At 67.6% G+C, this 114,385-nt stretch carries 104 protein-coding genes, 2 tRNA genes and 5 pseudogenes (1 of these 111 cut by a window edge); 63 read left to right on the top strand and 48 right to left on the bottom strand.

Annotation, left to right across the window (positions count from 1 at the left end):
* The 4 genes in view from ON20_RS21860 to cobF are tightly spaced (at most 36 nt apart) and all read right to left on the bottom strand, a layout consistent with a single transcriptional unit that may run on beyond the window.
* On the bottom strand, nt 1–364 hold the 5' portion of the coding sequence (locus ON20_RS21860; protein ID WP_051163027.1) for a carboxylesterase/lipase family protein. 1,199 nt of this gene lie to the left of the window's left edge; only the first 364 of its 1,563 coding nucleotides appear in the window; it begins with the start codon at nt 362–364; its stop codon lies off the left edge, out of view.
* Nucleotides 365–378: 14 nt separating this feature from the next.
* Nucleotides 379–1,821 carry a dihydrolipoyl dehydrogenase family protein gene (locus ON20_RS21855; protein ID WP_040838101.1) on the bottom strand — a complete coding sequence of 481 codons (1,443 nt, stop codon included), beginning with the start codon at nt 1,819–1,821 and terminating at the stop codon, nt 379–381.
* A gap of 9 nt (nt 1,822–1,830) precedes the next feature.
* Nucleotides 1,831–2,076, bottom strand: a complete 246-nt coding sequence (locus ON20_RS21850) for a DUF2630 family protein (protein ID WP_040838099.1) — start codon at nt 2,074–2,076, stop codon at nt 1,831–1,833.
* Between the two features lie 36 nt (nt 2,077–2,112).
* On the bottom strand, nt 2,113–2,868 hold the full coding sequence (gene cobF / locus ON20_RS21845) for a precorrin-6A synthase (deacetylating) (protein WP_040838098.1): 756 nt from the start codon (nt 2,866–2,868) through the stop codon (nt 2,113–2,115).
* A gap of 133 nt (nt 2,869–3,001) precedes the next feature.
* On the opposite strand from cobF, the gene ON20_RS21840 reads away from it, so the two are divergent.
* From ON20_RS21840 to ON20_RS21815, 6 genes are all read left to right on the top strand, one after another.
* Entirely contained in the window at nt 3,002–3,838 is an 837-nt protein-coding gene (locus ON20_RS21840; protein WP_245547379.1) for a thymidylate synthase, read from the top strand.
* The gene (locus ON20_RS21835) at nt 3,835–4,341 is read left to right on the top strand and encodes a dihydrofolate reductase (RefSeq protein ID WP_040838097.1); all 507 of its coding nucleotides are present in this window, start codon (nt 3,835–3,837) and stop codon (nt 4,339–4,341) included. The genes ON20_RS21840 and ON20_RS21835 overlap by 4 nt, the downstream gene beginning before the upstream one ends.
* A gap of 127 nt (nt 4,342–4,468) precedes the next feature.
* Nucleotides 4,469–4,795 (top strand): cupin domain-containing protein, encoded by a 327-nt coding sequence (locus ON20_RS21830; RefSeq protein WP_040838096.1) that lies wholly within the window; start codon nt 4,469–4,471, stop codon nt 4,793–4,795.
* Nucleotides 4,796–4,855: 60 nt separating this feature from the next.
* Nucleotides 4,856–5,881, top strand: a complete 1,026-nt coding sequence (locus ON20_RS21825) for a Dyp-type peroxidase (RefSeq protein ID WP_040838094.1) — start codon at nt 4,856–4,858, stop codon at nt 5,879–5,881.
* Entirely contained in the window at nt 5,878–6,678 is an 801-nt protein-coding gene (locus ON20_RS21820; RefSeq protein ID WP_040838093.1) for a family 1 encapsulin nanocompartment shell protein, read from the top strand. Before ON20_RS21825 ends, ON20_RS21820 begins: the two co-directional genes overlap by 4 nt.
* 82 nt (nt 6,679–6,760) lie before the next feature.
* Entirely contained in the window at nt 6,761–7,291 is a 531-nt protein-coding gene (locus ON20_RS21815; protein WP_040838091.1) for a hypothetical protein, read from the top strand.
* Between the two features lie 25 nt (nt 7,292–7,316).
* Here ON20_RS21815 and ON20_RS21810 read toward each other — a convergent pair whose 3' ends face one another.
* Nucleotides 7,317–8,936 carry an acyl-CoA dehydrogenase family protein gene (locus ON20_RS21810; RefSeq protein WP_040838089.1) on the bottom strand — a complete coding sequence of 540 codons (1,620 nt, stop codon included), beginning with the start codon at nt 8,934–8,936 and terminating at the stop codon, nt 7,317–7,319.
* Between the two features lie 65 nt (nt 8,937–9,001).
* Here ON20_RS21810 and ON20_RS21805 point away from each other — a divergent pair, with 65 nt between their 5' ends.
* On the top strand, nt 9,002–9,760 hold the full coding sequence (locus ON20_RS21805; RefSeq protein ID WP_040838088.1) for a crotonase/enoyl-CoA hydratase family protein: 759 nt from the start codon (nt 9,002–9,004) through the stop codon (nt 9,758–9,760).
* Between the two features lie 101 nt (nt 9,761–9,861).
* Nucleotides 9,862–11,601, top strand: a complete 1,740-nt coding sequence (locus ON20_RS37660) for a hypothetical protein (RefSeq protein ID WP_051163025.1) — start codon at nt 9,862–9,864, stop codon at nt 11,599–11,601.
* A gap of 108 nt (nt 11,602–11,709) precedes the next feature.
* Here the strand turns inward: ON20_RS37660 and pgi are convergent, their stop codons facing one another.
* The gene (gene pgi / locus ON20_RS21790; RefSeq protein WP_040838086.1) at nt 11,710–13,347 is read right to left on the bottom strand and encodes a glucose-6-phosphate isomerase; all 1,638 of its coding nucleotides are present in this window, start codon (nt 13,345–13,347) and stop codon (nt 11,710–11,712) included.
* 125 nt (nt 13,348–13,472) lie between these two features.
* On the opposite strand from pgi, the gene ON20_RS21785 reads away from it, so the two are divergent.
* Nucleotides 13,473–14,927: an NAD-dependent succinate-semialdehyde dehydrogenase gene (locus ON20_RS21785; protein WP_040838085.1), complete on the top strand. Its 1,455-nt coding sequence runs from the start codon at nt 13,473–13,475 to the stop codon at nt 14,925–14,927.
* A gap of 217 nt (nt 14,928–15,144) precedes the next feature.
* On the opposite strand, the gene ON20_RS21780 is transcribed toward ON20_RS21785, so the two are convergent.
* Nucleotides 15,145–15,438, bottom strand: coding sequence for a chorismate mutase (locus ON20_RS21780; RefSeq protein ID WP_040838083.1), 294 nt, complete (start codon nt 15,436–15,438; stop codon nt 15,145–15,147).
* Between the two features lie 400 nt (nt 15,439–15,838).
* Here ON20_RS21780 and ON20_RS21775 point away from each other — a divergent pair.
* Nucleotides 15,839–17,950, top strand: a pseudogene (locus ON20_RS21775) (UvrD-helicase domain-containing protein); the annotation flags it as partial.
* A gap of 543 nt (nt 17,951–18,493) precedes the next feature.
* On the opposite strand, the gene ON20_RS41065 reads toward ON20_RS21775, so the two are convergent.
* Nucleotides 18,494–19,321 carry a M23 family metallopeptidase gene (locus ON20_RS41065; protein ID WP_438803430.1) on the bottom strand — a complete coding sequence of 276 codons (828 nt, stop codon included), beginning with the start codon at nt 19,319–19,321 and terminating at the stop codon, nt 18,494–18,496.
* Nucleotides 19,322–20,413: 1,092 nt separating this feature from the next.
* Between ON20_RS41065 and sucC the strand changes: the two genes are divergently transcribed.
* The 6 genes from sucC (at nt 20,414) to purH (ending at nt 27,751) form a co-directional block, all read left to right on the top strand.
* Nucleotides 20,414–21,580, top strand: coding sequence for an ADP-forming succinate--CoA ligase subunit beta (gene sucC, locus ON20_RS21765; RefSeq protein WP_040838081.1), 1,167 nt, complete (start codon nt 20,414–20,416; stop codon nt 21,578–21,580).
* Between the two features lie 15 nt (nt 21,581–21,595).
* Nucleotides 21,596–22,510 carry a succinate--CoA ligase subunit alpha gene (sucD, locus tag ON20_RS21760; protein ID WP_040838080.1) on the top strand — a complete coding sequence of 305 codons (915 nt, stop codon included), beginning with the start codon at nt 21,596–21,598 and terminating at the stop codon, nt 22,508–22,510.
* Between the two features lie 229 nt (nt 22,511–22,739).
* Complete coding sequence (locus tag ON20_RS21755; protein ID WP_040838079.1) at nt 22,740–23,696, top strand: DUF5336 domain-containing protein; 957 nt, start codon at nt 22,740–22,742, stop codon at nt 23,694–23,696.
* A gap of 68 nt (nt 23,697–23,764) precedes the next feature.
* Nucleotides 23,765–25,354, top strand: coding sequence for a cell division protein PerM (locus ON20_RS21750; protein ID WP_040838078.1), 1,590 nt, complete (start codon nt 23,765–23,767; stop codon nt 25,352–25,354).
* 166 nt (nt 25,355–25,520) lie between these two features.
* The gene (gene purN / locus ON20_RS21745) at nt 25,521–26,183 is read left to right on the top strand and encodes a phosphoribosylglycinamide formyltransferase (RefSeq protein WP_040838076.1); all 663 of its coding nucleotides are present in this window, start codon (nt 25,521–25,523) and stop codon (nt 26,181–26,183) included.
* Nucleotides 26,180–27,751 carry a bifunctional phosphoribosylaminoimidazolecarboxamide formyltransferase/IMP cyclohydrolase gene (gene purH, locus ON20_RS21740; RefSeq protein ID WP_040838074.1) on the top strand — a complete coding sequence of 524 codons (1,572 nt, stop codon included), beginning with the start codon at nt 26,180–26,182 and terminating at the stop codon, nt 27,749–27,751. The genes purN and purH overlap by 4 nt, the downstream gene beginning before the upstream one ends.
* Nucleotides 27,752–28,446: 695 nt before the next feature.
* Here purH and ON20_RS21735 read toward each other — a convergent pair.
* The 5 genes from ON20_RS21735 to rpmB all read right to left on the bottom strand — a co-directional run bounded on the left by ON20_RS21735 (nt 28,447) and on the right by rpmB (nt 30,074).
* Nucleotides 28,447–28,902: a hypothetical protein gene (locus tag ON20_RS21735; protein WP_040838173.1), complete on the bottom strand. Its 456-nt coding sequence runs from the start codon at nt 28,900–28,902 to the stop codon at nt 28,447–28,449.
* 159 nt (nt 28,903–29,061) lie between these two features.
* Entirely contained in the window at nt 29,062–29,316 is a 255-nt protein-coding gene (gene rpsR, locus ON20_RS21730; RefSeq protein ID WP_040792133.1) for a 30S ribosomal protein S18, read from the bottom strand.
* A gap of 32 nt (nt 29,317–29,348) precedes the next feature.
* The gene (rpsN, locus tag ON20_RS21725) at nt 29,349–29,654 is read right to left on the bottom strand and encodes a 30S ribosomal protein S14 (RefSeq protein ID WP_040838073.1); all 306 of its coding nucleotides are present in this window, start codon (nt 29,652–29,654) and stop codon (nt 29,349–29,351) included.
* Nucleotides 29,654–29,824 (bottom strand): 50S ribosomal protein L33, encoded by a 171-nt coding sequence (gene rpmG / locus ON20_RS21720; RefSeq protein ID WP_040838071.1) that lies wholly within the window; start codon nt 29,822–29,824, stop codon nt 29,654–29,656. The genes rpsN and rpmG overlap by 1 nt, the downstream gene beginning before the upstream one ends.
* A gap of 13 nt (nt 29,825–29,837) precedes the next feature.
* Nucleotides 29,838–30,074 (bottom strand): 50S ribosomal protein L28, encoded by a 237-nt coding sequence (gene rpmB / locus ON20_RS21715; protein ID WP_040838070.1) that lies wholly within the window; start codon nt 30,072–30,074, stop codon nt 29,838–29,840.
* Nucleotides 30,075–30,183: 109 nt separating this feature from the next.
* Between rpmB and mrf the strand changes: the two genes are divergently transcribed.
* Entirely contained in the window at nt 30,184–31,515 is a 1,332-nt protein-coding gene (mrf, locus tag ON20_RS21710; protein WP_245547377.1) for a ribosome hibernation factor-recruiting GTPase MRF, read from the top strand.
* Nucleotides 31,516–31,555: 40 nt separating this feature from the next.
* On the opposite strand, the gene ON20_RS38030 is transcribed toward mrf, so the two are convergent.
* The 6 genes from ON20_RS38030 to ON20_RS21680 all read right to left on the bottom strand — a co-directional run bounded on the left by ON20_RS38030 (nt 31,556) and on the right by ON20_RS21680 (nt 38,537).
* Complete coding sequence (locus tag ON20_RS38030) at nt 31,556–31,753, bottom strand: hypothetical protein (protein ID WP_040838069.1); 198 nt, start codon at nt 31,751–31,753, stop codon at nt 31,556–31,558.
* Complete coding sequence (locus ON20_RS21700; RefSeq protein WP_051163023.1) at nt 31,750–32,304, bottom strand: MogA/MoaB family molybdenum cofactor biosynthesis protein; 555 nt, start codon at nt 32,302–32,304, stop codon at nt 31,750–31,752. The genes ON20_RS38030 and ON20_RS21700 overlap by 4 nt, the downstream gene beginning before the upstream one ends.
* Nucleotides 32,304–33,572 carry a S1C family serine protease gene (locus ON20_RS21695; protein WP_040838067.1) on the bottom strand — a complete coding sequence of 423 codons (1,269 nt, stop codon included), beginning with the start codon at nt 33,570–33,572 and terminating at the stop codon, nt 32,304–32,306. Before ON20_RS21695 ends, ON20_RS21700 begins: the two co-directional genes overlap by 1 nt.
* A gap of 367 nt (nt 33,573–33,939) precedes the next feature.
* On the bottom strand, nt 33,940–36,036 hold the full coding sequence (locus ON20_RS21690; RefSeq protein ID WP_040838066.1) for a hypothetical protein: 2,097 nt from the start codon (nt 36,034–36,036) through the stop codon (nt 33,940–33,942).
* A 278-nt stretch (nt 36,037–36,314) separates the two neighbouring features.
* Nucleotides 36,315–37,739, bottom strand: coding sequence for a HAMP domain-containing sensor histidine kinase (locus ON20_RS21685; protein WP_086009046.1), 1,425 nt, complete (start codon nt 37,737–37,739; stop codon nt 36,315–36,317).
* Between the two features lie 111 nt (nt 37,740–37,850).
* Nucleotides 37,851–38,537 carry a response regulator transcription factor gene (locus tag ON20_RS21680; protein WP_040838065.1) on the bottom strand — a complete coding sequence of 229 codons (687 nt, stop codon included), beginning with the start codon at nt 38,535–38,537 and terminating at the stop codon, nt 37,851–37,853.
* 338 nt (nt 38,538–38,875) lie between these two features.
* Here ON20_RS21680 and ON20_RS21675 point away from each other — a divergent pair, with 338 nt between their 5' ends.
* The 5 genes from ON20_RS21675 to ON20_RS21655 are packed head-to-tail and all read left to right on the top strand — an operon-like array spanning nt 38,876 to nt 44,238.
* On the top strand, nt 38,876–41,890 hold the full coding sequence (locus tag ON20_RS21675; protein WP_040838064.1) for a sensor histidine kinase: 3,015 nt from the start codon (nt 38,876–38,878) through the stop codon (nt 41,888–41,890).
* Complete coding sequence (locus tag ON20_RS21670; protein WP_040838063.1) at nt 41,887–42,294, top strand: roadblock/LC7 domain-containing protein; 408 nt, start codon at nt 41,887–41,889, stop codon at nt 42,292–42,294. The genes ON20_RS21675 and ON20_RS21670 overlap by 4 nt, the downstream gene beginning before the upstream one ends.
* A gap of 7 nt (nt 42,295–42,301) precedes the next feature.
* A complete protein-coding gene (locus ON20_RS21665; protein WP_040838062.1) occupies nt 42,302–42,676 on the top strand; it encodes a DUF742 domain-containing protein in 375 nt (124 codons plus the stop codon).
* Nucleotides 42,666–43,289 (top strand): GTP-binding protein, encoded by a 624-nt coding sequence (locus tag ON20_RS21660; RefSeq protein ID WP_051163058.1) that lies wholly within the window; start codon nt 42,666–42,668, stop codon nt 43,287–43,289. The genes ON20_RS21665 and ON20_RS21660 overlap by 11 nt, the downstream gene beginning before the upstream one ends.
* Nucleotides 43,282–44,238, top strand: a complete 957-nt coding sequence (locus ON20_RS21655) for an MHYT domain-containing protein (protein ID WP_174361916.1) — start codon at nt 43,282–43,284, stop codon at nt 44,236–44,238. The genes ON20_RS21660 and ON20_RS21655 overlap by 8 nt, the downstream gene beginning before the upstream one ends.
* A gap of 389 nt (nt 44,239–44,627) precedes the next feature.
* Here ON20_RS21655 and rpmF read toward each other — a convergent pair whose 3' ends face one another.
* Together rpmF and ON20_RS21645 are read right to left on the bottom strand one after the other, a co-directional pair.
* Nucleotides 44,628–44,801, bottom strand: a complete 174-nt coding sequence (rpmF, locus tag ON20_RS21650) for a 50S ribosomal protein L32 (protein ID WP_040838061.1) — start codon at nt 44,799–44,801, stop codon at nt 44,628–44,630.
* A gap of 1 nt (nt 44,802) precedes the next feature.
* Nucleotides 44,803–45,078, bottom strand: a complete 276-nt coding sequence (locus ON20_RS21645; RefSeq protein ID WP_040838060.1) for a type B 50S ribosomal protein L31 — start codon at nt 45,076–45,078, stop codon at nt 44,803–44,805.
* A gap of 542 nt (nt 45,079–45,620) precedes the next feature.
* Here ON20_RS21645 and ON20_RS21640 point away from each other — a divergent pair.
* The 4 genes from ON20_RS21640 (at nt 45,621) to ON20_RS21625 (ending at nt 48,860) form a co-directional block, all read left to right on the top strand.
* Nucleotides 45,621–46,295, top strand: a complete 675-nt coding sequence (locus ON20_RS21640) for an MspA family porin (RefSeq protein WP_040838058.1) — start codon at nt 45,621–45,623, stop codon at nt 46,293–46,295.
* Nucleotides 46,296–46,390: 95 nt separating this feature from the next.
* A complete protein-coding gene (locus ON20_RS21635) occupies nt 46,391–47,062 on the top strand; it encodes an MspA family porin (RefSeq protein ID WP_040838056.1) in 672 nt (223 codons plus the stop codon).
* 380 nt (nt 47,063–47,442) lie between these two features.
* The gene (locus ON20_RS21630) at nt 47,443–48,117 is read left to right on the top strand and encodes an MspA family porin (protein ID WP_040838055.1); all 675 of its coding nucleotides are present in this window, start codon (nt 47,443–47,445) and stop codon (nt 48,115–48,117) included.
* A 74-nt stretch (nt 48,118–48,191) separates the two neighbouring features.
* Nucleotides 48,192–48,860, top strand: coding sequence for an MspA family porin (locus tag ON20_RS21625; RefSeq protein ID WP_040838054.1), 669 nt, complete (start codon nt 48,192–48,194; stop codon nt 48,858–48,860).
* A 91-nt stretch (nt 48,861–48,951) separates the two neighbouring features.
* On the opposite strand, the gene ON20_RS21620 is transcribed toward ON20_RS21625, so the two are convergent.
* From ON20_RS21620 to ON20_RS21610, 3 genes are all read right to left on the bottom strand, one after another.
* Nucleotides 48,952–49,656: an SAF domain-containing protein gene (locus tag ON20_RS21620; RefSeq protein ID WP_051163019.1), complete on the bottom strand. Its 705-nt coding sequence runs from the start codon at nt 49,654–49,656 to the stop codon at nt 48,952–48,954.
* 98 nt (nt 49,657–49,754) lie between these two features.
* Entirely contained in the window at nt 49,755–50,039 is a 285-nt protein-coding gene (locus tag ON20_RS21615) for an FmdB family zinc ribbon protein (protein ID WP_040838053.1), read from the bottom strand.
* Nucleotides 50,040–50,109: 70 nt separating this feature from the next.
* On the bottom strand, nt 50,110–50,736 hold the full coding sequence (locus ON20_RS21610) for a 5-formyltetrahydrofolate cyclo-ligase (RefSeq protein ID WP_051163017.1): 627 nt from the start codon (nt 50,734–50,736) through the stop codon (nt 50,110–50,112).
* 159 nt (nt 50,737–50,895) lie between these two features.
* Between ON20_RS21610 and ON20_RS21605 the strand changes: the two genes are divergently transcribed.
* The 5 genes from ON20_RS21605 (at nt 50,896) to ON20_RS21585 (ending at nt 55,268) form a co-directional block, all read left to right on the top strand.
* On the top strand, nt 50,896–51,861 hold the full coding sequence (locus ON20_RS21605; protein ID WP_051163015.1) for a UTP--glucose-1-phosphate uridylyltransferase: 966 nt from the start codon (nt 50,896–50,898) through the stop codon (nt 51,859–51,861).
* A 36-nt stretch (nt 51,862–51,897) separates the two neighbouring features.
* Nucleotides 51,898–53,157 carry a molybdotransferase-like divisome protein Glp gene (glp, locus tag ON20_RS21600; RefSeq protein ID WP_040838052.1) on the top strand — a complete coding sequence of 420 codons (1,260 nt, stop codon included), beginning with the start codon at nt 51,898–51,900 and terminating at the stop codon, nt 53,155–53,157.
* Between the two features lie 12 nt (nt 53,158–53,169).
* Nucleotides 53,170–53,820, top strand: a complete 651-nt coding sequence (locus ON20_RS21595) for a GNAT family N-acetyltransferase (RefSeq protein ID WP_040838161.1) — start codon at nt 53,170–53,172, stop codon at nt 53,818–53,820.
* 265 nt (nt 53,821–54,085) lie between these two features.
* Nucleotides 54,086–55,078, top strand: a complete 993-nt coding sequence (gene sepX / locus ON20_RS21590; RefSeq protein WP_040838160.1) for a divisome protein SepX/GlpR — start codon at nt 54,086–54,088, stop codon at nt 55,076–55,078.
* A gap of 114 nt (nt 55,079–55,192) precedes the next feature.
* Nucleotides 55,193–55,268: transfer RNA gene (locus tag ON20_RS21585), tRNA-Ala, on the top strand.
* Between the two features lie 422 nt (nt 55,269–55,690).
* Here the strand turns inward: ON20_RS21585 and ON20_RS40640 are convergent.
* Nucleotides 55,691–55,885 (bottom strand): TetR/AcrR family transcriptional regulator, encoded by a 195-nt coding sequence (locus ON20_RS40640; protein ID WP_040838159.1) that lies wholly within the window; start codon nt 55,883–55,885, stop codon nt 55,691–55,693.
* 225 nt (nt 55,886–56,110) lie between these two features.
* Nucleotides 56,111–58,333, bottom strand: coding sequence for a hypothetical protein (locus tag ON20_RS21575; RefSeq protein ID WP_157228934.1), 2,223 nt, complete (start codon nt 58,331–58,333; stop codon nt 56,111–56,113).
* Nucleotides 58,334–58,833: 500 nt separating this feature from the next.
* On the opposite strand from ON20_RS21575, the gene ON20_RS21565 reads away from it, so the two are divergent.
* The 7 genes and pseudogenes from ON20_RS21565 to ON20_RS21535 all read left to right on the top strand — a co-directional run bounded on the left by ON20_RS21565 (nt 58,834) and on the right by ON20_RS21535 (nt 66,199).
* Nucleotides 58,834–59,277: a GyrI-like domain-containing protein gene (locus ON20_RS21565; RefSeq protein WP_040838048.1), complete on the top strand. Its 444-nt coding sequence runs from the start codon at nt 58,834–58,836 to the stop codon at nt 59,275–59,277.
* Complete coding sequence (locus tag ON20_RS21560) at nt 59,274–59,732, top strand: GyrI-like domain-containing protein (protein ID WP_040838047.1); 459 nt, start codon at nt 59,274–59,276, stop codon at nt 59,730–59,732. The genes ON20_RS21565 and ON20_RS21560 overlap by 4 nt, the downstream gene beginning before the upstream one ends.
* Nucleotides 59,733–60,041: 309 nt before the next feature.
* A complete protein-coding gene (locus ON20_RS21555; protein WP_174361915.1) occupies nt 60,042–60,803 on the top strand; it encodes a hypothetical protein in 762 nt (253 codons plus the stop codon).
* A complete protein-coding gene (locus ON20_RS21550) occupies nt 60,793–62,946 on the top strand; it encodes an Rv1355c family protein (protein ID WP_040838045.1) in 2,154 nt (717 codons plus the stop codon). Before ON20_RS21555 ends, ON20_RS21550 begins: the two co-directional genes overlap by 11 nt.
* 67 nt (nt 62,947–63,013) lie before the next feature.
* Nucleotides 63,014–64,827, top strand: a pseudogene (locus ON20_RS21545) (bifunctional diguanylate cyclase/phosphodiesterase).
* A gap of 92 nt (nt 64,828–64,919) precedes the next feature.
* Nucleotides 64,920–65,228, top strand: a pseudogene (locus tag ON20_RS21540) (glycosyltransferase); the annotation flags it as partial.
* A 62-nt stretch (nt 65,229–65,290) separates the two neighbouring features.
* Nucleotides 65,291–66,199: an SDR family oxidoreductase gene (locus ON20_RS21535; RefSeq protein ID WP_051163013.1), complete on the top strand. Its 909-nt coding sequence runs from the start codon at nt 65,291–65,293 to the stop codon at nt 66,197–66,199.
* A gap of 79 nt (nt 66,200–66,278) precedes the next feature.
* On the opposite strand, the pseudogene soxR reads toward ON20_RS21535, so the two are convergent.
* Nucleotides 66,279–66,743 (bottom strand): annotated as a pseudogene (gene soxR / locus ON20_RS21530) (redox-sensitive transcriptional activator SoxR); the annotation flags it as partial.
* A 105-nt stretch (nt 66,744–66,848) separates the two neighbouring features.
* Here soxR and ON20_RS21525 point away from each other — a divergent pair.
* Together ON20_RS21525 and ON20_RS21520 are read left to right on the top strand one after the other, a co-directional pair.
* Entirely contained in the window at nt 66,849–68,135 is a 1,287-nt protein-coding gene (locus ON20_RS21525) for an arginine deiminase (RefSeq protein WP_083865123.1), read from the top strand.
* A gap of 8 nt (nt 68,136–68,143) precedes the next feature.
* The gene (locus tag ON20_RS21520; RefSeq protein ID WP_040838040.1) at nt 68,144–68,524 is read left to right on the top strand and encodes a GntR family transcriptional regulator; all 381 of its coding nucleotides are present in this window, start codon (nt 68,144–68,146) and stop codon (nt 68,522–68,524) included.
* 19 nt (nt 68,525–68,543) lie between these two features.
* On the opposite strand, the gene ON20_RS21515 is transcribed toward ON20_RS21520, so the two are convergent.
* The gene (locus ON20_RS21515) at nt 68,544–70,166 is read right to left on the bottom strand and encodes a dolichyl-phosphate-mannose--protein mannosyltransferase (RefSeq protein WP_040838039.1); all 1,623 of its coding nucleotides are present in this window, start codon (nt 70,164–70,166) and stop codon (nt 68,544–68,546) included.
* Between the two features lie 554 nt (nt 70,167–70,720).
* On the opposite strand from ON20_RS21515, the gene rsmI reads away from it, so the two are divergent.
* On the top strand, nt 70,721–71,563 hold the full coding sequence (gene rsmI, locus ON20_RS21510) for a 16S rRNA (cytidine(1402)-2'-O)-methyltransferase (RefSeq protein WP_040838155.1): 843 nt from the start codon (nt 70,721–70,723) through the stop codon (nt 71,561–71,563).
* A 10-nt stretch (nt 71,564–71,573) separates the two neighbouring features.
* Here rsmI and metG read toward each other — a convergent pair whose 3' ends face one another.
* Entirely contained in the window at nt 71,574–73,157 is a 1,584-nt protein-coding gene (metG, locus tag ON20_RS21505; protein WP_040838038.1) for a methionine--tRNA ligase, read from the bottom strand.
* 152 nt (nt 73,158–73,309) lie between these two features.
* Between metG and ON20_RS21500 the strand changes: the two genes are divergently transcribed.
* From ON20_RS21500 to rsmA, 3 genes are all read left to right on the top strand, one after another.
* Nucleotides 73,310–74,137, top strand: a complete 828-nt coding sequence (locus tag ON20_RS21500) for a TatD family hydrolase (protein WP_040838037.1) — start codon at nt 73,310–73,312, stop codon at nt 74,135–74,137.
* 160 nt (nt 74,138–74,297) lie between these two features.
* Nucleotides 74,298–74,528 (top strand): hypothetical protein, encoded by a 231-nt coding sequence (locus tag ON20_RS41060; protein WP_438803428.1) that lies wholly within the window; start codon nt 74,298–74,300, stop codon nt 74,526–74,528.
* A 72-nt stretch (nt 74,529–74,600) separates the two neighbouring features.
* A complete protein-coding gene (gene rsmA, locus ON20_RS21490) occupies nt 74,601–75,467 on the top strand; it encodes a 16S rRNA (adenine(1518)-N(6)/adenine(1519)-N(6))-dimethyltransferase RsmA (protein WP_438803429.1) in 867 nt (288 codons plus the stop codon).
* Between the two features lie 63 nt (nt 75,468–75,530).
* Here the strand turns inward: rsmA and ON20_RS21485 are convergent, their stop codons facing one another.
* A complete protein-coding gene (locus tag ON20_RS21485) occupies nt 75,531–75,737 on the bottom strand; it encodes a heavy-metal-associated domain-containing protein (RefSeq protein WP_040838032.1) in 207 nt (68 codons plus the stop codon).
* A gap of 233 nt (nt 75,738–75,970) precedes the next feature.
* Between ON20_RS21485 and ON20_RS21480 the strand changes: the two genes are divergently transcribed.
* Nucleotides 75,971–76,936, top strand: a complete 966-nt coding sequence (locus ON20_RS21480; RefSeq protein ID WP_040838030.1) for a 4-(cytidine 5'-diphospho)-2-C-methyl-D-erythritol kinase — start codon at nt 75,971–75,973, stop codon at nt 76,934–76,936.
* Between the two features lie 299 nt (nt 76,937–77,235).
* Nucleotides 77,236–79,056, top strand: a complete 1,821-nt coding sequence (locus ON20_RS21475; protein WP_040838029.1) for an ABC-F family ATP-binding cassette domain-containing protein — start codon at nt 77,236–77,238, stop codon at nt 79,054–79,056.
* A gap of 10 nt (nt 79,057–79,066) precedes the next feature.
* On the opposite strand, the gene ON20_RS21470 is transcribed toward ON20_RS21475, so the two are convergent.
* Nucleotides 79,067–80,389, bottom strand: coding sequence for a DUF445 domain-containing protein (locus ON20_RS21470; RefSeq protein WP_083865121.1), 1,323 nt, complete (start codon nt 80,387–80,389; stop codon nt 79,067–79,069).
* Between the two features lie 212 nt (nt 80,390–80,601).
* Here ON20_RS21470 and ON20_RS39120 point away from each other — a divergent pair, with 212 nt between their 5' ends.
* Nucleotides 80,602–81,504 carry an Abi-alpha family protein gene (locus ON20_RS39120; RefSeq protein WP_083865120.1) on the top strand — a complete coding sequence of 301 codons (903 nt, stop codon included), beginning with the start codon at nt 80,602–80,604 and terminating at the stop codon, nt 81,502–81,504.
* A gap of 300 nt (nt 81,505–81,804) precedes the next feature.
* Complete coding sequence (locus ON20_RS21460) at nt 81,805–82,362, top strand: nuclear transport factor 2 family protein (RefSeq protein ID WP_040838152.1); 558 nt, start codon at nt 81,805–81,807, stop codon at nt 82,360–82,362.
* A gap of 56 nt (nt 82,363–82,418) precedes the next feature.
* Here ON20_RS21460 and ON20_RS37440 read toward each other — a convergent pair whose 3' ends face one another.
* From ON20_RS37440 to ON20_RS21440, 3 genes are all read right to left on the bottom strand, one after another.
* The gene (locus ON20_RS37440; protein ID WP_040838028.1) at nt 82,419–82,706 is read right to left on the bottom strand and encodes a hypothetical protein; all 288 of its coding nucleotides are present in this window, start codon (nt 82,704–82,706) and stop codon (nt 82,419–82,421) included.
* A gap of 126 nt (nt 82,707–82,832) precedes the next feature.
* The gene (locus ON20_RS39115) at nt 82,833–83,750 is read right to left on the bottom strand and encodes a hypothetical protein (protein WP_040838027.1); all 918 of its coding nucleotides are present in this window, start codon (nt 83,748–83,750) and stop codon (nt 82,833–82,835) included.
* Nucleotides 83,751–84,624: 874 nt separating this feature from the next.
* Nucleotides 84,625–86,367: a peptide chain release factor 3 gene (locus ON20_RS21440; RefSeq protein ID WP_083865119.1), complete on the bottom strand. Its 1,743-nt coding sequence runs from the start codon at nt 86,365–86,367 to the stop codon at nt 84,625–84,627.
* Nucleotides 86,368–86,587: 220 nt separating this feature from the next.
* Between ON20_RS21440 and ON20_RS21430 the strand changes: the two genes are divergently transcribed.
* Together ON20_RS21430 and pth are read left to right on the top strand one after the other, a co-directional pair.
* Complete coding sequence (locus ON20_RS21430) at nt 86,588–87,184, top strand: 50S ribosomal protein L25/general stress protein Ctc (protein ID WP_040838022.1); 597 nt, start codon at nt 86,588–86,590, stop codon at nt 87,182–87,184.
* A 36-nt stretch (nt 87,185–87,220) separates the two neighbouring features.
* Complete coding sequence (gene pth / locus ON20_RS21425) at nt 87,221–87,796, top strand: aminoacyl-tRNA hydrolase (RefSeq protein ID WP_040838020.1); 576 nt, start codon at nt 87,221–87,223, stop codon at nt 87,794–87,796.
* A 131-nt stretch (nt 87,797–87,927) separates the two neighbouring features.
* Here the strand turns inward: pth and ON20_RS21420 are convergent, their stop codons facing one another.
* On the bottom strand, nt 87,928–88,812 hold the full coding sequence (locus ON20_RS21420; protein WP_245547373.1) for an aminoglycoside phosphotransferase family protein: 885 nt from the start codon (nt 88,810–88,812) through the stop codon (nt 87,928–87,930).
* On the bottom strand, nt 88,809–89,726 hold the full coding sequence (locus ON20_RS21415) for an NsdA family TPR-like regulatory protein (protein WP_157228932.1): 918 nt from the start codon (nt 89,724–89,726) through the stop codon (nt 88,809–88,811). The genes ON20_RS21420 and ON20_RS21415 overlap by 4 nt, the downstream gene beginning before the upstream one ends.
* A 569-nt stretch (nt 89,727–90,295) precedes the next feature.
* Here ON20_RS21415 and ON20_RS21410 point away from each other — a divergent pair.
* The 4 genes from ON20_RS21410 to ON20_RS21405 are packed head-to-tail and all read left to right on the top strand — an operon-like array spanning nt 90,296 to nt 91,171.
* Nucleotides 90,296–90,520, top strand: coding sequence for a hypothetical protein (locus ON20_RS21410; protein WP_040838018.1), 225 nt, complete (start codon nt 90,296–90,298; stop codon nt 90,518–90,520).
* The gene (locus ON20_RS36635; protein ID WP_157228931.1) at nt 90,517–90,669 is read left to right on the top strand and encodes a hypothetical protein; all 153 of its coding nucleotides are present in this window, start codon (nt 90,517–90,519) and stop codon (nt 90,667–90,669) included. Before ON20_RS21410 ends, ON20_RS36635 begins: the two co-directional genes overlap by 4 nt.
* Nucleotides 90,669–90,818, top strand: coding sequence for a hypothetical protein (locus ON20_RS36630; protein ID WP_157228930.1), 150 nt, complete (start codon nt 90,669–90,671; stop codon nt 90,816–90,818). The genes ON20_RS36635 and ON20_RS36630 overlap by 1 nt, the downstream gene beginning before the upstream one ends.
* Complete coding sequence (locus ON20_RS21405; RefSeq protein WP_040838016.1) at nt 90,815–91,171, top strand: hypothetical protein; 357 nt, start codon at nt 90,815–90,817, stop codon at nt 91,169–91,171. Before ON20_RS36630 ends, ON20_RS21405 begins: the two co-directional genes overlap by 4 nt.
* Nucleotides 91,172–91,347: 176 nt before the next feature.
* Here ON20_RS21405 and ON20_RS34675 read toward each other — a convergent pair whose 3' ends face one another.
* From ON20_RS34675 to ON20_RS21385, 5 genes are all read right to left on the bottom strand, one after another.
* Entirely contained in the window at nt 91,348–91,515 is a 168-nt protein-coding gene (locus ON20_RS34675; RefSeq protein ID WP_083865118.1) for a DUF4236 domain-containing protein, read from the bottom strand.
* Nucleotides 91,516–91,557: 42 nt separating this feature from the next.
* Nucleotides 91,558–92,193, bottom strand: a complete 636-nt coding sequence (locus ON20_RS21400; protein ID WP_245547383.1) for a nucleoside triphosphate pyrophosphohydrolase — start codon at nt 92,191–92,193, stop codon at nt 91,558–91,560.
* A gap of 119 nt (nt 92,194–92,312) precedes the next feature.
* Nucleotides 92,313–95,927, bottom strand: coding sequence for a transcription-repair coupling factor (gene mfd / locus ON20_RS21395; protein ID WP_051163009.1), 3,615 nt, complete (start codon nt 95,925–95,927; stop codon nt 92,313–92,315).
* Between the two features lie 237 nt (nt 95,928–96,164).
* Nucleotides 96,165–96,812, bottom strand: coding sequence for a TetR family transcriptional regulator (locus ON20_RS21390; RefSeq protein WP_040838014.1), 648 nt, complete (start codon nt 96,810–96,812; stop codon nt 96,165–96,167).
* A 217-nt stretch (nt 96,813–97,029) separates the two neighbouring features.
* Entirely contained in the window at nt 97,030–97,638 is a 609-nt protein-coding gene (locus tag ON20_RS21385) for a TetR/AcrR family transcriptional regulator (protein ID WP_040838012.1), read from the bottom strand.
* Between the two features lie 325 nt (nt 97,639–97,963).
* On the opposite strand from ON20_RS21385, the gene ON20_RS21380 reads away from it, so the two are divergent.
* The 4 genes from ON20_RS21380 to ON20_RS33335 all read left to right on the top strand — a co-directional run bounded on the left by ON20_RS21380 (nt 97,964) and on the right by ON20_RS33335 (nt 101,852).
* Nucleotides 97,964–98,034, top strand: a tRNA-Gln gene (locus ON20_RS21380).
* A 40-nt stretch (nt 98,035–98,074) separates the two neighbouring features.
* Complete coding sequence (glmU, locus tag ON20_RS21375; RefSeq protein ID WP_040838010.1) at nt 98,075–99,562, top strand: bifunctional UDP-N-acetylglucosamine diphosphorylase/glucosamine-1-phosphate N-acetyltransferase GlmU; 1,488 nt, start codon at nt 98,075–98,077, stop codon at nt 99,560–99,562.
* The gene (locus tag ON20_RS21370; protein WP_040838009.1) at nt 99,562–100,542 is read left to right on the top strand and encodes a ribose-phosphate diphosphokinase; all 981 of its coding nucleotides are present in this window, start codon (nt 99,562–99,564) and stop codon (nt 100,540–100,542) included. The genes glmU and ON20_RS21370 overlap by 1 nt, the downstream gene beginning before the upstream one ends.
* Before the next feature lie 200 nt (nt 100,543–100,742).
* The gene (locus tag ON20_RS33335; protein WP_051163007.1) at nt 100,743–101,852 is read left to right on the top strand and encodes a DUF4190 domain-containing protein; all 1,110 of its coding nucleotides are present in this window, start codon (nt 100,743–100,745) and stop codon (nt 101,850–101,852) included.
* 86 nt (nt 101,853–101,938) lie between these two features.
* Here ON20_RS33335 and ON20_RS21360 read toward each other — a convergent pair whose 3' ends face one another.
* The gene (locus ON20_RS21360) at nt 101,939–103,591 is read right to left on the bottom strand and encodes a fatty acyl-AMP ligase (protein ID WP_040838143.1); all 1,653 of its coding nucleotides are present in this window, start codon (nt 103,589–103,591) and stop codon (nt 101,939–101,941) included.
* A gap of 119 nt (nt 103,592–103,710) precedes the next feature.
* The gene (locus tag ON20_RS21355) at nt 103,711–104,883 is read right to left on the bottom strand and encodes an aminotransferase class V-fold PLP-dependent enzyme (RefSeq protein ID WP_040838141.1); all 1,173 of its coding nucleotides are present in this window, start codon (nt 104,881–104,883) and stop codon (nt 103,711–103,713) included.
* A gap of 269 nt (nt 104,884–105,152) precedes the next feature.
* Here ON20_RS21355 and egtA point away from each other — a divergent pair, with 269 nt between their 5' ends.
* From egtA to egtD, 4 genes are all read left to right on the top strand, one after another.
* A complete protein-coding gene (egtA, locus tag ON20_RS21350) occupies nt 105,153–106,457 on the top strand; it encodes an ergothioneine biosynthesis glutamate--cysteine ligase EgtA (protein WP_051163045.1) in 1,305 nt (434 codons plus the stop codon).
* Between the two features lie 75 nt (nt 106,458–106,532).
* Nucleotides 106,533–107,867, top strand: a complete 1,335-nt coding sequence (gene egtB / locus ON20_RS21345) for an ergothioneine biosynthesis protein EgtB (RefSeq protein WP_040838137.1) — start codon at nt 106,533–106,535, stop codon at nt 107,865–107,867.
* A gap of 54 nt (nt 107,868–107,921) precedes the next feature.
* Nucleotides 107,922–108,818, top strand: coding sequence for an ergothioneine biosynthesis protein EgtC (gene egtC / locus ON20_RS21340; protein ID WP_051163043.1), 897 nt, complete (start codon nt 107,922–107,924; stop codon nt 108,816–108,818).
* Nucleotides 108,815–109,786 (top strand): L-histidine N(alpha)-methyltransferase, encoded by a 972-nt coding sequence (gene egtD, locus ON20_RS21335; protein ID WP_040838007.1) that lies wholly within the window; start codon nt 108,815–108,817, stop codon nt 109,784–109,786. Before egtC ends, egtD begins: the two co-directional genes overlap by 4 nt.
* Before the next feature lie 197 nt (nt 109,787–109,983).
* Here egtD and ON20_RS21330 read toward each other — a convergent pair whose 3' ends face one another.
* Nucleotides 109,984–110,559: a TerD family protein gene (locus ON20_RS21330; RefSeq protein ID WP_040838006.1), complete on the bottom strand. Its 576-nt coding sequence runs from the start codon at nt 110,557–110,559 to the stop codon at nt 109,984–109,986.
* A 37-nt stretch (nt 110,560–110,596) separates the two neighbouring features.
* Nucleotides 110,597–111,082 (bottom strand): hypothetical protein, encoded by a 486-nt coding sequence (locus ON20_RS21325; protein WP_040838133.1) that lies wholly within the window; start codon nt 111,080–111,082, stop codon nt 110,597–110,599.
* 166 nt (nt 111,083–111,248) lie between these two features.
* Between ON20_RS21325 and ON20_RS38025 the strand changes: the two genes are divergently transcribed.
* On the top strand, nt 111,249–111,497 hold the full coding sequence (locus tag ON20_RS38025; protein ID WP_218002582.1) for a hypothetical protein: 249 nt from the start codon (nt 111,249–111,251) through the stop codon (nt 111,495–111,497).
* A gap of 92 nt (nt 111,498–111,589) precedes the next feature.
* Here ON20_RS38025 and ON20_RS21320 read toward each other — a convergent pair whose 3' ends face one another.
* From ON20_RS21320 to ON20_RS21310, 3 genes and pseudogenes are all read right to left on the bottom strand, one after another.
* Nucleotides 111,590–112,999 (bottom strand): MATE family efflux transporter, encoded by a 1,410-nt coding sequence (locus tag ON20_RS21320; RefSeq protein ID WP_051163005.1) that lies wholly within the window; start codon nt 112,997–112,999, stop codon nt 111,590–111,592.
* Nucleotides 112,996–114,042, bottom strand: a complete 1,047-nt coding sequence (locus tag ON20_RS21315) for a PLP-dependent cysteine synthase family protein (protein WP_040838005.1) — start codon at nt 114,040–114,042, stop codon at nt 112,996–112,998. Before ON20_RS21315 ends, ON20_RS21320 begins: the two co-directional genes overlap by 4 nt.
* Before the next feature lie 52 nt (nt 114,043–114,094).
* Nucleotides 114,095–114,385: pseudogene (locus tag ON20_RS21310) on the bottom strand (Y4yA family PLP-dependent enzyme); the annotation flags it as partial.

The following is a 114,385-nucleotide window of genomic DNA, read 5'->3' as shown; positions in this document are numbered from 1 at the left end:
CGGAGTACAAGGTCAGCGCGGAGGTGCCGAAAATGTACCCGCCGCCGTGGACGAACACCATCACCGGACGAGGTGCCGAGGACGAGGACGCGGGCGCGACGATATTCAGTGTCAGCGCGTCCTCACTCATCTGCTGGGTCTGCCGGGGGCTTATCCGTCCTCCGAAACGAGGCTGGATGGCGGCGGACTGGAATTCGGTCGCATCACGCACGCCGGTCCACGGGCGCACCGGTTGCGGGGCGCGAAAACGCAGGTCACCAACCGGCGGCGTCGCGTAGGGAATGGCCCGCCACCGTTGGATACGTCGTCCGCGGCGGCCCCGCACGACGCCGTCGGCGGTTGTGATGTCAGCTGATGCCACCATCTGCCCGATGGTAACTATTCGTGGTAACGCTCCAGTAGGTGCAGCCAGAATTCACTGACCGTCGGGTAGGCGGGTACCGCGTGCCACAGGGTGTCGAGGGGGACCCGGCCGACTATCGCGACAGTGGCGGCATGCAGCTGCTCGCCCACTCCCGGGCCCACGAATGTCGCTCCGAGCAGAGTGTCGGTCGCGGTATCCACCACCACCGCGGCCGTACCCGAATATCCGTCACGCGCCAGCGACGACCCGGCGACCGCGATATCGAGTTGTATCGCCCGTACCGCATACCCTGCGCGCTGTGCCGCGGCCTCGGTGAGCCCGACCGAAGCGACCTCCGGCTCGGTGAAGACCACCTGCGGTATCCGGTTGTGGTCGGCGGTCGCGGTGAACCGCGGTCGGTCGAGCGGGCGGCCCTCGGCCCGGGCGGCGATCACGTCACCGCAGACCCGACCCTGATATTTGCCCATATGGGTGAGGGCGGCACGATGGTTCACATCCCCCACAGCGTAGAGCCAGTCACCGGGTACGCCGAGCACGGCGAGCTGATCGTCGACCTCGAGATAACCGGGTTCCAGGCCCAGCCCTTCCAGGCCCAGGTCGTCGGTGTTCGGTGTTCTTCCGGCGGCCACCAGGATCTCATCGGCGGTGAACACGGACTCGCCGTCGGGACCACGTGCGGTGACGGTGACCGTGCCACCGTGAATCCGCCCCTCCCCGGTCGCCGCGGGCGAGTCCCGCTCGACCCGCACCGGTTGGGTGCCGAATCGGATGTCCACGCCGCGCTCGGCGAGCGCGGCCGCCACCCGCTGCCCGGCGAACGGTTCCGCGGCGGCGAGCAGTGCCGACCCGCGCACCAGCACGGTGACCTCGGCGCCGAGCGACGACAGCCAGGTCGCCGCCTCACACGCCACCACGCCCCCGCCGACCAGCACCACCCGTTCGGGAATCTCATGCAGATTGGTGGCATCGCGTGAGGTCCAGGGGAGAGCGGCGCGCAGCCCGGGGATATCGGGCACCGCGGCGCGGCTGCCGGTGGCGACCACCACGGCATGCCGGGCGCGTAGCGTCCGATCTCCGACCCGCACCCGATACGGATCGGTGAGCCGGCCGACACCGCGGATCACGTCGATTTTGCTCTGCGAAGCCCATTCGACCTGACTCGAATCGTCGTGGTCGCGGCCGTGGGTGTGGACGAATTCGTCGCGGCGGCGCAGCACCGCCTCGATATCGAGCCCCTCGGCCCGCACACCCGGCAGGGCCCGCGCCGCGGACAGCACATGCCCCGGCCGCAACAGTGCCTTGCTGGGGATACACGCCCAATAGGAGCATTCCCCGCCGAGCCGTTCCCGCTCGACGATGGCGGCGGTGCGGGAGCTGCCCACAATGGCATACGCGGCGGCGATCTCGCCGGCCGGACCGCCACCGAGCACGATGACGTCGTAGTCGACGTTGCTCACTCGGCGGCGCTACTGGAGGTAGCCCTCGACCTGCGCGGCCGAGTTGGGTGCGACCTCGTCCGGGGACCTACCCGCGTCGAGTCGGGCCCGCCGCTGCCGCAGCAGATCCCAGCACTGATCGAGCATGACCTCCATCTCGGCCAGTTTTCGGCGCTCCTCCCGAGGATCGAGCTCACCGTGCTCGGCCCGCGACCGCAGGTCGTGCTCGTGGTCGACCAGTTCCTTGATACGCCCGAGAATGTCCTGTTCGGTCATGCAGACCATGCTACGACCGTGCCGCCGAATCTCCGTTCAATCGTCGGCGGCCCCGTCCGGCGGCCGGAGCAGATAGGTGTCCATGATCCAGCCCTTGCGTGCGCGCAGTTCGGCGCGGCGACGCACGATCTCGGCGGAGACGTCGCCGACCCGACCCGCGATCAAGGTTTCGTCGGGCATCCCGAGATAAGCGCCCCACCGGATGTGGGCATCCGGGGACAGTTCGGTGAACGCGCAGTCGCCGTCCAGCATCACCACCGTCGACCGGTCGCCGAGACCCTCGGCGCGCAGCCGCCGACCGGTGGTGATGTGCACGGGTTCGCCGATCCGGTGCAGTACCGTGCGGTACCGGGCGGCCAGCGCCTGCACACTGGTCACCCCGGGGATCACGGTGTAGTCGAAGTCGAGCGCGCCACGGGCGAGCACCCGTTGCACCATGCGCAGAGTGCTGTCGTAGAGCGACGGATCACCCCAGACGAGAATCCCACCGACGCCGTCGCTCTGCGCGAACGCCTCCTCCAACAGCAGCGAACGCCGTTCGTGCCAGTCCCCGACCTCGCCCCGGTAGTCGGCGGGGTCGCGGTCGCGCGGCGGGTCGGGAATCTCCACGATCCGGTACGGGCGGTCCACGTGTTCGGTGAGTATTGCGGTGCGCACATCGACGAGCTCCTGTTTCTCGGCCCCCTTACCGATCACGAAGAACACGTCGACCCGCCGCATGGCCTTGATCGCCTGCACCGTCACCTGATCGGGGTCACCGGCGCCGATACCGATCACGTACAGCTCGCGCATGATCCCAGCTTCGCAGGAACCCCCCACCCGGTTCGAGCCACCCGCCCCGATCGGACGCCCACCCAGGTGGTTGGAGCCCGCCCCCGACCCGCGCCGCCGAAGGCGGCGCAATAAAACACAGTAAGCTCGCCACGTGGCCAGCGCAGCGAACACCCAGATCCCGGAGCCGCGACGCCCGGACACCCAATACGAAGATCTGCTTCGGCTCGTCCTCGGCTCCGGCGCCGCGAAGGCGGACCGCACCGGCATCGGCACCCGCAGCGTCTTCGGCCACCAGCTGCGTTACGACCTGTCCGCCGGGTTCCCCTTGATCACCACCAAGAAGGTGCATCTCAAATCCATCGTCTACGAACTGCTGTGGTTCCTGCGTGGTGACGCCAATGTGCGCTGGCTGCAGGACAACGGCGTGACGATCTGGGACGAATGGGCGGATTCCGCCGGGGAACTGGGCCCGGTCTACGGCGTGCAGTGGCGTTCTTGGCCCACCCCGGACGGCCGGCATATCGATCAGATCGGCGAGTTGCTGCACACTCTGCGCACCGACCCGGATTCGCGGCGCATGATCGTCTCCGCCTGGAATGTCGCCGACCTGGACAAGATGGCGCTGGCCCCCTGCCATGCGCTGTTCCAGTTCTATGTCGCCGACGGCAGGCTCTCCTGTCAGCTGTACCAGCGCAGCGCCGACCTGTTCCTCGGAGTGCCGTTCAATATCGCCGGTTACGCGCTGCTCACCCGCATGGTCGCCCAACAGACCGGGTTCGAGCCCGGTGATTTCATCTGGACCGGCGGCGACTGCCATATCTACGACAACCATGTCGAGCAGGTCACCGAACAGCTGAGCCGCACCCCGTACCCGTTCCCCACGCTGCGCCTGCGTCGGGCCGCATCTCTGTTCGACTACCGTTACGAGGACGTGGAGGTCGTCGACTACCGGTGCCATCCGGCGATCAAGGCGCCGGTGGCGGTGTGACCGCGAACCGCTCCACCCGCGCCGTCGGCCTCGTCTGGGCGCAGACCCCGCGCGGGGTGATCGGCGCCGACAACACCATTCCCTGGCGGATACCGGAGGATATGGCCCGGTTCAAGGCCGTCACCATGGGACATCCGGTGGTGATGGGCAGACGGACCTGGGATTCGCTGCCCGGACGGTTCCGCCCGTTGCCGGGACGCCGCAATATCGTGGTCAGCAGGCAGGCGGCGTGGGAGGGTGACGGCGCCGAGCGCGCCGGATCGGTCGAAGAGGCACTGCGGATCACGCTCCCGGAGGACGTCTGGGTCATCGGCGGCGGCGAGATCTACCGGGTCGCCCTGCCGCACGCGACGGAACTGCTTGTCACCGAGGTGGACAGCGATATCCACGGCGACACCTACGCGCCGGCCCTCGGCCCCGAATGGCATACTCGTGACGACGACGCGTGGTCGCGATCCTCGGGCGGTTTGCGCTACCGTATCCGCCGGTTCGTGCGAGCCTGACCGGAAATCACCCGCCTCACGCGAGCGACCCGGAAAACACCGAAACCCCGGGCCGGGGTCGGGCATACTCGGGTTGACAGCCCGCGAGAGCAGCCCGCTCGCGGGAGTGCCCTGCGAAAGGCGGTTCATGGACAAGAAATCGCTGACAGCCCTCGCCCGCCAGCAGCTCAAGCTGGCCTACACCGCGACGAGCGGCCGCAGCTCGCAAACGGTCTTCGGCGGTCACGCGCATTCGCTCCGCCAAACCGTGGTGGCTCTCACCGCCGGTCAAAGCCTGGCCGAACACGATAACAACGGAGAGGCCACCCTGCTGGTGCTCTCCGGGACTCTCACCCTCATCAGCGGCACCAACGAATGGAAGGGTTCGTCCGGTGATCTGCTCGTGGTCCCCAAGGCGCGGCACAGTGTCAAGGCGGTCGACGATGTCGCGTTCCTGTTGACCGTGGCGATGTAGTGCCGGTGGCCGCCGGTGTCACCGCCGGGCGGGGTCGGCCGGGATCGATAGGCTGCCGATATGAGTGAGCCGCAGCCCATCCTCGACCCGCTCACCCCTGCCGCCCTGTTCCTCGTCGCCACCGTCGGCGCCGGCGGCGAAGAGGCGGTACGGGGTCTGCTCGAAGACCTTCCGGGGCTACGGCGTTCGGTCGGGTTCCGGCTGCCCGGCGCCGATCTGAGCTGCATCGCCGGGATCGGGGCGGCGGCCTGGGATCGGTTGTTCGCCGGACCCCGTCCGGCCGAACTGCACGAGTTCCCCGGCTACGCGGGCCCGCGGCACCATGCACCGGCCACACCCGGTGATCTGCTGTTCCATATCCGCGCCCAGGTGCACGACGCCTGTTTCGAACTGGCCATGGCCATCGCCGACCGGTTGGGGGATGCGGTCGCCTTCGTCGACGAGACCGTCGGGTTCCGGTATTTCGAACAGCGTGATCTGCTCGGGTTCGTCGACGGTACGGAGAACCCGGAGGGGACACTGCCGGATTCCCCCGCCGGACGTGCCGTGTTCGTCGGTGACGAGGACCCCGACTTCCGCGGCGGCAGCTATGTGATCGTGCAGAAGTATCTGCACGATATGACCGCTTGGCGGTCGCTGCCGGTGCCCGAGCAGGAACGGGTGATCGGGCGAACCAAACTCGACGATTTCGAGTTCGCCGAGGACGACAAACCCGCCGATTCCCATATCGCCGTGGCGGTGGTGGTCGAACCGGACGGCACCGAACGGCAGATCCTGCGCGCCAATATGCCTTTCGGCAGTATCCGCGGCGGCGAATTCGGCACCTATTTCGTCGGCTATTCGGCCACCCCGCGCGTCACCGAAACCATGCTGGAACGCATGTTCCTCGGCACCGACGAGGCTCCTCACGACCGCATTCTGGATTTCTCCACCGCCGTCACCGGCTCGCTGTTCTTCGTCCCCACCCAGGACTTCTTCGACGCACTGCCCGAGTCACCCGGCGCCGCCGATACCGCCGACACCCCGATGCGCGGCTCGGACGGCTCCCTCGGTATCGGCACCCTGAAAAGGAGCACCCCCGTATGAACAACCTCCACCGCGAACTCGCCCCGATCACCGCCGCGGCATGGTCGGCGATCGAGGAGGAAGCGACCAGGACGTTCAAACGGCATATCGCCGGCCGCCGGGTGGTCGATGTCTCCGGTCCGCACGGCTTCGCCTTTTCCGCGGTCGGACTGGGCCGGACCGTTCCCATCGCCGCGCCCGACGAGGGAGTGCAGGCCCGGCAGCGGATAGTGGCACCGCTGGTGGAGCTGCGGGCGCCGTTCACGCTGTCGCGCGAGGAGCTCGACAATGTCGAACGCGGTGCCCGCGACACCGACCTGGACGCGGTCAAGGACGCCGCCCGCAGGATCGCCTTCGCCGAGGACCGCGCCGTCTTCGAGGGCTATCCGGCCGCCGGTATCACCGGTATCCGCGCCGCCCTGTCCAATGAGCCGCTCCAGTTGCCCGCCGATCCGCTGACGGTCCCGGAGGTGATCGCCCAAGCGTTGAGCAAGCTCGGACTGGCCGGAGTGGACGGGCCGTACGCGGTGCTGCTCAGTGCGGACCTGTACACCAAGGTCAGCGAGATCTCCGATCACGGACATCCGCTGCGCACCCATATCGAACGCATCGTGCCCGGCGGCGAGATCATCTGGGCGCCCGCCATCGACGGCGCGTTCGTCCTCAGCACCCGCGGTGGCGATTTCGACCTGGCGCTGGGGCAGGACCTGTCCATCGGCTATCTGAACCACACCCCCGAAACCGTCGAACTGTATTTCCAGCAGAGCCTGGCCTTCAACGTGTACACCGCCGAGGCCGCAGTCGCCCTGCACGCCTGAGCAGGCACTCGACGACCGGCAGCCGGTACCGTGTGGCCCGGAACACCGCCGGTGGGGTGTTGCGAGCGAATCGGGAGACGAGATGAAAGCGGTGCATGCGGGCGTCGTGCCCCACCGTCGGGTACTGGGCTACGGCCTGTTCGGCCTCGGGATCGTGGTGGTGGTCTGTGTGGCGACGGTGCTGCTGTTCGGCCTGCACCGCGTGGTCACCGGACTGTTCATCGGGGCCGTTGCCGCGACCGCGGCCCTGTTCGCCCTGTTCACCCGGGATGCCGTCATCCTCACCGAACAGGCCATCTACCGCCGCACCCCGTGGTCGGTGGACAGCATCGACTGGGGTCGTGTGGTGGCGGGGCGGTTCGGCCTCGACGAGCGGGCCCGATGGTCGCTGGCCCTCGACCTGAACGGCGGTACGGAACCACACCGGGAACTGGTGCTGCTGTCCATCCCGCCCGTCGCCGGGCCGGTGTCCGGCGCCTACGATCTGCGCAAACAGGAACAGGTGAATGAGATCCGGGACATGCTGCGGCGGAAGAAGGTGCCGGTGACGGTCCTGCCCGAGATCGCGGGGGCGCTGCACGAGCATTGGAAGATCGCGCCCCCGACCCGCTGAGGGGCGCGATCGTCCCCGACGGAACTCAGACGAACGCGCGCTCGATGATGGCCGCGGTGTCCACACCGGTCGGCAGGGTACCGAAGGCCATACCCCAGTCATATCCGAGCCGAGTGGCGCAGAACGCGTCCGCCACGGCCGCGTGCCCGTGCCGCACCAGCTGCGCACCCTGCAGCACCAACGCCATCAGCTCGACCACTCGCCGGGACCGGTACTCGATATCGGAGAGGTCGGCCAGTTCCTTGCCCACCCGGGCGATCGCGTCGTCCAGCCGCGGATTCTCGCCCTTGGCCAGGGACACCTCGGCGAAATACGCCTCCACCGTCTCCGGGTTGCGTCCCATGGCCCGCAGCGCGTCCAATGCCGCGACATTGCCCGACCCCTCCCAGATGGACATGAGCGGCGCCTCCCGGTACAGCCGAGGCATCCCGGACTCCTCGGTGTAGCCGTTGCCACCGAAGCATTCCAGCGCCTCCGCGGCATGCGCCGGCGCCCGCTTGCACACCCAGTATTTGGTCACCGCCAGCGCGATCCGACGCAGTGCCGCCTCGGCCGGGTCGCCGCCCGCCCGATCGGTGGCGCCGGCCAGCCGCATCATCACCGTGGTGGCGGCGTCGGATTCGATCACCAGATCGGCCAGGACGTTGCGCATGGCCGGCTGGTCGACCAGCGCTGCGCCGAACGCCTTGCGGTGGCGTGCGTGGTGGACCGCGAGCACGGTACCGGTGCGCATACCGGTCGCCGAGCCGATCACACAGTCCAACCGGGTCATGTTCACCATTTCGATGATGGTCTTCACCCCGCCACCGTCCGCGCCGATCAGCCAACCGGTGGCGTTCTCGTATTCGATCTCCGACGAGGCGTTGGACTTGTTGCCCAGTTTGTCCTTGAGTCGCATGATCCGGATCGGGTTGCGGGTTCCGTCCGGCAGCACTCTCGGCAGCAGGAAACACGACAGGCCACCCGGTGCCTGCGCCAGGGTGAGGAACATATCCGACATCGGGGCGGAGGTGAACCATTTGTGCCCGACGATGCGGTAGGAGCCGTCGGGCTGCGGGGTCGCGGTGGTGGTGTTGGCGCGGACGTCGGAGCCGCCCTGTTTCTCGGTCATCGACATACCCGCGATGAGCCCGGCCTTGGTGGACGGTTCGCGCAGGCCGAAATCGTAGGTGGTCGAGGCCAGCAGCGGTTCGTATTTCGCCGCCAACTCCGGATTGTGGCGTAGCGCCGGGACGACGGCGTAGGTCATGGAGATCGGGCACATGTGCCCGGCCTCCGCACCGCCCCAGGTGAAGAATTTCGCCGCCCGCGCCGCATGGGCGCCGGGACGGTTGTCGGTCCAGGGTGTGGCGTGCAGGCCGTGCCGGACCGCGACCCGCATCAGATCGTGCCAGTGCGGATGGAACTCCACCTCGTCGACGCGGTGGCCGTAGCGGTCATGCGTGTGCAGGACCGGCGGATACTCGTTGGCCAGCCGCCCCCAGTCCTGTACTTCTTCCGACCCCGCGAATACTCCGAGTTCGCGCACCTCCGGTTCGGCCCAGCCCGCTCCTTCGCGGTGCAGGCCTTCCAGAAGCGCCGGATTGTGGGACAGGTCGAACGGCGCGATCGGCGGCACCTGGTTGAAGACTTCGTGCGTCGGCATCGGGCACTCCTGGACTGGTATCGATTCTCTTCTTCGCGCAACGCGTGTACCCGTAAGGTCGAGGTGTGAGCGTACGAGTTGAACACGCGGGCCCGGTTACCACGGTAATCCTGCACCGGCCGCAGGCCCGCAACGCCGTCGACGGCCCCACGGCCGCAGCGCTGGCCGACGCGTTTCGTGCCTTCGACGCCGATCCCACCGCGGCGGTCGCCGTGCTCTGGGGCGAGGGCGGTACCTTCTGCGCCGGAGCCGATCTCAAGGCGATGGGCGGTGAGAAATCCAACCGGCTCACGCCGGACGGTGACGGCCCCATGGGCCCCACCCGGCTGCGGCTGTCCAAACCGGTCGTCGCCGCCGTCTCCGGTTATGCCGTCGCGGGCGGTCTGGAACTCGCGCTGTGGTGCGATATGCGCGTCGCCGAACAGGACAGCACCTTCGGGGTGTACTGCCGCCGGTGGGGTGTTCCGCTGATCGACGGGGGGACGGTCCGGCTGCCGCGGCTCATCGGCACCGGGCGGGCCATGGACATGATCCTCACCGGACGTCCGGTGAGCGCGCCCGAGGCATTGCAGATGGGGTTGGTGAGCAGGGTCGTCCCCACCGGCGACGCCCGCCGGGTGGCCGAGGAGATCGCCGGTCAGCTCGCCACGCTGCCGCAGACCTGTCTGCGCTCGGACCGGCTGTCGGTACTCGAGCAGGAAGGGATGGACGAGTCGACGGCCATGCGCAACGAATTCGAACACGGGATGGCCACGCTTATGGCGGGCGATCTGGAGGGGCCGCGGAAGTTCGCGGCGGGGGAGGGGCGTGGTGAATTCCGCTGAATGTACGGGCACGTCCGAACGGGCGGCCGGGGCCGCCCCGTTGCCGTGTCGGCGGCACGACAGCCGTGGACGGCCGGTGAGCACCGGCCCGGTCTGAGCGTATGCACAGGCTGAGCGTCGTCGACGAGATCTTCCTGCGGGCGCATCACGGGATGGGGACACCGATCGCGTTGCAGGGGTTGTGGCGGACCGCGGACCGCGTCGATCGCGCCCTCTTGGAGCGAACGCACGAGATGCTGCGGACCGGGCCCCTCGGCCGTCGCGTGGTCCGCTCTCGGGTCCCCGGTGCCCGGCCCTACTGGCAGCGGTCCGTCCGGGCCCATCCGTTCGACTACATCTCCGCGCCGATCCCCGCAGCCGAGGTTCTCGCCTGGGCCGATACCCGAGGCGATGATCTCGATCCCGAACACGGTCCGGGCTGGCGTTTGTCCGCGACCGCGGTGGACGACGGCGGCACCGTGGTCGCCCTCACCTGCTCGCATGTCCTGGCGGACGCCAGGGGGCTGATCCTGGCCGTCGAGGACGCGTTGGAAGCGCTGAACCGCGCTTCGGTGCCCCCGGGTCGGGGAAACGCGGGGGTGGGCGATTCGGCGGATGGGCCGGGTTTCGGGTATGGCGCAGAGCTCGGTGAACCGTATCCGGGAGGGGAAGACCCCTATCTCGGGAATCCGCCCGGTGGTACTTCGGTTCGTCCGGTATCCGCGGGAGCCGGAACGCCGGGAACGGACTGGGGAGACGCCCGGCGGCAGTGGTCGGTGGTTGTCGGCGGGACGGTCAGAGCGTTGTCCGGTGATATCGTTCGGTTCTTCCGGTCGCCGGGCTCGGCCTGGGGTGCGGACGCCGACAGGGGCGATCGGGGCTGTCCGGCCTCCGCCACCGGCCGGTGGACGGTCGGCTCTCCGCCGGTTCACGGCCTGTCCGGGTTGCCGGTGGGCTCGCCCACGGGTATCGCCGATCAGGGCGGTGCGGCGACGTCCGGCGCGTCCGCGAGGTCATCGATCGGTGACAGGGACAAGTGCGGTCCGCCGGCTCGTGTCGTGTCCGTGGAAGCGCTGGGCGCGGACGAGGGTGGTCCGTGGGATCGCGGGGTGTCCGCGGGGGCACCGGCCGGAGACGCGTGCGATCCGGGGGCCGGTGTATCCGTTCGCCCTTCGACCGGACCCATATGGCGAAGCGGTTCGGTGCGCACGACGGCTCTGCCCGTTACCGGGGTGGTCCTGCGGTGTTCGGTGAACCGGTGGGATCGGGTGGCGGCCGAGCACGGTGGAACCGCCAACAGCCTGTTCGTCTGGTTCGTCGCGCATACGCTGTGGGCGAGCGGGTTCCCGGCGCGGGGGATCGAGGCGAGCCTGCCGGTCGACACCCGGGCCGAACCGCGTATCGACAACGATCTGGCGATGACCGGGATCACGGTCGACCCGGACGACGGTCCGGCCGAGGTCCGGACGAAGTGCCGGCTCGCCTATCGGCGCCGTATATCGAGCCCGGGTGGGCTTCCCGAGGAGATCCTGCAGGTCGTCCCGGACCGGCTCGCCTACCTGATGTCCCGCGGTGCCGGCGAACGCGACATCCTCTGCTCCAATATCGGGCCGTTTCCGTCGCGGCTCCTCACGCTGGGCCCGTACCCGTGCACGGGTGTGGCCACGCGCGCCATCCACCCCGGCCTGACCGTCGCCCGCCGCCCCCGCACCCACCTGTTGGGCTACCTGTGCCGTACGCCCGACGAGTACAGCCTCACCTTGGCGGGACTCGACCCTGATCGGATCCCCAGCGACTCGGCGCTGCGCGTCCTGGCCCACCGCACGGCGGCACAGCTCACGCTGCCCGTCACGTCCTGGTGATCCGGCCCGCCGGCCATGGCACGGCTCGTTCCCGCGTGCGGTGGCGCCGGTCGCGCGGCAATCGCGCCCCGGTTGTCGCGGACGCGCCGAGCCGTTCGGCACGCGGCGTCAGCGGTGCGCCCGATACCAGCGGATCAGGCCGTCGGTGGAGGAGTCGTCCTGCGGTGCGGGTTCCTGCGCCGAGGTGAGCAGCGGCGCCAGCGCCAGCGCCTGCTGTTTGCCGAGTTCCACACCCCACTGGTCGAAACTGTCGATGCCCCAGATACTTCCCTCCACGAAAACCTGATGCTCGTAGAGCGCGATCAGCTGCCCCAGCACGGAAGGCGTGAGCTGCGGCGCCAGGATGGTAGTGCTGGGCCGGTTGCCGGGCATCACCTTGTGCGGCACCAGGTCGGCCGCGGTGCCCTCGTCGGCGATCTCCTCGGCCGTCTTCCCGAACGCCAGCACCTTGGACTGCGCGAACAGGTTGCTCATCAGGATGTCGTGCATACTGCCGGTACCGTCCCGGGTGGGCAGATCGTCGGTGGGGCGGGCGAATCCGATGAAATCGGCCGGAACCAGCCGGGTGCCCTGATGCAGCAGCTGGTAGAAGGCGTGCTGGCCGTTGGTGCCCGGTTCGCCCCAGAAGATCTCCCCGGTCGAAGTGGTCACCGGGGTGCCGTCGGCGCGCACCGATTTGCCGTTCGACTCCATGGTGAGCTGTTGTAGATAGGCCGGGAAACGGGCCAGATCGTTGGAATACGGCAGCACCGCCCGCGTCTGCGCGCCGAAGAAGTCCGAATACCACACACCGAGCAGTCCCAGCAGCACCGGCGCGTTCTCCTCCAAGGGGGCGCTCGCGAAATGCCGGTCGATGGCGTGCATTCCGGCCAGGAAGTCGGCGAAATGCCGCGGGCCCACGGTCACCATCACCGACAGTCCGATCGCGGAATCCACCGAATAACGTCCGCCGACCCAGTCCCAGAAACCGAACATATTCGCCGTATCGATACCGAACTCGGCCACCCGCTCGGTATTGGTGGACACGGCGACGAAATGTTTGGCCACCGCATCCTCGCCGAGTGCCTCGGCCAGCCAGCGGCGGGCCGCCGTGGCGTTGGTCAGCGTCTCCAGGGTGGAGAAGGTCTTGGACGCCACGATGAACAGGGTGGTGGCCGGGTCCAGCCCGGCCAGTTTCGCGACCAGATCCGCGGGATCGACATTCGATACGAACCGGGCGTCGATTCCCGCCGTGGCATAGTGGCGCAGCGCCTGATGCACCATGACCGGCCCCAGATCGGAACCGCCGATACCGATATTGACCACGGTGCGGATTCGTTCGCCGGTCGCGCCGCGCCAGGATCCCGAGCGCACCGATTCGGCGAATTCGCCCATCCGGTCCAGCACCCGGTGTACGTCGGCACCCGCGTCCACACCGTCGATGGTCAGCGCGGTCCCGGCGGGCAGCCGCAGGGCGATATGCCCGACCGCCCGGTTCTCGGAGGTGTTGATGTGCTCGCCCCGGAACATCCGGTCCCGGTGTTCGGCCACCCCCGCCTCACGCGCCAGCTCCACCAGCAGCCGGAGTGTCTCCCTGTTCACCCGGTGCTTGCTGTAGTCGATGTGCAGGTCTCCCGCGGTGAGGGTCAGGTCCCGTCCGCGTTCGGGATCCTCGGCGAACAGGTCCCGAAGCCGACTGTTGGAGACCGCGCGGTAGTGATCCTGCAGTTTCCGCCATGCCGCCGATGCGGTGATGTCGCTGCTCACGTCCGCCGAGGTTACAAGCCGCCGCGTTTCGGCGCACCGAAAACCTTCGCCGGGCACCCGAAACGCGTGTCGCCGGCCGCGGCCGCGTCCTGTTCTCGCGGGGATATCGGGCATAGCCTGGCGTCATGGTGTCGATCAACGAACTCCTCGAATCCGTACCGACGCGATTGTGGATAGGAGGGCCCGTCGACGCCGCCGGCGGAGGCACCTTTCCGGTGCACAATCCGGCCGACGGACAGGTCCTCACCCACGTCGCCGACGCCGGCCCGGAGGACGCCGTGCGCGCCCTGGACGCGGCAGTCGCCGTTCAGTCCGAATGGGCCGCCACCTCTGCCCGGGAACGCGGCGAGATCCTGCGGGCGGTGTATGAGCGGATCACCGCCCGCGCCGAGGAATTCGCCCTGCTGATGACCCTGGAAATGGGCAAGGCGCTCCCGGAGAGTCGTAACGAGGTGCGCTATGGCGCCGAGTTCTTCCGCTGGTTCAGTGAGGAAGCGGTGCGGGTCCACGGTCGCTATCTGCGCGCGCCGTCCGGGGCGGGCCGGATCATCGTGCACAAACAGCCGGTCGGGCCCTGTCTGGCCATTACGCCGTGGAATTTCCCGCTGGCCATGGGCACCCGCAAGATCGGCCCCGCGCTCGCCGCGGGCTGTCCCATCATTGTCAAACCCGCCTCGGCCACACCGCTGACCATGCTGCTGCTGGCCAAACTGTGCAGCGAGGCCGGGCTGCCCGACGGGGTGCTGTCGGTGATCACCTCCCGACATTCCGGCGCGGTGACCCAGCCGCTGCTCGACGACCCTCGGCTACGCAAACTCACCTTCACGGGGTCCACCGAAGTCGGCCGAATGCTGGTGGAGAAGTCGGCGGGTGGTCTGCTGCGCACATCGATGGAACTCGGCGGCAACGCGCCGTTCGTCGTCTTCGACGACGCCGATATCGACGACGCCGTCGCGGGAGCGATGCTGGCGAAGCTGCGCAACGGCGGTGAGGCGTGCACCGCGGCCAACCGTTTCCATGTCCAGCGCGGGGTATTGGACGAGTTCACCGATAAGTTGGTGCGGGCGATGGGCGAGCAGGTGCGGATGGGGCCGGGCACCGATCCGGACAGCACCCTGGGCCCGCTGGTCAGCGAAGACCAACTGAACTCCGTCGCGGAACTGGTCGACGACGCGGTCTCTTCCGGTGCCACCGTCCGACTCGGCGGCAAGGCGCCCGAGGGTCCCGGCTGGTTCTATCCGGCGACGGTCCTCACCGATATCCCCGCCGATGCCCGCATCCTGCGTGAGGAGGTGTTCGGGCCGGTGGCGCCGATCATCGGGTTCGATACCGAGGAAGAGGGCCTGGCCGCCGCCAACGACACCGAATACGGCCTGGTGAGCTACGTCTACACCCGGGACCTGGATCGCGCCCTGCGGGTCGCGGAGGGGCTGGAGAGCGGGATGGTCGGGGTGAATCGCGGTGTCATCTCTGATCCGGCGGCGCCGTTCGGGGGTGTCAAGGCCTCTGGATTCGGGCGTGAGGGCGGTACCGAGGGTATCGAGGAATACCTGTCGACCAAATACATCGCTGTGACCTGAGTTCCCGCCCGTACGCCGACCCGAGGAGAAGACCGGCGCCCGGGAACGAGATGACCGCCCCGAGGCGTAGACACCCGGGGCGGTCATGGGGCAGCGACGATCGGGGGAACGTCGCGCGGTTCTGGTGGGCCGGAGGAGATGGGCGGCTCGGCGGGCCCACCGGGTGGGCCGTCTTCTCCGGTACGTGCACGGTCGAAGACGGACCGTGCCGACCGTGCTAGCGGCCGAGGCGGCCGCGCCCGAGGCGCAGCAGCAGCATGGCGAGGGTATGGCCCTCCTGGCCCAGTTCGCTGAAGCGCTCCAGCACCTTCATCTCCCGACTGTGCACCAGGCGGGGGCCACCGGACGCCATGCGGGTCCGCCCGATGATCTGCGAGATCTCGGTCCGCCGCTTGATAGCGGCGAGGATCTCCGCATCGAGCCGATCGATCTCCTTTCGGAGCTTCTCGATCTCGGCCTGGGTGTGGGGCAGAGCCGAATCCGACCCGGTCGTCGTGGCAGGGGTGCTCATATTCCATCTCCTCGTGTCAGAACCCGGATCGGCCGCGGTGTCGTGCTCGTTACCGATTTCGGTTCCTTCACCGTGAAAACTGGCCCGATGCGGGCCTTGCGTTGCAATGTCCCCCCAGCATCTCCCCGATGGGGCGCTCAGGTGCCAGGTCCACGACCCCGCGGCCCGGCACAGATCCGGAATGAATGCCCGATGGGAGGTCTGACCATGGAGCCAGTCTGCCACGGTCGACAAACTATGCAAAACGCTAACGATAGGATAGCGGACGCACTTGGGCGCACCCTGATGCTCCCGACTCGTCGGTAGGTGTTCATATCGTGTTGATCTCGGTATCCGCGCGTGACCCCGATCCGGCCGAACGGTCGATCCTGTCGGCCCGCACCGGTAGCGTTGAGCAACGATGGACACCACTGTGGCTTCGGAACATCGAGATCCGGCACCCGGACAGCGGGCGCAGGAAAATTCGATTCGGACGGACGCGGCTCCGGACGGACTGATGGCGCAACAGCAGCGAATCCAGGCCGAACAGGCGCAGCGGCGCGCCGAGGCGGCCGCGCGGCGTGCGGATGAGGTCGAACGGCTGCTCGACGGGCTCAATCCCCAGCAGCGGGCGGCCGTGCTGCACACCGGGGCGCCGCTGCTCATCGTGGCGGGCGCCGGTTCGGGCAAAACCGCGGTGCTGACCCGCCGGATCGCCTACCTGCTGGCCGCACGCGGTGCCATGCCTGGGCAGATTCTCGCCATCACCTTCACCAACAAGGCCGCCGCGGAGATGCGTGAGCGGGTTATCGGGCTGGTGGGCCCGCAGGCGGCCAGTATGTGGGTCTCGACCTTCCACTCCAGTTGTGTGCGCATCCTGCGCAGCCAGGCGGCGCTATTGCCCGGGTTGAACTCCAACTTCTCCATCTATGACGCCGACGACTCCCGCCGCCTGCTCACCATGATCGTCCGGGATCTCGATATCGATCCCAAGAAGTACTCCGCCCGTCTGCTGGCGACGGCCATCTCCAACCTGAAGAACGAGCTCATCGGTCCGCGACAGGCCGCCGTCGACGCCGAATCGGACCCTGCCGAACTGCCCGGTGTCGTCGCCCGGGTCTACGGCGAGTACCAGCGGCGACTCCGCACGGCCAACGCGCTGGATTTCGACGATCTGATCGGCGAGACGGTGGCGCTGCTGCAGAACCACCCCGAGGTGGCCGAGTACTACCGCCGTCGTTTCCGGCATGTCCTGGTCGACGAATACCAGGACACCAACCATGCCCAGTATGTGCTGGTGCGCGAACTGGTCGGGCACGGCGCGGCGGGGGCTCCCGGCAGTGATACTCCGGTCGATGGTGACGCGGCCACCGAACACACCGCCGTTCCCGCCGGCGAACTGTGCGTGGTCGGTGACGCGGATCAGTCCATCTATGCCTTCCGCGGCGCCACCATCCGCAATATCGAGGAGTTCGAACGCGATTTCCCCGATGCCGAGACGATTCTGCTGGAACAGAACTACCGCTCCACCCAGCACATCCTGTCCGCCGCAAACGCCGTGATCGCCCGCAATCAGAACCGGCGGGACAAACGGCTGTGGACCGACGCCGGCGACGGTGAGCTGATCACCGGTTATGTCGCCGACAACGAACACGACGAGGCGGCCTTCGTGGCGCGGGAGATCGACCGACTGGTGGACGCGGGGGAGGCAGGCTACGGTGATATCGCGGTGTTCTACCGAACCAACAACAACTCCCGGGCGCTGGAGGAGATCTTCATCCGAATGGGCCTGCCGTACAAGGTCGTGGGCGGCGTCCGCTTCTACGAGCGCAAGGAAGTGCGCGATATCGTCGCCTATCTGCGGGTGCTGGAAAACCCCGAGGACGCGGTGAGCATGCGGCGCATCCTCAACACGCCCCGCCGCGGTATCGGCGACCGGGCCGAAGCCTGTGTGGCGGTACACGCCGAACAGCGCGGTATCGGTTTCGCGGCCGCCCTGCGCGACGCCGCCGAGGGCAAAGTGGCTCTGCTGAACACCCGGGCGCGCAATGCCATTTCCGGCTTCCTCGCTCTGCTGGACGAGATCCGGGCCGCCGGCGAAACCGGCGAAGCGGACTTCCCGGATGTCGGTGCGGTGGTCGAGGCGGTCCTCGACCGCACCGGCTACCGGGCGGAGTTGGAGGCCTCCGACGACCCGCAGGACGGCGCGCGGCTGGACAACCTCAACGAACTGGTGAGTGTGGCACGGGAGTTCAGTTCCGAGGCCCGCAACAATGCCGAGGCCGCGCGCGTCGAGGGACTGGTGCCCGAGCCGGCCGAGGGCGAACCCGATCCCGGCTCACTGGCCGCGTTCCTCGAGCGAGTGTCCCTGGTCGCCGATACCGACCAGATCCCGGCGGAGGGCTCCGGGCTGGTCACACTCATGACACTGCACACCGCCAAGGGTCTGGAATTCCCGGTCGTCTTCGTCACCGGCTGGGAGGACGGCCAGTTCCCGCATATGCGAGCCCTGGGAGATCCGGCCGAACTGGCCGAGGAACGCCGCCTGGCCTATGTGGGTATCACCCGGGCTCGGCGCAGGCTCTACCTCACCCGCGCCGTGGTCCGGTCCGGGTGGGGGCAGCCGGTATCGAATCCGGAGTCCCGGTTCCTGCAGGAGATCCCGGACCATCTGATCGATTGGAAGCGGTTGGAGCCCAAGGGGCCCGCCGTTCCGGTTCGGGGCCGCAGGCGGGGCGACGAGGGCTTCGAACGCGACTGGACCCGCGGCGACGGATGGGCGGAGACGGGCCGGTCCGAGCCGCGCCCGGGGATTCGGGAGCGGCGCCCGGCGCCGCGTGCCGCCCGCAACAATGCCGATCTGGTGCTCGCGGTCGGCGACCGGGTGAGCGACGACAAATACGGTCTCGGCCGGGTTATCGCCGCGGACGGTTTCGGCCCCCTGGCCACCGTCACCATCGACTTCGGTACCGCGGGCAAGATCCGGCTCATTCCGCAGTACAGCCGTACCCTGGTCAAACTGTGAGCGGGGGCGGCCGCCTTTCTCGGCGCCGCCCGCCCGCCTGCGGCCGATCGGTCAGTCGGACCGCTGGCCGAGGCTGATCCCCCGGGTGGCCAGCCACGGCAGCGGGTCGATCTTGTCGCTGCCGTTGAGCCAGACCTCGAAGTGAACGTGTGGACCGGTGGAGAAGCCTCGGTTGCCCACGGTGGCGATCTGATCGCCCGCCAGCACGTACTCGCCTACCGAGACGGTGGTGGTGTCGACGTGCCCGTAGACGGTGACCGTGCCGTCCTCGTGCCGGAGCCGTACCCACATGCCGAACCCGGCGGCCGGGCCGGCGTCGATCACCGTACCGTCGGCGACCGCGTAGATGGGGGTGCCGATCGGGGCGGCGATATCGACGCCCAAATGCTGCACACCCCAGCGCGCACCGAAGCCGGAGGTAAAGGCGCCGTTGGCGAACTTGGCGAACAGCGGCCGCATCTTGGCCGCCTCGGCCTCCGCGAGCTGTTTGGCATATTCCTGCCCGTTCTGCAGCATTTCGCCGAACTGGCTGATATGCGGTTCCGCTTCGACGGCCAGCATCTGCGGGGAATGGGCGGCGGCGGGTTGCGCAGTCTGGGTCGTGTCGCTCACCGGTTCCGCACCGAGCGCCTGGGTGTGGCCCGCGACCTCGTAGTCCGTGATCTGCTGCTGTTCACCGGTATCGGCGAGCGCGCACTGCCCCGCGGCGACAACCGCGCCGGCCGCCACCGCGGCGGCCACGGCCCGGCCCTTGAGGGCTCCCGGGGGTGCGGGCACCCGGTGTGCGCCGCCGGTGCGGGTCCTTCGGCCGGGAGCGGACGAGTCGATCGCGTCGTCGGGGTCCGCGGCCTCGTCCGCCCGTTGGGTGGCCGCCGCCAGGGTGGTGGGGTGGTCGGCCGGCGCCTTGCCCCAATAGGTCTCGACCGGTCCGGTGTGGCCGTCGGTCCAGGACCGGGCCTCGTTCCAGTCCTGGCCCGCGTTCCAGGCCTGGTCGGCCTGCCAGTCCGGATGCTGTTCGGCGTGCCAGTCCTGGCTCACGTCCCAGGTCTGGCTCTCCGGCCACGCGCTCTGCTCGGGGGCCGCGGACCAGTTGGTGTCGGCCGCGTCGGCGTGATTGTTGGCCCACGAGTCGTTGTCGGCCCAGAAGTTGTAGGTCGCGCCGTTGTCGTGGGCGGCCGCGTATTGGGCGGCCGCGGCGGGAAGGTGGTTCCGGCGGCGGGCCTGGGCGTCGGCCTGCGGGGCCTCGAATGCGGAGAAGTGGTCGAACGACTCGCTGTCGTCGCGGTAACGATGACCCGACCGGGAGCGATGGGGGGATTGGGGGGTGGTGCGATGGTTCATCGGCTGAGTCGCATCCGGAAGTCGTCAGTGCCGAGGTGCGGCGCCGAGGGATTGAATACGGAATGACGGGGTATGAAACAGCAACGGCGCGATGTGGAACCGCGTGGACCTTGGGGTGCGCGGTGCTGCCATTGCGGAGCGCGGTGCTGCCTCAAGCTGCCGTCCTCCTGTCATGCTCACTGAGGCCGAAATATCAGCGGGATCAACGGTTTCTATCAGGTTTTGTGATCGCGCCGTGACATCGACCGCCTCTGACGGTAACGAAATGATTGCGATGCGGCAAGTGGTGCGTTCCTCGCCGGTGCTTCCGTGAGGTCGATCACGATAGCAGCACGGCATGGCCCGCCGATCGGGGGTGCTGGGAGAGCGGTTCTCCGCGGAAGCGGACCGTCGAGCGGGTGCGCCGAGGGATGCGGGGGTGCGTGCGCGCAATGCGCGAAAAGCTACTCGTCGGTAGCCTTGTCCAGCGGTTTTGCCGTCCCCGGCGAAGGTCTCGTGACCTGCGCCACTTACTATGAACGTGCCCGATCGGCCGTCCATACAAGTGGTTAGAGTCCGACCCGACCCGCTTCCGACGTCGGGCCGCCAACAAAGTCGTTGTCATTACAACGCAGACGAGACGGTGAGTACATGGATCTCTTCGAATATCAGGCGAAGGAGCTCTTCGTTAAGCACGGAGTGCCTTCGTCGGAGGGCCGCGTAACAGACACTGCCGAGGACGCCCGCGCCATTGCGCAGGAAATCGGCAAGCCGGTGATGATCAAGGCCCAGGTCAAAACCGGTGGCCGTGGTAAGGCCGGTGGCGTGAAGTACGCCGCCACCCCGGACGACGCCTTCACCCACGCCTCCAACATCCTGGGCCTGGACATCAAGGGTCACGTCACCAAGAAGATTCTGGTCGCCGAGGCCAAGGACATCGCGGAGGAGTACTACATCTCCTTCCTGCTCGATCGCGCCAACCGCACCTACCTGGCCATGTGCTCGGTCGAGGGCGGTATGGAGATCGAAGAGGTGGCCGCCACCAAGCCCGACCGCCTGGCCAAGGTGCCGGTCGACGCCGTCAAGGGTGTGGACCTGGCCTTCGCGCGCTCCATCGCCGAGCAGGGCCACCTGCCCGCCGACGTGCTGGACGCCGCCGCGGTGACCATTCAGAAGCTGTGGGAGGTCTTCGTCGCCGAAGACGCGACCCTGGTCGAGGTGAACCCGCTGGTTCGCACGCCGGAGAACGAGATCCTGGCGCTGGACGGCAAGGTCACCCTGGACGAGAACGCCGACTTCCGCCACCCCGACCACGCCGAGTTCGCCGATCGTGACGCCACCGATCCGCTGGAGCTCAAGGCCAAGGAGAACGACCTCAACTACGTCAAGCTCGACGGTGAGGTCGGCATCATCGGCAACGGCGCCGGCCTGGTCATGTCGACCCTGGACGTGGTCGCCTACGCCGGTGAGAAGCACAGCGGCGTGAAGCCGGCCAACTTCCTCGATATCGGTGGCGGTGCCTCGGCCGAGGTGATGGCCAACGGTCTCGACGTCATCCTCAACGACTCTCAGGTCAAGAGCGTGTTCGTCAACGTGTTCGGTGGTATCACCGCCTGTGACGCGGTCGCCAACGGCATCGTGAAGGCGCTGGAGATCCTGGGCTCGGAGGCCAACAAGCCGCTGGTCGTCCGCCTCGACGGCAACAAGGTCGAGGAGGGTCGCAAGATCCTCGTCGATGCCAACCACCCGCTGGTGACCCTCGCCCGGACCATGGACGAAGGCGCCGACAAGGCCGCTGAACTGGCTGCGGCCAAGTAAGGACAGAGAACCGAAATGTCTATCTTCCTGAACAAGGACTCCAAGGTCATCGTCCAGGGCATCACCGGCGGTGAGGGCACCAAGCACACCGCGCTGATGCTGAAGGCGGGCACTCGGGTCGTCGGCGGTGTCAACGCCCGCAAGGCCGGCACCACCGTGTCGCACACCGCCAAGGACGGCTCGGCCGTCGAGCTGCCGGTATTCGGCACCGTCGCCGAGGCCATCGAGGAGACCGGCGCCGACGTGTCGATCGCCTTCGTGCCGCCGAAGTTCGCCAAGGACGCCATCATCGAGGCCATCGACGCGGAGATCCCGCTGCTCGTGGTCATCACCGAGGGCATCCCGGTGCAGGACACCGCCTACGCGTGGGCCTACAACGTGGAGAAGGGCAACAAGACCCGGATCATCGGCCCCAACTGCCCCGGCATCATCACCCCGGGCGAGTCGCTGGTGGGCATCACCCCGGCCAACATCACCGGCAAGGGCCCGATCGGCCTGGTATCGAAGTCGGGCACGCTGACCTACCAGATGATGTACGAGCTGCGTGACTTCGGCTTCTCGACCTCCATCGGCATCGGCGGCGACCCGGTCATCGGCACCACCCACATCGACGCCATCGAGGCGTTCGAGAAGGACCCGGAGACCAAGCTCATCGTGATGATCGGCGAGATCGGCGGCGACGCCGAGGAGCGGGCCGCGGCCTACATCAAGGAGAACGTGACCAAGCCGGTCGTCGGCTACGTCGCGGGCTTCACCGCCCCCGAGGGCAAGACCATGGGCCACGCCGGCGCCATCGTCTCCGGTTCCTCGGGTACGGCCGCCGCGAAGAAGGAAGCCCTCGAGGCCGCGGGCGTGAAGGTCGGCAAGACCCCGTCCGAGACCGCCGCCCTGGCGCGCGAGATCCTGGAGAAGGCCAGCATCTCCGCCTAACCGGACAGTCGGTTGGCATCGAGGGTGCCCGAGCGATTCGGAGGCCGCCCGCGTATCGCGGGCGGCCTCCGTCGTGTGACCACCGCCGTTCGGCGGGTATCCCGGCCCGTACAGCCTTTTCGGTTGTCCACACTCGGCTTGTTCGGTGATGCTCTCGGCGCGTGTGTGCAGTAGCGTCAAGATGGAATCAGCCGTGAAATACGTATGACTCGACCTAGGAGAAGACGACATGTCATACCCGACCGGGGGCTCGGGGTACAACCAACCCGCGCAGACGCCCTCTGTTCCGTCCAATCCCGTTCAGGCGGCGCCCGGGGGTGCGGCAGGTGCGAGTGCTGCAGGCGCCGGTGGAAAGGGCCTGCCGTTCTTCCTGACCATCGGTGCCGCCGCGGTCGGTGTGATCAACTTCCTGCTCGGCTTCCTGAGCTACGTGGGTAGCGATGCGCCGTCCGGGTTCAGCAGCGCGGACACCTCCGCGAACCTTTTCGAGTTCGAGCCTTCGCTGGCGGGGCTGGTGTTGATCGCCGCGCTGCTGGCCGGTTTGTCGCTGCTGCCGAAGCAGAACTGGATCGGCGCCTCCGCCGCGGTCGCGGCCGGTGCCTTCTTCACCGCGCTGTTCCAGATGTTCAACTTCCCCGACGGTGCCAAGACCGAGATAGGTTTCTGGCTGGTGCTGTTGCTGGCGCTCGTGCAGACCGGTCTCGCGGTCGCCGTGTTGCTGTTCCAGGCGGGTATCCTGCCGGAGCCCTCGTCGCGGCCGGCGGCCCCGACCGGGTACGGCCAGCAGCAGGGTTACGGTCAGGCCCAGCAGGGCTACGGCCAGGCCCAGCAGGGTTACGGCCAGGCCCAGCAGGGCTACGGTCAGCAAGGCTATGCCCAGCAGGGCCAGCAGGCCGTACCCTACGGTCAGGGCTACGGTCAGCAGCCGTACGGGCAGCAGGGGCAGCAGCAGTACGGTCAGCAGCCGTCCTACGGTCAGCAACCGTACGGGCAGCAGGGGCAGCAGTACGGTCAGCAGCCCCAGCAGGGTGCGCCCTACGGCCAGGCCCAGCAGCAAGGTGCGCCCTACGGCCAGGTGCAGCCCGGCCAGCCGGCCCAGCCGGGGCAGCCGTTCGGCGGTGACCAGGGTTCGGATCCGGCCTCCGACGCCACCAAGGCGTTCCGTCCCTCGGACGAGAACAAGTAACTCGGCCGCTCGCCCCGGTGCGGCGCGCCTGAGCCGCTCGCGCCGGGGCAGCTGCCACCCTGAACTCCATGAGTGCCCCGCGTAACTCGCTTGCCCGTCAGAGCCCCGGATTCCGCAGCGCATCGGCGGAACCGGCCGAGGAACTGGGCCTGTTGTCGTTGCCGCCCGAACACGCGCGGGTGCTACTCTTCGTCGCCGCTCGGCCCGCGGCCCTCGCGCTCGCCCTCATCGTGCTCGCGGTACTGGCCACCCTGCTCACCTCGGGCAGCGATCTCACCGGTGTCAGCGGCGCAGTGGCGGCCGCATGGCTTGCCGTGCACCAGGTTCCGCTGGTCATCGGCACCACCACCCTGGGAATCCTGCCGCTGCTGCCGACCATGGCACTGCTGTGGGCGTCCACCCGGGAATGCCTGCATGCGGTCGACGAGGAGCCGACACGGGCGGATCTGGGGTGGCTGTTCGGCGCGGCGGTGGGCGGTCCACTGCTGATCACCGCGGTCTGCCTGGCCGTCGCCGAGGACGCGTCCGGGGTCGTCCCGCTGCAACCGCCGAACCCGTTGACGGCCTTCACCTGGGTGCTGGTCCTGCATCTGGGGGCGGCGTCCTGCGCTGTCGCGGTGCGATGCCGGCAGCAGATATTCGATTGGCTCCCCTACGACGTGGTGGCGGCCGGCTATGTGGCCGGGCGGATGGCGCTGCGGCTGCTCGGCGCGGGTGCGGTGGTCGTCGTTCTCGCCGCCCTGGTGCAGTGGTCGAGGCTCGGGGAGAGCTATCAACACGCCGGCAATATCGTCGGTGTGCTCGGGCTGACCGTGCTGTCCCTGCTGTACCTGCCGAATGTGGCAGTCGCGGCGGTCGGGGTGCTGGTGGGGCCCGGTGCGCAGTTGGGCGACGCCTCGGTCGGCGTATTCGCCGTGGTCGGTGGGCCGGTGCCCGCCGTGCCGGTGCTCGCGGCCGTGCCCACGGGACCGCCCGCCGTATGGTGGCCGGTGCTGTTGCTGATCCCGGCGGTCGTGGGAGTGCTCGGCGGTATCGAGATCGCGCGGGTCTCCTACGACCGGATCGGTTCGCCCTGGGCCCTGCTGGGTTCGGCGGCGTTGGCGACCGCCGCCTTGACGCTGACGGCCGGGTTGGCCGACGGCACCCTCGGCGGTTTCGGGCATATCGGTCTGGAACTGCTGATCTTCGTGCCGGTGACCTTCGCCTGGCTGGCGTTGACCGGATACGCGGGGCTGGTATACGCCAGGCTGTTCGTCGTCTCGTTCGGGACACCGATCCTGCGCCGTTCCGATACCCGGTACGACCCGGACTACGAGGACTACTTCGACGACGAACTGTCCGACGATGACTACCTCGCCGGTTTCGACCGTGCCCGCGACCCCGACCTGCCGGACTCCCCCGACGACCTGCCCGGCCCGGACGCCGACGCCTCGGAGCACTCCGACGACGAACTCGTCCCGGACGACCGGTACAGCCCCCTCGAGGTCTACACCGCGGATCCCGATCCGCGGGTCGAACTGGATGCCGAACTGGTCGAGGACGAGCCGGTCGAAGGTATCGTCCGTCCCCCGACCCCCGCCGACTCCGCGGAGGAGATCGTGGACGCCGAGGTGGTCGAGATGGAGCCGCCGGAGGCCGATCGAAGCGGTGGGCATTGAACGTACCCGCGCCTGCTCCAGGGCCATGTGCGGACTGTCGACGGACGGGCCGGACGGACGGGCGGCCGGCGGCGTCCATTAGGCTCTACCCGGCGGTGCGATGTTTCGCCCGTCGGCCGCGGGCCGTTCGTCCGCAGGCCCGGCGGCATCCGACCGTCGTCCACCGATGTGCAGGAGTAGAGCGCTGACCAGCCCGGCCCATTCCGCCGACCCGGCGACCCTCGTCGTACTCGCCTCGGGCACCGGGTCACTGTTGCGTGCGCTCGTCGAGGCCGCGTCCGCCGCCGATTACCCGGCCCGGATCGCCGCGGTGGGGGTGGACCGCCGCTGCGCCGCCACCGAACACGCCGTGGCCGCGGGCCTTCCGCATTTCCTGGTCGCACCGGGCGACTACGGCGATCGCACCGCCTGGGACGCGGCCCTCACCGACGCGGTGGCGGCCCACGAGCCGGACCTGGTGGTCTGCGCCGGATTCATGCGGCTGCTCGGCCCTGCGTTCCTGGACCGGTTCGGCGGTCGCATCATCAACTCCCATCCCGCGCTGCTGCCCGCGTTCCCGGGCACGCACGGGGTCCGGGACGCGCTGGCCTACGGTGTCCGGATCACCGGGACCACCATCCACTTGGTCGACGCGGGCGTCGATACCGGGCCGATTCTGGCGCAGGAGCCGGTGCGAGTGCTCCCCGACGACGACGAGGCGAGTTTGCACGAGCGCATCAAGGTTGTCGAGCGACGGTTGTTGACGGAGGTTGTCGCCGCCGTCGCGACCCGAGGCATTGTCTCCGATGGACGAAAGGCAGTAATCCCAGATGAGCGAGTTCTCCGGTGAGTGACCGCAAGCCGATCAACCGGGCGCTGGTGAGTGTCTACGACAAGACCGGGCTCGTCGAGCTCGCGATCGGACTGCACGCCGCCGGCGTCGAACTGGTGTCGACCGGTTCGACCGCGGCGCGGATCGCGGACGCGGGTATCCCGGTGACCAAGGTCGAGGACCTCACCGGCTTCCCGGAAACCCTGGACGGTCGGGTCAAAACCCTGCACCCGCGGGTGCACGCCGGCATCCTCGCCGACACCCGCAAACCCGAGCATCTCGCGCAGTTGACCGAACTGGGTGTCGAGGCGTTCCAGCTCGTGGTGGTGAACCTGTACCCGTTCGGGGAGACGGTGGCCAGTGGCGCCGGCCCGGACGAATGTGTCGAGCAGATCGATATCGGCGGGCCCTCGATGGTCCGGGCGGCGGCGAAGAACCATCCGTCGGTGGCAGTGGTCGTCGACACCGGCGACTACGGTCGGGTACTGGCCGCGGTCGGTGACGGTGGTTTCAACTTGGCCGAGCGCACCGCACTGGCCGCGAAGGCATTCCAGCACACCGCGAGCTACGACGTGGCGGTGGCGAACTGGATGGCGAGCGTCCTTGTGCCCGGGACGGAATCGGAGGAGACCGCCGAGCCGTTCCCCTCGTGGACCGGTGGCTCCTGGGAGCGTGCGGCGGTTCTGCGCTACGGAGAGAATCCGCACCAGCGGGCGGCGCTGTACACCGACGGCAGCGGTTCCGCCGGTCTGGCGCAGGCGCGGCAGCTGCACGGCAAGGAGATGTCGTACAACAACTACACCGACGCCGACGCCGCCTGGCGGGCTGCCTACGATCACGACGCCCCCGCGGTGGCGATCATCAAACACGCCAATCCGTGCGGTATCGCCGTCGGCGCCGATATCGCCGAGGCGCACCGCAAGGCGCACGCCTGCGATCCGGTGAGCGCGTACGGCGGGGTGATCGCGGCCAACCGTGAGGTCTCGGTGGAGATGGCGCAGCAGGTCGCGGAGATCTTCACCGAGGTGATCGTTGCGCCGTCGTATGCCGACGGTGCGGTGGAAGTGCTGCAGCGCAAGAAGAACGTGCGCATTCTGCTGGCCGAACCGCCCGCCCGGGCGGGAATCGAGCTGCGCCCCATCAGCGGCGGCGTGCTGCTGCAACAGCGGGATGTCATCGACGCCGAGGGCGACGATCCGAAGAACTGGACCTTGGCCGCGGGAGAGCCCGCCGACGCGGAAACCCTCGCCGATCTCGAATTCGCCTGGCGCGCCTGCCGCGCGGTGAAGTCGAACGCTATTCTGCTTGCCCACGACGGAGCGTCGGTGGGTGTCGGTATGGGGCAGGTAAACCGGGTCGACGCGGTCCGGCTGGCGGTACAGCGCGCGGGCGACCGGGCCAAGGGATCGGTGGCGGCGTCGGATGCCTACTTCCCCTTCCCGGACGGCCCGCAGCAGCTCATCCAGGCCGGTATTCGGGCGATCGTGCAGCCCGGGGGATCGGTGCGGGATCAGGACACCATCGACGCCGCACGCGAAGCGGGTGTCACGATGTATCTCACGGGTTCCCGGCACTTCGCGCACTGACGCGAAGGGCTACCGGTACAGAGCCGGATGGGCCCCGACCGGGTCGGTGTACTCGGTCGGGGCCCATCATGTCTCATATCGTGGCTGCGGATTCGCCGCTACCGTCGTTCGAGACGCCCTGGTAGCGGCAATCGCGGCAACGGTATCGGTGTTCGCTCGTCGCTGTTGTCAGAACAGCGGGTGGAGCAGTTGGGTGAGGTGGGCGACCGGGAACCGGACTGGGTTTCGATCGGGCACGCAATATTCTGTAGCCGTGCCAGGAAGGTCGCCGGGTCGGTGGGGAATCGGGATCGTATCCGAACGCCGATCCGCTATCGCCCGATCCGGTGGCGGTCGTCGGACCGGTGCCGGTCGGTGGGCCCACCGCGTGCGCGCAGGGTGTCGGTTCGGTGACCGCCGGTTCGAGCGGTAGGTCCGTGGCGGCGACCGCCTGAGCGGCGGTGGTCATCGAGCCGACCACCATTGCGGCCGCGGCAACGCTGTAGGCGAATACTCGCTGTGTAACGGTTCCTCCGTCGGTCGCTTCGCGACCATCGGTGGTGTACGAGCAGCAGAGTAGGAAGGGCGAGGTGTCGTGGGGCAGAGGGCAATTCGTGTGCCCACGAACTCGGGAGAATCCGATCGCGCTGTCGCGCAGGGTGATCACGTGGTGGCCGGGCCCGGGAAGACCCGGCGTCGGGTACGGCCGTGGACCGTTAGACGGCGCTCACGACCTGCCGGTCGTCGAGCGGGGCCTTCAGCGGCACTTCGAGGGTGCCGAATACCGCTATCATCACGCACATCTTGTCCACGGCATCCGGGCGGGTACCTTCGCGCAGTTCCACCGTGACGGTCGTGTCCGTTTCGGTGACGGTGGCGTCCACTCCGAAACATTCGGGCACGCCGGTCTGGAAGTGGACGGCGATCCGGTCATCGGCCACCCGGGTCCACGAGGTGAACGGGATGGGGTGGACGTCGACGATGGTGGGATCGGGGGTGAAGATCTGTCCGGGAGCGGCGCCGGGGTCCTCGCCGGGTGTGCTGTTCGTGCTCGTGGCGGTGACTGCCGGGGTGCTCGTGCTCGCGCCGGTCTCGCCCTCGTCGGTGCCCCCACAGCCCGCGGCGAGGCCGAGGGCGACGCAGCCGGCGAGTACGATCGTACATCCTCGCATCACCATGCTCACCACTCTAGGGCGTTGCTCCGCGGACCCGGGGGTATGTTGCCCGAATCGCTCGGTGGGGGTCGGCGCGACCGGTGAATCGGCTCGATACCGCCGAGGCTCCCGGCGGTGGGCCGGGAGCCTCGGCGGTATGTGCTACTCGTGTGGGTGTCAGCGGCTGGTGAACGGCAGCAGCGCCATCTCGCGGGCGTTTTTGACGGCCGTCGCGACCTGTCGTTGCTGCTGCGGGGTGAGTCCCGTCACTCGGCGGCTGCGGATCTTGCCCCGATCGGAGATGAAGGTCCGCAGCAGGTTGACGTCTTTGTAGTCGACCGTCTCGATACCCGCGGCGATGAGCGGGTTCTTCTTGGGGCGACGGGCCTGTTCGGCGCGGACCTTCTTCGACGGTGCTCGTTTGACTGCCATATGACGGTTCCTTCTGACGAGTTCGATGAGGGCTACCAGCTCGATTTGTGCACACCGGGTAACTCGCCCCGGTGGGCCATCTCGCGCACACGCACACGAGAGAGACCGAACTTCCGGAGGTTGCCGCGCGGTCGCCCATCGGCGGCATCCCGATTGCGCAATCGTACCGGACTGGCATCTCGGGGCAGTCGCTGCATAGCGGACAGGGCCGCCGTCCGCCGGTCTTCGGGGGTGCGCGGATTGCGGATGAGTTCTTTCAGCTCGGCTCGGCGCTCGGCGTAGCGGGCGACGATCACCCTGCGCTGTTCGTTGCGGGCGATCTTCGACTTCTTGGCCATCAGCGTTCCTCTCGGAAGTCCACGTGTTTGCGCGCTACAGGGTCGTATTTGCGCAGCACCATCCGGTCTGGATCGTTGCGGCGATTCTTCCTGGTGACGTAGGTGTAACCGGTGCCCGCGGTGGACTTCAGTTTGATCACCGGACGGATGTCGGTCGATTTCGATGCCATCGTGGTGCTCCGTTCAGACTCGTTCGCCGCGCGCCCGGATACGGGCCACTACGGCCTCGATTCCGTCGCGGTCGATGGTTTTGATGCCCTTGGCCGACACGGTGAGGGTGATCCGGCGGTGCTCACTGGGCAGGTAGTAGGTCTTGCGCTGGATATTCGGGTTCCAGCGCCGGTTGGTCCGCTTGTGGGAATGCGAGACGGTTTTGCCGAAACCGGGTTTACGGCCGGTGACCTGGCAGTACGCCGACATGCGGGCTCCCTCCGGAGATTTTGGAAGATGACAATCGTTTTCGACAACAGTATTCGGGCACTGTACCGTGGAGCGGGCCGTATTGAAAATCATTACCGAAAGGGTTGAGGTGACCGATCCCGCCCGGCTGTCACAGGAGCAGGACCGACGCACACCCGTCGTGCTGGTCGCCGGACTCCACGGCGACGGAACCGATGCCGTAGGGCAGGTGTCCGCCGCGCTCGGGGCCTCCGCGGGGACCGTTGTGGTCCGGCACGACCTCGCCGACGTGGGCGAAGGTGTCGTCCGGCGCACCGTGACCGACGGCGACGCAGTGCTCACCGTGGTGCTCGAACTCGCCCACGGCTGCGTCTCCTGCACCCTGCGGGCCGACCTGCTGCCACTGCTGTGCAGGTTGGCCGCCCGCGATTCGGTGCGACGCATCGTGTTGGCACTGGACCCGGCATTCGAGGCCGAGGCGGTCTGTCGGGCCATCGCGGATATCGTCGTGGCCGGCGTAGTGGGCCGGGTCGACGGCCCCGCGGCCCGGGATGTGCGCGTGGACTCGGTGTTGACCTGCGTCGATGCCCGGACCTGGCTTGCCGACGCGACAAGTGAGGAAACCCTGGCCGAGCGCGGCCGAGCCCGGGCCGACGATGATCGCACCGTGGCGCAGCTCGCCGTGGGCCAAGTGGACTTCGCCGATGCCCTGGTGATCGCCGGCAGCGACGAGGTCGACCTAGACGACCGCGCCCGGCTCGGGGCGATCCTGTCCCGGCTGGTTCCCACCGCCCCCACGTTGTGGACCGGCACGGTCCCCGTGGTGGATTCCGCGGATATCGAGGCGCTGTCGGCGCGGATACCGGCGGACTCCCGCCGCGGTCGGGCCTTCGACGCGCACGCGCCGCTGCTGCGCGGTCGGCCATCCCTGGGACGCGACCGCGGCGTCGAGTTGATCGAATTCGCGGCCCGCCGACCATTCCATCCCCAGCGGCTGCACGACGCGCTCGATATCCTGTTCGAAGGCGTGGTCACCGCGCGCGGTCGGCTCTGGTTGGCGACCCAACCGGACGAGGTGGTGTGGCTGGAATCGGCCGGTGGTGGGCTGCGTATCGGCGGAGCGGGTCGTTGGCTGGCCGCGATGTCCGCCGAGGAATACGCCGAGGTCGACCCGGAGCGGTCGGCCATGGCGGCGGTGGGCTGGGACCACCGGTTCGGTGACCGCGATATCTCGATGGTGGTCCTGGTGCACGACGCCGACCCCGACGAGATCCGGCGCGCCCTGCACTGGGCGCTCGTCGACGACGACGAGCTGCGGTTGGTCGAGCGCGCGCCCGAACGAGTGGCGCTGTGGAACGACCCTTTCGGGGAATGGCATGCCGATCCCTGCGAGGCCGACGAACCGCACCCGTCGACAACGGCCGAGGGATGCGGCGGTGATCCGGGGGAACGGACCCGATAGGCGGTTCGGCGCAGGCCGATGGACGGTGGGCGCGGCTCGCCTAACCGGTCCCGCCGTGGTGCGGCGGAACCTGGGAACGCAGCCATTCCTCGGAATCGGCCCGCCGGGAGGGGGTGTCGTCATCCCGTTCGTCATGGGTCGCGGACGGCAGGACATCGCCGAAGACACGGTCCAGCCGTGCCCGGTTCCCCGTCCGAGGTGGACGGGGAACCTCGGGTGAATCGTTGCCGGATGTCATTCCATCAGACCGGACAGTTCACCGATCACGCGGCTGGCGAGCGGTCCCAGCGTGGCCATACCGTCGCGGATCGCGGCCCGGGTACCCGGCAGGTTCACCACCAGGGTGCTGCCGGAGATACCGGCCAGACCGCGCGACAGCCCGGCGTCCAGTGAACCGGCCACTCGCCCGGAAGAGCGCAGCGCCTCGCTGATACCGGGCAGTTCCCGGTCCAGCACCTGGGAGGTGGCCTCCGGTGTGACATCGCGCGGGGACATCCCGGTGCCGCCGACCGAGATCACCAGATCGACACCGCCGATCACCGCCGTATTGAGCGCGTTGCGGATCGCCACCTCGTCGGCCTCCACCGACACCGACGCGTCCACCAGGAATCCGGCCTCGGTGAGCAGTTCGGTGACCAACGGGCCGAGGGAATCCTCGCCACCATGTGCCGTTCGATCGTCGACGACCACGACCAGTGCCCGCCCCGCCACGGGAGCATCGATTTCCATAGTGCTCACCGTAGCGTCCGTGGGCAGCGTGGGTTCCCAGTCCCCGGTTACCAACTGCATCAGCGGCCTCCTTCCACAGGTGCGGCGGCGAGAGTCACCTCGACCGTTTTGCTGTTGCCGCCGCGTTCGTCGGTATAGGTAACCTTCACCTTGTCTCCGGGCGTCCGGGAGCGCACCGCCGCGACGAGCCCGTCGCCGGAACTGATGGTGCGATCGTCGAGCCTGGTCACTATGACGCCGCGCGGAATTCCCGCGGCGGCGGCCGGGCCGTCGGGGGCGATATCGAGCACCCGGGCCCCGTTGATCGTCTCATCGCGTTGAACGGTCATGCCGATCTGGGCGTAGGTGGCGCGGCCGGTGTGGATCAGTTCGTCGGCGACGCGGCGTGCCTGGTCGACCGGGATCGCGAAGCCGAGACCGATGGAACCGCTCTGCTGCCCGCCGAGTCCGGTGTCGCCGAGAGTGGCGATCGCGGTATTGATACCCACCAGCCGGCCTTGGCCGTCCACCAGGGCCCCGCCGGAATTACCCGGGTTGATCGCGGCATCGGTCTGGATCGCATCGATCACCGGGTTGGGCACCGTCGGATCGTTGCCGCCCTCGCCGGTGGTGGACACCGGCCGGTTGAGCGCAGAGACGATCCCGGTGGTCACCGTGCCCTCCAGACCGAGCGGCGACCCGACGGCGACAACCGGCTGGCCGACCTGCAGCCCGGCCGAACTACCCAACTCGATCGGGGTCAGATCGGTGCGGCCCGACGTCTTGACGACCGCCAGATCGGATACCGGATCGGCGGCCACCAGGGTTGCCGGCGCGGTGCTCCCGTCGGCGAAGGAGACCCGCATCTCGGCATTCGGACCGCCACCGGAGGCGACGTGGTTGTTGGTCAGGATCAGACCATCGGAGGACAGGATCACGCCGGAGCCCTCCCCCTGTGCCCGTTTGCTGGCCACCTCGATCATCACCACCGAGGGCAGCACTTTCTGCGCGACGGCCTGCACCGAGCCCGCGGGGGCGATAGCGGTGTTGTCGATCTTCGGCTGCGGTGAGTCCAGCGCGTTGACGATCGGGGCCCGGCTTCCCGACCCGTTGTCGGAACCGGCGACCAGCGCGCCGACCGTACCGCCGACCCCGCCGCTCACCAGCGCGAGCGCCACCGCGCCCGCGATCAGGCCGGCGCGTATCGGCCGCTGGGGCGGTCCGGGCGGCGGACCCATCGGAGGGTAACCCGGACTCATCTGCGGATACGCCCCCTGGGGATGTCCAGGGGAGGATGGCGCCGGGTCCTGCTCGGGCGGCTTCGGCCGGTGGGTGAAATCCTCGGTCATGGCTTTCTCGTTCCTTCGCACATCTGTCGCCCAGCCTGGCGGCGACGACTGAGAGCGGACTGAGACCGCGCTTTCAGTTTTCTGCGTATCACGATTCGCGTCGATCGCCCCGGGCGCGCGGATCGCGATTGGGTACCGATCACCCACCGCTGTTCAGCGTAGTCGGACACCGAACCGCGCGTCCGGCGGCGGAAGTGTCGCGAGTACACGGGCAGGAGGCGATCCGCAGGCTTTGTCGCTGTTCGACGGCATCGGCGCGGTCCGCCGCGGCACGGTGGTCTCGCCTGGAACATCGTGCCGGGAACTCGAAGCCGTATGCAAGCCTCGTGCGGCGGCGTCCGCGGTGCGGTGTGCGTGTGGGCAGGGTTTACACCGGGATGCCCGTTTGGGGGTCGGGGACGGCGGTTTCGGTTCCCTGTGTCGCGACCGGTTCGACGTGTCGGGGGTGGATGAATCCGGCGAAGAGGCCGAAGTCGCCGTGTTTGTCGTGCATTCGGGCGGTGAACGGGGTCAGCGCGCCGTTGGATACGACCTCCAGGGTGCCGCTGTCGCCGGTGCCGAACACCACCGTGATCGCGGTGCGGTCGGCCCAGGTGGCGATGTCGCCGGTTGCCAACTGGTAGGGGTCGATGCGGGTTCCGGCGTCGTGGTCGTCGGTCCATTGGGCGGGTGTCCTGGTGTAGGCGGCCTTGGCGTCGGTGCCTTCCTTGTCGGCGAACGCCGCGTCCAGCGCTTGTGCGACCACGTGCGAGACACGTTGCTTGCGTCCGTCGGGGAAGGGGTACTCGAGGGTTCCGTCCGGATCCGGGGTTCGTCCGGGGGGCGGCGTGCCCGCTGGGGGTGTGGCGGTCGCGCCTCGTGGCGGTTCGGCCGGGGTGTTGGTCGCGGGTTGGGTCGCCGTGGGTGCGGGTTGGTTGGTTGCGGCGGGTGGTGCGGGCGAGTTCTGCGGGGTGGCGGTCCATGGGGTGGAGCGCCCTCGGCGCTCCGATGGCCGGTCCTCGCCTCGATCGCGGGGGGTCCGGTCGTGCGGGGTCTTGTTGGCCATCTGCGACATCATCATCGGCAGCATCATCATCGTCGGATCGAAACCCGGGGTCCTCGGAGCGGGTGACGGGCTCGACGGCGCCGGCGACGGCGACGGGCCCGGCGAGGGCGAGGGTGTGGGCGAGATATCCGACCTCGGCGGTGTGGTGTCCTGGGGTTTCGGGGTGATCTCTTGCGGTTTCGGGGTTGTGTCCTGGGGCTTTGGTGTGGTGTCCTGGGGCTTTGGTGTGGTGTCTTGGGTTTTCGAGTCGTCCTTGTCGCCGGGTTTTTTCGAGTCGTCGTCCTTGTCGCCGGGTTTTTTCGGGTTCTTGTCGTCTGCTGTGTCGGTGTCTTTTTCGCCCGGTGTATTTTTGCCACCTTCCGAACCGGGACCCTTGGTGGTATCGGTATCCTGGTCTATCTCTCGAGCGTTTTCCTCGTTCTGGTTCGTCGCGTCGGTGGTGATGTCTTTGACCTGCTCCAATGCCTTGGCCACCATCGCGACGAAGTTTTCGTCTCCAGCAGCGTCCGGTGCGGCGTCGTTGATGGCATCGATCAAATCGGCAATCCGCTTTCGGCCCTCCTTGGTGGCCTCGGCGGTAGCCGAGACCTTTTCGAGCACACGGCTTTCGATATTGTAGAAACGGTCCGCGGCCTTACGCAGTCTGGCGGCAGCCTTGTTGTACTCGTCCATGTTGCTGCGCGCACTGTCTCCTGCCGACACCCCGGGGAGCACAGTGACACGCCTTTTAGCGGGATCGCCGTTGCCGAAACTTTCCCATGTCTCCGCGAGCGCGGTCGCCAGCGACACATAGGGCGGTCCCGCCCCGTACCAGCGTTTTATCCCCTCGGACAGGTCCTCGGGCTGGTAGAGGAATCCACCGTCCGGGGGGTGGGCCTTGAAGGGCCCCTGACCCATGACCTTGACATGCCCGCCGACCCAGGTTCCGCCCGGGGGGATGCGGTAGTGGGCGGCGGCACCTGCCGAAAAGGTCGAGATCAGTGCGGTCTGCCCGAAGTTGCGGTAGTGCAGCAGGCCTGGCGGCCGCCCCCAAACGTCGTTCCGTCGGCCCGCGCCGGAGAAAAACCTGGACATCCGGTCTTCGAAGGTGCCTGCCGTCCTGCGGTCCAGCGCGCTGTTTCTGGCCATGCGATAGAGGCGCTGATCCACGTCCACGAGCGGTTCGTTACGCCCCAGCGCCGGAGATCCCCGTTCCCGGACCGTCTCGTTGCCTGCCCGGCGGGCCGCGGCTTGGATGGCATCGTCGGCCCCCGACCTGGCCAGCATACGTGCGCCGGAGCTGAGAAGCTTCGACACGCCGGCGCCGAGGAGACCGCCGCCGAACCCGGTGCCGGCACCGATCATGATGTCCCCGAAATCGCCGCCCTCCATCCAGGCCGCAAAGCCACCGCCCAGTGCACCGCCGACCAGGCCACCCACACCCGCACACCCGGTAGCAGCATGTTGCCCAGCATGGGCGCGGCGAAACTCACCCCCATTGCCACGGCTGATCTAGGAAAGCTCACGCGAGCTCCTCCTTCCACCGTGCTCTAATCAATTATTTATGCTCCCACCCTTGGGGATATGTCCGAAAAGATATGTCCGTAACTTTTGCGATCCCGCGAGAAACACACAGACGGGGTGGCCGAGCAGGGCCAACCGAGTACGGGTCACCCCGGAAAGTTCATATGCCGAGGGGAGCTCCCGCGGGTGGGCGGCTAGGCAGGTGGCTCCGACGGTGTCCCGCTCTCGCCGGGCAGCACGATACGGATCAGTGCGCCACCGCGCTCCGAGGTGTCGATGGCGATGGTGCCGCCGTGTTTGATGACGACCTGTTTCACGATCGCCAGTCCCAGGCCGGAGCCCGGCATGGAGCGGGAGGCCGTGGTGCGGTAGAAACGCTCGAAGACCAGTTCGCGCTCGGGAGGCGGGATACCGGGGCCCGCGTCGTCGACCGACAATTCCAGCAGGCCGCGTCCTGTTTCGACCATGGCCACCCGCACCTGCTCTCCGGGGGGACTCCATTTTGCGGCATTGTCGAGCACATTGAGGACCGCTCGTTCCAGGGCCGCTTCCTGCCCGTAGACGAACCAGGGCCGCAGTTCGGCGGCGAACTCGACCGAGCCGCGCCGTCGCGCGCGTTCCAGCGCCCGTTCGGTCACCTCGCCCAGGTCCACGCGCTCATAGACACTTTCCGGCGCGTCTTCCCGGGCCAGGTCCACGAGGTCGCCGACCAGATTCGACAGTTCCTCGATCTGGGCCATCACATCCGAGCGCAGTTCGGCCATGTCCTCGGCGGGGATATTCGGGGCGCCCGGGCGGCTCGAGGCGATGAGCAGTTCCATATTGGTGCGCAGCGAGGTCAGCGGAGTGCGCAGTTCGTGTCCGGCATCGGCCACCAGCCGCCGCTGGCGGTCTCGGGATTCGGCGAGCGCGCGCAACATGGTGTTGAAGCTTTCGGTGAGCCGGGCGAGTTCGTCGTCGCCGGTGACCGGGATGGGGGTCAGGTCGTCGGTGCGCGCGATTCGCTCGGTGGCGGCGGTGAGTCGCGCGATAGGGCGCAGTCCGGTTCGGCCCACGGCGGTGCCGGCCGCGGCGGCGAGGACGACACCGCAGCCGCCGACCACGAACAGCAGCCAGGCCAGTCGGTCGAGTACCTCGCGGGTGGGTTCCAGGCGCTGGGAGATCACGAGGGTGACACCGGAGTCCATGCGCCGGGCCAGTACCCGCTGGTTGTTGTAGGTGCGCAGGGACCACGCGCGTTCGCCCTCGGCGACCTCGATCTCCTCGGTTCCGATCGGCGGTTTGGTCGGCTGCGGCGGCATGTACACCGGCAGGCTGCCGGGTTCGGTCGCCTCTGGGGAGGAGACCGAGAAGGGATAGATCAGGGCGACGCCGATATCGTTCGAGAACAGGGTCGCCACCCCGAGCGACTGGAAGGCCATATTGTCGATATCGCCGCTGATCATGGTGGCGGAGCGGGCTCGTAACTGGGCGTCCACCGCGTTGTAGAGGGCCCGCGCGACCATGGCGTAGGCGGCGATGGAGGTGACCGCGACCGCGATGGCGACCACGGAGGCGGCCAGCAGCGTCACCCGCCACCGCAGGGAGACGGTGCGGGTGAGTGGGGTCGGCGGGCGCATCGGCGCGGGTTCGTCCGGCCATGGACGGCCGAGGGTGGCAACGGTCGGTCGAGCGGTCCGGGCAGGCCGTTTCGCCGAGGTGCGGGGGGTACGTGCCATCGCGGACGCAGCTTACGGTGGGGTTTCGCGCAGGACGTAGCCGACACCGCGCACGGTGTGGATGAGTCGGGGTTCGCCGTCGGCCTCGGTTTTGCGGCGGAGGTAGCCGATATAGACCTCCAGCGCGTTACCGGAGGTGGGGAAGTCGTAGCCCCAGACCTCCTCCAGGATGCGTCCTCGGGTGAGTACCCGCCGCGGATTCGCCGTCAGCATTTCCAACAGCGAGAACTCGGTGCGGGTCAGCGAGATCGCCCGCGCTCCCCGGGACACCTCCCGGGTGACCGGGTCCAGCGACAGATCGGCGAACCGCATGGCTTCGGAGTCCTCGTCGGGGCCCGCGGCCCGGCGGCGCAGCAGCGCGCGCAGCCGCGCGAGCAGTTCCTCCAGCGCGAACGGTTTCGGCAGGTAGTCGTCGGCGCCGGCGTCGAGTCCGGCGACGCGTTCGGATACCGAGTCGCGGGCGGTGAGAACCAGGATCGGCAGGTCGTCACCGGTGCTGCGCAACCGACGGCACACCTCGAGACCGTCCAGCCGCGGCATCATCACATCCAGGACGAGCGCGTCCGGTCGCTGACCGGTGGCCTTCTCCAATGCGTCGATACCGTCCACGGCCAGGTCGACGGTGTAGCCGTTGAAGGTCAGCGATCGGCGTAACGATTCCCGCACGGCACGATCGTCGTCGACTACCAGAATGCGCATGCTTCCAGTTTGAACGTATCGACTGAGAGCCATCTGAGAGGAGTGTGAAACATCGGCGTCCGCTCCTTTGCGTATACCACTGATATCGGCTGTGACCTGGTTCTTTCATTGTTTACCGGAGTATGCACGCGAAGAACCGCTCGGGTCTCGAAAGATGTTCTGGCCGACTATTTTCAAGGATAAAAAGGATTAGGTCAGCGATTGCCGTTATGCACTATGCGCGGTATGTTCCGAGCGGTAAAAAGCAGACCTCCGGTTGGTTCCGTGCGGTTGGAACCGTAGACGCGAACAGCAACCGCCCCACGAGGTCGTTCGTGATGCGGAGGCGACAGAGACGGATGGAAGCACCGCGATCCTGGCAATTCGATCTGTCCAACTGGTCGGTTACCCGCAAGGTCGGCATTGTTCTCGTGCTGCCCGTCCTGTTGGCCACCGTGTTCGCGGTCCTGCGTATCAACAACGAACTGCGCGCCCTCGAGATGCTCGGCGCCGCCACCGAGCAGGCCGAGATCCTCGGGCCCCTCGTTCGCTACGGTACCGCCACCGAACAGTTTGCCCTCGCCTCGGCCGCCGCCCGGACCGCCGCGGCGAACCCGCAGACCGATGCCGCGCTCACCGCATTCAACTCCGCGCTCGCCGATCTGGAGAACGCTCTGGGCGAAGCCGAGGTCCGCGATGAGGTGAACACCGAGATCGCCGCCGCCGTGGCACTCGGCACCACCATGCGCAACAGCCTGCGCAACGGCTCGCCCGCCATGGTAGGCGACCACGCCGACGAGATCGCGGTGCGCCTGGGCAATGCGCTGGCACTGTCGCCCACGGTCGAAGACCTCGACATCCAGCGCTACTTCCAACAGCTGACCACGCTCCGGAACGCGCGCCGGCAGTTGATCGCCCAGCAGATGGTGATCAATTCCCCTGACGCCGCGAGCAATCCGACCATGCGGGCCCGGGTGCTGACCGCCGGCGGCGCCGAGCTGACAATGGTCTTCCAGTACGGGCAGATCCGGCCGGACGTCTCGGAGAACACGCGCACGCTGCTCGACGCCGTGCAGACCCGCCTGGCGGCCTTCGGTCAGAACACCCCCGACCCGGCGAGTGATCCGGCCGTGCGGGACTCCCTGCGGATCAGCACCGACACCTACAACGCCACGACCGACCACCTGGCGCAGCTCATCGACGTCTCCCTATACAACAGCACCATCGCGGCCCGCAACAGCGCGCTGCGCGAGGCCGCGCTGGTCATCGCGGTACTGTTGGCCGGTCTGGCGCTGGCGTTGTCGGTGGCCCGTACCCTGGTCGTCCCGGTGCGCCGCCTGCGCCGCGACGCGCTCGAGGTCGCGCATGTGAAGCTGCCCAACGAACTCGCCGTGGTGCGAAGCGGCGGCGCCACCCCCGAGGTCGAGCCGGTCGACGTCCAGGGTGACGACGAGATCGGCCAGCTGGCCCGCGCGGTCGACGAGATCCACGAGCAGGCGCTCGAGCTGGCGGCCGAACAGGCCCGGCTGCGCCTGCAGATCGGCAATATGTTCGAAACCCTGTCCCGGCGCAGCCAGACCCTGGTGGAGCAGCAGCTGGCGCTGATCGAGGAACTCGAACACGACGAGGACAACCCCGGACGGTTGCAGAGCCTGTTCCGGCTCGACCATCTGGCCACCCGTATGCGCCGCAACGGCGACAATCTGCTGGTGCTCGCCGGCACCGCGCTGCGTCGCGGTGCGCTGGCCCCGGTACCGCTGACGGATATGCTCTGGTCCGCGGTTTCCCAGGTCGAGGACTATCAGCGCGTCGAGATCGGCAATGTGCCCGACGGCGTCGTCGCCGGGGAGGTCGCGGTCGATATCGAGCATCTGTTGGCCGAGCTGATCGATAACGCGCTGCGCTATTCGCCGCCGACCGCCCCGGTGGCCGTGACGGTTTCGCGTGCGGTGGACGGCGGCTACCTGATCGAGGTCACCGACCGCGGTCTCGGCATGTCGGCCGAGGACCTCCAGGCCACCAATGCCCGACTGGCCTCCGGCGGGCAGATCGATATCGAAACCGCCCGCCGCATGGGCCTGTTCGTCGTCGGCCGGTTGGCGAAACGACACTCCATCACGGTCGGGTTGCGGCGCACATCCATCATGGTGCAGCAGCCCGGTATCACCGCGACCGTCCATCTGCCGGGTGCGCTGGTGGCCCCCGATGAGGACGGCGCGGCCGGCGGTCCGCCGCCCACGCCCGGCAGTGCGCTCGGCGCGGCGTTCGAACTCCCCGCGGCGGCACAGCGCGCGCTGGCGCTCGTACCCGATCCGCCCGGGTCGACGTCCCGGCCACCGGCGCAGCCGGCGCGTTTCACCGAACCGCTGCTGCCCCACAGCGAATCCTTCCGGGCGGACCGTCCCACGTTGGTGGGATCGGGACCGGACAGATCCGCGTTCGGCACCGGCGAGTTCGCTCTGCCGCAGCGTCGGCCGGCAAACCGGAGTACCGAGACACCGGAACCGGCCGCGTCGTTCGGGCTGTCGCCGGGGAATCGGCCCGCCGATTCCCCCCTCACGGGCGGGGCGCGGTCCGAGGCCACGGGTGGCCCCCTCGCTCGAGACGGGTATGGGACGGCCGGCACCGGAAGTGCGTTTCAGAACGGTTCCGGCCTGCCGATCCGCCGGCGTCCGGACTCGGATTCGCCGGCGTTTTCGGCGTTCGGCGGGTCCGATACCACGGTGGGGACCGGCGAATCGTTCGACGAGGATCCGGAAGAGCCGACCGGCTTGTGGTCGGAGGCCTATAAGACACAGTCCTATCCGGCCCCGACCTTCGAACCGGAAGCCGAACCCGATACCGGCCGCGCGGGGATGACTACATCGACTCCGCGGTCCGAATGGTCGTTGCCGTCCCGGACCGCGCCGTCCGCCGCGACACCTGGTCCATCGACCCGGCGTTCCGGATTCGACCGCAACGAACCGAATACCGGCGTGGAACGCAAGCCGCCCGGGCCGAACCCGACAACCACCGGTGCCAACCGTCTGCAACCGGTGACCGGCGAGTCCCCCACCCCGATCTACCAGCGCATGGTGTCGGAGTGGTTGGTCGAGCCCGCTGCTACGGATACACCCAACCGAAGCTGGTCGTCTCCCGGGGACGACGGCTGGCTTGCCGCCGAAGACGCCGCTACGCCGACCCCCACCTCCCGAACTGTCAGCGGCCTGCCGATCCGTCAACCGGGCGCACAGCTGGTACCCGGTGGTCTGGCACCTGTCGAAGAAGATGCCCCACGTAATCCGGAGGAGATCCGGAACAGCCTGACCAGACATCTCAGTGGCGTCCGCAGTGGACGGGCCAATGCACAGAACAACGACGGAGGGCTTGCATGACCAACCCGAAGAGCGGCACGGACGAGAATCTGAACTGGCTGGTGGCCCGCTTCACCCGGGAGGTCCCCGGTGTTTCCCACACCGTCCTGGTCTCCGCGGACGGCCTTCTGCAGGCCACCAGTCCGCACCTGCCCGAGGACCGGGCCGAGCAGCTCGCGGCCGTCACCGCCGGGCTGGCGAGCCTCTCGAGCGGTGCCGCCCAGCTTTTCGACGGCGGCAAGGTGATGCAGTCCATTGTGGAGATGCAGCGCGGATACCTATTGGTGATGAGTGTGGGCAATGGCTCGCACCTGGCCGTACTGGCCAACAAACAGCACGATATCGGTCGTATCGGCTACGAGATGGCGTTATTGGTCGATCGTGTCGGCTCAGTGGTCAGCGCGACTGCCCGTTCCACCGTTTGAGTAGGTCATGTCCAACTACGGCTACGGGCCACAGAATCGTCCCGCCAATCGTGTCCGTCCGTACGCCCTGACATCCGGCCGTACGGAACCCGCCGTCGATCTGCCCATGGAGGCGGTCGTCGAGACGATTTCCTATCACGCCCATTTCGACCATGGCGCCGGTGATATCCGCATGGAGATCCTCCGACTCGCCGTACACCGGTTGTCGGTCGCCGAAATCGCTGCGCACCTGGACCGTTCGCTCGGTATGGTCCGCGTGGTCATCGGCGATCTCGTCGTGGACGGAAACCTGCGCGTGCATTCGACCATGAGCGAGAAGACGAGCTACGACGAACGCCGTTCCCTGATGGAGAGGACATTGCGTGGACTCCGTGCCCTATAGGAACGCCGATGCCGTCTCCGCGACCCATGACGACGAGTGCCCTGCCTCGACCAAGATCGTCGTCGCCGGTGGTTTCGGGGCGGGCAAGACCACTTTCGTGGGTGCGGTTTCCGAGATCGTCCCCTTGCGCACCGAGGCCATGGTGACCAGTTTTTCCGATGGTGTCGACGATCTCGCCGACACTCCGGACAAGACGACCACCACGGTCGCCATGGATTTCGGGCGGATCATCCTGCCGGGCAATCTGACGCTCTATCTGTTCGGCACCCCCGGGCAGCGCCGGTTCTGGTTCATGTGGGACGACCTGGTCCGCGGTGCCATCGGCGCCGTGGTGCTGATCGATACCCGCAGGCTGGAGGACAGTTTCGCGGTGGTGGATTTCTTCGAGGCGCGGCAGCTGCCGTTCCTGGTGGCGGTCAACCGGTTCCCGGGCGCACCGCGGTTCCCTATGGCGGAGCTACGGCAGGCACTGGCGGTGCGGGAGGGTGTGCCGATCGTCGATATCGATGCGCGTAATGCGATGGAGGTACGGCAGACACTGGCCGCGGTCACCGAGTACGCGATTTCCCGGCTACAGGAAGCGGAGTTCGGAAAGGTCACCCAGCATGGTTGACACCCAGCGGCTGACGGCCGCGAGTGAGGTGAGCGTCGAACTGTTCACGATGGGGTACTGGCTGCCCGGCCTGGCGTTCGGCGTCTCGGTGGTCGGTATGGCGGTCGGTTTGTCGTGTGGGGTGAATGCGCGGCGGTCGATTCGGTTCCGCCCGGTCTGGGTGGCCGCCGCCGCGGTGGCGATCGGTGGTGTGGGTATCTGGCTGGCCGGTGTGGTGTCGCTGCTCGGGCTGTCGCTGCCGGGCAGGGACGCGCTGCGCTACGACTCGGGGAAGTTGATCACCTCAGGGTGGGTCGCCGTGCTGGCGGTGTTCGTCGCGGTGATGATCGCCGGGCGGGAGTTTCGGCTGCCGCGAATGATCGGCGGCGCGGCGGCGTTCGGCGTGTGCATGGCCGTCATGCTGTATCAGATGCTGGACTCGGTGGATTTCCATGGCTCGGTCGAGGTGAGTCTCTGGCTGTTCGCCCTGGCGACCGTTGTGGGCACGTTCGCCTTCTCGCTGTGCCTGTGGTTGTTCCAGGTGTTTCGGTTCCCCTTGGCTCGTATCGGCACGATCCTGGCGTTCGGGCTGGGCGTGGCCGCGTTCTACCACCTCGGTGTCGCGAGCCTGGATTTCATTGTGGACGGGTCGCCCGACTCGCCGCATGGGCAAGAGCTGTTCGGCTTCGCGTTCCCGGCGTTCGTCGTGGGCCTGCTGTCGTTGGCCGGGCCGATCACCGCCGTACTGGTGGCGCCGGATCGCCGGGACGCCGAAATGGCCGCCGCGACCGCGGCGGTCGTGAAGCGTGCGAAGAAGAAATCCAGGGCGAAAAAGGACCCCGAGGCGAAAGACGATGCCGACACCGGTGATTCGGGTCAAAGCGGTGGCACCACCGTGCAGCGGGATCCCTGGCCGACCGGGCCGCTGCCCGGGAAACGCCCGGTCTCCGTGGCCGAAGCGCTGCGCTGAACTGCCCCGAAAGTGGCGATGAGCGGGTCTCCCGTCTCCGGGAGACCCGCCCTCACGCACGAGGATAGCCGGTCGACATCAATGAAAAGGCCGAAGCGGCAAAATTTTCTATCCCTGTATACGGCAGTGGTGGAGTGCCGCGCATCCATGGGGCAAATATAGTGCAATCGCTATCTCGCCCATCTCCTCGCAAAATTCATCGAATTCGATAGCCGAGTAGTTGCTATCAATCTCGATTGAGGCCCTGCGCACCACCGAACGCCCTCTTTCGCAGTCGTTTTCGTGTCCAGGGGACATGACATGAGGTGAAGGCATTCGGCAACAGTGTGATACGTTAGCCCGCTTGCGTCGATATCGGTGGTGCGCCGGAGTCGTACCACCGATATCCGTCAGAGACGTTCCGGATCGATGAGTCCGTGGCGGACGGCCTGTACCAGTCGGCGCGGTATCTGGCGCACCGCGCCGCCGACCTGGACCGATACCAGATCCGGTGCTGTCGCCTTCCAGTTCGCGCGCCTGCTGCGGGTGTTCGACCGCGACATCCTCCGCTTCGGTACCGCCATCTCAACCGTCCCGTCCGGCCCGCGCGCCGCGCGTCCGCCTACCGTATTTGCGTTCGAACTTCTCCACTCGGCCCTGGGTGTCCAGTACCCGGTTCGCGCCGGTCCAGAACGGGTGGGAATCGGCGGTGACGTCGACCACCAGCAGTGGATAGGTATTGCCGTCCGACCATTGCACGGTCCGCGCGCTTGTGGCGGTCGACCTGGTCAGGAACTGTTTGCCGGTGCTCGAGTCCTCGAACACCACCGGGTGGTAGTCGGGGTGGATTCCTGCCTTCACTACCTCTCCTTCCGAGCTCGGTCGCTTCACCACCGCGAGACGGATCGGCCACCTGGCTTCTGTCGGCAATGATTTTCAATTACCGATGCTGCACGCTACAGTGTTGGGTCGGCATTGTCGAAAACGATTTCCATCTTCGTTGGTGTGGAGGAACCCATGCAGACACATCACCGGATACCCGGCGAGTACAACCCCCAGGGGTCCGGCCGAGCGGAGCCGTAGAAGGGATCTGGAGCCAGGTGTCGTGAGAACTGTTGGTGCACTGAGGGGTTCGCGTGCTCTACGTTCCACATTGCTTTTGGTTCCACTCGATCAACGCTGTACACCACCGTCTTCGTCGTCCGTGGCGCGTAATCGCCGCAGGAGGACGAATCGGTTCCCCGTGCGCTGGGTCGTCGACTCGGTTCGGGGATGAACACCCGGATACGCCGTGCCGGCATCGGTTCCTTGGAGGCAACAGACAGGTGACTTGTCGGAACTACCTTGAGATGGCTCGACCGTCCGTGGGTCGGCACTGTTTGTACAAGATGATGAGGGAAAACATGCGCGAGAAACGCAGCAATGGACTGCGTCGTGGAAGCCGGATCACCGGCGTAGGCGCGGCTGCCGCCGTCGCGGTCGGGTTGCTCTCGACCGGTGCGGCGAATGCCGACACCTTTGTTCCACTACCGGATGGTCAGAAAGCCGGCCCAGGGGTGACCGTCACCCGTACCGGCGAGAGGGCGCTGATCTCACCGTCCATGGCGGCCAACGGGGCGGGCCGGGTGGTGTGGGTCTCCGGTAACGTGACCGCCGATGTCACCGTGACACCCGAGGGTGAAGTGGGCCCGAACAATGGCCCGACCGGTGCCGACGGCACCAACAACTCCTCCACGCATGGCGCCTCGCAGGTGAACACCGGCTATATCGTCGGCTGCCAGGTGAGTATCGGTGATGACGCGATCGGCCTGGGCCTGTCGGCCGCCCTCGACCTCGAGGCCGGCGGCCTCGGCGGTTCGGTGGGCCTGAACCTGGGCCCGGGTGAGGTCAAGTTCGTCCAGATCGACTATAAGGACATCCTGAAACCCGGCCGATACTCGGTCGAATACCAGGATGCCGAGATCGAGATCCAGGGTTGTGCAGGCTACGCCCAGGCGCGTGCCTACACCGTGGTGGAGATCATCGGCGATCACTATTCGAAGGTCACCTTGTACGGGCAGCCGTTCAGCATCGGCTGATCACGCGGAGCGTCATCCGCGACGGACGCTGTCGTCGAATCGAACGAACACCAACCCTTCTCGCGCGTGCGAGCCTACCCATCGAAGGGTGAATCATGTCCACACGTCAGTATCTGGCGCGTTTCGCCGGAATCGGCGCTGCCGCAATGGTCGCCATGGGGCTGTTCTCCACCGGAGCCGCCGACGCCGATACTTTCATCCCGCTGCCCGGCGGGGAGATTGTCAAGACCTTGTCCGACGGCACGGTGGTGACCGTGCGGCTGGTCGGTGAGTCCGCGCTCATCAACCCGTCCATGGGCGCCACCCCGGTGCACCGCAATGCCTGGGTCACGGGTAGCGCTCAGGTGGAGCTCTCCGGTACCGGGGCCGATGCGGGCGGCAGGATCTTTCCGGGATACGTTGTCGGCTGCCAGGTCAATATCGATGGCGGCGGTGTCGCGGGCGGTGTCTCCGGTGCGACCGCCTGGGAAGACGGTACGGCCAATGTCGGCGCCGAGAGTGGGGGCGCGCTGACCCTCGGACCTGGTCAGGCGAAGACCTTCTATGTGCTCGATATCGAAGGGCCCGATGACTATGGGAACGAAGAGCACAACACCAATAACGGGTTCTCCGGCAGCAGTGGATCGGTGACCTGGGTCGACGAAACCATCGGTCTGTCCGGTTGTGGGGGATATGCCCAGGCGCGCGCTTTCGTCAGCGTCGAGGTGGAGACGGAGAATGTCATCGGCTGGGTGACGCTATGGGGAAAGCCGTTCAGCCTGGGCTGATCACCCCGTTGGTCGGGTTCGATGACCGGGCGGGGTATCCGCTTCCCGGTTGTGCCGTCCGGCATTCTCCGAGCTAACTGCCGTACCTCTCGATCAGGGACTCATCGCAGTCCGCGATGGGTCCCTGATCTTGTTTTATAGCCGGACCGAACTGCCGGCGAATGGCGAATTTCCGCGACTCGCGTAACCTTTCGGCCACTTCTCCCACACGTGATGGCCATTCCCGGGCAGCGGCACGGTACTCCAGTGTTCACCGAGTGTGTGGATCCGGGTTCATCTACCGGACAGGGCGGTGCTCCACGCTTACGGAGCCTGTTCATAGGTCTCCCGGCGCCGATCGCTGCGATGCCGGGTGTTGCTGAAACCTGATGAGGGGAAGTATGAGCAAGAACCGCACCACCGGTCTGCGTCGCGGCGCGCGCGTTCTGGGCGTCGGCGCTGTTGCCGCCGTGGCCATGGGACTGTTCTCCACCGGTGCCGCCGATGCGGATACCTTCGTACCGCTGCCCGACGGGGAAAAAGTGGGCCCCGGTGTCACCGTGAAGCGTCTCGGTGAGCACGCGCTGATCTCGCCGTCCATGGCGGCCAATGGCGCGGGCCGTGTCGTCTGGGTCTCCGGTACCGCCGTTGCCGATGTCACCGCCACTCCGGAAGGCGAGGAGGGGCCGAACAACGGTCCGACCGGTGCCGACGGCACCAACAACTCCTCTACGCACGGGATATCGCAGGTGAGCACCGGCTATATCGTCGGCTGCCAGGTGAGTATCGGTGATGACGCGATCGGTCTGGGCCTGTCCGCCGGTGTCGACCTCGAGGGCGGCGGTCTCGGCGGCTCCGTGGGTCTGGATCTGGGCCCGGGCGAGGTCGAGTTCGTCCAGATCGAATTCAAGGACATCCCGAAGGCGGGTACCTATTCGGTCGAGTACCAGGACGCGGAGATCCAGATCCAGGGGTGCGCCGGCTATGCCCAGGCGCGTGCCTACACCGTGGTCGAAATCATCGGCGACCACTACTCGAAGACCACCCTCTACGGGCAGCCGTTCAGCATCGGCTGACGGTCGATACCGGTCGAATTCACCCACCACATCTCTCGCTGTAGCGAATTCAACCCCAGAGGGGCATAAACGTCATGTTCAACCGTAAGTACCTCGCGCGCGTGGCCGGTGTCGGTGCCGCCGCCACCGTCGCGCTGGGCCTGTGCTCCACCGGTGCGGCCCACGCCGACACCTTCGTCCCGTTGCCCGGCGGCGAAATCGTCAAGACCCTGTCCGATGGCACCGTGGTGACCGTGCGTATGGTCGGTGAGTCCGCGCTCATCAACCCGTCCATGGGGTCCACTCCGGTGCACCGCAACGCCTGGGTCTCCGGTAGCGCCCAGGTCGAGCTGGCCGGCGACGGCGCCAAGGGCGGCAAGATCTACCCCGGCTACGTCGTGGGCTGCCAGGTCAACATCGACGGTGGCGGAGTCGAGGGCGGCGTCTCCGGTGATGTCAAATGGGAGAGCGGCGAAGGGATGGTCGGCGCCGAAAGCGGCGGCGAGCTGACGCTCGGGCCCGGCCAGGCCAGGTCCTTCTTCGTACTCGATCTCGAGGAAGCCGACGACTTCGGCAACGAGAAACACGAGCGGCGCAACGCGTTCAAGGGAACCAGCGGCAGCGTGACCTGGGCCGACGAGACCATCGGACTGTCCGGCTGCGCCGGCTACGCCCAGGCGCGTTCGTTCGTCCGGGTCAAGGTCGAGACCGACAATGTCATGTCGGTCGTGACCCTGTGGGGCCGGCCCTTCAGCCTCGGCTGATCCGACTCGGCCGAGCCGACGAGGCGCTCGGCCGGATCGACGTCCTCTGAGGAGCGGGCCTGTCGCACCTGTTGTGGCAGGCCCGCTCCCGTCAATGGAGCACCACGGTGAGGGCGGTGCTCAGCGAGGCGGCGGCAACGGCCGTGGCACGGGCGGAGTCCAGGGCGACGAGCATCACCCGCTCGGTCGCCCGTCCCGGACCCGGCTCGGTCGGTGATCCGGAGACCAACACCACCGTCGCGTCGGTGGCCAGTGTTCTGGCCGGAGCGGCGTCGCTTTCCTCGACGGCCACCACATCCACGCGGTCACCAGCGCGTAGGACATCGGTGATCGCGTTGTCGGCCAAGCGGATCGGCACGATTCGGGCGTTCTCGGTACCCGCGGCGATCGTGGCCAGGCGTGGACCGACAACCCGCAGATCGGTAACGACTTCCCCGGCGCGCAGGGCCGCGGTGAGTACCGCACCGCTCAACGGTGCCGCGTCGTGAACGGCGCCTTCGGGAAGCAGCGCGGAAGGATGGTGGGCGATCCGCAGGTCCGCCGATTCCAGTAGATGGCCGGGTGGGAGGTCGCGGCTCGCGACGACGACGGCGGCGCGGGCGTCGTCGGGATCACCGCGGAGGAGCAGTGCCACGGCGGCCATGGCGAACACGGCGGCGAGCAGGCGGCGGACCAGGAGCGCATCGGCCCAGGGCGGTCGGTTGGCGAAGGCGTCGCGCCAGGTTTCTCCGTTGCCGAGTGCGCGGCGAAAGCGGAGTTGTCCTCCCGGGCGGATAGGGGCGCGTGCACGAGTCATACGCCGAGCGTATGGCCGAACTCGGCAGGCCGGACGAGGCGAACGACCGGTTGTGGACAATTCCGGGGGTGTGGATGGCGGAGCCGCGGTCCGCGGAATCAGGCGGCCGGTGTGGATGTGGTGCCGGCCGGTGTGGACTCGGACTTGGTGGTCGAGCCGTTCGATCCGCTATCGGATTTGGCGGGTTCACTCGCGGTGCCGGCACCGGTCCGGCTGTCGGTGCGGTAGAAGCCGCTGCCCTTGAAAACGATCCCCACCGAGTTGAAGAGTTTGCGCAGTTTCCCGGAGCACTCGGAGCACACGGTCAACGCCTCGTCGGTGAAGGACTGAACGATATCGAAGCGGTTGTCGCACTGGGTGCAGGCGTAAGAATAGGTTGGCACTGAATCCTCCGGCGGGTCTCGTCGAGTTAGCACTCTACAGCCGACAGTGCCAACGTCGCTAGTCGACGCCCTATTCCCGAATGTCGTGACCGTGACCGGCCCGACAGGCGGAGACCGGCCGCAGCCCGCCGTGGGGGGTGAGCGTCCAGCCCATCCGGATATCGTGCGGTTCCTCCGGCAAGCGCTCGACCAGTTCGTCGTCGCGCACCACCGCCACCAGCCGAGCGGACGGGGAGGCCGCGGCCAGGCTGCGGTCGTAATAGCCGGCGCCGCGACCCAGCCGAACCCCGCGCCGGTCCACCGCCAGAGCCGGAACCAGAATCAGTCCGGCCCGGCCGACGGTCTCGGGGGGCAACACCGGGCCGACGGGCTCGAGCAGTCCATAACGGGCCGGGCGTAGCTTCGCGGTGCCGGTGTACTCCCCCCACGCCAGCGGGCCGGGCGGCCCGGTCACCGGCAGCAGTACCCGCGCCCCGGCCGTTCGCAGGGCCTCCGGCATCGCCGTCGATCCCGGCTCGTCCCGCGCCGGGACATAAGCACATGCCCACGCACCCGGATCGATCTCACGCAGCGCCGTCGCCAATGCCGCCGCCTCGTCCGCGCGCCGCTCGGCCGACAACGCGGCCCGGCGGGCCAGGATTTCACTACGCCAGGCATGTTTGCCGTGCTCACCGGACATATCCACAGTGACCACCATAGGTCCACGACGGTGCTCGCCCCGCGCCGAGCGGGTCGCGCTCCGCGGTGACATCCTCCGCTGCCGTCGGGATACCGAACGCTGTTCGCCCGATTCCGTTCCGGTCGGCGAGCCGTGTGCAGCCGGTCGGGGAACGTTATCGATGGATAGGGTAGGCATATGACAATCGAGGCCGCAGAGCATGGCAAGGAGTTCGTCCCGGTGGGGGGATCGAGTTTCCGTACTGCCGTTGTGCCGGCGGCCGGGCTCGGAACTCGATTTCTGCCCGCGACCAAAACGGTGCCCAAGGAATTGCTGCCGGTGGTCGACACCCCCGGAATCGAATTGGTGGCCACCGAAGCCGCCGAATCCGGCGCCGAGCGTCTGGTGATCGTGACATCGCCCGGTAAGAACGGGGTTGTCGCACATTTCGTGGAAGATCTGGTGCTGGAGAACGCGCTGGTCGAACGCGGCAAATTCCACCTTCTGGAAAAGGTCCGCAAGGCGCCGGGGTTGCTCGATGTCGTCTCGGTGGTGCAAGGGGAACCGCTCGGGCTCGCGCATGCCGTCGCCCAGGCCGAACAGGTACTCGATCCCGATGAGGACGCCGTCGCGGTGCTGCTGCCGGACGATCTGGTGCTGCCGTGCGGGGTTCTGGAGGTGATGGGCCGGGTGCGCCGAAAACTCGGCGGGTCGGTGCTGTGCGCCATCGATGTGCGCGCGGAGGAGATCGGTGCGTACGGCGTATTCGATGTCGCGCCGGTACCCGATGCGGTCGAACCGAATGTCTTGCGCGTCAAGGGCATGGTGGAGAAACCACGTCCGGACGAGGCGCCGTCCTCCTTCGCCGCCGCAGGACGTTATTTGCTGGACCGCGCGATATTCGACGCCGTGCGGCGGATCGGTCCCGGCGCGGGCGGCGAACTGCAACTCACCGACGCCATTTCCCTGCTGATATCCGAAGGTCACTCGGTTCATGTGGTGGTGCACCGTGGGTCGCGCCATGATTTGGGGAACCCGGGCGGCTATCTTCGTGCTGCGGTGGATTTCGCGCTGCAGCGGGAGGAATATGGGCCCGCCCTGCGCGAATGGCTCCGGAACCGGCTCGGCCCCGACCGGGATCCGCAGCTCACCGCGTACGAATGAGATCGACTGCTAGCGAGGAAGATCGGGAAGGGCCGGATGCGCTCGGTTGAGGATCAGCAGATCAAGGTGACTGCCGCGGCGGTCGCGCCCCGGCCGGTCCGAGTCGCGATCTCCGAGGCCCAGGGCCTGCTGTGCGCCGAGGACGTCATCACCGAACGGCCGTTGCCCGGATTCGACCAGGCCGCCATCGACGGCTACGCGGTTCGCAGTGTCGATGTGGCCTCCGCGGGCGCCGATATCCGCGACGAGAACGGTGACCTGGTGGATCTGACCCTGCCGGTGGTGGGTGAGGTGATGGCCGGTTCGCGTCAGCCCATCCGGCTTCAGCCCCGCCAGACGGTGCGGGTCGCCACCGGTGCGCCGCTGCCCACCCTGGCCGACGCGGTACTTCCGTTGGACTGCACCGACGGCGGCCGGTCCCGGATCAAGGTCTATGAGCCGGTGCGTTCGGGTGACTACGTCCGGCGCACCGGTGACGATGTGCAGCCGGGGGATGTCGCGGTACGCGCGGGCACCATCATCGGCGCCGCGCAGGTCGGTCTGCTCGCCGCCGTCGGCCAGGACAAGGTGCTGGTACATCCGCGACCGCGACTGTCGGTGATATCGATCGGCGGGGAATTGATCGATATCGACCGCACCCCCGGCCCCGGTCAGGTGTACGACGTGAATTCGTATGCGCTGGCCGCCGCCGCGCGTGATGCCGGCGCAGACGTCAACCGGGTGGGCATCGTCGACGACGATCCGCGCCGGCTCCGCGATGTGGTGGAAGGCCAACTGGTGCGGGCCGAGATCGTCGTGATCGCGGGGGCGGTCGGCGGCTGGGCGTCCGAGCAGGTGCAGGAGGCGCTCGAGGGGCTCGGCGAGCTGGAGATCACCCGGGTGGCAATGCATCCCGGTTCGGTGCAGGGTTTCGGGCGACTCGGCCGCGACGAGGTGCCCACATTCCTGTTGCCGTCCAATCCGGTGGGCGCCTTGGTGGTGTTCGAAGTTATGGTGCGGCCGTTGATCCGGATCGCGCTGGGACGGCGCCAGCCGATGCGCCGGATCATCAAGGCTCGCACGATAACGCCGATCCAGTCCATGGCCGGGCGTAAGGGCTATCTGCGGGCCCAACTCATGCGGGACGAAGCGACAGGTGAGTATCTGGTGCAGCCATTGGGTAACGGGACGGGTGCGTCCTCCCATCTGCTGGCAACATTGGCCGAGGCGAACAGCCTGATCGTGGTGGAACCCGACGACACCGATATCCGTACCGGTGACAAGGTTCGGGTCGCATTCCTGGCACAGCGCGGCTGAGAAGTGGAGTCGGTGAACGTATTCCGTACCTCCCAGCATCCTGGATGGCCCGCGCATCTGGGCCCGGTACGGGTGGCTGCCGGGGACGTCTCGCTGCGCCCGGTACGGTTGCGCGACGCGGCCGCGTGGAGCCGGATCCGGTTGCGTGACCGGGCACATCTGGAACCGTGGGAGCCCACCGGTCGCGGTGCCTGGGAGACGCGCAATCACGCGTCGAATTGGCCGCCCCTGTGGTCGAGTCTGAAGGCGGAGGCCCGACGCGGCGCGATGATTCCGCTGGCCATCGAGGTCGACGGAGCCTTCAGCGGGCAGTTGACCGTCGGAAATATCGTGCGGGGGGCGCTGCGCTCGGCATGGATCGGCTATTGGGTCGCCAAGGACGTCGGTGGGCAGGGAGTGGCCACGGCCGCCCTCGCGCTGGGGCTCGACCACTGCTTCGGGCCGGTCGGACTGCATCGCGTGGAAGCGACTGTGCGACCGGAGAATCTGGCGAGCCAGGCGGTACTGCGCAATGTGGGATTCCGGGAAGAGGGTCTGTTGCGCCGGTACCTCGATGTCGACGGTGCGTGGCGCGATCACCTGCTGGTCGGGATCACGGTGGAGGAGCTGTCGGGGAGGGTGGTGAGCCGGCTGGCTCGGGAAGGGCGGTTGACGCTGAAGTGAATCGGTAATCGGCGAAATCCACCCGAGGTGGTCGAGTCCGATGGAAATGTGACTCATGTGGCGCATGTGCACGGCGCGCCTGCCGTGCCATACCCCTACTCGGAATTAACCTACGGACGTCGGTGGTGCGCCCCCGTACCGCCGATCGGGAGCCCGCCACGCGCTCGGTGACCCGGTGCCGCAGGGTGATACCGCGGCCGGGCAGCCACCGTTCGCCATATGGGCTCGGAACAACGACCAGGCGGGGACGGAGGTGCGGACGGCTATGCCGAATTCGATCCTGTGGATCGGCTTGGTCGTGCTCTGGGTCTTCGTGCTGTTCCCCATCCTCGCCGACCGCCACCCGAGAATACGACGGACCACCGACACCGCCCTGGCCACCCGGGTACTGCACCGTGGAGGTTCCAAGCGGCGCGCCGGAAGCGGGCATGCCCGCAAGCGGTCCACCCGCCCCTACAGAAAGCGTCACCACAGCAAAGATGCGGAGGATCGGATGACGACATCGGCCGACGATCCCGTCACCGAGGCTGACGAGGAACGCTCGGGCACCGGTGTCGGTGTGGCCCTCGCGGACCCGCCGGACACTGCGGACCCGTGGTTCGCCACCGACGACGACGCCGACCGCGACGAGGATCCCGCAATCCCCGATCCGGACCCCGTGACACATGACCGGGCCGACACCGTACCGGCGCGGATCCCGCCCGCGCGCCCACCCGCCCTCCGCGACCCCGACGTCGGTCGGCCGCACGATCTCGACGACGATTTCGTTCCCACCCGACGGGGCCGCGGTGGATTCGACCCGGAGGCCGACGCGGCCGCCCGCGCCGCCCGCTACACCTTTCGCCAGCGCGCCGTCCTGGCGCTCGTGCTCGGCGCTCTGCTGTGCGGAGGCCTGGCCATCGCCGTAGCGACCCCCTTCTGGTGGGGCTGCGGGGGCGCGGTCACCGTGCTCGTCGCCTATCTGGCCTATCTGCGCAGGCAGGTGCGGATGGAGGAGGAAATCCGCCGGCGCCGCAGCGCCCGTCTCGCCCGGGACCGCCGGTCCGCCGAAGCGCCGCCCGTCGGACGCGGCACCCCGGCCTCGCACCGGGGAATGGACCGCGATACCGCCCGCGCGCTGCTCCGCCGTTCCGAACTGCTCGAACCCGACGACGAGGATCCGGTCTTTGAGCATCTCGAGACCTATGACGCCACCACCGCCCGCACCGTCCGCCACCGCGCCGCAGGCGGTGATATCCGTCGCGCCGCCGGGGCGTGAATCGCTCGGGGCCGTGAGCGGCGAAGGCGGTATGCGCCCAGGTGAGGACCTCGATTCGGAGTCTGCGGCGCCTGTTTGCTACAGTGGCACAGCGGTTCGGTCAACGAACCATCCGGGGCTATAGCGCAGTTGGTAGCGCGTCTCGTTCGCATCGAGAAGGTCAGGGGTTCGATTCCCCTTAGCTCCACCATTCGGTCGATATTCCCGGACCGGCAGGCGGTGCTCAACGTCCTCGCTGTTGAGGGCTTCGCTTGGCTCGGTGCCGGAGATGTCCCACCGAGGCCATGCCGGGGAAGGCTCCCGAGATGGGGCCCAGAGCAGATCGGACCGATCTTCCTCGCGACATTCCAGGGCATCCGGCTTGGTCGACTGCGGGGTCATCCCCACCGAACCACTCGCGGAACTGATCGATGACGTCGTAGCGCAGTTCCTCGGGTATCACGATCACCGGCATGGCCCTCGCGGCCAGGGACCGAGCGCATACTTCGCGATCAGGCCGCCGCTTCCGCTCTGACCACGTCTCTCACAGCTCGAGGGAGAGCCGCCTGTCGGCGGACGTCGTTCACCTTCCCGACGAGCGATGGGGCCGGCCGATGACGGTCTCGATGCACGTCATGTCGAGCGACTGAGGGCGGTTGACTCCTCCTTGGACGGGAAATGGGCGTAGAACCCGCCGACGGTAAGGCCCGCGCCGGCCATGACGTCCGCCACGCTCACGGTGGCCGGCCCGCGAAATCTGAGCAGGCCTATCGCCGATCGCACGATCCGTTGCCGTGATTCTTCTTTCTGGTGCTCCCTCTGACTCATATTATGACGACAATATGAGATGGGCCGGCCCGTCCAGCGCCCTGATGTCGCGAAGGAGCGCTCATCATGGACCCGTTCGAAGAACATCGCGCTACTCCGCCGGCACGGACGCCAGATGTTCCGGTTCCAGAAGGTCTGTCGGGAGCCGCCGGGCCGATGGCGTTCGAGCCCGCAGTGGGCGCCGGGCTCAGCGAGTTCACCCGGCAACCGATCGGAGTCGGGTCGTTACGGATCCCAGGGGTCGAGGCCCTGTGTCAGGTCCATGTGGTTCAGGTTCGCGAGACGCCGAGCGGAGCGGAGCAGTACGGCCCGACTGCTGTCGGTGGGGTTGTCATAGTGGGCTCGGGCGAGCGTCAGGTGCTCCTGTGAGAGTCGGTCGGCTATCGCCTGACGGGTCTCGCGACCGACGTTGTTCCATTCGTCCGGGGTGATCGCGGCGCGCAGGGCGCGTTCGGAGTCCCAATTCTGCTCGACCCGGCGGATGAACGCATGGTCGAGCACGGCGTTCGGCGGCGGTGCCGGGGTGTGCCTGGCCAGACTGTCCGCCGCGCTGACGGCCTGTGCCGCGAAGGCCCGCGCCGCTTCGACGTCGGCGTGGTTCTCCACCGCGTAGGCGGAGGCGACGGCCTTCTGGAGAGGTGCGAAACCGAATGGGTTCCGGGACCTGCTGGCCTCCTGGACGGCGCGGGCGCGTAGCGCGTTGGTGACGGCCTGATCGTCCGCGCCGGCCGCCCGGAGGACCGCCGCGAGGTGGCCGCCGGGAACCCTGTTGTTGTCCACATACTTCAGTGCGCGGGCCAGCCCCAGTTCGGTATGGATACCACCCCACTGGTCGGCTTCGCTGATGGCGAGGAGCCGCCAGTTCTGGCGTGCCAGCTGTGCCCACGTCCAGGACTCCTGGCGGCCGGCGGCGGTGGCGATATTGGCTCGCTGCGAGGCCTTCAGACCGCGCGCGTAGGGATTGAGCGGATTGAGCGTGCGCCCGGCGACCCAGGCGAGGACCGGAGAGGTGTTGAGGGTGTTGACTGCCGCGAGCGTGCCGACGAAACCGAGCCCGGAACCGCCGGAGCCCTTCGTGGTCGCGCCGCCCGAACCCATTCCCAGGGCGGTTCCGCCGGAGCCGGTCGTGGCGCCCCCGCCCTGGATGGCCGACGCGAAACGGTTGGTGACCCAGGAAGAACCCCGCGTCAGCCCCTTGTGGAGCCGACTCAACTGGAGGACGGCGACGATCTCGACCATGGCCGCGATGACGATCACGGCGATCACTTGGCCATCCGCGACTCGGAACAGATTGGTCAGGAGAAGCAGGAAGATACCCAGGAAAATGGTGTAAACGCACATCCGGGCGGCCGCGATTCCGGTGTTGACGAGGTTGCGGACCAGGAAGGTCTGGCTCGGCCCATAGACGAAACCGCCCGCCGCGAAGCCGAAGATCGCCATGAACCCCTGATAGATGGCGTCCAGGGCGGCCTTGAGGATCTGGCCGGAGAGATAGGCGGCGAACGCCAACAACACCAGGGCGGACAGCAGCAGTATCAGACCGGTGCACAGCTGTCCGACGCTCGGGTTTTCCATCCGGGTGACCGCCTCGTTGTCGCCGCAGTCCTCGATACCGGTCCGAGCGTGTTCGTTGTCACCCGCGGTGATACCCGCCGACCAGGCCGCTTCGCACGCCGCTCGCTCGTCGAGCACATGTCCGAAGTTCCATACCTGCACCGGGCGGCGGGCGAACGTGTCGGCCATATCACCCTGGATCGTGGCCACCAGATGGTCGGGATTCTGATCGATGGAACCGTTCAACCCGGCCGCTACCGATACGCCTACATCGCGGCCACGCGCCAACAGCCCGTCCGAGGAGAGCACATCGGCCAGCGGTGCGGCCAGAAACAGCGGTCCCACGACGGCCACCAGCAGCATGGTCACGATTTGCGACACCGCCCTGGCGTGAAAGCCGCGCATGACGAACCACGCGACGAAGACCGAGCCGATACTCGCGGCCGTTATCAGCACGATCGGTGTCGCGATCTGGGCGGTCAGGGTATCGGCCACTCCCCGTAGCGCCGAGGCGAACAGATCCAGCCACTGGAAGCCCAGCGCGAAGCCGATCCACCAGATCGCGGTGGTCACGATGATCATGTATCCGACGAATTCCAGGCCGAGGAGCGCCCAGAGGACCGTTCCGCCGGGATTGCCCGGGCCACCGGGATCGCCGACGAACAGATAGTCGGCCAGCGGGACCCCGGACGAATCCCGGACGTTCATCCAGGCCACGCCGTCCATACGGGAGATCCCGGCCGGGGTCGATCCGTCCTGGGCCGTCGCCACCGTCCCGAGGACCCCGGGGAATACGAAGAGCGCGAACAGCGCGGCCAGGCAGTACACCGTCCGCCGCCGCCACCGTCCACGACGTGACGACGGGTTACGTCCGCGGAATGCGATGGAGAGCATCGTGGTCGGAACTCACCGCCGAAGGTGCCCGATTTGTCGGTACCGTGACCGACACGCCGGAAGCCGGTCCGCTTTTCCTGCCATGCAGGCATGTCTAATGATTTCGAATGAAATTCAGCTGAACTGGTGATGGACGAGGAGGCTTTCGGCGGTTAATTGGGGAACAATATTCGGTTATATCCCCAATGATGGGAATAGGGGTAAAATACCGAATCCCTTTATTCGGGAAAGTATTTCACGAGCGCGTAAAGAGGTGATCGTGAACACTTCACGTCTCGTCGTTCGATTATCGGGTGGGGGATCCGGTACCGTTCGCCGGTTTCCGATGGGGTGGACCCGCGGAATGCTCGGCGGCCGTTATTGCAGGACGTTTGTCCAGTTCACCGGCCGTGGGCCCGTTGCCGCGGATCGGTTCGCGGCCGGGGTTGGTTGATAGCATGGCGAGTCTGGCCGACCGGACGTGGGCCCAGGCCCGCGGATGCAGCTGAAAGAGTCGTTTCATGCAGTTTGACATCGTCGAGCGGGACGAGACGTGGGTTGCCGGGTTGCCGGTGCGCAGCCCGAAGCGCGCGCTCGGGGAACTGCGGGACCACGATTTGGAAAGGGCCTGGGCCTCGGTGCTGCACCACGAACTCGGCGGGCCGCTGGCCAGCGCCTATACCGACTACTCCGCGGAACTGGGCACCTACAACACCCAGATCGTCGGTTATCGGTGTTCCTCGTTCGAAGAGGTCACCCGGGGGCATCTGATCGCGCGGTTGCCGCGCGGCACGTACGCGCGGTTCAGTTCCATCGGCAACTTCCCGGAGATCATGACCGGTCTGTGGGCGCAGATCACCTATGCCGAAGAGCACAACCAGATCAGACGGACCTACACCGGCGATTTCGAGTACTACCCGCATGCCTACCGGATCGATCTGTATCTGGCGGTCGAGTCGCGATGAGCTACACGATCGTGGTACGCGGCGAGGCCATCTACGGCGGACTCGTGGTGCCGAAGGTGCGGCCGAGCTTCAAGGTCAGCAACAGCGAGCTGATCGAGTTCCTCAAGGACCGGCTCAGGGAGCGGGCGGAGGAGGTGAACGGCCGGACTCCCGTGGCCGACCGTCCCATGTACACGGTGTATGTGCGGACCCCCACCGGCACCTACAACGCTCTGGTCAGCTTCGAGTATCCGGCCCCCGAGGCCGCACCGGTCGGTGATTTGCTGGTGCGGGTGCCGAGGGGTGTCTACGCCCGGTTCGTGCCCAACGGCGACTATCACGATCCGGTGGAGGACGTCTGGGCGCAGGTCGACGACGCGACCGCCTCGGCCGAGATCACCCGTGCCTACCGCGAGGAGATCGAGATATGGCACGGTTCGGATTCGGTAGAGCTGTTCATCTCCATTGCCGCGTGAGTCGTTCGGACGTGAGATCGCCTCGGAATGGCGGGCCGACTTGCCAATGATTAGCTGACCTAGAACCAACCGGTCTGCAGGTTGGTTTCCTTATTGGGATTGCGTACGCTGACCTGCGATAATTACCGCTGTGAGCAGAAGTTTTCGGAAGATTAACCAGTTGTCTGGTCAATTTCAGTTCGATGACGGATACTGCCGTAGGTACCGCCGACGAGCCGGGGCGTCGGTCCGGTCTGCCGGCCAAGATCGATCACCGCGTGCCCCGATAGGGGCGCGCGGCTACAGAGTGGGGACTCCATGGCGGTCGAAATGAACGCAGTCGGCCTCGGCGACCCTTGGCGGGGACATGTACTGCGGTTCCGTGACAATGCCTCCGGTTACGACTTCTCGATGACCACCCCGGCGCGGTCGCCCCGGTTGTGGAAGCAATACCTGGCGGGTGCACTGAAGGTCTATCGGCACTTCGGAATCGAGGACGTGCTCGGACACGACGCGGTCGCCGACGGCCGCTCGACCGCATTGTTCTGTGCCGCCACCGATCCCGCGGGGGAAATGGTGGGAGGGGTACGGATACAAGGGCCCTATACCTGGGTGTCGGAGATGGCCTCGTTGGCCCCCTGGTCCGGCCGTCCGGGTGGGGACGACCTGATCCGGATGATCGCCAGGCGGATACCGCGCGGAGTCGTGGAGGCGCGCGGCGCCTGGGTGGCGCGGAGCGTGCCGAGGCGCGGCGAGCTGGCGGCCGCGATATCCCGCTGTATCGCCCACGCTCCGCGAATCATGGGGGTACGCTACGGCTTCGCCACCGTCGCGTCGTTCACGACGGAGCGGCACCGGGGCAGTGGCGGTGTGGTCGCCGAGCTGATTCCGCCGGTTCCCTACCCCGACGAGCGCTACCGGACAGTGCCGATCTGGTGGGATACCCGGACATATCGGGTATTCGCCGACGGATTGCAGTATCTACTGATGCGCGGTGAACTTCGCGCCATGGGGATCACCGACACGGCGCCGACCCGGGCGTACAGACCGCTCGGACATCGGGGGGAGAGTGTGTACGCCTATGGCCGGTGAAGCGGAAATAGGGGTGGAATACCGGCCGCTGGTCCTCGATCCGAACGATGCCGAGGACGCGCGGCTACTGGCGGAACTCCGCGCCGAGACATATATCGAATTCGTGGATCTGCGCGGCTTGCTGGCTGCCGAATTCGATCGGCTCACCGATCCGCCGGATCTGTCCGAAGGGCCCGAAGGCGATCGCTGGGTGTATTACCCGTGGCGTCGCAGTGTGGTCGGACTTCCGGGCGAACGCCTATTCCGCGCAATTCGTCTCGATCGCAATCGCAACAAAATCACCCGCGCGGAACAGGAGCGGCTGTCCGGCCTCACCATCGGTGTGATCGGTCAGAGCGTGGGCCACGCCGTCGCGTACGCCATTGCTCAGGAAGGGCTTTGCGGTTCGCTTCGGTTGGCCGACTTCGACGAGCTGGAACTGTCGAATCTCAACCGGGTTCCCGCCACGCTGTTCGACATCACGGTGAACAAGGCGATCGTGACCGCACGCCGCATCGCCGAACTCGATCCCTATCTGACGGTCGAGGTGCGCGGCGGAGGAGTCGACGAGCAGACCGCCGACGAATTCGTCGACGGTCTTTCCATCGTCGTGGAGGAATGCGATTCGCTCGATGTCAAGCTGCTTGTGCGCGAGGCCGCCGCGCGAAAACGGATCCCGCTGGTGATGGAAACCAGCGATCGGGGCCTGCTGGATGTGGAGCGATTCGATCTCGAACCCGACCGCAGCCCTTTCCACGGCCTGCTCGGCGATACCAAGGCCACCCACCTCCGCGGTCTCTCGGCCAGGGACAAGGCGCCCTATGTGGTCGCCCTGTTGGGGCCGCGGGAAGTATCGGCGCGGATGGCGGCGAGCATGGTGGAGGTCGGCGAGACACTGAGCAGTTGGCCGCAACTCGCGGGCGACATCATGCTCGGCGCGGCCGGTGTCGCCGCGGTGATCCGCCGGATCGGACTCGGTCGGGACCTGCGGTCCGGGCGGGCCAGGGTGGATGTGGACCAAGCGCTGGACGCGCTCGCCGAGCCGGGGGATTCGGCCCTGGCCGAAGACTTCTGGGACGACCCCGAGCGCCTCGAGACGGCCGCCGCCGATCCGATCGGCCGGGTACTCGAGTGCGCACAGCGCGCCCCGTCCGGCGGCAATGTCCAGCCCTGGTCGCTGCGCCCGGCGGACGACGCGATCGAGATAGCCCTGGACCCGCGCCGCAGTACGGCGATGGATATCGGCTATCGGGGCAGTGCCGTGGCGGTGGGTGCCGCGTTGTACAACGCCCGGGCCGCTGCGGCCGCGCACGGCCTGCTCGGTCCGTACGAGCTGCGCGAAGCAACCGATACGGCCGCTCCGCTCACCGCGGTCCTGCGATTGGGCACGGACACCGATGAGGTGCTCGCGGCCGACTACCGGCCGGCCCTGCGCCGAGAGACGAACCGGCACCTCGGCCACGGGGGAGTGATTCCGGACCCGGTGCTGGCCGAGCTCGACGCGGCCGCGACGGCTGAGGGGGCGACCATGCGTGCGATGGCCGATCCGGAGGGCATTGCCGCGGTGGCCGCGGTGGTCGCCGAATCCGACCGGGTCCGGTATCTGACGCCGCGCCTGCATCGAGAGATGTTCGACGAGATTCGCCGCCCGGGCGACGACCCGGAGACCGGTATCGAGATCCGATCACTGGAATTGGCGCCCGACGAACGGGCGGCGATGGAGATCGGTCGCCGGGCCGATGTGATGGCGCTGTTGCACGACTGGTCGGCCGGTACGGCGCTGGGCGATTACTCCCGGGACCGGCTCGCGTCGAGTTCCGCGGTGGTCGCGGTGACCTTCACCGACGCGCCGGAAACAGGGGAATTGACCGGGTATGTCCGGGCGGGCGCGGCGGTGCAGCGGTTGTGGATCCATGCTCAGCGGCGTGGTCTGGCCGTTCAGCCGGTATCGCCGGTCTTCCTGTTCGCCCGACATCGTCACGAGCTCGATACGATTTCCCCGCGGTACGCGGATAGACTGTTTTCACTTCAGGAACGACTCTTGGATCTACTGGGAGTGCCGGAACAGGACAGTATGGCGTTACTACTTCGCCTGAGCTACGCGGCAGCCGCCGGCGTGCGGAGCAGGCGGCGTCCGGTATCGGACGCGGACACCCGCAGCTAGCGTGATCGGAGACAAAGTGCCTCGGCGGACGCTCGACTCGCTGGTGACAGAGGTCGCCGCGGAGCTGATGGGTGTCGACGCGACGACAATGGCGGAGGCGTCCCAGAAAGTCCTGGCCACACTGGTCGAGTATTTCGATGTCGATTTCAGCTATCTGCGGCACACCGACCGGAAACGCCGGGCGACGGTCCTGGTGGCCGAATACCCGCCGCGGTCCGAGGTGCCCGAACCCGACCCGCTGCGGGTGGTGTACTTCGAACAGGCAGATTCGGTGTTCCACGCGCTGGAACACACCACCGAGCCGTTTCTGGTCTCGCCCGACAATACCGACTACCAGGAGACCATCCGCCGGGCGTCCGGGTTCGGCAATATCAGTTCGGCGGCGGTGCCGCTGGTCTCCCGCGGCGAATCCACCGGTCTGCTCGGCTTCGTGAAGGTCGGCGACCGGGATTGGAGTTCGCGCGAGCTCAATGTGCTCAAGGCGATCGCCACGCTGTTCGCCCAGTTGCAGGCACGAGTGGACGCCGAGGAGCAGTTGCGCTTCATCGCCCTGCACACGACGATCTGACCGGCCTGGCGAATCGCCGCGCGCTGCTGGAGCATATGGAACAGCGGCTGCTGGCCGGGAATCCGGGCCCGGTCGCGGCGCTCTTCCTGGACCTGGACCGGCTCAAGGCGCTCAACGACTTCCTGGGCCACTCCGCGGGCGACAACTTCATCCGCACCCTGTCGACGCGGCTGCGGGAGAATCTCGACCCCCACGATATGATCGCCCGCCTCGGTGGCGACGAGTTCGTCATCGTGCCCGCCAAGCCGATGGACGCGGTCTCCGCCGAACACGAGGCCATTCGGATTCAGCAGCTCATCGGCCGCCGGGTCACCGTCGGCGGGGAGTCGGTGAGTCGCGGTGTCAGCGTCGGCGTCGCGGTCGGTGTGCCGGGGGAGACCACGGTCGCCGATGTGCTGCGCCGTGCCGACCATGCCCTGCTGTCGGCGAAATCCGGCGGCGGCAACGGCGTGGCCGTCTTCACCGACGCCATGCGCGCCCAGTTCGAACTCCAGGACGATGTGGAGCTCAATCTGCGCGGCGCGGTATCCGACGGGTCGCTGGTGCTGCACTATCAGCCGGAGGTGGACCTGCGGACCGGCCGGATCGTGGCCCTGGAGGCGTTGGTGCGCTGGCTACATCCCACACGGGGACTACTGCCGCCCGGCGCCTTCGTCACCGTCGCCGAAGCCACCAATCTGGCCGGTGAGTTGGGGCGCTGGGTTATCCGCTCGGCATGTGCGCAATTCGCCGAATGGCGCAGGCGTGGGTTGGCGACCGATATGGTCATGCGGATCAACGTCTCACCGGTGCAGTTGGTGAGCCTGGATTTCGTCGAGCGGATCGAGGACATCCTGCGTTCGTTCGGTATCGACGGCAGCTCGATATGCCTGGAGATCACCGAACACGTCGTGGTGCAGGACCTGGCCCGCACCCAGGTGACACTGCACGGGCTCAAACGGATGGGTGTGCAGATCGCCATAGACGATTTCGGCACCGGCTACAGTTCGCTGTCGCATCTGAAGGCGCTCCCGGTGGACGCGGTGAAGATCGACCGCGGGTTCGTCCAGCGGCTGGGCGCCAGCACCGATGACCTGGCCATCGTGAAATCGATCATCGGCCTGGCGGGCTCGTTCGGTCTCGGTGTGGTGGGTGAGGGCGTGGAGACGCCGGTCGCCGCCCGCACTCTGGTCGGGTTGGGTTGCTACCGGGCCCAAGGGTTCCTGATCGCGCGGCCCATGCCTCCGGACGAGGTGGAAGAGCTACTGGTGCTGGGACGTATATCGCTCAACCTGGACCTTCCCCGCGCGAGCCGCACGCTGCCCACCCCCTGAATGGAGCGCATCCGGGCGTTCGGCGCGCGGATCTTCCCGATCGTATGTTCACCGACCATTCAGTGCCACGGTTCCGGCGGGCATCCACGGCGGTGGCCGCTCTGTCGGCCACCGCGGACGTCTCGCCTGCGCCGGGGCCGCACGAGACGTTCGGGCCGGCCGCGCTGGAGGCGCTCGCCGCAGGGACGCCGGTGGTGGCGAGCCGATCGTCGGCGCTCGCCGATATCGTCACCGCCGACTGCGGGGCGGTGGCCGCCGATCACCCGTCGGCGTTCGCCGACGCGGTGACCGAGGTACTCGCGCTACCGCTCGATCGGCGCCGCGGTGCGGCTCGGCGACGCGCCGAACAGTTCACCTGGCCCGCGGCGGTTTCGGGCATGCTGTCGGTACTGCAGCGCTGAACCGCCCGGTTCTCGGTACTCTGCTGCGGACACATGGTTCGAGACGGATCGGGAGTACCTGGATGGACCGCGAGCGGATCAAGCGCAGGAAATCGGTTGGCGATGCCAAAACACTGATCACGGGTGCGGCCAGTGGGATCGGCCGGTCCACCGCACTGGCCGCCGCGGCGCGGGGCGCGCGGTTGGTGCTCACCGATATCGATGCCGCGGGACTGGACGCCACCGTCGGTGAGGTCGAACGAAACGGCGGCACCGTCCTGTTCTCCCGGGCGCTGGACATCGCCGACTACGACGCGGTCACCGAGTTCGCCGCCGCCGTGCACGAGAAGTTCGGCAGCCTCGACGTGGTCATGAATGTGGCCGGCACCTCGATATGGGGCACCGTGGACAAACTCGAATACCGGCATTGGCGGCGGATGGTCGATATCAACCTGATGGGCCCGATCCATGTGATCGAACGGTTCGTCCCGCCGATGGTGCGGGCCGGGCGCGGGGGCGCGTTGGTCAACGTCTCCTCGGCCGCCGGTCTGCTCGCCCTGCCGTGGCATTCCGCTTACAGCGCGAGCAAATACGGGCTGCGCGGCCTGTCGGAGGTGCTGCGGTTCGAGCTCGCTCAGCACGGTATCTCGGTGCACGTGGTGACACCGGGTGCGGTGAACACCCCGCTGGTGCGCTCGTTCGACCTGGTCGGTGTGGACAAGGACCATCCCCGGGTGCAACGGTTGACCGGCCGGTTCACCGGGCACGCCGTATCGCCCGAGCGGGTGGCCGGGGCCATCCTGCGCGGTATCGAACGCAACCGTTTTCTGGTCTACAGCTCCTTCGACATCCGGTTCGGCTACTGGTGGAAGCGGAAATTCGCCTTCCCGTACGAACTCGTGATGCGACTGGCGAACGTGCAGTTCAGCAAGTTGCAGAGATCGTTGGATCGGGAGCGGGCGCAGCCGGCGGACTCGTCGACTCCGGACTGATCGAGCAGGTGTTCTCGGGCCCGTTGCCGCTGTTCGGTGCGACGGCGGGGACGTCGGTCGCGCATTCGGCGGCAGCCGGCGGGCAGTTGAGATGGACGTCGAGGACCCGCGCGCCCGGGCCTTCGACGCCCAGGTGGTCGTATTCGTTGACGATTTTGCAGCTGCCCAGGGACAGACAGCCGCAGCCGATGCAGCCGGTGAGGTTGTCGCGCAGGCGGACGAGTTGGGTTATCCGCTCGTCCAGATCGGCCCGCCAGGCGGTGGACAGCGTTTCCCAGTCGCGTCGGGTCGGGGTGCGGCCTTCGGGCAGTTGGTTCAGGGCGTCCCGGATCTCGCTCAGTGGTATCCCGACCCGCTGGGAAATGCGGATGAAGGCGACTCGCCGCAGTGTCTCGCGGGTATATCTGCGTTGGTTTCCGCTGGTACGGCGGCTGGATATGAGGCCTTCGCGTTCATAGAAGTGCAACGCGGAGACCGCTACTCCGCTACGCTCGGACAGCTGACCGGGGGTCAGCTCCTTGGCACGCCAGTCCGTTGTCGTCATGGGCACTCCTCCTTTACCTGAACCATACTTCAGGTTTCTCTTCCGTGCTCGTGAATCGCGTGGGAATGTCGTGCTCTGGGACCGGGAGCGAACTACTGTCGGGTCATGGCATCAGACGCCGTATCCGACCGGCCACAGGACGGCCTGCGTGCGACCCCGGGTGCTCTCGCTCCGCCGGACCACAGTTTCGGAGTGACCACCGAGGTCGGCGTCCTGCGGTCGGTACTGCTGCACCGACCGGGCGACGAACTGCGCCGACTCACGCCGCGCAACAACGACCAGCTGCTGTTCGACGGTATCCCCTGGGTGGAACGTGCGCAGCAGGAACACGACACCTTCGCCGATCTGCTCCGCGCGCGCGGTGTGGAGGTGCTGTTGCTCGCCGACCTGCTGGCCGAAACGCTCGAGGTCAGCGGAGCGGCCCGAATACAGGGAATCACCACCGCCGTCGACGCGCGCCGGCTCGGCCACGCCCTCGCCAACGAACTGGCGGTCCATCTGCGCGGAGTACCGGCGGACGAACTGGCCCACGTGCTGATGGCGGGGATGACCTTCGACGAACTGCCCTTCGGCGCCGACAACACCTCGCTGGTGCGCCGAATGCATCACGGCAGCGATTTCGTCATCGATCCGCTGCCGAATCTGCTGTTCACGCGGGACTCGTCGTTCTGGGTCGGGCCGAAGGTCGCGATCACCGCGCTGGCGCTGCCCGCCCGAGCCCGCGAGACCTCGCTGACCGACCTGGTCTACGCGTTCCATCCGCGTTTTCTCGGCGTGCGGCGCGCCTACGAATCGCATACCGCGCCCATCGAGGGCGGCGATGTGCTGCTGCTCGCGCCGGGGGTGGTGGCGGTCGGGGTGGGGGAACGGACCACGCCCGCGGGCGCGGAGGCCCTGGCCCGCAGCCTGTTCGACGATTCGCTCGCGCATACCGTGCTGGTGCTCCCGATCGCCCAGGCCCGAGCCACCATGCACCTGGACACCGTGTGCACCATGGTCGACACCGATGCCGTGGTCATGTATTCGGCGGTGCGGGAAACGCTAACCGCCTACACGATCCGCTGCCCCGACCCCGATGACCCGGAACGAGTCGTCATGCGGGGCCCCGACCCGTTCCTGCCCGCCGCCGCCGAGGCCATGGGAATCGGCAAACTGCGAGTCATCGATACCGGATTGGACGGGGTCACCGCCGAACGGGAGCAGTGGGACGACGGCAACAACACGCTCGCCCTGCGTCCAGGGGTGGTCGTCGCCTACGAACGCAACGAGATGACCAATGCCCGCCTGGCCGACGCCGGTATCGAGGTGCTCACCATTCCGGGGTCGGAGCTGGGTTCCGGGCGGGGCGGCCCGCGGTGCCTGTCCTGTCCGTTGACCCGGGACGGGATATAGAGCGGGCCATGTTCGATATCACGGTGTCACACGACTCCGCCGTACCGCCCTACGAACAGCTGCGGCTCGCCGTCCTCGCCGCCGTTCGCTCCGGTGAACTGGCAGCGGGTACGAAGATCCCGACGGTGCGGGCGCTGGCCACACAGCTCGGTCTGGCCCCCAATACGGTCGCCCGCGCCTACCGGGAGCTGGAACAGGACGGTGTGGTGCGGACCCGCGGCCGACTGGGTTCGTTCATCGCCTCCTCCGGCGATCCGACCAGGGACGCCGCCGGGCGCGCGGCCACCGAGTATGTCGCAGCCATCCGACGCCTCGGCCTGGACGACGAGGCCGCCCTCGACTACGTCAGGACGGCGCTGGGCGACCGGGACCGCGACAGGTCCGGCTGACGCCGGCCGGCCGGACGGTCTAGTGCCAACTGGGCAGCCAGAGATGGTCCTGCCAGGCGCCCGGGCTTATCGGCAGCGCGGTGAGTATCGGCCACAGCCAGACGAAGTTCGCGATTACCACGCCGAGATACAGGCACACGATGAGCAGGCCGAGGCTGCGTCGCTCGCTCGACACGGGTGGGGCGAACACCCCGACCGGTCCGCGCGCTACGGCGCGCCGCGCCGGACCGAGGATGTCACCGAGCACCAACGCGACCGCCATCACCAGGAAGGGAGCGAGAACGACGGCGTAGAAGTAGTACATCTGCCGGTCCAGGGTGAGGAACCAGGGCAGCAGAGCGGCGCCGTAGCCGGTGAGTACCGCCGCGTAACGCCAATCCCGGCGCACCACCCAACGCCACAGACCCCACGCCAATACCGGTGGGGCGACCCACCAGAGCGCGGGGGTGCCCACCAGCATCACCGCCTTCACACACTGGGCCTGTCCGCATCCGCTCACACCGCTGTCGGCGTAGTAGTAGAGCATCGGCCGCAACCCCATCGGCCACGTCCACGGCTTGGACTCCCAGGGATGGTGGTTACCTGCGGAATTGGTGAGCTCGGAATGGAAGGTCAGGGTGCGGGCATGGAAATACCAGAGCGAGCGCAGCGCGTCCGGGAACAGGTGCGACCAGAATCCGCCGGTGCCGATACCGTCCTCCGGGGCCGCCGGATTGCCCGCCATGTACCGATAGACGCCGGTCTCACTGCTGAACCAGGGCGTGTACGAAGCCAGGTAGACACCCAGCGGGACCAGTACCAACGCGTACAGCGCCGGACCGATATCGCGCACGGCGGTGCCGAACACCGGTGCCCGCACCCCGTAGGTTCGGCGCGCCTGCAGACCGAAGATCACGCTGAGCAGCCCGAACGCGGCGATGAAGTACAGGCCCGACCATTTGGTCCCGCAGGCCAGCCCGAGCAGCACGCCCGCGCCGAACCGCCACCAGCGCACCCCGAGCCGGGGTCCCCACCGGGTGTGGCCGATCCGCCCCTCGGCGTCGGCGCGGGCGAGGCGGGCGCGCACCTCGTCGCGGTCGACGATCAGACAACCGAACGCACCGGTGACCAGCACCGCCAGGAAGATATCGAGCATGCCGATCCGAGAGGATACGAACGTGGTCCCGTCGGCGATCAGCAGAATCCCGGCGATGGCGCCGAGCATCGTGGACCGGGTCAACCGCCGGACGATCCGAATCACCAGCAGAACCAACACCGTCCCGGCGACCGCCGCGGAGAACCGCCATCCCCAGCCGTTGTAGCCGAACAGCGCCTCCCCGACGGCGATCAGCTGTTTGCCGACCGGCGGATGCACCACCAGTCCGTAGCCCGGATTGTCCTCGACGCCCCCGCCGGTCAGGACCTGCCAGGCCTGCGGGGCGTAGTGCTTCTCATCGAAGACCGGGGTGCCCGCATCGGTCGGATAGTTGAGCATGGTGAACCGCGTGACGGCCGCCACGAATGTCAGGACAACGGTGACGGCCCAGCCGCGCACAGTATCGGTGGGCCCGAAATCGGGAGAGGGACGCAGCGGAGCGGGGCTCGACCAGGGCCGCGGCGGCCGCGCGGGCGCGATGGGGCGCTGATCGGTCACCTGGGTCACGACCCCGATCGTATGCTGTGCCCATCCACACCCCGGTGACCGGTCGAACGGCCTGCCCGCCTCGCCGGGCCACCACGAAACGCCACCTGTGGTAGTGCCGCCGAAATACAGTCGTACCTGCCCCGAGTTCCGGTCCGAACGGGTGATTCGCGCCCAGGACCGCCCCGAAAAGGCCGGCCCTGGACTCTCCGGACCTGTTCCGCCCCACTTTGGGAGTCTTGTCGCCGGCGCCGCTTCAAGGGTCTGGAAAGCACCTCTACGGTCTGTCCCCCATAATGGTCGGGCTCGCCCGGGTCCGAATCGACCGGAGCGAATTCGCGGCGGCGGATTCGCACAGAGAGGGAAGACCCGGGGCCATGAAATCCACAAGGGGTTGCGGCCCGTCTCGCGTTTCGGCGCCCGAAGCGCAGGTGCCGAAGGCACGAGTCTCGGGCGCCGAAACGCGATACCCGCCAGGGCCGCAACTCCGCCCGCGCGAACGCGCGGGCCATCCAACACAGCAACCCCGCGCCGGCGGAGCCGGCGCAATCGAACACAGGAGTGCGGTGACGGAAATATCCGGTTCGCTGGTGCTGGCCGCCACGCCGATGGGCGATGTCGGTGACGCCTCGCAACGCCTGCGTACCGCATTGGCCGAGGCGGATATCCTCGCCGCCGAGGACACCCGCCGTACCCGCGCCCTGGCCAAGGCGTTGGGTGTGGAGATCCGCGGCCGGGTGGTGAGTTTCTACGATCATGTGGAGGCGGCCCGTATCCCCGGTCTGCTCGAGGAGATCGAGGCCGGACGCACCGTCGTGTTGGTCACCGATGCGGGTATGCCATCGGTGAGCGATCCCGGGTATCGGCTGGTGGCGGCCTGCGTCGAGCGCGGGCTGCCGGTGACCTGCCTGCCCGGTCCGTCCGCGGTGACCACCGCGTTGGCGTTGTCGGCGCTGCCGGTCGACCGGTTCTGTTTCGACGGGTTCGCCCCGCGCAAGGCCGGCCCGCGGCGGGAGTGGTTGCACACGCTGGTCGGTGAGCCGCGCGCCTGCGTGTTCTTCGAGGCGCCGCACCGGTTGGCCGAGTGTCTGGCCGACGCGGCGGAGGTCCTGGGCCCCGAGCGGCGGGCCGCGGTGTGTCGGGAGCTCACCAAAACCTATGAGGAAGTGGTTCGCGGAACCCTGGCCGAGCTGGCCGAGTGGGCGGTCGGCGGGGCACGCGGGGAGATCACCGTGGTGGTGGAGGGCGCGCGGCGCGCGGCCGCCGATCCGGCCGACCTGGTGGCACAGGTGGAGGAGCGGGCGGCGGCCGGACTGCGGTTGAAGGACGCCAGCGCCGAGATCGCGGAGATCGCCGGGGTGTCGCGCCGCGAACTCTACGATGCCGTGCTCGCCGCCCGTCGCGCTGCCGCCGACTGAGCGCGGGCCGTCAGTCCTTCGGCTCCATGTAGCGCGGGAACACCCCTTCCGGGGCGGGCAGCGGGGTGCCGGGGACGAGCGGGGTGGCGATATCGGCGAAGGCCCGGTTCTGTTGGCCGAGCAGGTCCAGCAGTTTGGCCGCGGAGGCGGGCATCACCGGCTGGACCAGGATGGCGACGATGCGCACCACTTCGAGCGTGACGTAGAGGACGGTCTCCATGCGCGCCAGGTCTTCGTCGGTACCGGATTTGCGCAGCGCCCAGGGGGCCTGGGCGGAGAAGTACCGGTTGGTCTCGCCCAGGGTCAGCCAGATGGCCTCCAGCGCCAGGTGCATCTGCTGGACGTCGAATTCGGCCCGGCAGCGTTCCAACAGCCCGTTTGCGCGGTCGAGCAGTGCCCGGTCCTCGTCGGTGAATTCCCCCGGCGTCGGGACGGCGGCATCGCAGTTCTTGGCGACCATGGTCAGGCTGCGCTGTGCCAGGTTGCCGAATTCGTTGGCCAGGTCGGCGTTGATACGGGAGACGATCGCCTCGTGGCTGTAGCTGCCGTCCTGGCCGTAGGAGATCTCGCGCAGCAGGAAGAAGCGCACCGCGTCGAGCCCGTAGGTGTCGACGAGTTCGAGCGGGTCGACCACGTTCCCGACCGACTTCGACATCTTCTCGCCCTTGTTGTACAGGAATCCGTGCACGAAGACCCGCTGCGGCAGTTCGATACCTGCCGACATCAGGAACGCCGGCCAGTAGACCGTGTGGAAGCGGGTGATGTCCTTGCCGATGATGTGCACGTTCGCCGGCCAGTACCGGAGGAAGGACTCGGTGTCGGTGTTCGGGAAGCCGACGCCGGTGAGATAGTTGGTGAGCGCGTCCACCCACACGTACATGACGTGGTCGGGGTGGTCGGGGACCGGCACGCCCCAGTCGAAGGTGGTGCGGGAGATGGACAGATCCTTCAGGCCGGCCTTGACATAACTGACGATCTCGTTGCGTCGGGTGGCAGGCGCGACGAAATCGGGATGTTCGTCGTAGAGCGCGAGCAGTTTGTCCTGGTATGCCGACAGGCGGAAGAAGTAGTTGGATTCCTCGGTCCAGGTGACCGGGGTCCGGGTCTCGGTGGAGACCCGGGTGCCGTCGTCGAGAAGGGTGGTCTCCTCCTCGGTGTAGAACGCCTCGTCGCGCACCGAATACCACCCGGAGTAGTTGTCCAGGTAGATATCGCCGTTGTCCAGCATCCGCCGCCAGATCGCGACGCAGGCCTCGTGGTGGTCGGAGTCGGTGGTGCGGATGAACCGGTCGTAGGAGATGTCGAGCCGTTTGTCCAGCGCTTCGAACACATCCGAATTGCGGGCGGCCAGGTCCCGGACGGGCACTCCTTCGGCGTTCGCGGTCTGCTGCATCTTCTGACCGTGCTCGTCGGTGCCGGTCATGAAGAAGACGTCGTACCCGTCGAGCCGCTTGAACCGGGCGAGGGCATCGGAGGAGATGTATTCGTAGGCGTGCCCGATATGCGGCGCACCGTTCGGGTAGGCGATGGCCGTGGTGAGGTAGAAGGCTGGTGCCTCGGCTCCATTTGGTGCTGTGCGGTCGGCTGCGCTCATGGTGTGTCTACTCTAGTGGGCGTGCCTGTCCTCGCTCGCGTGAATATGCCTTACCGGGGCGGCGGCCGTATTCACGGAGCGCTTTCCGCGCCTCGATTGTCGGACGCGCACCGGGATTTCGGAGCGGCGGTCCGGTCGGAGGGAGCCCGTCGATGAATGCCAAACGCCCCGCTCCACCATTGCCGGAGCCGCTGTCGCCGCTGGTGGATGCGCATACGCATCTCGATGCCTGCGGTGCGAGCGATGCGGAGTCGGTCGCGGTCATGATGGACCGGGCGGCCGCGGTGGGGGTCGGGAAGGTTGTCACCGTGGCCGATGACCTGGCGGCGGCGCGGTGGGCGGTCGAGGCGGCGCACTGGGATGAGCGGGTGTTCGCGGCGGTGGCGCTGCATCCCACTCGGGCGAACGCGCTCGATGGGCAGGCGCGGGCGGAATTGGAGAAATTGGCCGCCGATCCACGGGTGGTCGCGATCGGGGAGACCGGCCTGGATTACTACTGGCCCGGCAGACTCGAGGGATGCGCCGATATCGAAACCCAGGTCGAGGCTTTCCGTTGGCATATCGATCTGGCCAAACGGACCGGTAAGCCGCTCATGATCCATAATCGTGAGGCCGATCACGATCTGCTGACGGTGCTGCTGGACGAGGGCGCCCCCGAGACGGTGATCTTCCATTGTTTTTCCTCGGATACGAATATGGCGCTGTCCTGCGTGGACGAGGGGTATGTGCTCAGTTTCTCGGGGACGGTCAGTTTCACCAATGCCCATCAATTGCGGGAAGCCGCGCAGGTGGTTCCGGATCATCTGCTGCTGGTGGAGACCGACGCGCCGTATCTGACTCCGCATCCCTATCGGGGCGCGCCGAACGAGCCGTACTGCCTGCCGTACACGGTACGGGCACTGGCCGAACTCCGAGGGTGGGATCCGGTCGAGCTGGCGGAGCTCAGCAGCGCCAATGCGCGTCGGATTTACGGCATATGACGGAAATATGAGGAATTTGCCATCTATGTGACGAAAGTCACAAAACATGTCGAGAGTATTTGCTACCTGCACCCTCTCTGGCGCGGTATGTCCCGCCGGCCGGTACGCGTGTTTCGCCGCGGTTGTCGCGAACCGTAGCCTTCGTTATCGTCCCGTGATCATGTCGCCCTTTACGAGGATCAATTCCTCACGTTCGCCATTGCTGTACGCGGCGATCGCGGCGCTGCTGCTGACTCTGATCGTCGGTGCAGGCATGGCCATCGCGAAACACAAGACCGTTGCCGTCGAAAGCCTCTCCACGAGTGTGAGTCGGGCCGCCGTGGACCACACGGACCCGTCCGCCGCGCCGACCGTGCTCCTCGCGACCGCGGCTCGCGACGGCTCCGGATAGTTCGCTCCGCGTACGGGGTGCTCGGGCCCGCTCGCGCCCGGTTGGTAGGTTTTGCCGGTGTCGGATGCCGAGATGGTCGCGCGCGGTAGCGCCGAGTTGCTGGGACCCGTCCAGGTGCGGGAGTTGGCCGAGCGGCTGGGGGTGCGGCCGACCAAACAGCTCGGGCAGAACTTCGTCCACGATGCCAATACCGTGCGGCGGATCGTGGCCGCGGCGGGGGTGGGGCGCGCCGATACCGTGCTCGAGGTCGGACCGGGGCTCGGCTCGCTGACACTCGCGCTCCTGGATGTGGTGGACGCGGTGGTCGCCATCGAGATCGATCCCGTCCTCGCCGGGCAACTTCCCCTTACAGTGGGCGAGCGGGCCGCCGATCTGGCCGAGCGGCTGACCGTGGTGGAGGCCGACGCGCTGCGTGTGCGGGCCGATGATCTGTCCGCCGCGCCGACCGCTCTGGTGGCGAACCTGCCCTACAACGTGGCGGTGCCGGTGTTGCTGCATCTGTTGGCCGAGTTCCCCGGAATCGTCACCACCTTGGTGATGGTGCAGGCCGAGGTCGCCGACCGGCTGGCGGCGCGTCCCGGCGGTCGGGTGTACGGTGCGCCGAGTGTGAAGGCGGGATTCTTCGGGGCGGTGCGCCGGGCCGGTGCCGTGGGGCGACAGGTGTTCTGGCCGGTACCGCAGGTGGAATCGGGCCTCGTGCGCATCGACCGCCATACCGAACCGCCGTGGCCGACCGATGACGGATTCCGGCGGCGGGTGTTCAGGGTGATCGATGCGGCCTTCGCGCAGCGCCGTAAGACCTTGCGCGCGGCCCTGGCCGGCTGGGCGGGTGGTCCCGCCGCGGCCGAGCGGCGCCTCGTCGCCGCCGGTATCGACCCCGTCGCGCGCGGAGAGACCCTGGATACGGCCGCTTTCGTCCGGCTCGCCGAGCAGGATTGACCCCGGGTCGCCGCCCGGTGGCGGTTGGCGGGAGGCCGACCGGCTTCTCCGCCGACCGGTTCGTCACTCGGCGAGTTCGTAGCCCGCCTCGTCGACGGCCGCGGCGACCGCCTCGGCCGGGACGGGGGCCGCGCTGTCGACGGTGACACGACCGGATGTCAGGTCGACGTCCACCTTGGTGACGCCGTCGATCTTGCCGATTTCACTCTGTACGGCCTGGACGCAATGCCCGCAGGTCATACCCGTGACCGTGTAGGTGCTGGTGGACATCTCGACTCCTTGGTCTCGCTACGGGTGTTCTCCATCGGGCTCGCGGCCCGACCCCCAACATACCCCCAGGGGGTAGCTGCGGCAAGCGGGCCGTTGCCGTGCGTCGGCCGCACCCGTGTGTCGGCCGATGACGGTGGCCCGCAGGATAACGACCGCTTCGCCGGATGCGGTCGGGGTCATGGGTCCGCGACAGAAGCCGCGCCCCGCGGTCGCGGCGGTTAGGCTAGGGCACCGTGCTGTCCGTTGTACCCAGTCCCGTCACCGTACGGGCACCGTCGAAGGTGAACCTCCATCTCGGGGTCGGTGATCTGCGCGCGGACGGCTACCACGAGCTCACCACGGTATTCCAGGCGCTGTCCCTCGCGGACGATCTGGAGATCACCCCGGCGGCCTCCCTCACCATCCAGGTCAGCGGCGAGAGCGCGATCGAGGTGCCCACCGACCGGACCAATCTGGTGTGGCAGGCCGCGGTCCGGTTGGGGCATCTGGCCGGACGGGCACCCCTGGTGGAAATCGCCATCACCAAGGGGATTCCGGTAGCCGGCGGGATGGCGGGCGGCAGCGCCGACGCCGCGGCCACCCTGGTCGGGCTGAACGAACTGTGGGACCTGGGACTCGGCCGGGACGAGCTCTCGGCGGTGGCCGCCGAACTCGGCAGCGATGTCCCGTTCGCCCTGCACGGCGGCACCGCCCTCGGTACCGGACGAGGCGAGCGGCTGCTGCCGGTACTGTCCCGCAACACCTTTCACTGGGTGCTCGCCCTGGCCAAGGGCGGTCTGTCCACACCGGCGGTGTTCACCGAGCTGGACCGGCTGCGGGTGCGGGGGGAACCGCCGCGGCTCGGCGAACCGCAGGAACTCATGCAGGCGCTGGCCGCCGGTGACCCGAAACAGCTCGCCCCCCTGCTCGGCAACGATCTGCAGGCCGCCGCGCTCTCCCTGCGCCCGGACCTGCGGCGCACCCTACGCGCCGGCATCGACGCGGGCGCCCTGGCCGGGTTGGTCTCCGGTTCCGGCCCCACCTGCGCCTTCCTCTGCGAATCCGCCGAGGCGGCGGTCGCGGTCGCGGCCGAACTGGCCGGTGCGGGCGTCAGCCGCAGTGTGCGCACCGCGACAGGCCCGGCCCACGGCGCCCGCGTCCTCGGTCCCGAGGATCCGCCCCGGTCCCGCCCCGACGGCCCCGGACAACGCCGCGCCTGACACCCGAGATGCCCCGACCCGCACACACGGGTCCGTGAGCTCGCTCCGCCCCGCGGATGATGCAATACAAGACAGTTCATGGCCCACCTCGGGTCCGACCGGAGCGACTTCCCTCAGCGGATTCGCGCAGGAAGGAAAGCTCCGAGGTTCACGAGACCACAAAGGGTTGCGGCCCGTCTCGCGTTTCGGCGCCCGAAGCGCAGGTGCCGAAGGCACGAGTCTCGGGCGCCGAAACGCGAGACCCGTCAGGGCCGCACCCCGCGCCGCCGGAGGCGGCGCCATCAAACACGGAGGATTCCATGGCCAACCTGATCAACCTCGAACAGGTCAGCAAGAGTTTCGGCATCACCCCGTTACTCGACGGCGTCTCGCTGGGCGTGCACGCGGGTGACCGGATCGGGGTGGTCGGCCTCAACGGTGGTGGCAAGACCACGCTGTTGGAGGTGCTCGCCGGTATCGAGGAGCCCGACAGCGGCCGGGTCAGCAGGCTGGGCGGGCTGCGGGTGGCGGTGGTGACCCAGCGCGGGACCCTGCCCGAGAGCGCCACCGTGGGCTCGGTCGTGCTCGCGGGGTTGGCCGAGGACTCCTCCGTCGGGGTTCTCGCCGAGCACGAATGGGCGGCCGATCCGCGGATCCGCTCGGTACTCGACGGTATCGGGATCGCCGCCCTCGGCCTGGACGCTCCCGTCGCCGCACTGTCCGGTGGGGAACGCCGCCGGGTCGCGCTGGCCGCCGCACTGGTCCGGGATCTCGACCTGCTGGTCCTGGACGAACCCACCAACCACCTCGATGTCGAGGGCGTGCAATGGCTGGCACGGCATCTGCTCCAGCGACGCAGCGCCCTGGTGGTGGTCACCCACGACCGCTGGTTCCTCGACACCGTCGCGACGCGGACGTGGGAGGTCGTCGGAGGGCGGGTGGAAACCTATGAGGGCGGCTACGGCGACTGGATCTTCGCGCGCGCCGAACGCGCCCGCCAGGCCGATGCGACGGAGGCCCGGCGGCGGAATCTGGCCCGCAAGGAACTGGCCTGGCTGCGGCGCGGTCCGCAGGCCCGCACGTCGAAGCCGCGCTACCGGGTGGAGGCGGCCGAGGCGCTGATCGCCGATGTGCCGCCGCCCCGCGACACCGTCTCGCTCACCGCCTTCGCCCGGAAACGGTTGGGTCGAGTGGTGGTCGAACTCGAGGACGCCACTTTGGCCACCCCGGACGGGCGCACCCTCGTCCGGGATCTGACCTGGCGGCTCGGGCCGGGGGAACGGGTCGGCCTGGTGGGGGTGAACGGCTCCGGGAAGACCACCCTGCTGCGTGCGCTGGCCGGCGATATCGAACCGGTAGCGGGCCGCCGGATACAGGGTCAGACAGTACGCATCGGCTGGCTGCGACAGGAGTTGGACGATCTACCGACCGATATGCGGGTGCTGGAGGCGGTCCAAGAGGTGGCCATGCGCATAACCCTGGGCGAGGGCAGCAAGGCGCTCGAACTGTCCGCGGGTCAGTTGGCCGAACGGCTCGGATTCAACGCGGCTCGCCGGCGCACGCCCGTCCGGGATCTGTCCGGCGGGGAGCGGCGGCGGCTGCAGCTCACCCGCATTCTCATGTCCGAACCGAATGTCCTGCTGCTGGACGAGCCGACCAACGATCTGGACATCGATACGCTGCAACAGCTGGAAGACCTCTTGGACAACTGGGCGGGCACCCTGGTGGTGATCAGTCACGACCGATACCTGATCGAGCGTATCTGCGACTCCGCCTGGGCCCTGTTCGGCGACGGGAACCTCACCAATCTGCCCGGTGGGATCGAGGAGTATCTGCGGCGGCGCGGCGAACTCGCCGCCGGAGGGGGTAAACCGTCCGCTCGGGCCGGGGCCGCAACCGTCCGTGCCGATACCGCCGTCCCGAGCGATTCCGCCGCCTACCGCACGGCCCGCAAGGAGTTGACCCGGCTGGAGCGTGCCATCGACAAGCTCACCGAACGCGAGGCGAAACTGCACGCGGACCTCGCCGATGCCGCCACCGACCCGGACCGGCTCGTGACCCTCGGCGCGGAGCTGAAACAGGTGCAGGCGGAGAAGGAGAGCGCCGAGGAACGCTGGATGGAACTCGCCGATCAGGTCTGAGACGCCTCGCCTATATCCAGGTGGTCGCCACGGTGGTGCCGAAGACCAGGATGTGCGCGTAGCCGGCGAAGAGCCCGAGTACGCCGCCGTGTACGAACAGCAGCCACTCGTCCTGTTTGATGGCGGCGCGCAGCATATCGACGAAGTCGTACGGGGACAGCGCCGCCATCTGTTTGGCGATGTAGTTGTTGATCTGTTTGCCCTGGCGCAGGTTGAAATCGGGGTCGGCGAAGGCGATCGGGGCGATGGCCATGGCCTCGTTGGTGAATGTCGTCTGCAGGGCGTTGTACTCGCGGCTGCCCAGCACCAGTTTGACCGCGCCGCGCGCCGGACCGAGCGCCCGATCGGCGGCCGGACGCAAGGTGTCCTCCAGCATTTGCAGGGTGCGGTCCGATCGGGGACCGTTGAGCAGTTCATCGCCGATATTGGCCACCGTCATCACCTGGGTGGACACCAATTCCGCGTAGCCGGCGGTGATCTCGGGCTGTCGTTTGATCAGCAGGCCCTGCCGCCACGGACACCACCATTTCGGTTCTGCGGGGACGAAGATCAGATTGATACCCACCCAGTTGACCACCCAGCCGATGACCACCCCGCCGATGGGCAGGACCGCGAGCGTCGACCAATCGGTCACATGCAGGATGGCGACCAGCACCAGGCCCATCGGCGCGCCGAAATAGAAGCCGAAGTTCTGCATGAATCGCAGTTCCTTGGCTCCGAGGACCTGGAACAACTGGTTGAGCAGTTGGGGCCGGGCCTGGAAATAGCGGATGACCATCTGCTTGACGTCCAGCAGTTGATCGATATTGGCGCCGAGTTCCTCGGTGAGTTCGCGCAGAATGGTCGGCAACTGCTGACGCACCCGCTGATGCACCATTTCGCGAACCGGGGCGGGCAGGTTGTACCAGAGTTGCGGATGTTCGCGGCGCAGAATTTCCTCGACGATATCGTGGATCTGGCCTTCGGCGGTGACCGCGAGATGTTCGGCCAGGGCGTCGGGTTCCAGTTCTCGGTAGAAATCGGCGACACTGCCGAGTTTCGAAAGTCCTTTGTCCACAGCGATGCTGGCCATTTTGTCCGCCCGCGACGGAACGATGCCCTGCCAGCCGAAACGACCGTCGTAGCTCAACAGCGGCAGCACCTGGATCCGCTTGGGCAGATACGGGTACACCATGCGCAGACCGGGCAGTGCGATGCCGTGGAAGGCGATCGGGCGGAACAGCATCAGCACACCGGTCCAGTTGGTGATGTATCCGATGATGCCGGTGAAAAGGGGTATCGTCACCAACTCTAGGAGGATCGTCGGGTGCACCCCGAACACACTCTCCAACACGACACCCTCCTGCCCCGGCGATCGTCGGCTCACCGGAACCTCAAATTAGCACCCTGATCATCGCTTCTTCGCGGTGCGTCGGCCGCTGTGCCGAGCGGCGCTGCGTTAGTGTCTCAGACGTCGGCGCGAGTCACGTCCAACCCCTACGGATCGTGATCGGTGGGCAATAATCGGTGAGCGTATTCGTTCACCTGGCGATATCGGAGTAGCACGTGGCAGACGATAGGACCGGACACGAGATCACCCGGCCCGGTTCCCGCGCTGTGGAGCGCAGCGCGGACGCCGAGCAGCGCCAGATCAGCAACGAGGCCCGGCTGATTCGGGGGGTGTTCCGGGCGGCCGGTCTGGCGGCGGGCAGCGTGGTACGCGGCGGGCAGTGGGCGGTATCCACCTCTTATGAAGTGACCAGGGAGATCACCCAGGCCGCCCTCGAGGGCGAGTCCTCGGCCGAGCTCGCCGAGCGCACCGGCAACGCGCTGCGGTCCATCGCGCGCAGCGCGCTCGGCGTCACCGAGGGGTCGGTGCGCGAGATCGTCAGCTATGTGCCGACCGGACAGGGGAGCGATGTGCCCTCCGGCCGGCAGGCGCTGACCGTCGGCCCCTACCGGCACTCGGCGACGGTGGCGGAATTGCGCAAACGCGGTGACGCTCTGCTGGCCCGGTCGGCCGATGTGTACTTCACCGAGGAGGTGCACCCCGCCTACGACCGGATCCTGGATGAACTGGCCCCCGACGAGGCGCGCATTCTGCGGTACATGGCGCTCAACGGACCGCAGCCCACGGTCGACGTGCGCACCAATCGGCCGCTCGGTATCGGCTCGGAGCTGGTGGCCGGGGATCTGACCTCGGTGCCGGAACAGGCCGGGGTGCGGTACCCGGACCGGGCCCGCTCCTACCTGATCAACCTCAAACGTCTGGGCCTCACCCTGACCTCCGACGACCCGGTGGTGCTGAGCCGGTATATGGTGCTGGAGGTGCAGCCCACGGTGGAGGCCGCGCTGAAGAAAGCGGGCCGGGCACCCAAGATCGTGCGTAAGAGTCTGCATCTGACGGAGTTCGGCGAGGACTTCTGCCGCACCTGCTTCACCATCGGCAACGGGCAGTCGTCCCCGTAGACCATCAACATTGGTCGCGATCTGATACAGATCTGGTCAACCCCGCTGAATGTCCGCTTTCGGTGGGATGGTGGATGTATGGAGCAGGGCGAGGAAGAAAGGGACCGCACACAGCGGGTGGCAGGGTTCCCGCGTCGCGCGGGGCAGAGTACCGAAGCAATGGCCGCCCCCGGTGCCGCGCTCGCCGCTGCGCTGGGAGCGGGTATGGACATTCCGATACCACCACGACTGGAGCCCGGACCGGAGCCCCCGTTGACAGCCGGTCCGCGGGCGCCCAACGCCGAGCAGGCCAGTCCGCGGTTGGAGGCCGAGTCGGCCGATGTCTTCGCCATCGGTCGACTCAAATTCCGGTATCTGCGCAGTCTGGACACCAAGCAGTGGGACGAGTTCGTCGACACGTTGATTCCTGAGGCGACCGCCACCTACAGCGATTACCTGCAGTTCGAGTCCCGGGACGCGTTTCTGACCTTCCTGCGCAACACCCTGGGCCCGCATGTTGTCACCGAACACCACTGCGACCACCCCGAGATCGATGTCGACGGTGATACCGCCACCGGCACCTGGTATCTCTCCGATACGGTGCTCATTCCGGAGCACAATATGCTGCTGCACGGTGCCGCCTTCTACTCCGACCGCTATGTGCGCTGCGACGACCACCGGTGGCGGATCGCGCACACCGGTTACGAACGCACCTACGAGGTGGTGCTGTCGCTCAGTGATCTACCGAGCCTGCGGCTGACCTCGAGCCGTCTGGGACTGATCGCCCAGGAGACCGGTTTCGGGTCCGCGGAACGGAACCCGGGCGAACAGCCGGAGGCGACGCCGGTCGAGCCGGAACAGCGGCGCGAGGCCGGATAGCGGGCAGAGCCGCTGATGCGGGTCGTGCTCATCGGCGGCCAGGCCGGCGACAACCTTTAGCTGTTGCCGCTGCTCAACGGCATCAACGCAGCCTGCACCGAACCCGGCCGGCCGCGGGTGCGGCCGGCGGTGGTGGTCGCCGACAAGGCATACTCGCACCTTCGACGCGGCAGGTACTGCGCCATCGGCGGGTCCGGTTCGTCCGTGCCGAACGTGCCGACCAACTCGCCGCATAAGGCCCATGTAGCGGCGGCCCAAGATTCGACGCCGACACCTACAAGCAGCGCAATGTGGTCGAGCGATGCTTCAACCGGCTCGAACAGTTCCCTGACCTGGCCACCCACTACGCAAAACGCACCACCTACTACCAAGCCGAGCTCACCATCGCCGCGATTCCTCTGGCTCCGATGACTTACAGGACAGGTCCCAGGAAGGCTGGTCAGGCCCCGCCGATACTTCTCCGCCCGCTCTCACAGGTCGAGCAGGTCTATTGGATCTATATCCCCGTGCGCCTGTTCCAGCTCTCGCCACCGACCGTAGCGCTCGCTTCCGGCCCGCACCGTATCAACCCATTCCGGCGGCGACATACCCAGCGGGTTGTAGTTGGCGATAGCGCTCGGGTTCATGCCTGACCGCTCCAACATGGAATGCAAAAGGGCCAGCCCGTGCCGGCCATGACCATCACCTTTCCACTGATGCGCGCCCACGAGATCGCGCACGAACTCGCCGGCCGCCCAATACCGGTCGTGATCGGACTCGGACTGCCTGATCGTATTGTTGTACCGATCGCACAGCGATACATGGAACTCGCGGGTGTCGGTGCCGAAAGCAGGGTAGACGATCACACCGTGTTCCTGAGCCGGCAACGCTCCCGGCGCCATGTAATCCTGCAGCGGATCGTCCTTGATCGCAGCCAGCTCGCTCTCGGTCGGTGGGGCATCCAGCCACCGCAGGGTACGCGCGCCGGGAGGACCCTCGATCTGGGGAGAGAACACGATTCCGTGGGGTTCGGGCCGGAAGGGCCCCGGAACATACGCCAGCAACGGGTTCTCCTCGATGGCGGCCCGCTCGTTTCGCGACAACGGCCTGGTCAAGGTGCTCACACCCCACGTTCCGTCCTCGAGCATTTGCCCCGCCCCTTCCGGATCGTGCCGGATCCGTAGCCTGCGGTGCACTTCCTGCATGAACTCGACCGACATCTCAGGGTGCAGGTTATGTCGCAGGCTATGTCGTGTGAAAGCTCTGGCATCGAGCCAGCTCACCCACCCCTCGAGTCCGTAGCGGATATCGTGCCAGGTCTTCTTGGAGATGTTGGGCATGTCGCGGTGCTTGTCCTCCATGTACAGGCTGAGTTCGAGGTGCCGCTGAGCATCGGTCCGCAGATCCATAGCCTCCTCCAGGATCCGGGCCTGGTCTTCGAGGGGTCGGTTCCGAAACCCTTCCTCAGCGCCCGGGTCGGTCCCTTCGGCAGGTCCAGGCCTGCCCGCGCGGTGTTCCGGGAACCCAGCACCGGTATCGCGACCTGTCTCCATACCGCGACCGGCCCGGTCGATCGTAGCCCTACCCTCCTTGCTCGTTTCCTGGAAACTCTCGAGTGAGTCCTTGACCGCAGTCCCCCTATGAGTTTCGACAACTTTTGGGGTAGCTTTGCCGACGAGCGCAGCACGGATGCGTTTGGTTATCGAAACAAGCATGTTCGCGAGGATCCTGCCGCCACCCGACTCGCTGCTCAAACTCGACTCTCGCTCACTACCTCGGTCGGTTTACCGGGTATGCCTTGCCTTGGTTCGGGAATCGCGCCTTCTCGAATTGTTCGGAGGGGGATACTATCGCTCCCGACGTACCCCTGCATCCTCGCTTGGTCTTGGTCGTTGTGCAGGTCGCGCCGATGTTGACGGCAGTCGTCGCAGTACTTCGGCTACCGGCCGGTGTATGTTGCCGGCTCGATACTTCTCAATACATCTCGGCGCCTGGTCACCACGCCGGTTACAGTCCATGCACCCGCCGTGGTAGACGCGTATACCCCAGAACCGAACCACGCATCCATGGGCCATTTCCCAGGATGGGAGTGCATTCGGGTTCTCGCGTCGCCACGCCGCGAGCGCGGCCGGTATGTCTTCGGTAGATCACGGCCATCGCCGGCCACGTCCCGGCACCGGGCGTGGGCTCGATCCGAGCCCACGCCCGGTCCGTCAACTCACCACGACCAACCACGCTCTACAGCGCTAACGCCGGCCACCACAACGAATTACCGGACAGACCCTAGTCGGCCGCGGCGACCAGCGGTTCCAAGATGAGGTCCGGCAGTTCCTTCTCGATGTACTGCAGCCGCCATTTGTCGCTGAACACGGCAAGTATCGTTCCGTCGCTGCGGGTGAACACCTCCACCCCGCGCCGGCGGTCCAGTTCCGGTGCCGACGCCGCGTCGGTGCGTCGCGCCACCGTGTACCCGAGGTGCTCGAGGTGGGTCTGGACCCCGAACTCGGCCTGCATCCGGGCGGTCACCACCTCGAACTGCATCGGGCCGACGGCCGCGAGTACCGGGGACGCGTCACCGCGCGCATCGTTGCGCAGCACCTGCACCACGCCCTCGGAGTCGAGCTGATCGATGGCCTTGCGGAACTGTTTGTACTTGCCCGCGCTCGCCGCGCGCAGTACCGCGAAATGCTCCGGTGCGAAGGACGGGATCGGTGGGTATTCCACCTTCTTCTCTACGTACAGGGTGTGTCCCGGGGCCAACGCGGTGGCATTGACCAGGCCCACCACATCCCCCGGGTAGGCGGTGTCCACGGTGGTGCGGTCCCGGCCGAACACGGTCAGCGCGTATTTGGTGGCGAAGGGTCGGCCGGTCTGGGCATGGGTGACCACCATGCCCCGTTCGAATTCGCCCGAGACGATTCGCATGAAGGCCAGCCGGTCGCGGTGCGCGGCGTCCATACCGGCCTGCACCTTGAACACCACCGCGCTGAACGGCTCCTCGGGGGCGCGTGGATTGCCCTCGAGATCGGCGCGCGGACCGGGCGCGGGCGCCAACTCGACCAGGGTCTCCAACAGTTGGCGCACCCCGAAGTTCAGCATGGCGGAGGCATAGATCACCGGGGAGGTCTGCCCGGCCAGGAACAGTTCCTGATCGTGGATCTGGCCGGTGACCGCGAGCAGTTCGCTCTCCTCGGCCGCGGCGGTCCAGGCCGCGCCCTCGCGGGCCTCGGCGGCGTCCGGACTCAGCGACTCCTCCGGGGCGATGGTGGCCCCACCCGCCGTGCGGGTGAAGTGGATGTACTCGGCCGCGGTGCCGTCGGGGCCGCGACGCAGCAGGCCACGGAAATCGCCGGCGATACCGACCGGCAGAAACAGCGGCGTGGGGGTCAGACCGATCCGCTCGTCGATTTCGTCCAGCAGTTCCAGCGGGGCGCGGCCGGGTCGGTCCCATTTGTTGATAACGGTGATGACCGGGATACCGCGGTGGCGGCACACCTGGAACAGCTTCAGTGTCTGCGGTTCCAGGCCCTTGGCCGCGTCGATGAGCATGACCGCGGCGTCCACGGCGGTGAGCACCCGATAGGTGTCCTCGGAGAAATCCGAGTGACCGGGGGTGTCGACCAGGTTGATCACATGGTCGATATCGGAGCCGGCCGCCCGGTAGTCGAACTGCAGCGCGGTCGAGCTCACCGAGATACCGCGCGCCTTCTCCATCTCCATCCAGTCCGACACCGTCGACCTGCGACCGGCCTTGCCGTGGATGGCACCCGCCTCGGAGATCTTGCGGGCATGCAATGCCAGCGCTTCGGTGAGCGTCGACTTGCCCGCGTCCGGGTGGGAGATCACGGCGAAGGTGCGGCGCCGCGACACCTCCGCGGCCAACCCGCGGGCGGCGGGTGCGACGGAGCCCTCGATGGAGGCGGTCAACGATAACAACCTTTCGGCGGGTCGAGCGGTGGCAACCTGTCCAGGGTACGCGACCACGTCGGCCGCCCGGCGGCACGTCCGTGTTCGCCCGGCGCCCATGCCCTGACCACCCGATTCCTGTCGTGGCAACCGGCTGCGCTACAGTGTTCGGGTTGTCTCGGCGAGGGTGTCCGCAGACCTGCGGCCCGTAATCGACGCGGCGCGGCTTCCGGCCGCCTCCGCGCGGTTGTCGCGTGACGAGCAGACCACCGTCAGGGCGCATACATCCCTGGCGTAACAGTCCACCAGCCCGGAAGAGCCGTAGGAGTAGTTCCGCATCATGTCCGACGTAAATCTTCTCGAAGCGACCGTACGCACCGAGTTCGGTAAGGGTGCCGCCCGTCGCACCCGCCGCGCGGGCAATGTCCCGGCGGTGCTGTACGGCCACCAGACCGAACCGCAGCACTTGGCGCTGAACGCCCAGGAATTCGCCGCCATCCTGCGCCAGCACGGCACCAACGCGGTGCTCAACCTGGATATCGAGGGCAAGAAGCAGCTGGCGCTGACCAAGTCCGTGATGGTGCACCCCATCCGCCGCTACATCGAGCACGCCGACCTGCTGATCGTGCAGCGCGGCGAGCAGGTCACCGCGGATGTCCCGGTCACCGTGACCGGTGAGGCCGGCCCGGGCACCCTGGTGACCCAGGAGGTCACCACCGTGTCCATCTCCGCCGAGGCACTGAACCTGCCGGAAGCCATCGAGGTGTCCATCGAAGGTGCCGAGGTCGGCACCCAGATCACCGCCGGATCGCTGGAACTGCCCGCCGGTGTTTCCCTGGTCGACGACCCCGAGACGCTGATCGTGAACATTCTCGAGGCCAAGGCCGTGGCGCCGGAGGCCGAGGAAGGCGCCGCCGAGAGCGAAGCGGCCGAATAGTCGCGCCGCGCACGAGAACACGGCCCCACGCACCCGATGCCCGAAACCGCACCGGCGCTCGTCGTCGGGCTGGGTAATCCCGGACCCGGTTACGAGCGCACCCGGCACAATGTGGGCTTCCTGGTCGCCGACACGCTCGCCGAGCGGGTCGGCGACCGGTTCACCGTGCACAAGAAGTCCGGGGCGGATCTGCTGGCGGCCCGGCTGGACGGCCGACAGGTGCTGATCGCCAAGCCGCGGTCGTATATGAACCTGTCCGGTCGCCCGGTGGCGGCATTGGCGAAGTTCTTCTCGGTGCCGTTGGGCGAGGTGATCGTCGTTCACGACGAACTCGATCTGCCGTTCGGCACGGTCCGGCTCAAACGCGGGGGCGGCGAGGGCGGACACAACGGCCTGCGTTCGGTATCCAGCGCGCTGGCCACCAAGGATTATCTGCGCACCCGCATCGGGATCGGTCGCCCGCCGGGGCGGCAGGATCCGGCGGATTTCGTACTCAAACCGTTTTCGGCAGCCGAGCGCAAAGAGGTGCCGGTGATCGTCGAACAGGCCGCGGACGCGGTCGAACTATTGTTGCGCGTGGGGCTCGAGGCCGCGCAGAACCGGTTGCACTGATACAGAGATACTTCCGCCACCTATTCGGTGGCCCCGTGTGTCATGGATCGACGAAGGCGGCCAAGGTCTACTGCAGGGTGTCGCCCGGCCGATGCGGTAGTCCTCGATCGGTGTCTATTACGCCCGGTCGGTCACAGCGCGCTCCACGTCCATGGCTTCGGGATTCGTCCTCGCAGACAGGAGACCCGGTGAGCAGCTTCCTCGACGGCGGGCGCGTGGGGGGACAGGTTGATCGCGAAGGCTGTCCAACGGAGTTCCTGCACGTCGGCGTATATCCGGAACTCGGGGGCGGTGGTCATATCGTGGCCGCCATAGGCGGTGACGAACGAATGGTAGTCAGCGGCGCTGAGGCGATTGAAATCGGTGCGGTCGACGGCGAGTTGGATCAGATCCCATTCGGGCCGTCCGAGCGAGACCTTGTCCAGGTCGAGGAATGTGGGGATGCCGCCGGTTGGCACGACGAGATTGCCCTGCCAGGCGTCTCCATGAATTACGCACAGCCCGGCCGGTGCGGGTAGTTGTTCGTAGAGTTGTCGTAGCGTCTCGTAATGCTGTAGGAGCCACTGCCGATCGTCGGCAGAAAGATCGGCAGCAGAAACGATCCGTTCACGGAGACCTGCGAAAGGCCGATACCCCGGCAGGTCGAAAGTTGTCGGAGGTGCGAGGCCGTGCAGTCGACGCAGGGCAGCTCCGAGCTCGGCCGGGGTGGCCGGCCGGTGGTCGGGGATGAACCGCCACCACGTAACCGGCCGATCGTCGATCACGATCGGTTGGACAAGTGACTCCTCTGCCTCCACAGTGGGCACGCCTGCCCGGTTGAGCCACTGCGATATCCGCAGCTCTCGTTGTGCTGTTTCGAAGCTGCCCGGCTTGCCTATCCGGGCGATGACATCACCCGGCAGCCAGAAGACAGAATGTGCGCCATTCCGAATCGCGACTGCATGGGATACAGCAATACCGGCCACGGATGTTGCCCGCTCGAGAATCTCTTCCGCCGACACCAAGCCCCCGGTCACCCTGTCGCCTCCACGTCCGGTAGGGAGGTGATCACATGGCAGAGTTCCGCGACTTCGCGTATCCGGCGGTGCGGTGTGGCGGCCCCGACGAGGCCGTGAAGTTCGTCGCGGAGGCGGCGGGAGCGAAACCTGGTGGAGTCGGTGGCTGCTTGCAAACCGATGACGGTGGCTTCGTGTGGGTCGCCGATGCGCATGGTCAGGGCGGCCAGACGGGTGCGGGAGAAAGTTCGTGAGCGCGGATATGCCTCACCTTGTAGTTGTATGGCCTGGTGGATGCGTGGTGCGGCCAGATCGATGCGTTCCCGAGCGATGGCGACGGGTATCAGGGCCTTGCCGGTACTGCCGAGGTGTTCGGCCTGGTCGTAGTAGCACATCCACGGTGCGTCCGGTTCGGGTGCACGGGCCGCGAAGTGTTCGTCGGCGCGGGCGACCTCCGAGAGCGCTTTGTCGGTGCGACCGAGTGCGGACAGGAATTGGGCGCGTACGGCCGAGAGCATGGCGCGGGTGGTGGCAGTGAGTCTATCGGAGCGGACCTGGGCCAGTTCAATCAGTGATAACGCACCGTCGGCGTTGCCGATATAGGCGGTCATGCGGGCCATATCGGCCAGAGTGGCGGCACGGAGTTCCCAGGAGCCGGCTGTGTCGGCGCACCAGAGGGCGAATCGGAAGCGCCGTTCGGCTTTTGGGTAATCGGCGATGTCGAAGGCCGAATAGGCCGCGATACCGCTGAGGTTGCCAATACCCTCGAACAGCGCTTGCCGTGTCGCAGGGGCAGCGTGCCCGCGGAGCAGCGGTGCGAATGTGCGCAAATATCGGGCGGCAGGGTCGGTGGCCCTACCACCACCCGCGAGATTCTCCACTGTTGCCGCAGTGCGGGCCGCCTTCCTGATCCTGTCGACATCAGATTGCCCCACCTGCACTCTCCGCTCGGTCTCGGGCAGGTAGTCGGCTGGAATGGTGTCGGGATCGAATGGGCTGAAAGGTTCACCGCCAGCACGTCACGGGGTTCGTTATCCGCCACACGGCGTCGGGCAGGCACGAAACCCAACTCGGCGTCGGTCGAGTTCAGGATCGCACGGAGGGCTTGTCGATAGTCCTTGCCGGGCCAGCGGACCACTCCCCGTTCATAACGAGCGATGGTGTGTGCGTCGAGTTCGCGACGTTGGCGTTGGGTCCGCCATAGGTAATCGTTGACGGCATCCGCCCGTTCGGCGCGGCTCATTGAGCGCCCCGGTACTACCCGTGATGGCGTGGCCTCTCGGCGCTGCTGCAATTTCAGGTTCGGTGGCGGCATACCTGGCCCCCTCTTGATCAGGTCGGGCCAGTCTACCCACATCGTGGCTCTTCGATCCGGTCCGGCGGAATATGCCCCGCAGTCTGCCCTCCTGAAAACAGTCCCGGCGACCACTCTGGTCGTAACAGGTTCGACGCATGGCTTCGACCGCTGGAACAGCCGGCCTACCACGACAGGAGGAGATCGACGATGAGACCGACCGAGATCCAAGACGCCGTTGCCGAGATGCGGTCGGGCATATGGGCGCCGAACTGGCCGCACGAGAAACCGGACACGCCGTTCACCACGGCCGAAGCGCACGCCGCCTGGCAGACACACAAGGACTGCGGTCTCGAATGCGCCCGCAAACAGGCCGCCTTGGCCACACTCGTCGCGGCCGGCGTGGTCGTCCTCGATACGAGCAGGACACGATGAACCGCGACGACGAACACTCCGAACAGGACCGTAACCTGCCCACCGAACCGCTCGAATTCGCCCAGGGCAGAGAGTTGCTCGACCTGCATAAAGGCCGCAACTGCCAGCACCTGCACGACGCATTCGCTTCCACTGTGGCAGTGCTGTGATGACTCTGCCGCAACGGCCCCCGCTCGACGAGCAGGTCAAGGGCCGCAAGTCGTTCCTGCAGGATGTTCCCCACCAGGTCATCCTTACCAAGGTCATCGACCACCTGCGCGCACCTGAGCAAGCACCCGACTCTCTGGAGGTGCGGTGACCGACGATCTTGTCCCTGCCATCGCCTACCTACGCACCGACCTCACCAGTTGCGAGGAATTCGACGTCCACCGCATCGAGCGGCTGGCCTTACGGCTCGGCTACCGGCTGCGCGAAACACTGCGCGCCGACAGCGGGTTGTCCGGGGTGGCCGATCTCGAGGAACACATCCGATGCCACGAAGCCGAGGCGGTATTCGTGCCGACCGCCCCACATCTGGGAGAGCACCTGAATCGGATCGTAAAGCAAGCGGACGTGATCGAACTGGATGGTGAGTGCTACGCCCGGTGGAACCCGATCGCCGAGATCATGGGTGACGCGATCCTGACATACAGGCATCGGGCTGAGTCCTGAAACACAAAAAGGCTCCACGCCGACCCCATTCCCGGACCAGCGACGACAGCGGCACCGAGATCGGCGGGCTCATCCGCGCCGAAACTCCAGAAGAAGCGGTCACCCGCGCGTTTATCCTCGCCGATCGCAGCTGGAGGCGCAGCCTCACAGCTCTCGACACAACAGCGTCCGATGATCTACTTCTGTCGCCAACTCAGCGGACCGGGCAGGTCGATGCTGTTCTTCCGTGTGCGGGAGTTCCACGACCAGGGACCGATCTTGATACTCCAAGACGAAAGGCCCGATTCGGTGTAGTTCAGCTTCAGCGGACCGTAGGACGCGCGCTTGCGAAATCTGATGGGCACGAGTGTTCCTCCTGACTCCGATTTCCCAGCGTAGCGAAATCGTCAGCGTTCGGGCCAGTACTCGAACCAGTCCTCTCGGGTGAGTGGTGCACGGATACCGCGGGCGGCCTCGGCGGCGTCTTCGGCCGCCCGGACAGCGTCGGCGAAGGCCAGGGTTGACTTGCGGAGGCGTTCCTCCGCGCTTTCCGGGTCGCCCAGGTGCACGACGCGTAGAGCGTTGGGGACGAGCTCGTCCGGCAGGCCCGCCTTGGCGCTGCGGGCGCGTACCTTCTCCGCCAAGGCCAGCGCGGGCTGGGCCATGGCTATGCCGTCGAGGCAGGACCGGCGGGATTTCTCCGCGGATTTCCGTTTCTCCCAGGCCTTTTCCTGGGCGGCGATCTTCTCCGCCACGGATGCGTCCGGGCCGAGATCGTCGGCCACCAGATGGGGACTGCGGTTCACGAGCTTGGCGACCAGTGCCGCGGCGACATCGTCGACCGTGAATTCGCCCGCGGACTCGGCGATCCGGGAATGGAACAACACCTGTAGCAGTAGATCGCCGAGTTCCTCCTTGATGGTCTCGGCGTCGCCGTGCCCGATGGCGTCGAGCAGTTCGTAGGTTTCCTCCAGCAGGTATGGGCGCAGCGAATCGTGGGTCTGGGTGACCTCCCAGCCGCCGAATCGCCACAACCGGTCCATGATCTGCACCGCCTCGGTGAGCCCGGCGGCCACCGTCGCCGTATCGGCGGCCAGGCCGGGCGGCACGGGATCGCCGGTGCCGGCGCGGGAACGGGCGGGGTCGGGCACGGTGTCGTGGCTCATCGGGCTGCCATCACCTCGGTGGCCACGGCGAGGTCGACGGACCCGGCGGCCTTGCCGTCCAGGGCGAGCAGCAGGTCGGCGATGTACTGGAGCAGCGCCACATCACGCAGCCGATCGGCACCGACACTGTCCTGCACCCGCGGCAGCGGCAGTTGCACCACACCGCTGGCGGCGCGGTATCCCGCACTGGGATAGATCCGCTTGAGCCGAAGCTGCTTGGAATCCGGCAGGTTCAGCGGCGAGATCTTCACCGTCGTTCCGGTGACGGCGATTTCCGTCACATCGTATTCGCGGGCGAGTAGCCGCAACCGGGCCACCGACACCAGTCGCCCGACCTCCACCGGCAGCGGTCCGTACCGGTCGACCAGCTCTTCCACCACCTCGTTCAGCGCCGAATCGTCCTGTGCGCTCGCGAGCTTGCGGTAGGCCTCCAGGCGCAGCCGGTCGCTGGCGATGTAGTCGGGCGGGATATGCGCGTCCACCGGAAGGTCGATGCGCACCTCTTTGGGCTCCTCCATGGTGATCGGCTTGCCGTCCGCGGCGGCCCGATAGGCCTCCACCGCCTCCCCGACCAGACGCACATACAGGTCGAACCCGACCCCCGCCACATGCCCCGACTGTTCGGCGCCCAGCACGTTACCGGCCCCGCGGATCTCCAGATCCTTCATGGCCACGGCCATCCCGGCGCCGAGGTCGGAGTTCTGCGCGATGGTGGCCAGTCGGTCGTAGGCGGTTTCGGTGAGCGGTTTCTCCGGCGGATACAGGAAATACGCGTAACCGCGTTCGCGGCTGCGCCCGACCCGGCCACGCAGCTGATGCAGCTGCGACAGGCCGAGGGTGTCGGCACGCTCCACGATCAGGGTGTTGGCGTTGGAGATGTCCAGACCGGTCTCGATGATGGTGGTGCACACCAGCACGTCGTATTCGCGCTGCCAGAAGCCCTGAACCGTGCGTTCCAGGGTGTCCTCGTTCATCTGGCCGTGCGCCACCGCCACCCGTGCCTCGGGCACCAGATCGCGAATCCGTTTGGCCGCCTTCTCGATCGAGGACACCCGATTGTGCACGTAGAACACCTGCCCGTCGCGCAGCAGTTCGCGGCGGATCGCGGCGGTGACCTGTTTGTCGTTGTAGGCGCCCACATAGGTGAGCACGGGATGCCGCTCCTCGGGCGGGGTGAGGATGGTCGACATCTCCCGGATTCCGGCCAGGCTCATCTCCAGGGTGCGCGGAATCGGGGTGGCCGACATGGTGAGCACGTCCACATGGGTGCGCAGGGCCTTGATGTGCTCCTTGTGCTCCACGCCGAACCGCTGTTCCTCGTCCACGATCACCAGGCCGAGGTTCTTCCAGCGCACCCCCGCCTGCAACAGTCGGTGGGTGCCGACGACGATATCGACGCCGCCGTCGGCCATCCCCTCGAGCACCTCACGGGATTCGGCCGGGTCGGTGAACCGGGACAGCCCCTTCACCGTCACCGGGAATCCGGCGACCCGGTCGGTGAAGGTCTGCAGATGCTGCTGGGCGAGCAGGGTGGTCGGCACCAACACCACCACCTGTTTACCGCTCTGGACGGCCTTGAACGCGGCGCGGACCGCGATCTCGGTCTTGCCGTAGCCGACATCGCCGCACACCACCCGGTCCATCGGGACCGGCTTCTCCATATCGGTTTTCACCTCGGAGATGGCGGTGAGCTGGTCGACGGTTTCGGTGAACGCGAACGCGTCCTCCATCTCCTGCTGCCAGGGGGTGTCGGGAGCGAACGCGTAGCCGGGCGCGGCCTGCCGGGCGGCGTAGAGCTGCACCAGTTCGCCCGCGATCTCGCGTACCGCCCTACGGGCCTTGCGTTTGGTGTTGGCCCAGTCGGAGCCGCCCAGCTTGGACAGACTCGGCATCTCTCCGCCGACATAGCGGGAGAGCTGATCCAGCGATTCCATCGGCACGTACAGCCGGTCGCCGGGCTGGCCGCGTTTGGACGGCGCGTACTCGATGACCAGGTATTCGCGCCGAGCGCCGCCGACGGTGCGTTCGATCATCTCCACGAACCGGCCGATTCCGTGCTGGTCGTGCACGACCATATCGCCGGCGTTGAGCGCCAGCGGGTCGACCTGGTTGCGGCGTTTGGCGGGCAGCCGTTTGCCTTCACCGGGCGCGGTGACCCGGTTGCCGGTGAGGTCGGATTCCGCGACGATCACCAGCCCGGCGTCGGCGAAGATCAGACCGTCGTGCAGGGAACCGCACAGTACGCCCACCACCTCGGGCACCGGTTCCGCACCCGGGGGCAGTTCCGCCGCCGGTACCTCGGCGTCGCCGAGCCGTTCCAGGGTGCGCTGGGCGGTTCCGTGCCCGGCCACCACGACGACCGCGCGCCCGCCGCTCGCGACATGCGCGCGCAGCGAGGCGAAGATCGTCGCGACCAATTCGTCGGAGCCGCGTGCGGTGGGGCCGGCCTGCACCGGAAGTACCACCTCGGTCGGTTCGCCCGCGGACAGGGGGCTCAGCGTCCACCAGGGCAGACCGCGCCGGTCGGCGTCGTCGCGGATCTCCGGCAGTGGCCGGTACGCCGAGGCGGCCAGGTCGAGTCCGTGGCCGCCCAGTGGCGCGTCGCCGCCGAAGGACGCCGCGGTCCACGACGCCTCCAGGAATTCCTCACCGGTGCGCACCAGGTCGGCGGCGCGGGTGCGCACCTTCTCCGGGTCGCAGATCACCATATGCGTGCCCGCCGGCAGCACCTCGGTGAGCAGCCGCAGCCGGCCCGGTTGCAGCACCGGCATCAGGGCTTCCATACCGTCGACCGGGATGCCTTCGGACAATTTGTCCAGCATGTCGACGAGGGCGGCGTCGGCGGGATTGGCCGCCGCGACCTCGGCGGCCCGTTCCCGCACGGCCTCGGTGAGCAACAGCTCCCGGCACGGGGCGGCGACCACCGTGCCGATGGAGGTTTCCGGCAGCGATCGCTGGTCGGCGATGGAGAAGGCTCGTAGCTCGGTGATCTCGTCGCCCCAGAACTCCACCCGCACCGGGTGGTCGGCGGTCGGCGGGAAGAGGTCGAGGATACCGCCGCGTACCGCGAACTCGCCGCGTTTGCCGACCATGTCGACGCGCGTATAGGCGAATTCGACCAGCCGCGCGACCAGCTCGTCGAAGTCCCATTCCGCCCCGAGACGCAGCACGATCGGCTCGATGTCCCCGAGTCCGCCCGCCATCGGCTGCATCAGCGACCGAACGGTGGTCACCACCACACGCAGCGGTTCGGCGAACACTGGATCCTCCGGATGCGCCAGCCGGCGCAACACCTCGAGCCGCCGCCCGACGGTATCGGCGCCCGGGGAGAGCCGCTCATGCGGCAGCGTCTCCCAGGACGGGAACTGCGCCACCGCGGCACCCAGCATCTCGGTGAGCTCGACGGTGAGATCGTCGGACTCCCGCCCGGTGGCGGTCACCATCACCACCGGCCGCTCCGCCGCGACGGTCGCCGCCACGAACGCCCGCACCGCACCCGGTGCGACGAACTCCACCGACGATTTTCCGAGCAACCCGGATACGGTCCGCAGCGCATCATCGGTACCGGCCACCGCGGCCAGTCCCGCCAAAGGTGGACGAGGGGCAGACATGGAAATCTCCTGAACGCAGACGAGCGAATTCGACCGGCCCGCCGAGTCTAAATCTCCCCCCCAACCCCTTTTCCGCCCGCACCCCCGCGACCAGCGCCATCCGCCTTGTTCACAACCCCGCACCTCCATGGCCCACCATGCATCCCCGCTGAAACCACACGCACGGTCCCTCCACGGACCAGGCCGTCGACACAACCCCACGCCCCCACTACGCCCGCGCGGAGCGCGGGTCAAAAGTTACGGCACGTAGCGGCGGAGTCTGCGGGCGGCGAATTCGCGGAAGTAGGAGAGTTTGTCTTCCGGGACGATCGAGGGGAGCAGGAAGTACCAGGCGCGTTCCATGCGGGTCGCCATCTGGTCCACGGTGTCGGTGCCGACCGCGACGATATGTACACCGGTGGTGACCTCGTGCAGCAGCAGTCCGATCACCTCCGGGTCGAGGTCGGCAAGCAGGTCGCCCTGGGCGATCGCCCGTTCGGTGAGGATACGGTAGGTCTCCCCCCAGGATTTGGCGATGTTCTCCCCGTTCGCCCCGCGATAGTCACCGATCTGGTGGGTGAGTTTGAGCATGGCCCCGACCATGGGATCGTTCATGGACAGGTCGGCGACCACATAGGTGATTCCGATACATGCCTCCAGGGCGGGTACCCGGGAGTCGAAGAATCCTTGGCAGGAGTTGACCAGCCGCTCGTTGCCCTGGTCGACCACGGCGCGGGCGAGTTCTTCCTTCGAGCCGAAGTGAAAGTACAAGGCTCCCTTGGTCACATTGGACTGCGCGATGATCTCGCTGAGGCTCGCGTTGGCGTAGCCCAAGCGCAGAAAGACATCGGCAGCTCCGGCCAGGACGGAATCGCGGGTGATCTCCGCACGCGCTTGCCTAGCCATCAGATCCGCCTGTCATCCCAATAACCAGCCATCCTGAAGTAGACCGACATCTCGAAGTAGACCGACTTACCGCTCGAACAGCACCCAAAGGATGGGTGAACCGTACCACCAGCGTGCGTCCGGCCTGTTGATTCGAGTGCCGGGACGGACGCCACGGGCAGGTCACGCGCTACGCTTCCCGCCTGTTCGCACGGTTGCGCATCCGCTCGATACCTCATCAGGCACCGGCCGGCCACTCCGAGCTGAGTTGCGGATCGGCCTCGAGGTGGCTGAGCCCGTTCCAACAGAGGTTGACCAGATGCGCGGCGACGACTTCTTTCGACGGGGAGCGCACGTCCAGCCACCAGGTCGCTGTGGTGGACACCATGCCCACCAGGGCCTGCGCATACAGCGTGGCCAGGCTGGTGTCGAAGCCGCGGCGGCCGAAATCGCCGGCGAGGATATGCGCGACCTGGTTGACGGCCTCGTTGAGCAGGCTGGAGTAGCGGCCGTCACTGGAGGACGCCGGCTGGTCGCGGACCAGGATCCGGAAACCGTCGGTGCGCTGCTCGATATAGGTGAGCAGTGCCAGCGCCACCTGTTCGAGCCGCACTCGGGAGCGGTTTCGGGTGAGCGAGGAGGTGATCATGTCGAGCAGCATCGACATCTCCCGGTCCACGACGACGGCGTAGAGCCCCTCCTTGCCGCCGAAGTGTTCGTACACGACCGGTTTGGACACCTGGGCGCGTTGGGAGATCTCCTCGATGGAGGTGGCGTCGTAGCCGCGTTCGGCGAACAGTGCCCGGCCGATCTCGATCAGCTGCTGGCGGCGCTGGGTGCCGGTCATCCGCGGTCGGTGCGCCCGCCCGGTTTCCCCGCCGCTCCTGTGTTCGGTTGCCGACCGCGTCTCGTCTGCCGTTTCCGATTCGTCGGCCGATCTGGCTTCATCCGCTGACACCGCTCCCGCCTCCCTGGCTCCGGGGTCGCCTGCGCTGTCCCGCCGCCGCGTGCGACCACGACTGTCAAGCGTCAACTGTTCCAGACGGCCCGCCGCCGGGGGTAAGCGGGCGCGCCGTTACCGTGGGCGGTTCGACGGACAGCGGGTCGGCATGCGAGTATCTTTGCCGTGCCGGGGCGCAGTGGTGGGTTTGCGTAACCCGCCGGTGTGACAATCCGCCGTAGTGTAATGGCAGCACCTCTGATTTTGGTTCAGATAGTTCAGGTTCGAGTCCTGGCGGCGGAGCTCGTGAGCATCGTGACCAATGTCGGCCCAAGGGAGATCCATGCCACAGCAGACCGCCGTCGTCGTGCTCGCAGCGGGCGCCGGGACGCGAATGCGGTCGAAGACCCCCAAGGTTCTGCATTCGTTGGCCGGACGCAGCATGCTGGCACACGCGCTGTATGCCGCGAACGATATCGATCCCGCCTACCTGGTGACCGTGGTGGGCCACGATCGGGAGCAGGTGGGCGCCGCGGTGTCCGCGGTCGCGAGCGAGATGAGCCGCGAGATCGTTCCCGCGGTGCAGGAGAAGCAGCTGGGCACCGGGCACGCGGTGCAGTGCGGTCTGACGGCGTTGCCGGATGATTTCACCGGTGATGTGCTGGTGACCTCCGCCGATGTTCCGCTGTTGGACGGGCACACCCTGTCGGCGCTGTTGGACGAGCATCGAAGTTATTCCGATCGACCCGCCGTGACCGTGTTGACCTTCGTTCCGCCGGACGCGAACGGTTACGGTCGGATCGTGCGTGATGCCGACGGCCAGGTCACCGAGATCGTCGAACATGCCGATGCCACCCCGGAGCAGGCGCAGATCGCCGAGGTCAACTCCGGTGTGTACGCCTTCGACGCCTCTGTGCTGCGCACCATGCTGGGCCGCCTGTCCACGGCGAACGCCCAACACGAGCTGTATCTGACGGATGTGCTGCGGCTGGCCCGCGAGGCGGGGCATCCGGTACAGGGCGCTCGGCTGGTGGACTGGGCCAAGGTCACCGGCGTCAACGACCGGGTGCAGTTGGCCGAGGCGGCGCGCACCCTCAACCGCTACATCCTGGAACGGCATATGCGGGCCGGGGTCACCGTCATCGATCCGGCCACCACCTGGGTGGACGCCGGTGTGCAGATCGGCCGTGATGCCGTGCTGCGGCCGGGTGTGCAGTTGTTGGGTACCACCGTGGTCGGCGAGGACGCCGAGGTGGGTCCCGACTCCACCCTCATCGATGTGGTGGTGGGCGAGGGTGCGAAGGTGGTCCGCACGCACGGCGAGGGTGCCCGTATCGCCGCCGGGGCCACGGTCGGGCCGTTCAGCTATCTGCGGCCGGGCACCGTCCTGGGCGAATCGGGTAAAATCGGGGCGTTCGTCGAGGCCAAGAACGCCGAGATCGGTGCTCACACGAAGGTGCCGCATCTGACCTACGTCGGCGATGCCACCATCGGCGAGTACAGCAATATCGGCGCATCCAGCGTCTTCGTCAACTACGACGGGGTCGCCAAACACCGCACCGTGATCGGCTCCCACGTGCGAACGGGGAGTGACACCATGTTTGTCGCGCCGGTAACCGTGGGTGACGGCGCGTATACGGGAGCGGGTACTGTACTGCGCAGAAACGTTCCGCCGGGCGCCCTCGCGGTCTCCGGTGGAGCGCAGCGCAATATCGAAAACTGGGTGCAGCGCTACCGGCCGGGAACCGCTGCAGCGCGTGCGGCGGCGGAGGCCATCGCCGCGGACGAGACGTCGGATCAGGCAATAGAGCTAAAGGATGGCAAGCAGTAGTGACCGCGTCATGGATCGATAACCAGAAGAACCTGATGCTCTTTGCCGGGCGTTCGCATCCAGAACTGGCCGAGCAGGTTGCCAAGGAACTGGACGTCCACGTCACACCGCAGACGGCGCGTGATTTCGCCAATGGGGAGATCTTCGTCCGCTTCGAGGAGTCGGTTCGAGGTTCCGATGCCTTCGTGCTGCAGAGCTATCCGGCGCCGCTGAACCAGTGGCTGATGGAACAGCTCATCATGCTCGATGCGCTCAAGCGCGGTTCGGCCAAGCGCATCACCGCGATCCTGCCGTTCTACCCCTACGCTCGCCAGGACAAGAAGCACCGCGGCCGCGAACCCATCTCCGCCCGTCTGGTCGCCGATCTGCTCAAGACCGCGGGCGCGGACCGCATCATCACCGTCGATCTGCACACCGACCAGATCCAGGGCTTCTTCGACGGTCCGGTCGACCATATGCACGCCCAGCTGCAGTTGGCCGAGCACATCCGGGCCAACTACAGCCTCCGGGACATCACGGTGGTCTCACCCGATTCGGGTCGTGTCCGGGTGGCGGAGAAGTGGGCGGACTCCCTGGACGGCGCCCCGCTGGCGTTCATCCACAAGACCCGCGACCCGCTGGTCCCCAACCAGGTGAAGTCCAACCGCGTGGTCGGTGAGGTCGAGGGCCGGACCTGCATCCTGATCGACGATATGATCGACACCGGTGGCACCATCGCGGGCGCGGTGAAGGTGCTGAAGGAGGCGGGCGCCGGGGATGTGGTGATCGCCGCGACCCACGGTGTGCTGAGTTCGCCCGCCGCCGAGCGGCTGGCCTCCTGCGGCGCGAAGGAGGTCGTGGTGACCAATACGCTGCCGATCACCGAGGACAAGAAGTTCCCGCAGCTTACGGTGCTGTCCATCGCCCCGCTGCTGGCCCGCACCATCCGCGAGGTGTTCGAGAACGGTTCGGTGACCGGGCTGTTCAACGGCCACGCCTGACCGGCTCACGCCGTCGGCGGGTTCGCCGACGGTTCTCCCGAACGGCCCGGATCACCGATCCGGGCCGTTCGCCGTCTCCGGGTCCCACGCACCGCTGCCGACGCGGAGCATACTGGCAGGTACGCATTGCCGAATCGGTTCACCGCAGCCCCGCTGCTCGCTCCACCGATATGTCGTGACGGACGAACGAGGAGAGCGTTATGAGCACGCCAGAGGACCCGCATCCCACCGACCGGACACCGGGGTCGCCCGAGGGCGACCGGTCGGAGGAGTCGGAGACTCCTCCGGAACGCTTCGGAGCCTCCGAACGCCGACCCGATTCGGGAGGTGGACGGCCCGACGCGTCGAACGAGTCGGGCGCCGATGCTCCGACCGAAGCGTGGCCTACCCGCCCCCCGGAGGACGCACCGCCGCACGCATGGTCCGCGCGTTCTCCCGAGGACGCTCCGGCGCGAACGCGGCCCGAGCAGGCACCCGAAGATGTGCCGACCGAGGCCTGGTCCGCGCAGTCGCCGGACGATGTGCCGACGCAGGCGTGGTCCCCACAGTTCTCCGAGGGCACGCCGCCCCGGGAGCCGTCGGCGCAGTCGCCGGAGGACGTGCCGCCGCAGGCGTGGTCCGAGCGGGCACCCGAGGATGTGCCGACCCAGGCATGGTCGGCCGGACCTTCCTCAGAGGAGCCCGGTCGAGAAGGGAGCCGTCCCTCACAGCCCCCACCGCAACTCGGGGGACCGGTCGGCCCGGCGGCGGGGGCGAGCCCGCACCACTTCTCGGCGGAAGCGCCGAAGCCGCCGGACCCCGGCGCCCGCGAGCCCGGGTGGCCGGGGTCCGGACCACCGACGCGCGGTCCGGCGCCGGGTGAGCCTCGGTGGGGCCCCGGACAGCCGGGTACCCGTCCGCCCGGCGGGGCTCACGGTTATCCACCCCCGCCCGGGGCAGCCGGTGGTCGGCCGGAATGGCAGGGGCAGCAACCCTGGCAGGGCGGTGAACCGGGTTACGATGCTTTTGAGCCCGGCCCGGGCGGAGGTTTCCCGTCCTATCCACAGCAGTCGTACGAACCCTACGGCGGAACCGAACAGCGGCGTTCGGGGGCGCAGGTCTTCTCCATCATCGCCTTCGTCTGTGCCGTCATCAGCCTACTGTTCTGCCCCATCCTGTTCGGGCCCGCAGGGATAGTCCTGGGCCTGGTCGGACACAGCAAAGGCGAGTCGTTGGGCAAATGGGCCGCGATCGCCGCCGGGGTCGGCCTGGTGACCGGACTGGTCCTCGGCATTCTCGTGTACAACGCCGATGTGGTCCCCACCAGCTGAGCCGTAGGAGGTATTCCCCCGGGAAGCGGTCGGCGCCCGCCGCCGACCGCTGTAGGAGTGCTCGGCATCGCCGTCCGCGGTGGTGGTCAGTCACGCGGCAGATGCACTGCCGCCGCGGCACGGCGTAATTTGCCCGAGGACGTCTTGGGCAGGGCACCGGGCCCGAGCACGGTGACCGATCGAGGGCGCGCCCCGACCTCGGCGAAGACCTCGTGCACGACCTCGTGTTCGATGCGTTTCACCTCGCCCGGGTCCTGATGCTCGTTGCTCTCCACCACCACCGCGAAGCTTTCCCGTTTCTTGCCGGCGTCCAGCCGGACCGCCACGGCATTGCCCGGACGCACCCCGCGAACCCGCAGGGCGGCGCGTTCGATATCGGTGGGGAAGATATTGCGACCGCCCATGATGATGACGTCCTTGACACGGCCGCACACCACGATCAGGCCCTCTTCGGTGAAGTAGCCGATATCGCCGGTGTCGAGCCAGCCGTCCGCGTCCTGGGCGGGCCGGAAACCGTCCACGGTGACATAACCGGAGGTGACGGCCTTGCCGCGGAGTTCGATGACGCCGACCGAGCGGGTGGGCAGCGGTTGCCGTTCGGCGTCGACTATCCGGCCTTCCAGGTCGTCGACGAGATATCCCAGGGTGGGCAGCCGGCGCACCGTGTGCCTGCCCGCCTCGGCATCGTCCACCGGAACCGCCTTGCCGATCGCCTCCAGCAGGTCGGCGTCCACGCTGTCGAGTACCAGGCCGAGGCCCGGGTCGGGGATGGAGACGGCCAGGGTGGTCTCGGCCATTCCGTATACGGGGGTGAGGGCCGAGGGGTTGAGGCCGAAAGGTTTTCCGGCCGCGGCGAGGTCTTCCATGGTGGCCGGGTCGACCGGTTCGGCGCCGTTCCACATATAGCGGACACTGCTCAGGTCCACCGATTCCGGTTCGGCCTTGCGCAGTCGTCGGGCCAGCAGGGCGTAGGCGAAATTCGGTGCCGCGGTGACCGTTCCGCGGTATTTGCCGATGAGTTCGGCCCACAGGATCGGCCGGGCCAGGAAGTCAATCGGCGTCACACACACCACCTCGCCGCCGAATTGCATGGGCGCGCTGAGGAATCCGATCATCCCCATATCGTGGAACAGCGGCAGCCAACTGACCATCACGTCGCTGTCCAGCTGGAATTTGACCCGGTTGAACATGGCGTAGGAGTTGACGAAGAAGTTCTCGTGGGTGATCTGCACGGCCTTCGGCGAACCGGTGGAACCGGAGGTCAACTGTTGGAGTGCGATATCGGTTTCCGCGGTGGGCACCGGATCGGTGTCGGGGCCCTCACGCAGCCGGTCGACGTGGACCACGGTGATACCGCGTTCTCGCAGCAGGGGTTCGGCGGCTTCGAACGGGGCGCCGAGGACCACGGCTCCGGCGTCGATCATGGTCAGCACGGTTTCGGTGTCCCGCACCCAGACCGCCAGGTCGGTGCGCGGTGTCGGCTGATGCAACATGGTGATGGACGCGCCGCGCATCCATACCGCCTGGCAGGTGGGGGCGATATCGACCGGCAGACCGGCCAGCACCCCGACCGCGTCGCCGTGGCCGATTCCGGCGGAGGCCAGGCCACCCGCGATCCGACGAGCGATGGTATGGATCTCGGCCCAGGTCTGCCGGAGCGGGGCATCCGGTTCACCGGTCACCAGGCCCCGGGTCGTTTCCCTTGCGGTCGCATACATCTCATCGGTGAATCTGCTCAACGTCACGCTCCTCAGCCGTAGCAATCGGCCGCTCGTCGGCCTCCCTCAACTATCCAGGCAGACGCGAAGTCTGTTAACTCCCTTCGGCTCTTCCGTTGGACAGGTCGGGATAGGGCCGGTCAGAGCGCGGCCACCGCGGCGACGAACCGGTCGAGTTCCTCGAAATCGACGAAGTAGTGCGGTGAGGCGCGAACCACCGCGTCCAGTCCGCGTCCGGCCATATCGAGCAGTGTGGACCCGCGGTGGCTCACGGTCACCGTGATATCCCGGTCGAAGAGCCGGTCGCGTACCTCCACCGGTTCGACACCGTCGACGGTAAACGAGACGATGCCGCTGCGGTGCACCCCCAGATCGCGCAGTCGTACCCGCGGGAGGTCGGCCAGGGCGGCGCGCAAGTGTTCGGCCCGGGCCGCGACGGCGGCGTATACCTCGTGCGGGCCGAGATCGAGCAGATATCGGACGGCGGCGCCGAGACCGAGGCGGGCGGCCACATCATGCTCCCAGAACTCGAAACGGGTGGCGTCGGCGGCCAGGCGGTAGTCCTCGGGGGCGGTCCACTGGGCGCTGTGCAGATCCAGCCGGCCGGGCTCCAGTTCGGAGACGAGCCCCGGGCGCACGTACAGGAAGCCGGTGCCGCGCGGTCCACGCAGCCATTTGCGTCCGGTGGCCGAGAGCGCGTCGACGCCGAGTTCGGCGATGTCGAGCGGGAGTTGACCGGCCGACTGGCAGGCGTCCAGCAGGACCAGCGCGCCCGCGTCGCGGGCGATTCGGGTGGCCTCGGCAACCGGATTCACCAGCCCGCCGTTAGTGGGGACGTGCAGCAACGATACCAGCGCCACGCGATCGTCGACCATCCGGGCGAGCGCGTCCAGGTCGATCTGGCCGGTGTCGTCGCTGGGGATGCGCTCGACTTCGGCACCGTTCGCCCGGGCACGTTGTAGGGCCGCGATGGCGTTACTGGCGTAGTCGGAGCCCGAGATGAGGATACGGTCGCCCGGCTTCAGCGGAACCGAGTAGAAGAAGTCGGTCCAGGCGCGGGTGGCGCTGTCGCTGAGGGCGATGGTCTCGGGCACGGTGTTGAGCAGGGCGGCGACGGCGTCCTTCACCGCGGCCAATTCGGCCAAACGTTCGTTCGCGGCCCGGTAACCACCGATCTCCGCCTCTCGGCGCAGATGTGCGATCACGGTATCGGTGACCGCTCGGGGTGGCAGTGACGAGCCCGCGCTGTCGAGGAAGACCGCGCCCGAGCCGATACCCGGGGTGTCGCGGCGTACCCGTTGTTGATCAAGCATGCCTTCGACCATATGTGGCCTCGGCGTTTGCTGCCGGGACGGTGGATGTCGGTGGCCGTCGCTACGCTGGTTTGCACGCCGGTCTCCGATCCGGCCCCCGACAACCGAACGACCGAACCGAATCACCGCTCGAACGACACGAGGGCCCACCCGGCCTGCCGGTCCCGTATCCGGGCCGGCGGATCCGCCGAGAGACGAACACCAGTACGCACATCACGGCGACCCGACAACCCCGATACGAAGACGCGAGCACCCCACGGGAGGTTGGCATGGCGGTCACGCTCGAACACCCGAAACCGGACGACCGTACCCGAGTGAACGGAGACCTGTCGGCACGTGCCGCGGCCGAGGCATACACCGGGGGCGTCTGCTTCAAACTGGGCCCCCCGACGCTCATCGGGGCCGAACTGGAATGGCTCAGCGCGTACGGCGCAACGCCGCCGGCCCGGCCCCTTTCCGCCCCGCGTCCGCCGCTCACCGTGCTGGCCGACGCACTTGGACCGCACGCGCCGCGGTCCATCACCCCCGACTCTCCCGCGTTGGCGCTGCCGGGAGGCAGTCGGGTCACCGTCGAACCCGGTGGGCAGATCGAACTCTCCAGCGCCCCCTATCCCTCCGCCGCCGAACTGTGCGCGCGGCTGCGCGCCGACCACGATCGGCTTCGCGACCTGCTGGCCGCCCGGTCCATTCGCCTGATCACCGCCGCCGCGGACCCCGAACGCCGCCCCCGCCGCCTGCTGCGGCTGCCGCGCTATCGGGCCATGGAACGCTATTTCGCCGGTATCGGCCCCTTCGGCAAGCTCATGATGTGCAATACCGCGGCCACGCAGGTCAGCGTCGACACCGGTGCCGACCGGGCCGAACTCACCGCCCGCTGGCGCGCCCTCTACACCGTCGGGCCCGCCCTGCTCGCCGCCTTCGCCTGTTCGCCCGCCCTGCGCGGCGCGCCCGTGGGGAACTGGGCGTCCCAGCGGATGCGCACCTGGCTACGGCTCGACAACGCCCGCACCCGACCCCCCGCGGCGGACTGGGCCGACCCGGTGGCCGGTTATGCCCGTTGGGCCCTGGACGCCCCACTGCTGTGCGTGCGCCGCCCCACTCCGGCCCGCGAAGCGGGTGAGTGCGAGTGGAACGCGCCGCCGGGCGCCACCTTCGCCGACTGGATATCCGGCGCGCTGGACGACGAGATCGGCCGTCGCCCCGATTCTGACGACCTGGACTACCACCTGACCACCTTGTTCCCGCCGGTCCGCGCGTCGGGGCATCTGGAGGTCCGGTATGTCGACGCCCAGCCGGGTAACGGCTGGGCGGTCGTCGTCCAGGTGTTCGAGGCGCTCATGTCCACCCCGGCCGCGGTGGCGGACGCCGTGTCGGCCGCCGAGCCGACGGCCGAACGCTGGCTCGACGCCGCCCGCCACGGGCTCGCCGATCCCGACCTGCGCGCATCGGCCGTGGCCGTGCTGGAGGCCGCCGCCGCGCACACCCCCGCCACCGCGTCGCGTATCCACGCGGCCATCCGGCGCTGCCGGGCCGGCACGGCACCCGGCGACGAGGAATCCGATGAGCGAACATGACGATCCGGAAACCACCCAGGAGCCATTCCGCGTCCATTCCGACAGCACTTGATCGAGCGGAGCACCATCGTGACCATGCGTCTTCCGGGTATCGACCGATCCGGTACCGAGCGGCTGCGCGAGCGCATCGCCGAAGCCCTCACCCGGGCCAGAAACCGCACCGCCGCGCTCACCGACTGTGTGGACGAGGCCGAGCTCGTCGCCCAGCATTCCAGGCTGATGAGCCCTCTGGTCTGGGATCTGGCGCATATCGGCAGCCAGGAGGAGCTGTGGTTGGTGCGCGATGTCGGCGGCCGGGAACCGGTGCGCGCCGATATCGACGAGCTCTACGACGCCTTCAAACACGCCCGACCCGACCGGCCCGGCCTGCCGTTGCTGAACCCGGGGCAGGCCCGCGGCTATGTGCGGACCGTGCGGGAGAAGGTCTGGGACGTCCTGGAGCGCAGCACGTTACAGGGTGCCCCGCTGGTGGCCGGCGGTTTCGCGTTCGGCATGATCGCCCAGCACGAACAGCAGCACGACGAAACCATGCTGGCCACCCACCAGCTGCGCGCCGGCGCCCCGGTGCTCTCCGCCCCCGCCGCCCCCGCCGCGACGGCCGAGGTGGGCGGTGAGGTGATCGTCGCGGGAGGTGAATTCGTCATGGGCAGCTCCACCGATCCGTGGGCCCTGGACAACGAGCGGCCCGCCCATCCGGTTCATGTGCCCGGCTTCGCCATCGACGCGGCGCCGGTCACCAACGAGCAATATCTGGCCTTCCTCGACGACGGCGGCTACGAGCGGCCCGAACTGTGGTCGGAGCGCGGCTGGGCGCATCGGGTGGAGGCCGGGCTGGTGGCACCGCAGTTCTGGGAGCGGGACGGCGACGGACGTTGGTGGCGGCGGGTATTCGGGGTGCGAACCCCGTTGCGCCCGTGGCAGCCGGTGGTGCACGTGTGCTGGTTCGAGGCGCAGGCCTACGCCACCTGGGCGGGCAAACGCCTGCCCACCGAGGCCGAATGGGAGAAGGCGGCCCGGTTCGACCCGGATACCGGCCGGTCCCGCCGCTATCCATGGGGTGAGGCCGACCCCGGGCCGGAAACCGCCAATCTCGGCCAGCGTCACCTCGAACCCGCCGATATCGGCGCCTATCCCGCGGGCGCGACGCCCGCCGGGGTGCATCAGCTGCTCGGAGATGTGTGGGAATGGACGTCCTCCGGGTTCCACCCGTATCCCGGCTTCCGGGCGTTCCCGTACCGGGAGTATTCGGAAGTCTTCTTCGGCGGCGACTACCGGGTGCTGCGTGGGGGCTCGTTCGGCACCGACCCCGTTGCCTGCCGGGGAACGTTTCGCAACTGGGATCACCCCATCCGACGCCAGATCTTCGCCGGATTCCGGCTGGCGCGGGACCTGCGGCCGGGGGAGGAGTGACCCCGGGAGTGGTCGGTGGTATCGACGTTCGACACAGCATCGGGGCAAGTGGATATGTGTAGACATCTCGGTTATGTGGGCCCGCCGGTGCCGGTGGGCGAGCTGCTCGTTCGCGGGCCGTATTCGCTGCGGGTCCAATCCTGGGCGCCGCGGCAGATGCGCGGCGGCGGGACCATCAATGCCGACGGCTTCGGGGTGGCCTGGTGGCGTACCGCCGAGCCGGCGGTGGACGGCGGCGAGCCGGCGGTGAGCCGATACCGCAACCCGACCCCGATCTGGACCGATCCGGCCGTGGAGGAGGTACTTCCGCAACTGGTTTCGCCCGCGGTCCTGGCCGCGGTGCGTTCGGCCACGGTCGGGATGCCGGTGGAACGCGCCGCCTGTGCGCCGTTCGCATACGGGCACTGGGCGTTCAGCCACAACGGACTCGTTCCCGACTGGCGGACGGTGTTGACCGCCGTTCTGGCCGATCTCGACGGCACCGCCACCCGGTCCGGCCACACCCGACTGTTCCAGACCCTCGACCTCCTGGAAGCCGAGTCCCCCACCGATTCGGCGGCCCTGTGGGTGCTGTTGCGGCGGCTGCTCGACCCGGTCGCCGCCACCGCCACGGCAGGTCTTTCCGATATCCCGGCCGATCCGACCGCGGTGGCCCTGCGGCTGCTTGTCACCACCGTGCTCCGGCACGCCCCCGATTCCGGCCTCAACCTGCTGCTCGGCGACGGTGACACGCTTTGGGCGACCACCTGGTTCCATACCCTGTGGGCCCTGGTCACCGACGACTACGCGATTCTCGCTTCCGAACCCTACGACGACGATCCGCGTTGGCAGTCCCTCCCCGACCGCAGCGTGGTCCGCGCCGAACCGGGCAGGCTGGTCGTTGAACCACTCGATTCCCCCGACAGCGCCCGGCCCGACGCCGGCGCCCGTACCGAAAGGGCTGCTCGATGACCGCACCGATCGTGGAAATCCACCTGACCGATGCGGACCTCACCGCCGCGTTACGCGCCGACGCGCGCCGCGGCCTCACCGACGACCCCAAATGGCTGCCACCGAAATGGTTCTACGACGCGCGCGGCAGCGAACTGTTCGAACGGATCACCGCTCTGCCGGAGTACTACCCGACCCGCACCGAGCGTGCTCTGCTGGAACGTGTCGTCGGCGATATCGCCCGGATCGCGCAGGCGGAGGTGCTGGTCGAACTCGGCGCCGGTTCCGCCGCCAAAACCCGCCTGCTGCTGGGCGCTCTCACCACCGAAGCCCGGCTGAAGACCTATATTCCCCAGGATGTATCGGCGGCGGCCCTGAAAGAATCCGCCGCCGCGGTCGCCGCCGAGTTCCCGGGCCTGGCGGTGCACGGCGTGGTCAGCGATTTCACCGACACCCTGCACACCCTGCCCCGGGGCGGCCGGCGGATGATCGCCTTCCTCGGCGGCACCCTGGGCAACCTGGTGCCCGAGGAACGCGCGGAATTCCTCGGCGGCATCCACGATCTCCTGGAACCCGGTGAACAGTTGCTGCTGGGCGCCGGCCTGGTCGTCGAACCCGATGTAGTGATCCCGGCCTATGACGACGCGGCCGGCATCACCGCGGAATTCAACCGGAACATCCTGCGCGTGCTCAACACCCGTCTGGGCGCCGATTTCGCCCCGGAGAAGTTCCGTCATATCGCGATCTGGGACGACGAGCACGAGTGGATCGAAATGCGTCTGGCCGCGACCGAACCGATGACGGTGACGGTGCCCGATCTCGACCTCACCGTCCATTTCGCCGCCGAGGAGCAGTTGCGCACCGAGATCTCCGCCAAATTCCGCCCGGCCGGGCTGGACGCCGAACTGCGTGCCGCCGGATTCGTCACGGAACGCACCTGGACCGACCCCGACGACCGTTTCGCCCTGGTCCTCGCCGTCAGAATCTGAGCCGCTGTGAGCGGCGGGTTCGGAGCCGTCGGCGGGCATCCGCCTGCGCGAAACGAGTACGTCGAGGTGAACGCTATGTTCGGACAGGCTGTGAAAACCTGGAGACCGGCACTGTTGCGCTCGTCGGCCTCACCTCGTTCATCCGGCCTACCGATGGGTGGTGCACCCGTTGCGAGGTGCACCACCCACCACGGAGATCAGACGTTCACGCCGTAATCGCGGGCGATTCCCGCCAACCCGGACGCGTACCCCTGCCCGATGGCGCGGAATTTCCACTCGTTGTTGTGCCGGTACAGCTCGCCGAAGACCATCGCCGTTTCCGTGGACGCGTCCTCGCTGAGGTCGTAGCGGGCCAGTTCGGTATTGGTGTTGAGGTCCACGACCCGGATGAACGCATTGCGGATCTGGCCGAAGTTCTGGCCGCGGACGTCGGCTTCGTGGATGGAGACGGGGAAGAAGATATTGGTGATCGTCGCCGGCGTATTCGCCAGGTCGACCTTGATCACCTCGTCGTCGCCTTCGCCTTCGCCGGTGAGGTTGTCGCCGGTGTGTTCGATGGTGCCCTCGGGGGAGCGGAGGTTGTTGTAGAAGACGAAATGCCGGTCGGTGAGCACCTTCAGGTTCGGGCCGGTGGCCAGGGCACTGGCGTCCAGGTCGTAGTCGGCGCCGGTGGTGGTGCGCACGTCCCAGCCCAGGCCCACCGCGACCTTGGTGAGATGGGGGGCCTGTTTGGACAGCGAGACATTGCCGCCTTTGGCAAGTGTGACGCTCAAGGTTCTCCTTCCCGGCGGCGCGCTACGGCCGCCTCGTTCAGTTCTTCTCGTCCTCCGCCCAGGACCGCAGGGTCGCCACCCGGCCCTCCAGCGCGTGGAGTTCGCTCGGGTCGAGTACGGTGCGCTGGATGCCCTGCGCGACGGCGAAGGCGGACTGCCGGTGGTCGTCGATCACGTCGACGTCGATACGGACCGCCACATAGTCCGCGGCCTCCGGCATCTCCTCCGCGATCACCTTGGCGGAGCCGCGCGCGCAGAGCGCGACATTGCCGCCGCCGAGGATGAGCAGGGCCACCTGCGGGCGTTCGCGTAGTCGGGCCAGAGAGCCGCGATCGAATTTGAGGCTGATGAAGATCCGGCGGTCACCGGCGCGTACCGGCCAGGACACCGGAATGGCATGGGGCGCCGGATCGGTGGTCACCAGGACAGCGATCGTGTCCTGCGGCCATTCGGGCAGCACATCCAGTTCGGGATGGTCGGTCGACGGGTTGTGCTGGTCCGTGGAGCTGATTCCGGCTGCCATATCGTCCCCTCCTGGTCGGGCGTGCGCGACGGACTGTGCGGCACCGTTGGCCAGTCTAGATCGCGCCCATGACGCCGTCTCGAGGAAGTTCCCATCCACGGCGCCATGGAACTTCGGTATCCGAGCGGGGTCCCGGGTCGGCGGGCGGGTCGGGACACCGAATCCCTTGCCGGCCGGTGTGTTCGGTGGTATGGCGGCCGGACCGGTCCGGGTCATGGCGGAGGGGGTCCGCACTCGGGCGGTGGCGAGCGCCTCGGTGGGCAGCGGTAGCGTCCGGACCCATTCGCGCGCCCTGGCGGTGGGCTTCACCTCGGTCGAGGCATTGTGGCGGGCGTGTTCGCCCACCTGGACGGCGCCGAGCGCGCTCGGCTTCTCGGCCGCTGTCTCGCCGCCGCGGTTGAAGGTGTGGTCGTAGGCGGAGTCGCCCAGGCCGAATACCGCCGCGGACCGCAGGCCGGTCAGCTCGGCGCGTGTGCGTCGAAGGCGTCGAAGGCGTCGAAGAAGGACTCAGCGCGAGGTGTCGATGGCCTCCCGGGGACGCGCGACGGTCGCCCGGTCCCGCTCGGCGAGCAGGGTGAAATAGCGGCGAAGCATGAGGACCGCGGTGGCCGCCAGACCCGCAGTCAGACCCCACCAGACCCCGCCCGCGCCCAGACCCACCGGGAACGCCAGAACGAGCGCGCTCGGCAGACCGACCAGCCAGTATCCGATCAGCGACAGCCGGAAGCCCGCGTCGGTCGCCTTCAGCCCGCGCAGCAGGCCGGTGCCGATGTTCTGCGCGGCGTCGAAGAACTGCAGCACGATCCCGATCAGCAGCAGGACGCGCGCGATATCCGCGGTCGCGGTGTCGGACGGGTCCAGGAACGGGCGGAGCACGGTGTCCGGCGCCACCACGTACACCAGCCCGGTCACCGCCGCGACTACTCCCGCATACCGCAGGGCCAACCGGGCCAGGGCGCGGGCGTGGTCGGTCTCGTCGCGGGCCACGGCATGGCTGACCAGGATGGAAGCGCCCTGGGAGATACCGATCGCGACCTGGAAGACGATGTAGATCACCTGGTAGACCACATTGTGTGCCGCCAACGCGGCCGGTCCCAGGGTGCCCATGGCCAGTGCCAGGACCGAGAACATACCCGCCTCGGAACCATAGGTGAGGGCAATCGGGGTGCCGAGGCGCAATTCGGTCCGGACCGTCGCCGTCCGGACCGGCCAAGGCCGGATCGAGAGAGTGCGGCCGAGGTCGGCATCGTGGTGGACCATGGCCCACAGCACCCCGAAGGTGATGAGGAAGACCAGGGAGGTCGCCACACCGATTCCGGTGAGTCCGAGCGCGGGCAGGCCCGCCCAGCCATGAACGAAGGCCAAAGCCAGCCCCAGGTTCAACGCGATGGAGCCGAGCGTCACCGTCAGCAGCGCCTGTGGCCGCTGCATTCCGACGGTGTACTGACGCAGCGCCTGGAACCACAGGCACGGCAGCAGTCCCGGCGCCAGCGCGACCATCAGCGGTCGGGCCTCGGCGAGCACCCCGGCGTCCTGGCCGAGCCAGGGCAGCGCCCAGCCGAGGCCGATGAGGACCAGCCCGCCGAGCAGACCGGCCGCGGTGGCGATCAGGAAACTGGACCGCATCACCTCGCGGACCTCGTCGTCGGCGTCGACGCCGCGTTTCTCGGCGGCGCTCACCACGGAGGCGACCTGATTGCCGCTGGCGGTGATCAACCCGACGCACATGGTGCGGATCTGGTTGAACAGCACCAGTGCCAGTCCGCCGGCGGCGACCTGCCGCACGCCGAGGGTGCCCATCAGGGCGATATTGGTGGTGGACACCGCGATCTGGGCGAGTTGGGTGGCGGCGATCGGGGCGGCCAGGGCGGCCAGGCGGCGGCCGTCGCCACGGGGACGAGCGAATGCCCCGATCACCGCGCTCGCACCATTGCGCCTCGGGATGGGTGTCGCCGGTCCGCGGGGGCGTAACGGGTGAGGATCTCGCGCACCTCTCGTTCGGTTTCGGAGTCGAGCAGGTCGCGGACGGCCATCCATTCGTCGTCGAAGACCGTGTCGAGGTATTTCTCCCCGCCGTCGCAGACGATGGTGACCACGGTGGAACCGGGTGGGAATTCCTCGAGCCGGGTCAGCGCCGCATGCACCGAACCGCCCGCGGAACCGCCGATCATCAGGCCCAGTTCCCGCGCGAGGGCGCGCGCGGTGGCGAAGGCCGCGCGGTCGGAGACCTTCACGCCCTCGTCGAGTAGCGAGTAGTCGACGGCGGTGCCGATGGTCGCGCCGGGCGGAGTTCCGGTACCGGACTGCCAGTACGGCCCGCCCGATCCGCCGAAGGCGATGGAGCCGACCGGCTCCACACCGATCACCCGCGGATAACAGCCGAGTTGGTGTAGTCGGGTCGCGGTGCCGAACAGCGATCCACCGGTGCCGACCGCGGACAGCAGGATATCCACGGTGTCCACGTCGTCCAGCAATTCCTCGGCCACCGCGTAGTAGCCGCGGGCATTGGCGTCGTTGTTGTGCTGTTCGGTGAAATAGGCGTTCGAACTCGCCGCCGCCATGGCCTCGGCGTGGTCCTCCCGCGCCGAGGTGGCCAGGCTGTCGTCGCCCTCGTCGGCGACGAATACGAGTTCCGCACCCATCGCTTGCATCGCGCGCAGTTTGTCCTTACTCGCGTGGTGATCGACCACCGCGGTGAAACGATAACCGCGTTCGGCGGCTACCACCGCCAGGCCGAGCCCGGTGTTACCGGATGTCGATTCGATGATATGTCCGCCATCCTTCAGCAAACCCCGGTCTTCGGCATCGTCCACCATTTCCCGGGCCATGCGGATCTTTGCCGCCCCGGTCGGATTGAACTGTTCCAGTTTGAGTAATAGCCGGGTGCCGGTTGCGGTAGTCGCCAGTTCGAACAGCGGGGTGCGGCCGATCAGGTCGGTTACACGGGTGACCAGCGGCATGGGATCTCCTCGGGCGATAGGGCTGATATCGGTCGGACGGACGGCCGGCCGTTCAGCCGGCGTCCAGGGTCCAGCGGAAGCGACCGCCCGGTGCGTCGTGCAGCACCACCTTCGGTGGGATGGGCAGTTCGTGGAACGCGGATTCGTTCGAGTCCATCTGATATCCGGCGGTATTCGGGTAGACGATCAGATCCCCGGGTTCGGCCGGGCGCGGCAACGGGATGCGGCGCCAGCTGAGCATGTCCGATTCCAGACAGGTCGCGGCGCCCACCGCGGTCGGCGTGGGCGTCCCGGGACGGGCGGGCCACAGCAGCGGATCGGGCAGATATTCGCTGTCGAACCA

Source organism: Nocardia brevicatena NBRC 12119, from assembly GCF_000308495.1.
Classification (GTDB): domain Bacteria; phylum Actinomycetota; class Actinomycetes; order Mycobacteriales; family Mycobacteriaceae; genus Nocardia; species Nocardia brevicatena.
This window is presented reverse-complemented; position numbering and strand designations above follow the sequence as displayed.

What these genes read in the sequence shown, in the direction of transcription:
- ON20_RS21820 (WP_040838093.1), top strand. Translation starts at nt 5,878, where the DNA reads ATGAACAACCTCCACCGCGAACTCGCCCCGATCACCGCCGCGGCATGG.
- ON20_RS21635 (WP_040838056.1), top strand. Translation starts at nt 46,391, where the DNA reads ATGTCCACACGTCAGTATCTGGCGCGTTTCGCCGGAATCGGCGCTGCC.
- ON20_RS21750 (WP_040838078.1), top strand. Translation starts at nt 23,765, where the DNA reads ATGAGTGCCCCGCGTAACTCGCTTGCCCGTCAGAGCCCCGGATTCCGC.
- rpmB (WP_040838070.1), bottom strand. Translation starts at nt 30,074, where the DNA reads ATGTCGGCGTACTGCCAGGTCACCGGCCGTAAACCCGGTTTCGGCAAA.
- ON20_RS21815 (WP_040838091.1), top strand. Translation starts at nt 6,761, where the DNA reads ATGAAAGCGGTGCATGCGGGCGTCGTGCCCCACCGTCGGGTACTGGGC.
- egtC (WP_051163043.1), top strand. Translation starts at nt 107,922, where the DNA reads ATGTGTAGACATCTCGGTTATGTGGGCCCGCCGGTGCCGGTGGGCGAG.
- cobF (WP_040838098.1), bottom strand. Translation starts at nt 2,868, where the DNA reads ATGCGCGAGCTGTACGTGATCGGTATCGGCGCCGGTGACCCCGATCAG.
- ON20_RS38030 (WP_040838069.1), bottom strand. Translation starts at nt 31,753, where the DNA reads ATGACATCCGGCAACGATTCACCCGAGGTTCCCCGTCCACCTCGGACG.
- ON20_RS21315 (WP_040838005.1), bottom strand. Translation starts at nt 114,042, where the DNA reads ATGCCGCTGGTCACCCGTGTAACCGACCTGATCGGCCGCACCCCGCTG.
- rpmF (WP_040838061.1), bottom strand. Translation starts at nt 44,801, where the DNA reads ATGGCGGTACCGAAGCGGAGGATGTCGCGGTCGAACACCCGCAGCAGG.
- ON20_RS36630 (WP_157228930.1), top strand. Translation starts at nt 90,669, where the DNA reads ATGACTCTGCCGCAACGGCCCCCGCTCGACGAGCAGGTCAAGGGCCGC.
- ON20_RS21830 (WP_040838096.1), top strand. Translation starts at nt 4,469, where the DNA reads ATGGACAAGAAATCGCTGACAGCCCTCGCCCGCCAGCAGCTCAAGCTG.
- purN (WP_040838076.1), top strand. Translation starts at nt 25,521, where the DNA reads ATGTGCAGGAGTAGAGCGCTGACCAGCCCGGCCCATTCCGCCGACCCG.
- ON20_RS39115 (WP_040838027.1), bottom strand. Translation starts at nt 83,750, where the DNA reads ATGGATCTGCGGACCGATGCTCAGCGGCACCTCGAACTCAGCCTGTAC.
- pth (WP_040838020.1), top strand. Translation starts at nt 87,221, where the DNA reads ATGCCCGAAACCGCACCGGCGCTCGTCGTCGGGCTGGGTAATCCCGGA.
- ON20_RS21670 (WP_040838063.1), top strand. Translation starts at nt 41,887, where the DNA reads ATGACCAACCCGAAGAGCGGCACGGACGAGAATCTGAACTGGCTGGTG.
- rpsR (WP_040792133.1), bottom strand. Translation starts at nt 29,316, where the DNA reads ATGGCAGTCAAACGAGCACCGTCGAAGAAGGTCCGCGCCGAACAGGCC.
- ON20_RS21735 (WP_040838173.1), bottom strand. Translation starts at nt 28,902, where the DNA reads ATGCGAGGATGTACGATCGTACTCGCCGGCTGCGTCGCCCTCGGCCTC.
- ON20_RS40640 (WP_040838159.1), bottom strand. Translation starts at nt 55,885, where the DNA reads ATGAGTCAGAGGGAGCACCAGAAAGAAGAATCACGGCAACGGATCGTG.
- ON20_RS21665 (WP_040838062.1), top strand. Translation starts at nt 42,302, where the DNA reads ATGTCCAACTACGGCTACGGGCCACAGAATCGTCCCGCCAATCGTGTC.
- ON20_RS37660 (WP_051163025.1), top strand. Translation starts at nt 9,862, where the DNA reads ATGCACAGGCTGAGCGTCGTCGACGAGATCTTCCTGCGGGCGCATCAC.
- rpmG (WP_040838071.1), bottom strand. Translation starts at nt 29,824, where the DNA reads ATGGCATCGAAATCGACCGACATCCGTCCGGTGATCAAACTGAAGTCC.
- sepX (WP_040838160.1), top strand. Translation starts at nt 54,086, where the DNA reads ATGCCGAATTCGATCCTGTGGATCGGCTTGGTCGTGCTCTGGGTCTTC.
- ON20_RS21535 (WP_051163013.1), top strand. Translation starts at nt 65,291, where the DNA reads ATGGACCGCGAGCGGATCAAGCGCAGGAAATCGGTTGGCGATGCCAAA.
- ON20_RS36635 (WP_157228931.1), top strand. Translation starts at nt 90,517, where the DNA reads ATGAACCGCGACGACGAACACTCCGAACAGGACCGTAACCTGCCCACC.
- ON20_RS41060 (WP_438803428.1), top strand. Translation starts at nt 74,298, where the DNA reads ATGTCGCCCTTTACGAGGATCAATTCCTCACGTTCGCCATTGCTGTAC.
- rpsN (WP_040838073.1), bottom strand. Translation starts at nt 29,654, where the DNA reads ATGGCCAAGAAGTCGAAGATCGCCCGCAACGAACAGCGCAGGGTGATC.
- metG (WP_040838038.1), bottom strand. Translation starts at nt 73,157, where the DNA reads ATGAGCGCAGCCGACCGCACAGCACCAAATGGAGCCGAGGCACCAGCC.
- sucC (WP_040838081.1), top strand. Translation starts at nt 20,414, where the DNA reads ATGGATCTCTTCGAATATCAGGCGAAGGAGCTCTTCGTTAAGCACGGA.
- mfd (WP_051163009.1), bottom strand. Translation starts at nt 95,927, where the DNA reads ATGTCTGCCCCTCGTCCACCTTTGGCGGGACTGGCCGCGGTGGCCGGT.
- ON20_RS21610 (WP_051163017.1), bottom strand. Translation starts at nt 50,736, where the DNA reads ATGGTGGTCACTGTGGATATGTCCGGTGAGCACGGCAAACATGCCTGG.
- ON20_RS21780 (WP_040838083.1), bottom strand. Translation starts at nt 15,438, where the DNA reads ATGAGCACCCCTGCCACGACGACCGGGTCGGATTCGGCTCTGCCCCAC.
- egtA (WP_051163045.1), top strand. Translation starts at nt 105,153, where the DNA reads ATGGCGGTCACGCTCGAACACCCGAAACCGGACGACCGTACCCGAGTG.
- ON20_RS21825 (WP_040838094.1), top strand. Translation starts at nt 4,856, where the DNA reads ATGAGTGAGCCGCAGCCCATCCTCGACCCGCTCACCCCTGCCGCCCTG.
- ON20_RS21810 (WP_040838089.1), bottom strand. Translation starts at nt 8,936, where the DNA reads ATGCCGACGCACGAAGTCTTCAACCAGGTGCCGCCGATCGCGCCGTTC.
- ON20_RS21385 (WP_040838012.1), bottom strand. Translation starts at nt 97,638, where the DNA reads ATGACCGGCACCCAGCGCCGCCAGCAGCTGATCGAGATCGGCCGGGCA.
- ON20_RS21325 (WP_040838133.1), bottom strand. Translation starts at nt 111,082, where the DNA reads ATGGCAGCCGGAATCAGCTCCACGGACCAGCACAACCCGTCGACCGAC.
- ON20_RS21560 (WP_040838047.1), top strand. Translation starts at nt 59,274, where the DNA reads ATGAGCTACACGATCGTGGTACGCGGCGAGGCCATCTACGGCGGACTC.
- ON20_RS21655 (WP_174361916.1), top strand. Translation starts at nt 43,282, where the DNA reads ATGGTTGACACCCAGCGGCTGACGGCCGCGAGTGAGGTGAGCGTCGAA.
- ON20_RS21430 (WP_040838022.1), top strand. Translation starts at nt 86,588, where the DNA reads ATGTCCGACGTAAATCTTCTCGAAGCGACCGTACGCACCGAGTTCGGT.
- ON20_RS21785 (WP_040838085.1), top strand. Translation starts at nt 13,473, where the DNA reads ATGGTGTCGATCAACGAACTCCTCGAATCCGTACCGACGCGATTGTGG.
- ON20_RS33335 (WP_051163007.1), top strand. Translation starts at nt 100,743, where the DNA reads ATGAGCACGCCAGAGGACCCGCATCCCACCGACCGGACACCGGGGTCG.
- ON20_RS21410 (WP_040838018.1), top strand. Translation starts at nt 90,296, where the DNA reads ATGAGACCGACCGAGATCCAAGACGCCGTTGCCGAGATGCGGTCGGGC.
- ON20_RS21475 (WP_040838029.1), top strand. Translation starts at nt 77,236, where the DNA reads ATGGCCAACCTGATCAACCTCGAACAGGTCAGCAAGAGTTTCGGCATC.
- ON20_RS21625 (WP_040838054.1), top strand. Translation starts at nt 48,192, where the DNA reads ATGTTCAACCGTAAGTACCTCGCGCGCGTGGCCGGTGTCGGTGCCGCC.
- rsmA (WP_438803429.1), top strand. Translation starts at nt 74,601, where the DNA reads ATGGTCGCGCGCGGTAGCGCCGAGTTGCTGGGACCCGTCCAGGTGCGG.
- ON20_RS21525 (WP_083865123.1), top strand. Translation starts at nt 66,849, where the DNA reads ATGGCATCAGACGCCGTATCCGACCGGCCACAGGACGGCCTGCGTGCG.
- ON20_RS21555 (WP_174361915.1), top strand. Translation starts at nt 60,042, where the DNA reads ATGAACGCAGTCGGCCTCGGCGACCCTTGGCGGGGACATGTACTGCGG.
- ON20_RS21755 (WP_040838079.1), top strand. Translation starts at nt 22,740, where the DNA reads ATGTCATACCCGACCGGGGGCTCGGGGTACAACCAACCCGCGCAGACG.
- ON20_RS21575 (WP_157228934.1), bottom strand. Translation starts at nt 58,333, where the DNA reads ATGCTCTCCATCGCATTCCGCGGACGTAACCCGTCGTCACGTCGTGGA.
- glmU (WP_040838010.1), top strand. Translation starts at nt 98,075, where the DNA reads ATGCCACAGCAGACCGCCGTCGTCGTGCTCGCAGCGGGCGCCGGGACG.
- ON20_RS21355 (WP_040838141.1), bottom strand. Translation starts at nt 104,883, where the DNA reads ATGCTTGATCAACAACGGGTACGCCGCGACACCCCGGGTATCGGCTCG.
- ON20_RS21680 (WP_040838065.1), bottom strand. Translation starts at nt 38,537, where the DNA reads ATGCGCATTCTGGTAGTCGACGACGATCGTGCCGTGCGGGAATCGTTA.
- ON20_RS21675 (WP_040838064.1), top strand. Translation starts at nt 38,876, where the DNA reads ATGGAAGCACCGCGATCCTGGCAATTCGATCTGTCCAACTGGTCGGTT.
- ON20_RS21440 (WP_083865119.1), bottom strand. Translation starts at nt 86,367, where the DNA reads ATGGGCGCCGGGCGAACACGGACGTGCCGCCGGGCGGCCGACGTGGTC.
- ON20_RS21685 (WP_086009046.1), bottom strand. Translation starts at nt 37,739, where the DNA reads ATGCGCCCGCCGACCCCACTCACCCGCACCGTCTCCCTGCGGTGGCGG.
- ON20_RS21695 (WP_040838067.1), bottom strand. Translation starts at nt 33,572, where the DNA reads ATGACCGAGGATTTCACCCACCGGCCGAAGCCGCCCGAGCAGGACCCG.
- ON20_RS21850 (WP_040838099.1), bottom strand. Translation starts at nt 2,076, where the DNA reads ATGACCGAACAGGACATTCTCGGGCGTATCAAGGAACTGGTCGACCAC.
- ON20_RS21700 (WP_051163023.1), bottom strand. Translation starts at nt 32,304, where the DNA reads ATGCAGTTGGTAACCGGGGACTGGGAACCCACGCTGCCCACGGACGCT.
- egtB (WP_040838137.1), top strand. Translation starts at nt 106,533, where the DNA reads ATGCGTCTTCCGGGTATCGACCGATCCGGTACCGAGCGGCTGCGCGAG.
- sucD (WP_040838080.1), top strand. Translation starts at nt 21,596, where the DNA reads ATGTCTATCTTCCTGAACAAGGACTCCAAGGTCATCGTCCAGGGCATC.
- ON20_RS21620 (WP_051163019.1), bottom strand. Translation starts at nt 49,656, where the DNA reads ATGACTCGTGCACGCGCCCCTATCCGCCCGGGAGGACAACTCCGCTTT.
- ON20_RS21565 (WP_040838048.1), top strand. Translation starts at nt 58,834, where the DNA reads ATGCAGTTTGACATCGTCGAGCGGGACGAGACGTGGGTTGCCGGGTTG.
- ON20_RS21500 (WP_040838037.1), top strand. Translation starts at nt 73,310, where the DNA reads ATGAATGCCAAACGCCCCGCTCCACCATTGCCGGAGCCGCTGTCGCCG.
- glp (WP_040838052.1), top strand. Translation starts at nt 51,898, where the DNA reads ATGCGCTCGGTTGAGGATCAGCAGATCAAGGTGACTGCCGCGGCGGTC.
- egtD (WP_040838007.1), top strand. Translation starts at nt 108,815, where the DNA reads ATGACCGCACCGATCGTGGAAATCCACCTGACCGATGCGGACCTCACC.
- ON20_RS21485 (WP_040838032.1), bottom strand. Translation starts at nt 75,737, where the DNA reads ATGTCCACCAGCACCTACACGGTCACGGGTATGACCTGCGGGCATTGC.
- ON20_RS21550 (WP_040838045.1), top strand. Translation starts at nt 60,793, where the DNA reads ATGGCCGGTGAAGCGGAAATAGGGGTGGAATACCGGCCGCTGGTCCTC.
- ON20_RS21605 (WP_051163015.1), top strand. Translation starts at nt 50,896, where the DNA reads ATGACAATCGAGGCCGCAGAGCATGGCAAGGAGTTCGTCCCGGTGGGG.
- ON20_RS21640 (WP_040838058.1), top strand. Translation starts at nt 45,621, where the DNA reads ATGCGCGAGAAACGCAGCAATGGACTGCGTCGTGGAAGCCGGATCACC.
- ON20_RS21520 (WP_040838040.1), top strand. Translation starts at nt 68,144, where the DNA reads ATGTTCGATATCACGGTGTCACACGACTCCGCCGTACCGCCCTACGAA.
- ON20_RS21630 (WP_040838055.1), top strand. Translation starts at nt 47,443, where the DNA reads ATGAGCAAGAACCGCACCACCGGTCTGCGTCGCGGCGCGCGCGTTCTG.
- ON20_RS21400 (WP_245547383.1), bottom strand. Translation starts at nt 92,193, where the DNA reads ATGGACCGGTTGTGGCGATTCGGCGGCTGGGAGGTCACCCAGACCCAC.
- ON20_RS21390 (WP_040838014.1), bottom strand. Translation starts at nt 96,812, where the DNA reads ATGGCTAGGCAAGCGCGTGCGGAGATCACCCGCGATTCCGTCCTGGCC.